This window comes from Pseudalkalibacillus sp. JSM 102089 (assembly GCF_041366475.1).
Taxonomy (GTDB): domain Bacteria; phylum Bacillota; class Bacilli; order Bacillales; family Guptibacillaceae; genus Guptibacillus; species Guptibacillus hwajinpoensis_B.
Genome location: NZ_JBEWYW010000006.1, coordinates 114067 through 213564, shown reverse-complemented (window position 1 = coordinate 213564; position 99498 = coordinate 114067). Strand labels below are relative to the sequence as shown.

Here is a 99498-nt window from a genome sequence, read left to right as displayed (position 1 = left end):
ATCTACAGCTTTTTTCTTGAATTGAATATCATATGTTTTATTAATTTTACCCATAGAAAAATCCCCTCCATAATAGACAGCTTAGTGCGCTTTCTTTTTTCTGTCTACTATGAGGGGATCATATCAATGCTGGGATACCTTTTGTTTATGCAAAGTATGGGTTTGGAGAGGTAAGTGAATATGATGAGGTTATAGATAGGTTTGAAGAGTTGGTGGAATTATATGGATCTTAAAGGGGCCTTATGAGAAATAGCCTTGTTATTCTCGGGAGTTAAGTTTAAAGATTCTCTCCGGGACAACAAGTATAGCGATGGAGAAAATACGTAAAGTTAATAGTTCAATTAGAAAAACGTACTTTCAAAAATGCGTCTTCTTGAGGAAAGTTGCTTACATTTTAGTCTAGATCGCTCATTTTTATTAGGAAATATCGTGTTCTACAGTTTGAACGGTAGGCACTGCATTTAAGAGATTGCTAATCCTTTAGAACTCTCCAGCTATGGCGACTGGTACCCTCTAGAATCAGGTCATTTTGAACAATCTTACATTTATATATTTCATCTGTTTCCTATAAAGGAATGTCCTAATCCCCACCTTCATAGACTTAGAGAAAAGAAGGGAGGTGGTCTCAATAATTGAGTGGAGTGTTACCCTTGTAGCCATCGCGTTTGTTGTTCTTGTCGTCTATTTGGTTTTGACATTACGAAAAGTTATGACAACATTGGCAGAAACGAAGGAGACGCTGTCGGGCGTTCGGAATTCTGTAAACGGCATTTCAGATGAAGCAGAGGAACTGATTCATAAAGCCAATGAAATTTCGGTTGATGTAAAAGGGAAAATGGAAGCCGTTGACCCCTTAATCGAGTCCGCTCATGATGTGGGCGATATGATACACGATGTAACAAGCTCAATAAAAAGAACGGCACTGCAGAAGAACCGTAAGAAAATCATCCATACACAGGAAAGTAAGCCAGTGCACATTAAATTGAAATAAGGAGAAAGAGGCTGGGTAAACCGGCCTCTTTTTAAATTTATGAACTTCCGAGGCTAGGATTTATCTATATTGTATAGAGACTTTTAGGTTGTTCACTATATCATTAGTTCTGTACAACGGTCATGCAGCTTTAATGAAATGAAAAAGAGCTTGGAAGCATCGTGCTTCTAAGCTCTTTTCTGTGGGGTTTTAGCTTATGAAGTAATTCGTTTATCAGAAGCGTGATTAAAATCAATCCAATTTCATTTTATGTTAGGAATTGATCCGATCAGCGTCCGCCACAACGACCACCGCCTCCACCGCAACGACCGCCACCTCCACATCTTGCGGCACAACCGCCGCATCCAGCGCATCGAGCACAACGCGCGCAGCCGCCGCCGCATCCGGCACACCCCGCACATCCAGCACAACCCGCGCATCCAGCGCAGCCTACACAACCTGCGCATCGGAAGCAGCCATAGCAAACAAACCCGATTAAGCGAGAATCATTTGGATCAACATGTGTATGATAGTTGGCTTGCTCACATGGCACTAAATTTTGGGCATGGTATTCTCCAACATCTAAGTGTTGAAGATCATTTTGAAATTGATTCATTTATGTCACCTCCATCATTATTCTTTTCTAATGAGCTAAATGGAACTGCTTTGTCATGAGTAATTACTTCATGAAACACCTTCTTCAACAAATTATGTGAAGTGGTTGGGTAATGTTACTAGGTAAGGAGTGGAAGAAATCGGTACGAGCGGTCATTAGGATGGCGTCTGGGACGAGTGCTATTCTATCGATCGCACTCCTTTTCTTCATAAGATGGAATCCATTGAACCGGATCGGCCATTCTGAGCCATTTATAAAAGATAGGGGAGTTCCCCTCAGATGATAGGGAAGTTCCCTGATTACCTAAATTTGCTCACCTTTCTATAATAAAAGTAACAAGTAACCTGCGAGGGGGAATTTATATGGCAGAATCTGTACTTCGAAAATCATCCAAATCCATACGGTCATTCCATCATGCATTTGCTTCAAATTTTGCGAAATCTATGTTTTTTACAATAAGTGGCTTAGTTATCCTATCGTTTATTGCAACGAGAATGTTCACACACGTCGATTTAAACCTTTATGGCTACATGGTGGGGACGTTCGTATTCATTGGTGGTTTCTTCTATCGTTTCATTGCTTGGGGGGAAAGGCCTCCAACCAAAATCATTATTAAAAAGGGAATTAAGCTGCTCGGGCGCAAATCAACGCCAAAAACATCTGTTGAACATCTTGGTACATATCAGTTTATCTGGAATAGGGGAATTTACCGATGGACACAACATCTTCTGCTTGGCTGGGGCGTCATATTGTCCTGCTTTGTCACATTTCCACTCGTGTTTGGATGGATGTACTTCACGATGGAGGAAGGCGGTTATTACACTGTTGTAGGCATGGGCATCAACATAATGACAGTTAATGCCGATGGGATTCTTGCTTTCTTCTTTTACAATGCGTTGAACTTCACAGCGATTATGGTGATCGCCGGTGTATGTATGGCGCTTTATCGTCGCTTAAAAAATATGCAGGCTAGAGCGGAACAGAATTTTATGTATGACTTTCTACCACTCTATCTCTTGCTGTTTATTAGTGTAACAGGTCTTCTTTTAACATTTATGAACGTCTTTTTACATGGGCAGGGGCATTACGTTATGTCACTCATCCATCAGTATTCTGTTATCATTACGCTCATTTACTTACCGTTTGGGAAGCTCGCCCATATTCCATTTCGTCCGCTTAGTGTGTTTGCGCGCAATTATCGTGAACATTATGCTGAGCAGTCGAAGAAAGCATGCAAGGTATGTGGGGAAAGTTTTGTTTCTACTGAACAATCAAAAGATGTTATGGATGTGCTGAATACGAATGACATTACGTTCGATATGGAGGAGGGCTTTAATCTTGCTGAATTATGCCTTCCATGTCGAAGAAAATATCGCATCGCACGATTTTCAGGATTTGCAACGCATGAAGTGAAAACGAAGGAGGCTAATCAGAATGCAAAGGGATAAATTTTTTCGAGATATCGAAAATGTCACGCACCCGAATGAAAAATTAGTTAAAACCCACTGTAGCTATTGCGGTATGCAGTGTGGCATGAACTTAAGGGTGAACACGAGTAGTAACAAAATTATCGGTGTCGAACCTCGTTATGATTGGCCGGTTACGGTTGGGAAGATGTGTCCGAAAGGAGTAACCGCTTATCAACAAACGAATCATCCGGACCGAATCCTTCGACCGCTCATCCGCGATGATGCCTCATTAAAAGGAACGAAGGAAGGATTCAGAGAAGCGAGCTGGGAGGAAGCGTATCAGCTTATTGCTAAGAAATTCGGTGAGCTGCAATCGGAATATGGCAAAGACAGTTTATCCGTTTTCAGTGGTGTCTCCATGACAAATGAAAAGTGCTATTTAACTGGAAAGTTTGCAAGGGTTGCGCTTGGAACCCGCTACATTGATTACAATGGTCGGTTCTGTATGTCGAGTGCCGCTGGTGGTTTCTTACGCTCATTCGGAGTAGATCGTGGCTCGACATTACCGTGGACAGATATTCATGAAACAGATTGCTTATTCATTGCTGGAAGTAATACAGCTGAATGTCACCCCACTTCGATGTTCCGCGTATGGAATGTGCAGGAGCGTGGGGGTTACATTATCGTCGTTGATCCTAGAGAAACACCTCTCGCTAGAAGAGCGGATGTGCACCTTGATCTAAAACCAGGAACCGACCTTGCACTGGCGAATGGCATCTTGCACCTTCTTATTGAAAACGGCTATGCAGATGAAGCGTTTGTGAACGATCATACGAACGGATTTGAGGAAACAAAGGAAGTTGTGAAAGAGTTCACGCCTGAATATACAAGCATTTTGACAGGTGTCTCGCCAGAAAAAATCATGAAAGCAGCAGAAATTTATGGAAAGGCACCAAATGCCATTGTTATGTTTGCGCGTGGTATCGAGCAACAGCATAAAGGGGTCGATAACGTTTCTGCCTACACAAACATGGCCCTTGTAACTGGTAAAATTGGTCGACCAAAGGCCGGTGTTGCGACGTTCACAGGACAAGGAAACGGTCAGGGCGGACGAGAGCACGGTCAGAAATCGGATCTATTACCTGGCTATCGTAAAATTACGAATCCTGAACACGTTAAAGCCGTTTCGAAAGTGTGGGGAATTAATCCTGAAGAAATGCCAAAGCCGGGAGTATCAGCTTATGAAATGTTTGAATTAATGGAGCAAAAAACGATTCGAGGACTATATCTTCTTTGTTCGAATCCGGCTGTTTCGGCACCGAATTTAAATTTTGTTCGAAAAGCGATGAAGAATCTTGATTTTATGGTTTGCGGTGACTTCTACTTGTCAGAGTCGGCCGAGTTCGCTGATGTGATTCTTCCGTCCGTGACTTGGTCAGAAGATGAAGGGACGGTTACGAACATTGAAGGGCGCATTATTAAAATTAACCAGGCGCAGGAACCAATTGGTGAATCAAAGCCAGATTGGTTAATGCAAGTGGAACTTGCTGAACATCTTGGGAAAGGCAAGTATTTCTCTCATTTGAAAACGGCTCGAGATGTGGCGGATGAGTTCAGATTAGCTACAAAGGGTGGAAACGCTGATTACTACGGTGCGACCTGGGATAAGATCGATCAACAGGATGGGGTGTTCTGGCCATGTAAGGATGAACAGGACAAAGGAACCCCGCACATGTTCCTTGACCAGAAATTCTATCATCCAGATGGAAAAGCGAAGATTTGTGCGCTGCCTTATCGCCCGCCTGCAGAAGAGCCTTGTGAAAAGTATCCGCTTCGCTTAACAACGGGCCGTGTCGTCTATCATTACTTATCTGGAAATCAAACGCGCCGCATTCAGTTCCTTAATGACATGTGTCCAGAGCCATATGTAGAAGTGCATCCAGAAACGGCCCATGAGTACGATCTAGAACATGATGAAAAGATTGTTCTATATACAAGACGAGGAAAAGCCGTTTATAAGGTGAAAGTGACAGAAGCTATTCGAACAGACACGGTATTCGTTCCTTATCACTTTGGTCATGATGAATCGATTAACCTGCTGACAATCGCAGCCCTTGATCCAATATCAAGAATGCCTGAATTCAAAGCATGTGCTGCTCAAATGCAGAAATTACCTAGTAAGAAGGTGTTGTAAATGAAGAAGCGACTGTACATCGAATTAGAAAACTGTATTGGTTGCCGCTCTTGCCTAGCTGCTTGCACGCAATGCGGTGGGCATGAGCAGCGAAATCGGAACTATGTGTATGATGTCAATCCGCATGTGAATAGGCAAACAATGCCTCTCATGTGCTTACACTGTGAAAATCCAGCTTGTGCTAGAAGCTGTCCGGCTCAAGCGATACAAATTCATGAATCAGGTGCTGTTCTTTCGGCATTAGTTGAGAAATGCATCGGATGTCAGAATTGTACAATTGCCTGTCCGTATGGAATTCCGAAGTTTGATGAAGAACAAAATCTTATGTATAAGTGTGATCTTTGTATCGATCGAACGAAAGATGGCATTCCTCCAATGTGTGCGAGCGTCTGTCCTTCCAACACACTTCAGTGGTTAACGGAAGGTGAGATTGAGAAAAAACAGGAGCAGCACAATCTCGATAACGGTAAATGGGTGACAAGCATGCCTTATTTAGAAGGTGCAACGAATGTGAAAGTGAACCTGCCTGGTATTTTACAAGGAACAGAGAAACTCTTTTAGGGAGAGGATGTAGTATGTCAGATCGAAACAATCGTGTGCCATTCGATGAAGATAATTACACACATAATATTAATCGGAACAATGAACGGATGCTCGATCGAAGAGGGTTTATGAAGACACTTGCAGGTGCTGCTGGGGTGTTCGCCATCTCCTCGCTTCCGTGGGGAGCGGTTGCGGCTAAGGAGTTATTAGGGCTAGGGGAAAAAGAGTACCCTCATCAGAAAATCGTGAACGTTAAAGACATCGCGATTGGTGATTCGGTGGATTTCAATTTTCCAAGTGAGCATGACAGTGCGATCTTAATTCGCTTGAGCGATAAACGCTATGTTGCTTATCAGAATGCTTGTACTCACTTGAGATGCCCGGTCTATTGGGTGAAGGAAGAAAAAGAAATGGTTTGCCCTTGTCATCACGGTAAGTTCGATGCAGGAACGGGGGCTCCAACTGCAGGACCGCCGAGACGGCCTCTACCTGGCATTCAAGTAGAAGTGAGTAACGGCGGAGTATATGCCGTCAAGGTGAAGCGATATGAAGCGTAGTTATGTTGGCGTTCTATTACTCTGTACTATCCTACTCTTGAACATTGTTTTCACGCAGTTAATGGTTCACCAGTTTTACTATGAACATTACGCTACTACGCTAGTATACGGCGGGTTGAACATTCTATTATTTCCAATTGCGCTCCTCATTTATCGAAAAGAAAAGCATAAAGGAGGCACTCATGGGCATGAACAATGAAACTTACTTAGATTTCTGTTTTATCCAGCAAGTCACCGGTTCTCTAGCTGATGAAGTGGATCAGATGCTGAAACAAGTTTTTAAGGAACAGTATCTTAACTGGTATCTAGATAAGAAAGTCGAAAATGAAGTAGAGATTGTGGTGGCTGAAGTAAAAGGGATGAGCGAGTGGATGTCTGAAGATGAGGTCATTCAGCATTTAGAAAGATGCGCGGATACGAAATTCTGGGAAACCTTACAAGGCTATCAATTTTTTGTCTATCCTGCCAATAGGGGGTGCAGCTCCTGTGGCACACGTTAGTATGCAAAGTTTAGAATCATATATCGGTCAACCCGTTCGCGTTTGTATTCACGGGGAACGAGGAGAAGAGATGGCCCCTTGGGTGAATAAACGTGTGAGAAAGCTAGAATGGTGTCCTGATCGCACTCATCTTCGCATCTTCTTCGATGATCATTACTTCTTTGCTGTTCCACTTACGAGCGATGTTCGTCTAACGGAAAGCGAATGGAGGGCTTATGATAAACAGGTTGGACTATATTATGTCATGAGAAACGAGGAGAATGAACATGTATAAGAAATGGCAACTTCCATTACAGACGATGAATCTTGTCACAGGTTTCATGGTCTGGGTATTGATCTCATCTTTACTCCCGTTTATAACTGAAGATATCGCTATCGCACCAGAACAAATTGCATGGGTTACAGCAGTACCTGTCATTTTGGGATCATTATTGCGTATACCGATCGGTTACCTTGCGAATCAATTTGGTGCAAGACTATTATTTATGATTAGCTTCATTTTATTGCTTTTCCCCGTTTACTTTTTAAGTGCAGCTGATTCCTTCGCTGATCTTCTAGTTGGAGGCTTATTCCTCGGAATTGGTGGAGCCATTTTTTCTGTTGGTGTCACCTCTCTCCCTAAATATTATGCAAAAGAACGCCACGGATTTGTTAATGGGATATACGGAGCGGGGAACATTGGTACAGCTATTACAGCGTTCGCTGCTCCGGTTGTTGCGGCGAATTACGGCTGGTCATTTACTGTGAAGTTATATATGGTGTTATTAGGCATCTTTATCATCGCTAACTTTTTCTTAGGAGATAAACACGAACCAAGGGTTCAGGTACCTTTAGTGAAACAAATCAAAGGGATTTATAAGAATGAGAAGCTATGGTTATTCTGTTTATTCTATTTTATTACGTTTGGATCTTTTGTAGCTTTTACAGTGTATTTACCCAACTTCTTAGTGGCTAATTTCGGACTTGAAAAAGTAGACGCTGGGGTAAGAACGGCAGGTTTTATTGTAGTGGCAACTTTCCTACGTCCTGTTGGGGGCTTTCTTGCTGACAAGTTCCATTCCCTCATTCTGCTCATGTACGTATTTGGTCTGTTCACAGTTGCGGCACTTATTCTATCATTCGCTCCTTCCATTCAGTTGTACACGGTTGGATGCATTACAATTGCGATGGCAGCCGGAATCGGAAATGGTGTTGTGTTCAAACTTGTGCCAATGTATTTTCAGAAGCAAGCAGGTATTGCCAATGGTATCATTGCAGCAATGGGTGGACTTGGCGGTTTCTTCCCGCCTCTTATTCTTGCATCGCTTTATCAGTTAACAGGACATTATGCAATTGGATTTATGGCGTTATCTCAGTTAGCGCTCGTCAGTCTTGTTCTTGTCATCTGGATGTATTATCAGGATAAACTTATCTTGTCTCATCAAGTGATGGTTACGACGCCGCTCGGGATGATGGTTACGGATAAACAGGGGAAGATCATTGCGGTCAATCCTGCTTTCACGGAACTAACAGGATTCAGTGCAAAAGAATCAATTGGAGAAAATCCGAATATGTTGAAGTCGGGAAAACAATCCGCTGCTTTCTATCATCAGATGTGGGAAACTCTGAAACAGAAAGGATCCTGGCAAGGACAAATATGGAATAAACGAAAAGACGGGAATCACTTCCTAGAATGGCTAACGATCAACGCGATTAAAGATGATTCGGGAGAGGTCATTCAGTATGCCGGTGTGTTCAGCGATATTACCGAAGATAAGCTGAAATTGACGAATGAGTAATGGGGGTTCGAGATGGCGCTAAAAGATGGAAACGAGGCGAGTACTTATATTATTCAATCACAAGAAGAAGAAATTAAACGCATTGCACTCGAGCTTCATGAAGGGATCAGCCAGAACCTGTATAGTCTCTATACAGGTTTGGGGTTTCTTCAGACAGGCATAGAAGATCCACATATGAAAAGCTATGCGAAAGAAATGGCCACGCTAATGGAGCGTACGATTCAAGAAGTGAGATTACTATCTGTCGAGCTCTATCCGAATACACTCACAACGTTAGGACTCATCTCAGCTCTTAAAAGTTATTCGAAACTTTATACATCAACGTTTGGTATTCTAGTTAACTTTGAATCAACTGGTGAGGAGAAAGTGATTTCTGAGCGGAAAAGCATGGCGGTCTTCCGTGTTTGTCAGGAAGCCCTAATCAATATCGCCAAGTATGCGGATGCAACAAATGCTAAGGTTCGGTTTACATGGGAAGATAAATCAGTGAAAATACAAATAGAAGATTATGGAAAGGGTTTCGATGTTACGGATGTTATGAAGCGAAACTATTTTACCGGAATGGCTGCGATGAAGGAAAGGATGGTTCTTGTAGGTGGTGCGTGTCAGGTCACATCTGAGCCTGCAATCGGAACGACGGTTTCGATCAGTCTACCTATTTAGAGAGAGGGGGAATTCAAGTGATAAAAGTTCTTTTAGTAGATGATCATGCAGTTGTGAGAATGGGTTTAAAAATGCTATTAAACTCGCTTAAGGATATGGAAGTTGTAGGGGAAGCGTCTGAAGGCAATGAAGGAATTGAGAAAGCAATGGAAACGAACCCTGATGTGATTTTGATGGATTTAAGTATGCCTCACGGAAAGGACGGGTTATCAGCGACATCTGAGCTGAAAAAGCAATTACCCCATACGGCTATCCTCATTCTTACGATGCACGATGATGAAGAGTATTTATTTCGAGCGATCCAGGCTGGAGCATCTGGTTGCGTTTTGAAGAGTGCGCCACATGATGAACTTGTACAAGCAATCCGATCAGTCTGCAGTGGTAATGCATACCTTCATCCTTCAGCAACAAAGAGGTTGATGGAGGAATACATAGGTAATTTAAAGCAGGATGAAATGGATACTTATCAACTGTTATCCGATCGGGAGAAAGAAGTGCTGACGCTTGTGGCGAAGGGATATTCTAATAAAGAGATCGCCGAAAAACTCGTCATTAGTGTGAAGACGGTTGAAACGCATAAAGGCAATGTCATGGGGAAACTCAAGATTAAAACAAGGCCAGAGCTCGTATCCTTCGCCTTAAAGAAAGGGTTGCTTGGGTATGGCATTCAATAAGGAGGAAAGCTGATGGAACCATTTGATAAGTGGATCTCACCTGAGGGCCAACGCTTAAAGCGAGATCTTTCTTGTGATGTCGTTGCATTAGCGCTACAAAACAGAGCTGGACTCGATATTACGTGGCCATGCGTCATAGGACATCGGAATGAAAAGTACAAATATATCACCGTTCGCTATGGAAAAGGGATCGCAGGGAAAGTTATTTCTAGCGGTCGTCAGATGGAAATAACCTCTTTTCCAAATGGAATCCTAGGCAAATCAATCGATTATCCGATCATGCTAGCTGAACAGCTAATTTCAGCTTATGCTGTGCCACTATTATGTGATGACTCTCCGAAAGGTGCCTTGTTAATTGGTTATCGTGACGTCCATGTTTTTACCGAAGAAGAGAAAAGCCGAGTGATGGAAGTAGCACGTGGTGTGCAGTCAAGCTTATCCACTCATTATGCTACGTATAGGAGGGATCGCTTTTGATTGAAAGAAATAAGAGTCAGCCTTCAGTTGAAACAACAGAAGAAGCCACAATTGTTACTGACGAGAAAGGCAACATTTATTCTCTTAACGAAGAAGCGATTGATCTGTTTGGACTTGTTCGAGATGATGATGTAACAACCGTCCGACAGCTTATACCAAATCTTAATTATTCTCTGTTGGATCAAGGGGTCGTGGTCCAACGCTTTGGTGTGGGGAAAGAAGGGAAGTATTTTCCGGTGTTTTTGCGGAAAAGTTCATTCACACTTAAAGGGGAATCTTATATCCTTCTTGTCATCCATAAAAAGAATGATCGATCGATTGCTGGTTTAGAGCCCCAAAAAGTAGTAAATGAACTCCTTGATATTAAATTTGCACTAGATGAATCGACGATTGTTGCGATCACGGATCATTCAGGAAAAATTGTGTATGTGAATGATCAATTCTGTCAGATCTCAAAGTACTCGCAGGAAGAACTGATCGGAAGAGATCATTCTATTATCAATTCTGGCTATCATTCGAAGGAATTCTTTCGAGACCTCTGGCGAACGATTGCTTCAGGGGAAGTTTGGAAAGGCGAGATTAAAAATAAAGCGAAGGATGGGACTTCCTATTGGGTGGATACTACTATTGTTCCCTTTCTAAATAAAGAAGGAAAGCCTTATCAATACTTAGCGATTCGTTCTGAGGTTACTAAACGAAAAAAGGTTGAAGAAGAATTAAAACAAATGGCAACACGCATGATTGATGTTCAGGAAGAGGAACGCAAAAGACTCTCTCGAAACTTACATGATGGAATTGGTCAGAATTTATATAGTCATCTTATTACGATCAGCCGTATCGATGCAGAATTGGATCATCCTCTTATTGATCAAATGCGTAATGAGGCCACCGCTATAATAGAAGAAGTTCGAGAGATTTCTTGGGAACTACGTCCATCTGTGTTAGATGATCTTGGCTTGATCCCGGCGATTCGCTCCTTCCTAAACAGATACTCAGAAAACTATAAGATTGATGTTTTCTTTGAATGTGTTCTTGAAAATCGTCTTGGAAACCAGTCCGAAACTACAATCTACCGCATCATCCAAGAAGCGTTAACCAACGTGCGGAAATATGCAGGGGTCAAGCAAGCTTCTGTCACAATTCGTGAGTTTAGCGAAGGTGTTAGAGTGATGGTGGAAGATAATGGGATTGGGTTTGTCCAAGATCAGCTTGCGAGTGGGGTCGGGTTGTTTAGTATGGAAGAGCGGTCAAAGTCAGTAGGTGGCGAGTTACATATACATAGCGCTCCAGGAAAAGGAACGAAAGTGATTTTAGACATTCCATATTAGAAGGTGAGAATCCCTTATAGTAATGGAAATGAAATTTGATGAATGAAGGGAGGTTTTGTAGTGGGGAACATGAAGAACATATTGAAAAGAACTTCTATTTTTCTAGGGTTAGATGATGAAGAAATCGAAGAAATTGAAAAAATCACAAGAAGAAAACACTTTAGTAATCGAAGTTTCGTGTTTATGGAGGGTGATGAACGTGAGGCGGTGTTTTTCATTGAATCCGGTGTCGTTAAGACTCATAAAATCGATGAGGACGGAAATGAACAAGTGTTTTCTTTACTGCAATCAGGTGATATGTTTCCACACGTCGGTTTTTTCGATCAATCTCCGTATCCGGCGAATGCTATGGTGCTACAAGGTGCGGTCCTTCTCATGATTCGAATTGAAGATTTCAATCAACTAATGATGGTGAAACCTCACCTGGCGATTAAAGTGATGGAGATGATGGGGAAGAAGATTCTTGAGTTACAAGAACGAGTACAGTCGCTCATTTCACAAGACGTTCAGCACCGTTTCGTTCAAACCATGATCAGATTAGCTTACGAAAATGGAAACCAGCGTGATGGGGGAATTGCGATTGATTTCCCGATTACGAACCAGGATCTAGCGAATATAGTCGGCACGTCTCGGGAATCAATCAATCGGCTACTGAATCAATTAAAAAAGGATCAGATATTAAAAAGCGATCGCCATGGTTTATTTATTTATGATCTGAACCGGCTCAAGCATTTGCAATGAAAAAAGGCACATATTGTGCCTTTTTGTCTGTGATAAAGGAGGTGGCGATTACTGATGAACATTCGCTCGTTCGCGTTCGAGTCGGGGGAAAAGGATATTATTCTCGAGATGGATATGCTGAAATAGATCGGATTCGAGTTCTTCTAATTTAAGATACATTAAAGTGTAAGTTGTGCAGGCACCTTCTGGAAGAGTGTAGTCCCTCGTAACAGACCGAAGTTCTTTTAATAAATGACCGGCTTCTTCATGTTCTTCTTCAAGGGCAGCAATGGTTTCAAGAACTTTCGTTAAAGACTCTTGTGAAGGCTCTGCTTCGTACGCCTTGATCTTAGGAAAGACTTTCTCTTCTTCCTGAATCAAGTGTTCTTCTAATTCAAGTTTGAGGCGATGAAACAAACGATGAACCTGACTTAATTCTGGATGTGTACTCCCGTGAACTCGGTAGACTTTTGTTACAAAGCCGTTGAGTTCAGTAAGGACATGATCAAGATACGCGTGGTGTGTATCGAGAATATGGTCGATTAAACGTGAATACCGTTCTAGCTCCCAGTTCACTTCACGTTCCTTCATATCTTTCATTTCTACATAAAGTGTATTCAATCTGGAGAGGATTTCCTCTTCATTAAGATTCTTCTCAGCAATGGCTTCATGTATAGGACGGTTACCTCCACAACAAAAATCAAGGCGATATTCCTTTAGGATCTGGCTTGCTCTCGGAAATTGTGTCACGATCTCCCCGGTTTTGGTAGCCCCATTAAACATCTTTTCCATCGTTATAACCTCCTGAATGATTAACTATTCTTAAGTACACGTTTAATGTAAACCATTTCCCTGTACTAAACTGTGGTGTATATCACACAAGAGGCGGTAACTATGCAGAAGGAACCTTCTTACTAACTATTCATTTGAGAAAAACGAAAAAGGAGTGCTCATCTTCCATTCAGAGAGCAAGCTTACTATCAGATGGTATTAGCACAATCGTTCCGTCGATTCCTGTGTGTTCCCAATCTGCCCATCACTCACTCATTGTCACTTCTTCTAATAGAGCCAAAGCTTCTATACCATTCTTTGATTTGTATGTATGAAATCCAACATCTCGTAAAGTAACTTCTACAAGGTTTAAAATGTGGGGATCGTCATCAATCATTAAAATGGAAATCATTACTTTCACCCTTTCTATACGAACGAAATACTTCATACGTATTTTACAACGTATAGGTGAACAGGAGATGAACGAATGAGAGATACCTAAAAGAATTTTAAATTTCACGATATTCGGGGGATTAGGAATCTTTTATTCCTAGCCTCTATTTTTTGAACGACCTCATTCATTCTCTCTCAAAAATGCTTAGCTCAAGCATTCTTTTTTTAAACGTACAACTACTGTTTTTTGTTACATAAAGAAAAATAAAAACGTCTAAATGAACAATATATATTGCAAAAAGACGTTAATAATATATAATGGTAAAAGAAGGATGAGGAAGAGAATTATAAAATTAAAGGGGGTCACTAGTTGGATAAAATTATTCAATCTCATGAAATGGAATCGTATTTATCAAAAGAATAAAGCATAAATGATCGATTACTAAATAGGAGAGGAAGGGTAATAATGGGGTTTGGATTTAAGGGGAAGCAGAAAGACGAACGATTGACGACTCTTCAAAATAAGATTTACCGGGAAATGTATATTCTTATTGTGGTGATTTGTGCTCTATCAGTTTTGTATAAACAGTTTCTGGTTGAGGGCGGAATACAGCATGTATGGACGGAGATTATTATTTTTAGTGTCAGTTCTGGATATTATCTTATACGATCAGCGATGCTAGGAATCTTTTCAGATGAAGTAGAGATGCACGATCGATCGAGTAAGGTGAGCTTTAGTAAACGGAATTTCTTGATCAGTCTTCTCTTGGGAGTGGGGTTTTCTCTTTTCCTTGCGATCAGGAACTCTTTGATGTATGGAGAGGGTACTCAGGAAACGGTATATTTTTTCCTCAGTATTTTATTAGGGTGCTTAATGATTTACATTCCTGTCTTATTTGTCATAATGGTGGTACCCTATGCGGTAGCGAAGTATAAAAGTGATAAGATAAATGAGCAGGAACTAGAAGAGATGGATGATGAAGATGTGCGGTGATCAATTGTGAAGAATGTGAGACTAAAAATGGCAAGAGTGGAGCACGATCTCTCCCAGCAAGAGCTTGCCAAAAAGGTTGGCGTGTCGAGACAGACGATTGGGCTCATTGAGCTCGGAAAATATAACCCGACGCTGCAGTTGTGCTTGTCCATTTGTTGGGCGTTAAATAAATCGCTTGATGAGCTGTTTTGGATGGATCCTGAATAGAAGAGAAGCTACGTTATTCTACAAGGTGTAGTGTAACGTAGCTTTTTTATTCTTATTTTGTTTTCTTACCGAAATTTTGGGCAAGCGAAATAATGCCTACAAGAAAACAAGGAAAACTGACGAGTAACGCCTCGAACCATGAATTTCCGATTGTACGGTATAAGAGAATGACGAAGATTGCGGCGATAAAGTATGTAGGTATGAATTTTTTTGATAAAAGGTATTCACTCAGGATGAAACAACTCCTCTTAATCGGAACTATTTTTTCCGTATCCGGTTATTTTATCAGAAATGCCACCTCATAATATAGTAAAGTTAATCTATCGAAAAGGAAATCGATGGATCATGGAGGTCAAACAAATGAGACAGCGACTTATTGGTATTTTACTGTTTAATGAGGTAGAAGTCTTGGATTTTGCGGGTCCCTTTGAAGTCTTTTCGATTACAACTTTACTAGAGTCGAACGAAAAGCCTTTTGTGGTAAAAACGATCTCAGAAAATGGGGGAATGGTTACGGCGCGTAATGGGTTAAACGTGCAAACCGATTATGGTTTTGAGGACCACCCTTCGTTTGATATCGTCATTATACCAGGTGGGTATGGCGCTGAACAGATTGAAATCAACAATCCTCGGGTGATTAAATGGATTCAAGATCAGAAGTCAAAAGTGGAGTTGATGACATCGGTTTGTACAGGAGCTTTGCTGCTGGCGAAAGCAGGTGTGCTTGATGGAAGAAAAGCGACAACTCATTGGATGGATCTTGATCGATTAGATGAGGAATTTCCAGAGGTCTCCGTTCAACGGCATGTCAAATTCGTTGATGAAGGTTCGATTTTAACATCAGGGGGCATTTCTGCAGGTATCAATTTGTCGTTCCATATGATCGCTCGGCTACATGGTAAGGAAGTCGCATTAAAGACAGCGAAACAAATGGAATATGATATTACGATTGAGTGATTTGTTTATCATGAAAAGCGAGCAATGTACCGGTAAAGGAGTGAATTCAGTGGAGATTAAAGTAGATGATTTAAGCGGACCTGAAGTGGCTGAATTATTGAATGACCATATCCAAAGTATGCAAAAGTATTCTCCACCGGAAAGTAAGCATGCGCTGGATCTAGAGGGGTTACGGAAGCCTGAGATTACGTTTTGGAGTGCGTGGGAAGCGGGTGACTTAGTCGGATGCGTGGCGCTTCAAAGATTGAATAGTCTCCACGCTGAGATTAAGTCCATGAAAACAGCATCTGCTCATCTAAGAAAGGGTGTCGCGAAAAGACTTCTTCAACATATTATTGATGAAGCGAGAGCGCGTGGATACGAACGGTTGAGTCTTGAAACGGGTTCAATGGATGTCTTTCAGCCAGCCAGGCGCTTGTATGCAAGCTTTGGATTTCACGAGTGTCAGCCGTTTGCAGGGTATAGGGAAGATTCGAATAGTGTGTTTATGAGTTTGGAGTTGTCGGATTAATAGAAAAGAGTGTTTTACTGAAAATTAGGGGAAAGTAGTAGATGAATAGCATTACGATAAAAAACGTCTGCCCACAATAACACATTGTGGGCAGACGTTTTTTGCTCCTAAACCTCTTCTTTTTAAAACAGCTGCTTGAGATCAAATGTTTTTTTAAATTCCTCGTAATCTAGTCCGAGGTTGTTGCAATGGAATTCAACGTGTTCAAAGAAGTTAAACCCTTTATCTACTGGCCGATCGCGGTTTTCTGAGTAGTAAATGATTAAATCAAATAACTCTTTAAAATCTTCTACTTTTGTTTGGGTTGTCAATGCTACCGTCTCCTTTTTCGTGTGTTGTTTGAATTTTCTATCATTCATTATTTATAGCATTTTACTCTTGAAGGTGTAGAAAGTAAATATTCTTTATTCAAAGATTAGAGAAAGAGAAAAATAATTCATGTCGATATTTGTCGAATAGAACGAAGAGAGAATTTTTCTTGTAAGCGTTATGAATGTTTTCGTAGAGGGGTAAATCGGTTAGATAGCTATCGTGAATTTATGTGAGATTTACTAACCATCTGTCGATAGTGACAAAATTGAAGGGTGTTTTTTGTATAAATAGACATATTAATTATCTGAATATTTAGGTAGAATGTGTTGATATCAATACAAAAAAACAACTAAAGGGGCGATTGTTTTGTCGAAGAGAAGAGTACCGTTGTATTTCCTCATTGCCATTCTTGTATTATTGCTAGCTGCTTGCGGTAGCAATGAGAGTAGTAGTTCTGTTGATGCGAATGATGCTAATGAAGAGAACTATGATCCGATTACAATTACATTTAGTCACAACCAGCCCGTCGATAGTCCAGAGCATAAGGGCGCAGAAAAATTCAAAGAGCTTGTTGAAGAGAAAACAGATGGACAAGTGACTGTGGAACTATTTCCTTCTTTACAACTTGGTGGTCTTAGAGAACAAGTAGAGGGTACTCAGATCGGAGAAATTGATATTACGATGCAGCCTACTGCTGTTGTTTCCCCATTCGTTGACGATATTAAGGCGGTTGATCTACCGTACTTATGGCCAGCTGATCGTGAGCAAATGTATGAGGTTCTTGATAGTGAAGTAGGTAGTGAGCTTCTATCGACTCTTGATCAAGGTGGATTTAAAGGACTTGGCTTTTGGCCTGGTGGCTATAAGTTATTTACAACGAATGGCATAGAAATTCATAAACCTTCTGATTTCAAAGGAGTGGCAATGAGAACGATGGAATCTCCTATTCTTCTTGCTCAATATCAAGAATGGGGAGGGAACCCTATCCCAGTGCCTTATTCGGAACTTTATAATGCTCTGCAACAGGGAGTTGTAGATGGGCAAGAAAATCCATTGCAAACTATTTACTTAAATAACTACCATGAAGTACAGGATACGATTATTGAGAGTTATCACGGCGGTATGACATATGCTTTGATGGCAAATAAAAGCTGGTTCGAAGGACTACCGTCATCTGTCCAGGACATTATTACGGAGTCAGAAGAAGAAGCTAGGAATACAGCAAGAGAGGCATTAGCAGATACAGAAGACGAATATCGCGAGAAAATTAAAGAAGCAGGTGTCAACTTCTATGAATTAACACCTGAAGAAATTGAAGTTTTCCGTGAGGCATCGATTCCAGTGCACGAAGAATACTACAATACGGATAAACAAAAGGAATTACTTCAGAAAATTTACGACAAAATAGAAGAAGTTAAAGAATAATTTTACTTTTGAGGGACTCCTAATCTAGCAGTCCCTCAAAAGCTATTAAAAAGATGACTTTGGTTGTAGTGAGGAGGTATTCGATGAAATATTTGAACAAGATCGAAGAGATCATCATTGTCGTTGGATTATTTATGGCAACATCTTTACTATTTATAAATATTGTTCTCAGGTACGGTTTTGCTTCAAATACGACATGGGCAGAAGAATTTATACGATACGTTATGATTTGGATTACGTTTATTGGAGGTAGCGTTTGTTTTCGAAAAGGATTGCATGTAGGGGTAGACTTTTTAGTTGATCTTCTAAAAGGAAGGGCTAAGAAGGGTTTACATCTATTTGTAAATGTAGCTTCCATGATCTTTATGGTTTTTCTTATTAAATATAGCTTAGATTTAGTGGTGTTTACGATGCAAACAGGTCAGATCACGCCTTCTCTACAAATACCACTTTACATTGTTTATTTAGCTATTCCTATCGGATCCACGCTTTCGTTCATTCACTTAATTCTGCAAACAACGAAAATGATTCGTAATAAAGAGGACTCCAGCAAAGCTGAAACTATATAGGGATAGGGTGATGGATCGTGATTGTCTTACTGTTAATACTCATTATGGTCTTGTTGTTCGCTAGTACACCAATTTATGTTGCGTTAGGTTTATCGTCTTTTGTAGCGGTAGTGTTCTTAAGTGATATTCAACCGATGATTTTAATTCAGCGACTATTTGGTGGTCTTGATCAGTTCGCGCTAATGGCACTGCCTTTTTTTATTTTGGCAGCTAATATTATGGATGTAGGTGGACTGTCTAAACGCATTCTCCGCTGGTCTCGTGCACTTGTCGGACATATTACGGGTGGAGCTGCGATGACAACACAGGTTTCGAGTATGTTTTTTGGTGCTTTATCTGGATCAAGTCCTGCAACGGTTATTGCGATTGGGAAAATCATGTATCCAGAATTAATTAGGAAGAAGTATGATCGCTCGTTTTCAGCGGGATTATTGGCTTCTTCTGGAGCAGTTTCTCTTATTATCCCCCCAAGTATTACCTTGATTATCTTTGGATCGGTAACAGGTGTTTCAGTAGGTAGTCTGTTCATAGCTGGTATTGGAGCAGGTTTGATTTATGGTCTCTCTTCTATTATCTATATCTATTATTATGCGAGAAGAAACAACATACCAAAGGATAAACGTGCGTCTGCAAAGGAAATGACGACAGCAACTGTTAAAGCATTCTGGGCATTATTAATACCGGTCATTATTCTAGGTGGTATTTATTCAGGAATCTTCACTCCAACTGAAGCAGCGGGTGTATCTGCAGTGTATGCATTGTTTATCAGCGCTGTAATCTACAAAGAAATGTCATGGAAGTCCTTCTACCATGTGTTACTAGACTCAGCGATTACGACTGCCCAGGTCCTTGTTTTAGTAGCAGCAGCGCAAGTACTAGGTTGGATTCTGACACGAGGTGGCGTACCGCAGCAAGTGGCGATGTTTATTACGGAAAATATTGATTCTACGATCGTTTTCCTTCTCTTAATTAATATCGTTTTACTTATCCTTGGAATGTTCATGGAAGGGGTAGCGGCTATTACAATACTAGCTCCGTTAATTTATCCGACTGCTATTTCAATGGGGATCGATCCTGTTCATTTAGGTGTCATTATGATTGCGAATCTAGCTATCGGTATGTATACACCGCCATTTGGAATCAATATTTTCGTAACGCAATCGATCACGAAATTAAATATGGTTGAGATGATGCCAGGTTTGATGCGTTTCTTCGTTGTAAACGTAGCCGCTTTACTCATTATTACGTATATTCCAGAGAGTTCATTGTTTCTTTTAAATTTACTTAATTAAATTGGTGGGGATCTAAATGGCGATCACTTTAAATCAGGCGCTTCGAATAGGCGGACTAAGTAAATGCTCGGTTGTCTCAGGCCATAAGGGCATAGAGCGTGATATTAGTAATGTGACAATCATGGAGGTACCTGACATTGTCCGGTGGCTAAAGGGGAAAGAACTTTTACTTACTAGTTTATATCCGATAAAAGATGACGAGAATGCAATGAAGAATTTAGTGAAGGAATTACATGCGAGAGGTACTTCGGCACTTGCGATTAAGCCTCATCGATTTATTGATAAAATACCTAAGGTGATCCTAGATGAGGCAGATAACTATCATTTTCCTATCATTGAAATACCAGAGGAAGTGACCTATTTAGATATCCTATCACCGGTTATGAATATTATTTTTAATGACAAAGTTGTGATTCAAGAGGATCTCGAACAGGCGTATCAATTGCTTGATGAAATTAAGCTGAATAAAGTGAGTATTAATCAGCTTGCCGTTACGCTCAAACATTTAATGAAATACGAGACTAAGATTGATAGCTTTGTACCTTATATTTCGATCCCTTCTCAAGAGATCGATCTCGCTCCAATAACAGAAGACCAAAAAAGAGAGTTAAAGATTGTGCAGCGTCCAGTTCGAATGAATAGGTGGAATCCTACGTTAGAAAAAGAGCAGGCTTGTATCATTGCCCCATTAATTATAGAAGGTAACATTCTTGGTGCCATTACAAGTATTGGCGTTGAAAAGGGCTTCCTAGAAGTTGATCTCGACATATTAGAAAGAGCGATTACCACTTTATCAATTGAGTTTCTGAGGAAAAAGGCAAGTTATGATCTGGAGCAGCAGTATAAGAGTGATTTCTTTAGAGATTTACTCTTCTCTCAAATCCAACATGAAGAAATATTATTAGAAAAAGGACGAATGTTTGGTTTCGATTTAAAGCATCAGTATACTTTCGTTACCATTCAATTTAGTCCTAATAAAGAAGGCATTACGTTCATTGCAGAACTTGTGGAACACTTAGAATTTGTTTGTTCACAGTTTGACCGGAAAGTGATCATCGGGGCATTTCAAAATGGTTTATACCTTTTGTATCCGTCTTCCAATAAAAGCAAAGAACGTATCGATAAAGAACTTGAGACGATATACAAAAGCTTGAAGAATAAGATCGATACCGAAATATACATAGGGGTCGGACGTCCTGCCATGAATTTAAATGATATTCGTGATGGATACGATCAAGCCTATCAAGCTGTTATATTAGGGCGCACGCTTCATGACAATAAGCACATTATCTATTACGAAGAACTAGGCTTTTACCGTTTATTAGCCACATTCAATAATACAACAGAAGTAAAGAAATTCTATGAAGAGTCGATCGGGAGCTTAATTCATTATGATGAAAATCATGATTTAGAACTCATTACAACGCTATCCACTTATTTTGCTCATAACGAATCCGTATCCAAGACGGCAGAAGCGTTATTCATTCACATTAATACTATGAAATACCGATTGCAGAGAATAAAAGCGATCACTTCTTTAGATATACGAAACTCAGAGGATAAGTTAATTTTACAAGTTTGTTTAAAAATTCATCATTTTATCCAAAATGACTATCGATTTAGATAAAAATAAGATAGAAATCATGTCTGTTCAACCAAAGAAATTTATCTGAATTTTTGGGAAAATAAGAGTATAGAGTTGAACAGAAAAGGATGAGGCAAATGCATAGTATTTCTAAAGGAAGGGTTAAAAGGATATTAGATGCGATCAATGCGATTGGGTATACGAAGAATGGTATGGAGCGGTTAGCATTTACGAAAGAAGAACAGGAAGTAAAGAATCTGTTCATTAAACTTTGCTTAGAAGAAAACATGGAAGTCAGAGTTGATGAAGTAGGGAATGTTATTGCGAGAAGAGAGGGGGTAAGAAAGAATGCTCCAGCTGTCGCGATCGGCTCTCATCTCGATACGGTTTATACTGGTGGACAATATGATGGCGTAGCCGGTGTAGTGGCAGGTTTAGAAGTGATCCACCGTTTAAATGATTATCATATAGAGACAGAATTTCCAATTGAAGTGATTGCATTTACAGGTGAAGAATCTGCAAGGTTTGGAATATCTACAATTGGAAGCAAAGCGATGTGTGGTAAACTCCCACTTTCTTCTCTTCATACGTATAAAGATAAGAGTGGCGTTACGTTAACGGATGCGATGCAACAAGCTGGATTAAAGCTAAACGATGTACCGAAAGCGAAGCGAATTCAAAGCGAATTAAAAGCATTCATTGAGTTACACATTGAGCAAGGCCCTGAGTTAGAAATTAAGAGGAAGTCAGTAGCAATTGCTACAGGAATTGCAGCACCAACGAGATTTGCCATTTCTGTAAACGGGATGTCGTCACATTCTGGAGCAACATCGATGGAGCTGAGAAACGATGCGTTAGTTGCCGCATCTCACCTTGTGTTAACAGTTGAAGAAGCAGCTAGAAAAGAATCGGCTTCCAAGACTGTGGCGACGGTAGGTGTCCTAGATGTCTTTCCCGGAGCGATGAATGTGGTCCCGGGAAGAGTTGAATTTCAAGTAGATATAAGAGGCTTGAATCGACAATCGAAGGAAAGAATTGTTGAAGCCTTATTTAGAAGCAGTGCAGTACTAGAGAAAAATAGAGGGGTTACTATAAGGATTGAAAAATTGAGTGATGAACAGCCGGTTTTACTAAACAAAGAAATCCAACAGATGTTGGCTTTATCCTGTGAAGAGGTAAGTATTGATCCGCTCTCTATTCCGAGCGGTGCCGGACACGACGCCATGAATATGGCAGAGCTTTGTCCGACAGGATTAATGTTCATTCCTTCACATAAGGGGATCAGTCATCATCCGTTAGAATATACAAGCATTGATGATCTGATCAAAGGGATTAATGTCCTTGAAAAGGTCATTAGAAGGCTTGCAATGGTTAAAGAAAGGAATGTAGCGACATGAAAAAATATCAGGCAAAAGTCCTTTCAAATAAGCAGGTAAGTAAACGATATTGGCATATGGTTGTTGATACTTCAATGATTCAAACCCCTGTTAAACCTGGTCAATTCTTTCATATACGTTGTGCAGACACTTTCTCACCTTTTTTGCGACGTCCTCTGAGCGTTTATCGAATAAACAAAGAGACGACGGAATTTCTGTATTTGGTTAAAGGTCAAGGGACGATCGCCATGAGTCAGATCAAAGAAGGGGATACCCTGGATTTAATGGGCCCTCTAGGAACAGGCTTTACTCTTGATCAACAAGCTAAAACCATTCTATTAGTCGCGAGAGGTGTAGGGGTTGCAACTTTAGCGGCTGTTGCACAGGCGGCATACAATCAAGGTACACATTGTGTCGCTATCTTATCAGCCAGAACAAAAGAAGACCTACTAGCAGCAGAATTCCTTGAGGGATTTGGGGCTACCGTTTATAAGGTTACTGAAGAAGAATCAACGAGCCACGTCGAACATATCGAGAAGGTTATTTTAAGAGAGATATTTAGTCAATATAAAATCGACTGTATTTACACATGTGGTTCACGCAGGCTGTCTAGACTGTCTCAGAAAGCTGCAAATAAGCATCATATTCAAGGAGAAATTGCTCTTGAAGAACATATGAGCTGTGCAATGGGAGCTTGCTACGCTTGTGTTTGCGATATTCGAGATCAAGAGAAGATAAAGTCAGTGCGGGTATGCATCGAAGGACCTGTGTTTCCATTAGATAAGGTGGTGATGGAATGATTGCACAAAAAAATTTGGAAGTGAAAATTGGAAAGTTGAAGTTAAAAAATCCTGTTATGCCCGCTTCAGGAGCATTTGGAGTAGAGATGGAAGGTGCGGTGGATTTTAATCGATTGGGCGCTATCGTTCCAAAGAGCATCACAAAAAATCCGCAACCAGGTAATGCAAAGCCGAGGGTATGTGAGACAACGGCCGGAATGATTAATTCAATTGGCATTCAGAGCAAAGGGATCGACTATTATTTAAACGAAACGCTTCCCTCTTTTGACAAATATGATTCACCAATCATTGCCAGTGTGTCCGCAGAATCGATCGAAGAATTTGTGGAGATGTCATCGATTATTGGAGCTAATGATCGTGTGAGCGGACTTGAACTTAACATCTCGTGCCCGAATTTGAAGGGGGACGGTAAAGCATTTGGAATGGATGCGGCGATTACAGAAAAGCTTATTTCAGAAGTACGCCAAGTAACCACGAAACCCCTCATTGCGAAGCTTACTCCAAACGTAACGAGTATACAAGAAATCGCTCTGGCAGCTGAACGCGGTGGAGCTGATGGATTAAATGTTGCAAATACGCTTCTCGCAATGGCAATTGACGTTGAGACGAGAAAGCCGTTGATCGGTAATGTGATGGGTGGTTTCTCAGGGCCAGCTGTAAAGCCGGTTATTGTTAGGATGATTTATCAGGTTGCTCAAGTGAGCTCACTTCCGATTATAGGTTGTGGGGGCATAATGAATGGAAGAGATGCGATCGAAATGATGATCGCTGGGGCAAGTGCTGTACAAATAGGCACAGCTAGTTTTATTAATCCTACCGCACTAACCGATATTCTAACAGAAATTGATGAATACATGGATAACCATAACATTAGTGATATTCAAGAGTTGATCGGCTCGGTTGAGGTTTAATGAAAGGAAGAGGAGGGCGCTTAGATGTGGGATTTAAGGATTACGAACGGGACGATAGTAAGTGAATCACAATTGTATAAGGCAAATGTCTATGTGAATGATGGAAAGATCGCAGTGATTACAAATGAGTGGTTTGAGGCCACTGAGGAAATTGATGCAACGGGAAAGCATGTCCTACCAGGCTTAATCGATACACATGTTCATTCTAGAGATCCAGGGCCAACGTATAAAGAAGATTTTGCTCATTCTACAAGAGCGGCAGCTTCTGGAGGAATTACAACTATTTTCGAAATGCCCAACACCACTCCTCCAGTCAACAGTGCCGAGAATTTCGACTTGCAAAATCAAAATTTACAGCAAAAAGCTTATGTCGATTATGGACTTTGGGGAATCTGTCTTGGGCCATTAAACCTCGCTAATATTCAAGATCTTCACAAAAAAGGAGTAATCGGCTTCAAATTCTTCTGGGGATATGCCGTTCATGAAGAAACATATCAGCTTTTGTACAATTATAAACCAGGGATGGAGAATGTAATTGCCCCATTCGATGACGGTGACGTATATGAAATGATGGAAGAAGTGGCGCAAACAGGACAAGTTTTTGCTGTTCATGCTGAAAGTAATGAGCTGATTCAGAAATTAACAGGTCGAATAGAACAACAAGGTGGGCAAACTTACGATGATTTACTGAAAGGTCGCCCGAATGTAGCGGAAGCGCTAACTGTAAGTAAAGGAATCGAAATGGCTAAAGCAAGCGGAGTAAGATTACATATTCTACACGTAAGTAGCGAAGAAGCCGTAGAGGCGGTTAGAATTGCTCAAGGGAGTGGGCATTCGATTACAGTGGAAACGTGTCCACATTACTTATTTCTTTCTAACGAAGATTATGCCGAGATTGGTCCTCAAATGAAGGTCTATCCTCCTGTGAAATATATAAAGGATCAACTGGCCATATGGGATGGTATTGCTGATGGAACGATATCTCATGTTTGTTCAGATCATGCTCCTCACACGGAGGAAGAGAAAGATGGAGATTTGTGGTCTATTCCTGCAGGGATGTGTGGAGTTGAATCTATGACATCGCTCATGTTGAATGCTGTAAATGAAGGAAGAGTTTCGATCAATGATGTAGCAAGACTGCTCTCAGAGGAGCCTGCTAAAATGTTTGGTATTTACCCTGAAAAAGGTGCCATTCAAATAGGAAGCGATGCGGACATTACGATTGTGGATTTACAAAAGGAGTCGACGATAAGGCGGGAAGATTTGCATAGTAAAAGTAAAGTAACCGCTTTTGATGGTTTTGCTGTTAAGGGTATGCCGACTCATACTATCGTGAGAGGTAAGGTCGTTATGAAGGAAGGGGCTATTGTTGGAGAGAAAGGGTATGGTCATTTAATTACTCCTCTGAAAAATCAAGCGGCACTCGCGATTAAGTGAACCAACAGTATTCAATTTACCTGGGGAGTTTAACCATAAATGTGGTGCAAAATCATCAACACCGACGATGATAATGGTTCAACGGATTTATGCCTATACTACAACCATTGCCTGCCTGGATTTCCAGGTGGGCAATGGTTTTGCTTTTACCAGTAACACGTTTACTGTTCATTCACAGCTTTGTTATTTTCCGATTAATTCCTTGCTTTCATTCTCCATTTCATCTAAATGCACTAAATGCGATAATCCCCATTCATGCATGGCAAATAATAATGGCTTTAATCCTTTTCCATATTCAGATATCGAATATTCAACTTTAGGTGGGACGACTGAATAAACTTTGCGCCTCACTATATCGTGGTATTCCAATTCTCTTAATTGTGTGGTTAGCATTTTTTTGGTTACATCAGGAATCAGTTTTTGTAGTTCGCTAAAACGTAGCGTTCCTTTGTCTAGAAGGTGGAAAAGAATGACAGGTTTCCATTTTCCAACAAGGATTTGGAGAGCTGTTTCAACAGTCCTCTTAGTGGTACAGTCATTTGCCATGTTACTTCCTCCTTAGGTATCTTTTTGTATACTAGGAAACATTAATGTGCCTACTTCCTTTAATTCTACTTAGAAATTATTATAACCTTAGTAGTTAAATTGAAACAGAGTTTTTCTGTTACAAATGCACCATAAAATAGTCATACAAAATGAGACAAGGGGGAGTTATTATTATGAAGTGGACTGTTCGAATATTACAAGGGTTATTAGCGGTAGGATTTTTATTATTTGGATTTATGAAAGTTAGTGCAAACCCAATGCAGGTAGATGCATTTAACAATATTTATGGATATGGAACAGCCTTTATGTATATTGTAGGTATTATTGAAATCTTAGCAGCTATTGGATTAATCGTTGGTTATTGGAAGAAAAATTTGGTTCCTATTTTTAGTAGTCTATTAGCGATTGTTATGGCTGGTGCTGTATTCACACACTTGATTGCAGGGCAAGGTTTTGGGGTTGCAATGACGCCATTCATTCTTTTCATTTTAGCGATCATCGTGTTCTATACCCAGAGAAGATTAATAAATATTACTACAGTCGTAAAAAAAGGAGAGGCTAGTCTATGAATATCGCATTGTGGATTGTGCAAATTATTTTAGGATTAGCTTTTATAATGTTTGGTTCAATGAAAGCATTGCAATATGAGAAAGCTAAAGCTAGCCTACCGTGGGTAAAGGATTATTCAAAAGGTTTGATTACATTTATAGGTGTCTCAGAAATGCTCGGAGGATTGGGATTAATTTTACCTTATGCATTGGGTATTGCCCCTATCCTAACACCAATTGCAGCCTATGGACTGGGGCTAGTGATGATTTTAGCAGCTATTTTTCATGCTAAAAGAAAAGAGAATCAGGTAGTCGGCATGAATATCATTTTTCTTGCACTAGCTTTATTTGTGGCGATCTGTCGTTGGTAAAGTGAGTGAAATAGTGGATTAGATGAAAATCGAGAGCAAATGAAACAATATGAAGAGGCGATTATCTTACAAAGATAATCGCTTTTTTTTGTTATTTATAAATGATGTTTTGAATGGTTCGAATTGGATTATAGAAATCATCGTTCACTGAACGGATAAAATAAAGCTTCATAGTGAAATGATCTACAAAAATCACATGGAGGTTTTACAGAGACTTCTAAGTTAAAAATCTAAGAAGATTACGCCTTCTTCTAGATGGAAACAATAAAATCCAGGTTAGTTTACTTATTTGCGGGGTAGTTAGTAGAAGTGTTCAAAACTCTGAAGAATAGAATGGTGATTAAATGGGATTCTTTTACTATATAAAGAAATATTTAAAGATGTCGAGACGTCAGCGGAAAAGTGAATTGAATTCAACCATTTGGTTTATGCCATTTTGGTATATTGTTGGAGCTGTAGGTTTATCTATTTTTACCTATTATCTCGACTATGTTGTGGATGTTAGCTTGTATCTGCCAGTTGGAATTGGCTTTAGTGGTCAGACGCTACAGGTTCTATTGAGTGCACTTGTAGGAGGGGTGCTGACCTTAAGTGCCTTTACACTTAACTCCTTGCTTGTTGCCCTGACGACGTTTAGTGGGCAGTTCTCTTCCAAAATGCTTGTCAACTTCGTTAGTGACCGTGCGACCCAGCACGTACTTGGTATTTTTAACGGAAGTTTTATTTACGTGCTCTTAAACTTCTTATACGTGACGCACGGAGAAGAGGAGTATGTAGTTGCGACGCCTGTTTTATCCATTCTGACAGCTATTACAGCTGCCATAACTTTTATTTATTTTATCAACCATACTGCTACGTGGATGCAAGTTCATAATATCAGTTTCAATATGAATGCTAAGTCAAAATTAGTGCAGGCTTCTCTTGAAGAAGAATTAAAGCCTTATCACCTTGAGAAGGAAGTAGAGAAGGAAGACATTCCTTCAGATCCTGATGGAAAAGTTATCAAAACCAACCAATCTGGTTATCTTCAAGTCGCTGACTTTTCTAGGTTGATTAAACTAGCGAATAGAGACGACGTTCTCCTCAGGTTCGATGTTAGGATTGGAGAATTCGTCATAGCAGGCACACCACTGCTTACTTATTGGGAACATGGACAAGTGATGAATCCAGACCGCTACTTGAAATCCATTGAAATCGGGGTCAAACAAACAGAGATTCAAGATCTGGAATATGGTCTTATTAAGCTTGCCGAATTAGCTATTAAGGCTTTGGGTCACAATGATCCGCTTACGGTGACGAATACCATTCATCAGATTGCTGATTTGCTGAATAGTATTGGCAAATCTAAGAATTTCTCACCCTACCTTTTTGATCAGGAAAAGAAGCTTCGGATTATCTTAAATCAAAAAGATTTTAGTTACTACCTTCACAAAGGATTTGCTTCCATTCGTGAATATGCCAACCAGAACACAACAATTATAACGGCGCTTTTAACGATGATAGCACAGCTAAGTAAAACAATGGATGAGGAAGCACACAAAGATCTATGGGAATTTGCCCGCCAGACGATTTTAGGGTTTGATAACTACAGCCTGTACGAAAATGATTGTCTTCACATTTTAGAGCCTTTATCCGTACTTGCTAAAAAGACGGGTAATGAGAAGGATTATCTGTTTCTGCTTGAATATATGCTGGAGCGGGTTAGTTCGAAGAGTGCTGCTAAGATGCCTTAAGCTAATATGAAAATATAGTTTAGTGTTTAATAAAATAATCATAAGAATAGAGCTTAGAACGGCATTTTCGCCTCTAAGCTCTATTTGTTGTATTTTCAATCCCAGATGAGATGAAAGATCACTTCTGGGTTTTTGTCAAAAAAACTCGATTTTTCTTTATTTTTTGATTCTTTTTATCATTCTCTTATGATAATCTACTAGTTATAGTTTTATTGGGAAGGCGGTTGAAGGGATGAATACAGAGAAAAAATTAATGAGTTTGATTAACTCGATGCAAGTGTTAAGTTCCACACTCGATCTTGATGAGGTACTTCATCAGTTAATTAATGAGGTGCTTAGTGTGATTGAAGGGGCGAATGCGAGTATTCTTTTTTTATATGATGAAAATTTAAATAAGCTGTATGCCAAAACCGCTGTTGGATTTGATATGAACCATATGAGTGCCGTTAAGCTTTCTCCAGGTGAGGGAATGAGTGGGCAAACGTTTCTCTCTGGTAAAGGGAGGATTTTCTCAAGACGGGAAGACACGCAGCAAGGGATGAGTAATATTACTCCTGAAACGAAAGAGATTTATGCGAAGTCTCTCGGAGAATTGGCCTATCCAACGAGTACGCTATGTGTTCCATTGATTTCAAAAGGGAAGTGCATAGGGGTTTTGACAGTTGACATCTTTGGTAAAAACGTAGTGTTCAATAATGATGATTTAAAGCTGCTTGAAACGTTCGCTACACAGGCTTCTATTGCGGTTGAAAATGCGATGCTGTTTTCTCAAAATGAACGCTCCACGAAGATTCACGAGGAGTTATCGAAAGTCTCTCTTTCGCAAGGTGGATTAACTGAAATCACTGAAACGCTCGGGCACTTAGTGAAGAAAGATGTGGCGATTTATAATGAATTCTTTGATGTTCTTGGTGCTTGTTCCCCTAAATGCGAAGAGATGGCAAGGCAGATGATTACTCATGGTGAATCTTACTTACATGATGCGATGGATCGAGTAGGTTTCTCCTTCTATCCCGTTCATTCTCTTGAAGGTATTAAAGGGATTTATTGTTTCCCAATTCGCACAGATACGTTTGTGATTGGTTTATTAACTGTATTTATGCGAGAAGAAATCGTCCTTGATCCTCTTGACCGAGTTGCCATTGAACAGGCGAATACGATCTTCGCTCTTGAGATGAGTCGACAGGAGCGAATCTTATTTAATGACTTCACTTACTCAGGATATATCCTCGATCAACTACTTAATCATTCATCTGATAAGCTACCATACAAAAAGCTAGCAAAGCTTAATATAAATGAGAGCCACAACCAATTCATTGTGGCAATGATATCGATTAATGATTCCAGCTTATCTCTAAATGTTGCCAGTCAAAGGAAGCAACAGCTCTATCGGCTCATCTATCGTTCTCTTTCTCGCTTCGAATATAAAACGCTCGTGTTAGATAAGAACACGGAAATGACATTACTGTTTATTTTGCCTGAACATGCGACTGAAAAAGAGGGACTGGATCGTTTAAAAGAATTGTTTGCAAGTTTAAATGAAGCATCCTCCAAAACCCTTTCTCTGTCGTTGCGAGCTGGTTTAGGACGTGTGACAGGTGAACTTCATGGTGTGAAAACTTCTTATCGAGACGCGAGGCGATGTGTTCAATATATGCAAACTGCGACGAGTCAGAAAGAAATTCTTTCCTATGATGAGCTTGGTCCGTATCGTTTGATCATGCGAACAGATAAAGATGAATTAGAAGATTACGTCTATGACATTCTCGGCCCCATCTTAAATTATGATCAAAAAAACCAAACTGAACTATTTAAGACGTTAAAAGTTTTTCTAGAATGTAACCAAAATATGACAAGCAGTGCAAGTCAGTTATATGTGCATACCAATACAATCAAATATCGGCTGAACACAATGAAAGAAATTTTAGCGGTTACTTCATTAGAAGGGCGGATGCTCTTTGATCTTCAGCTTGGGATCTACATTTGTGAATACTTAGGTATTTGTGGGAATCCAACAAACGGTGAAGAATAGTTTTGTCGGTGAACTATATTTTTAAATTTACAGAATTATTTTATAATTAGTACTATTAAATTGGTTTTCATCACTTTACTTTATTAAAGTAATAGTAGGAAGAAAGGGGCGTGACAATGAAATTCATACCTCATCACTCGATGAATCTCGAACAAGAACTCCTTGAAACTTTTGGACAATCAAATTGGGATTCTGGTGTAGACGGTAGAAGGCTTGCAACAAGATTTAGCGCCATCTCACAAATTGGAAGAACAGAAGAGGGTGGATCAAGAAGAATCGGATTTACTAAAGAAGAGCAATTTGCTAAGAAAGTTGTGGCAGGGTGGATGGAAGAAGCGGGGCTAGAGGTGACGGTGGATGGAGCGGGAAACGTATTTGGGAAGCTTGAAGGAACAGATTCCGCTGCTATTATCCAATCAGGATCTCACGTAGATACGGTACCAAATGGTGGTCATTTTGACGGTGTGCTAGGTGTTCTTGCAGCGATTGAGGTCGCACAAGCCTGGAAGGATACAGGATATCGTCCGAGGCACAGCTTTGAAGTAGCTGTTTTCTCTGATGAGGAAGGGGCACGTTTTCATAGTGGAGTGACAGGCAGCCGAGCCATGGCTGGGGAATTGAATCGAGACGTGCAGCGAGCATTAGAAGATGAGCACGGTCGTTCCTTTGAAAATGTGTTAGAAGATAACAACTTATCCCTTAATGGTTCTATAGAGGCAAAGCGTGACTTATCAGCGCTTAAAGCGTTTGTCGAAGTACATATTGAACAAGGAAAACAGCTCGAAAAGAATAATCTTCCATACGGTATTGTAAGTGGCATTGCGGGTCCATGCTGGCTGGAGGTTACGTTTAAAGGGGAAGCGGGTCATGCCGGTAATACACCGATGAATGATCGAAGCGATGCGTTAGTAACAGCCTCTTCCTTTGTTGAAAAAGTTTCAACTCTACCGAGACAAGTGAGTGAGACAGCGGTAGCGACAGTAGGGAAAATGATGGTGTCGCCTGGGGGAGTTAACGTGATTCCTGGGCAAGTGAAGGTAACCGTTGATATTCGTGATATTGATGAGGTGCAGCGAGACGAGCTTGTGACTTTGATACAAAGAACGGCTGAACAAGTTGCAAACGCTCATCAAGCAGAGTTAGAAATCATGGAATCGATTCGCGTTAAGCCTGTTCCTGTTGATCCTCAGTTATATCTATTAGCAGGTAAAGCGATGGAAATGGCGTCTGGACTCGATCCATTTTACCTTGCAAGTGGTGCTGGGCATGATGCGATGATTATTGGTAAGTATGTTCCAATGGTTATGTTCTTTACAAGAAGTCGAAAAGGGGTAAGTCATAGTCCGCTAGAATGGTCGTCTTTAGAAGATTGCGTTGAAACGATTCATGCTTTAAAGATTTTCATTGAAGAGTTGGATCAGAATGAATCATAGGGGGAAGGTACGATGAAAATGAAGAAAATACTCGGAACGGGACTATTAGCGATTGTTCTAGCTACAACTGCTGCATGTGGAAATGGAGAAGAATCTTCAGGCGGTAGTGAAAAGACGTATGAATGGAAGATTGGCTGGAATTCAGGAGAAGATGAGACCGCTCGCGGGGAAGCGGCGAAGGCTTTTCGTGACTATGTGGAAGAAGAGTCCGATGGTCGAATTAGTATCGAGTTCTTCCCAAATGAAACATATGGAACAGCACAGGAAATGATTGAAGCTGTTCAGGTTGGTGCCCTTGATATGCAAATCGCAGGAGCGAATATGATGGCGAACATAGTTCCTGAATATGCGACGCTGTCTCTTCCTTTTCTTACAGAAGGTAGCGAAGAAGCTTATGCGGTGTTAGATGGTGAAATAGGTGATGATTTAAAATCCCTGGGAGAAGAACATAGCTTCAAAGTTTTGAATGATGTAGATTTAGGATTTGCACAAATTACGAATAATGTACGTCCTATTGAAACGCCTGAAGATCTGAAGGGGATTAAGATGCGTGCACCTAACGATGTTAGCTTAATTGAAACGTTTAAAGCATTCGGTAGCTCCGTTTCCACCATGGCGTACACGGAAATTTACAATGGTTTATCTCAAGGTGTAATTGATGGACAGTTCAACCCTCTTCTCCACATTTTCGACCAAAATATGGACGAGGTACAAGACTACCTGGCGATTACAAACCACACGTATTACTATGCCTATTTTATTATGAACAAAGGAACGTTTGATGGGCTTGATCCTGAACTTCAAGAGATTGTGATGGAAGGGTCTGAGAAAGCGCGAGATGCTTCTCGAGAATTCACTCAAGAAAATGATGAGAAATATTTAGAGGAAGCCGAATCGGCGTTTGAAGAAATCACATATCCTGAATTGGAGCCTTTCCAGAAAGCCGTTGAACCTGTTTATACGGAAATGGAAGATGTAATGGGTGAAAAAATCATTACAGATATGCAAACCTTCGTTGAAGAGTATCGTGCAGAACAATAAGATTTCTGGATGAGGCCTGGAGCAGGCCTCTTCTTTTTTCTAAAGGGGGATTCACATGTTAAAGGAAAAGCAAAATCTGTTTTCTGGCATCATCTCTGCAATTACAAAAACAATTGATCTTGTCTCAGGCCTGATGATGGTTTTGCTTACGCTCGTTGTATTTGGAGAAGTCCTTAGTCGTTATGTGTTTAATTTTCCACTTGTCTTCACGACTGAGCTTACGAGCTTATTGTTTCCATGGCTTATTTTTCTTGGAGCAGTTACCGTGACGAGAAACGAAGATCACCTAGCGATAACAGTATTGCGCGATAAAATGCCGATATTGGGTCAAAAAATCGCTTATGTGTTAGCTAGGTTAGTCATGCTCTATTTTTCTTTCTATATGGTGATTTCAAGCTATGGCATTTCGAGAACGGTGGCAGGACAGCCTCTACCGATTTTACGTATCTCAAAGGGATGGCTATATGCTTCGGTCACAGTATCATTCATTCTTATTATCGTCATTCTAATTTATCAAATCGGACTTGTGTTAACAAACAAAGTTAGCGTGACGAAAGAGGAGGTGCCACATGATTTGGATTATGATCTTTAGTTTCTTTATACTTCTCCTCTTCGGTGTGCCAATCGCATTTTCTATGGGCGCTTCTGCCCTACTGTACATAATGGTTGCGGGGATACCAATTGAAATGTTTGCTCAGCGTTTCTTCTCAAATACGCAGTCCTTCGCTTTTCTTGCGATCCCGTTCTTTATTCTCGCTGGAAACCTAATGATTCATGGAAATATTGCTCAGCGTATTATCAACGTTGCCAACTCAATGGTACGTCAGCTTCCGGGTGGCCTTGCATGTGTCTCGGTCGTGACGAGTATGGGTATGGCGGGTGTCTCAGGCTCTTCCGTAGCAGATGCTGCTTCAACGGGGAGCGTGCTTATTCCTGAAATGAAACGGAAAGGCTATACACCAGCCTTCGCAGCGGCTATCAACGCTTCAAGCTCAGTTGTCGGGATTATCATTCCACCAAGTAGTACGATGATTATTATCGCATGGCTTGCAGATCAATCGGTCGGAAAAATGTTCCTTGCAGGCGTCATTCCAGGTATTTTAATTGGACTTATTTATCTTGTTACGACCGTTGTGATCTCCGTTAAACGTGGATATCCTCGTGAAGACAAGCCTACGTTAAAAGAGTTTTTCAGTAGCATTAGAATAGCGTCGTGGGCACTTCTTCTTCCGGTCTTCTTGATTGGTGCGATTATTTTTGGGATTGCTACTGCAACAGAAGCCGCAGCTCTTGCTGTCGTATATGCATTTCTTATTGGACTCTTTATTTACCGAAGCTTAACGCTGAAAAATATCATTGCGTCTATCAAGGATACGGTTTACGGGACGAGCGTCGTCATGATTACCGTCTGTGCCTCTATGATTTTTACATGGGTACTCATCTCAGAAGGAATTCCAAAACTAATTGCTAATGCGCTCCTTGGCTTTGGTCTCCCGGATTGGGCGCTTCTTCTTGTGCTAGTGGCGATCATGTTAGTAGCCGGAATGGTAATGGAGCTTGTGCCAAATCTATTTCTATTCATTCCAATTTTCTTCCCTATTGCGACAGATATAGGAATGGATCCGATTCAATTCTCGATCGTTATGCTTGTTTCACTAGCACTTGGTTTGTTTACGCCACCTGTTGGATCAACCTTATTTATCTCTTGTTACCTTGCGAAGGTAGGTATTGAAAAAACGATAAAAGACATCCTGCCGTTTTTCTTCGCAGGCATTGTGATTGTTTTGCTCGTTACTTATATTCCATCTCTAACGCTTTGGTTGCCTGAGCTGTTTGAGTAAAGGAAATTATTGGATACAAATGAGAAAAGGACTTATCCGTAGAAGCGGGTAAGTCCTTTTCTCATTTGTTTTGAAAGTACTGCCTTCCCCATAATTGTGCGGGTGACAGGCACCCGCAACAATTCACTGATGAAATGAGCTTTTAGACAAGTAGATGGATTCTTGAGATGGTTGTCATGGTAATGAGTTGGGTTTCGAGTAGCGGGAAATGTGTTCACGTATACTTGAATAATTTTCGGATGAATTATAGGAAGTGTTCAAACAATGAATGTGATAGTGATGAATCATAAATCAAAAAAAATTGATATATTAATTGACGATACTTTGTTGAAATAGTAGAATATTATACATCAAGAAAAATTGATATAAGGAGAAGGATATGGAAACATTCAACGCGAAATCGACTCATCAAGAAGAAGTAAGCTTTGAAGATTATGAACAGAAATTCAAAGCTTTAGCCGACCAACTGCGATTAAAAATCATGTATGAATTAAATCAAAAAGGACAGCTTTGCGTATGCGATTTAACTGAGGTTGTAGGACTTTCACAATCCAAATTGTCTTATCATCTTAAGATTTTACTTGATGCTGGATTCATCACCAGAGAGAAGATTGGTACTTGGAATTATTATCAATTGCATGATTCAGGTGTGAAGGCCATTTTGTCTGATGAGCTATGCTGTATTTTTTACCCTAGAAGCTAATGCTAAGGGTAAAATTTTTGAGGTATACATCAAAAAAAATTGATTTAATGTACACGAACTTATAATTCATTGAAAGAAGGAGATTCAGGTGATTGATTTGTTAGGTTTTCTTAAAACGTTCTTAACTTTGTTTGTTGAATTAACAGCTTTGTTTATTGTTATTAGTTTTCTAGTTAGCTTGCTTCAACAAAAAGTGACAGAAGATAAGATTAAGAGAGTTCTTGAGCGCCCTAATAAGTGGAGTGGTTATTTCTATGGCACTGGATTAGGCGCATTAACACCTTTTTGTTCCTGCTCTACGATTCCTATTTTAGCGGGATTACTATCTTCGAAAGCCCCGTTTGGCCCGTCGATGTCTTTTCTCATTGCATCTCCATTACTTAATCCTGTTATCGTTATTTTATTGTGGACGTTACTCGGGTGGGAACTAACGCTTTATTATATTGTGATCGTAGGTCTTTTTTCGATTTTAATTGGCGTAGTATGGGAAGCCCTTGGACTTCATAACTCTGTTAAAAATGTGAAGGTCCGTAAGCACCAGAGCGACCAGAAGCAGGAAGCTGTGCCGAAGTGGAAGATTGCTCTTCAAGATGCATGGGCGTTTTTCTATCCAGTTCTTCCGTTTTTAGTAATAGGCGTCTTCATAGGGGCTTTCATCTATGACTTTGTTCCTCAGGATGTTATCGCTAGGTATGCAGGTGGAGATCAGCTTTGGACGATTCCGGTTGCTTCTATATTAGGAGTTCCCATGTATATTCGAGCAGAGGCGATTCTTCCGATTGGAGATGCGCTCGTAAGCAAAGGAATGGGAATTGGTGCCGTTATTGCCCTCTTAATAGGTGGAGCTGGTGCAAGTATTCCAGAAGTTGTGCTATTGAACAAACTGTTCAAACCAAAGCTCGTTATTGCGTTCGTCTTTTCCATATTAGTTGTAGCTACTACTACAGGATTGATCGTTCAAACCGTACTATAAAGGAGGTGATCAAGTGGGTGAAAAAAAGAGAGGACTAAAAAAACTATTCTCTAAACCTAAAAAAGACTGTTGCAGTGTTGAATTCGAGGAAGTGAAATCGAATGAAGAACCTAAAGGGTGTGACACTGTCGAGAAGGAAGAAAAGTCAGAAGTCAAATAGAAGGATAATTACCTGCTTTATTTTTCTAAAGGGCTTCTCCTTGAAGCTCTTTTTTTTTTGAATCAAGCTCATAAACATATTGGATAAAGAGTTCATTATTAATGAAAGGAGTAGTTTGTTTTAATTATTCATCATGCTAGTACTAGTCCGCTAAGCAAAGAATATTTTAAGTCCAATAATCAGGATTGTTCCAGATCGCTTTTTGGGAAATTTCTTTGGACTGATTGACTGGTGACAGGCACCTGCGAAAACCGCGATGGTCTACTTTGGAACAAGAGACAACACTATATTGTCTCTTGTTCCATTAGTCTTACCTTATTAATCCACTAGTGACGTATTGCGCTCTTTACCTTCTGGTTATAATGATCCTATTAGTGAGAAAGAGGTGGGTCTTATGGATATATTGATGGATGCCTTGAAGGTTATCTTCCGGATAGTAACGATTCTTCCGTTCATGCTCGCCATCGGACTCTATATGGGGAAGCGGTCTATTGGAGAGCTTCCTGTATTTGATTTTCTCGTCGTTCTAGTGTTTGGGGCTGTGGTAGGTGCGGATATCGCTGACCCAGAGATAGAACATATTCACACGGTGATCGCGATGATTGCGATCGGGTTGCTACAGAAGTTGATTTCAAGGATAAAGATAAAGCATCAGAAGATAGGAAAACTTCTTACGTTCGAGCCTACCGTTGTGATGTACAATGGAAAATTCCTTAAAGATAACATGAAGCAGATTCAATATTCGATTGATAATGTCCTTCAGATGCTTCGAGAAAAGGACGTTTTCCATACAGAAGATGTTGAGCTTGCCATTGTAGAGGCAAATGGAAGACTTAGTGTGAAGTTATACCCAAGTAAAGAGAGTGTTGTTCGTGAAGATATGGCGATCGAGAAGCAGATGAATGATTTTGAGATTCCTGTTATTTTGGATGGGCGAGTACAGAAGGATATCTTGCAGCGCTTAGGTCATACGGAAGCGTGGTTAATGGATCAGCTTGAAAAAAGAGGGGAGCCTGCTGCATCTTCGTTATTTTACGCCGGAGTTAATGCGAAGCATGAGTTAGTTATTTCTAGGAAGGATCAAGCGTCAAATCATGTTCCGCCTTTTCGGCACTGAGCAAAGGGAGCGGCGACCATTCCAAGAGGTGTGGATAGAAGCTACATAAAGAAACTCAGGCGTACGCCTGAGTTTCTTTATGATTTCCGCTTTGATTTGGTTTCTGCAGGACGACCAGCTTGGTCATCTTGAGAAGGAGCCAGATCGGCTTCATTCGTGTACGATTTCTTACTAGCAAAAGGTTGATTAGCGTATTGCTTCTTGTTAAGTTTCATTTGAATCACCCCTGGTTGTTAGAGTGTCTAATAGGAGCGAAACTATACAAGTAGCTTAATCGACAAGTAATGACATGAATCGGGTGGTGACAGGCACTAGCGCACTAGCGCACTACTCGCGAACTTGCGCGAATTCGCCAAAACCCCGTGCATCCTTAAATGGAAAAAGCTATGATGATAGTGGAACATTTAATTTCAGTGAGAACGATACAAAAACATCGAGTGAATCAGATAGGAGATGGAGAAATGATCGAAGTAATCGTACAAAACAGAGAAGAAGCAATCGAGGCAGAAGCCTTTGGAGCAGGTCGAGTAGAACTTGTAACAGGGATTGAAGCTGGAGGTTTAACGCCGAGTTATGGAACGATAAAATCGGTATTAAACAGTGTTACGATTCCTGTTCAGGTGATGATTCGACCTAACGGGTATAGCCACTGCTACAGCGAAGAGGAGAAAGAGGTTATTCTTGAAGATATCCGCATCTTAAGTGAACTCGGAGGCAAGAGGATTGTTATCGGAGGAATTACGAAGGATCATACCATTGACGAAGAGTTACTTGAAACAATCATTCAGCAGCAACCGGATATCGACATCACCTTTCATCGAGCGTTCGAAGAACTCTCTTCTCAAAAAGAAGGGTATAAAACCCTCGCTCAATACCCAAATGTGAAGCGAATTCTTACATCCGGTGCCAATCAGGAAGGGCAAGAACGGATCTCTCAGCTTCAAGAGCTTGTGCGCTACTCGGCGGAAGAAAGTATTCCAACGATCATGCCAGGATCAGGGCTGTCACTCGCTACTATTGAGAGCATTCACCAAGCGGTGCAAGCAGAAGAATATCATTTTGGTAAAGGCGTAAGAGTGGGAGAAGATTTTTCAAATCACTTTAGTGAAAAATCGATTAAATTGATTGAACAGGTGCTAAACAAAAGGAAGTAATCGTGGTTCATTAAATGCAAGAAGGGGTTCATACATATGCTTCTCAGCAAATTCAAAACAGCACTGCTGACCGCCCTAATCACGTGGGTATTCGGCATTGTTTTAACAACGGTAGGGGGTCTCATCTATCTACTGAGCGGGGGAGACGGGGATATTTCTGTCGCTATTGGTGGTGCTTTTTTAATGATTATTTATCTGCTACCGTTCCTATTAGTAGTAGGAATTGCGATTTCAATCGCCTCTGATGAGCTCACACGCGAAAGTAATCGCCGGAAGCGATATGCCTATATCATCCATGTCGGCCTCGGGATCATGCTATTCTCGTTTATCTTCCCGATTACAAATGTAGTAACGGACTTAGGTTATTTCATAAGTACGCTTCCCTGGCTGTTAACCGTGATTTTTACCGCTTCAGTCTTTTGGAAATTTGATGAAAAGGCAAAGGGAACGTTAGCGCGTACTTCTTTCGAGGTTTCGTAAACTCAATACAACATGTCAAGGAAAGGTGATGAGCAAATGGATGACGCAAAATGGAAACAGAAAGAAAAATGGAATGTGACGGTGCTTGTGGTTTTAGTCTTCCTATCATTCCTTTTTCAAGTCTCGATCGTTTATGGCTTCTTAGGCTATGCTATCTATTTGTTCATCAGCTACTTTTTCTTTTATAAACCAATACGAATGTGGGATGTTGTTTTTTATTTAGGTATGGTTATTGCTTTATTTATTGCGGTTAAATTAACCACTTAGTGCTGATAATGTAAACACTGATCTTCTCACTAGAAAAACTGTAGCAAAAGGATTTATCGTTCCGATCAGGATTCGGCAATCGATGCTTTAAGTTTCAATATTCTAAAAATATTTAAGAAACCGGTTTACAAATTTTTAGAATAATGTTGCTTTTCAAACGATATACTCTTATAATCAGTTTATGAAAACGCTTTACTTTGATGTGAATCGTTCATTTTTTTATCTATTTAGGAAACCGGTTTCCAAGCGTTTTTAAAATCGCATGAGGGGGAAGTAACGGTGAAAAACAAAAGCAAAAAGAAGTGGTTGGGGTTAGGACTGGCGTCGATGCTTGTATTTTCTTTAGCAGCTTGTAATGGAAACGACAGTACGTCTGGTGATGGCGGTAATGAAGAGGTTACGTTGAATTTCTGGGCATTTGGCGCGACAAATTATGAAGAGCTTGCGAAGGAATACGAAAAGGAACATCCGAACGTGACGATTAAAGTGAGGTCTGCAGAATCAGCCGAGCATCATGATGCGCTTTTTACAGCTTTGTCTGCTGGTAGTGGGGCACCTGATATTGCGGCTTTGGAAGTGGATCAACTGGATCGATTCAAAGAAGCGCAGGGACGATTTGAGAATTTATATGATCTTGGTGCAAAGGATGTACAGGGTCAATACTTAGATTGGAAATGGGAAGCTGGCGCGAATCAAGAAGGCGATTTCCTAATTGGTCTACCGACGGATATCGGTCCGAAGGCATTGTATTACCGGACGGATCTCTTTGAAGAAGCTGGACTTCCAACAGAGCCAGCGGAAGTAGAATCTCTTATTAATTCCCCTGAAGCGTTTAAAGAAGCGGGAATGAAGCTTAAGGAAGAAACAGGAAAACCATTCGTGGATAGTATCGAAATGGCTTATCGCGCTTATTTAGATGCTTCTGAAAAAACTTACTTAAATCCTGATGGTGAACTATTGCTAGGTGAAGAAGGAAACGACGTGAAGAAGGCATATGACTATGCTGTTGAGTTAGATGAAGCAGGCATTGTTGGCAAGCTTGAAATGTGGACACCTGAATGGGCGAACGGCGTCAACAAAGGTGAATTTGCAGCAGAGCTTGGAGCAGGATGGTTGAAGGGATGGATGGAAGGAAATGCACCTGACGCTGTAGGAAAATGGCGCGTGGCAACACTTCCAACTGAATTCGCAGCGAACTGGGGAGGCTCTTATATTTCCATTCCAAGTGAAACAGATCATCCACAGGAAGCATATGACTTTGTCGAGTGGCTTGTATCCCCTGATAATCAGCTGCAATCATTCCAGAGCAAAGGCTTATTCCCTTCCGCTACTTCTGTCTATGACATGGAAGAGTTCAAAACGAATGAAGATGAGTTCTTTGGTGGTCAAGTAACATCGACTGTTTTTGCAGAAGCGGCACAAGATATTGATGGCGCTGTCTTCAAAGGCGTGAAATACTTCCCAGTTCATCAAGAAGTATTAAATGCGCTTCATAACGTTCAAGAAGGTGGCGATCCTGAGAAAGAATGGCGTGCTGCGATTAAGCGTGCTGAAGAATTAATAGACCGATAGAAGCAATATTTGTGATGGGATATGGTGGAAACCCACCGTATCCTACTTAATCACCGGAAGTGGGGAGAAATCGTGATTTCAATGAGTGGACAGGAAAGAGGGGTTAAGAAGCGATATCGATCTGAGAAGAAAAAGGATATGATTTCAGGCTATTTGTACGTAGCCCCTTTTTTCATTATTTTTGGAGTGATTGGTCTTTATCCCGCTATATTCAGCGTTTATCTTGCGTTTCAGAAATGGAACGGATTAAGTCCAATGAGCTTTGTTGGGCTCGATAATTTTCGGATCGTTTTAGAGGATCCTCTTTTTTGGAAGTCAGTATACAATACGATCATCATGGGATTAATGGGAACGGCGCCACAAATCGTTGTCGGCATTGTGTTGGCGTTTCTATTAAATCTTACATTCCTTCGATTTAAAAATTTCTTTCGAGTTACGATTTTTATGCCGTATATCACCTCGATGGTAGCGGTTGCCCTTATATTCAGTGTGTTATTTAGTAATCACGAGTCATCACTCGCCAACTACATGCTAGGCGTCTTCGGATTTGATCCAGTGAATTGGTCCACATCTGAATGGGGAACGAAAATCGCGATTTCCATTATGGTGTTTTGGCGCTGGGTCGGGTACAATACGATCATTTACTTAGCCGGGATCCAAAGCATCTCAAATGATTTATATGAAGCCGCAACAATTGATGGCGCGAATAAGTTTCAGCAGCTTCTCTATATTACAATGCCTTTGCTGAAACCGTTTATCATCTTAACGGTGTTCTTCTCAACGGTTGGGGCGTTACAGCTCTTCTCTGAGCCGACGATTTTCTTAGGCGCTGGGGCATTTACACGAGACGAAGCACTAACAGTCGTTATGTACTTGTACCGAGATGCCTTTAAGCTTCAATCCTTTGGAACGGCTTCTGCGACAGCAATTATTCTGCTTGTGATCATTCTTTTCTTTGCAACGATCAATACGCTCATTACATCAGGCAATGGCCGTAAGAAGAAGGGGGTAAGGTAATGGCGAATCGAAAGGAACGAAAAAAAGTCTCTTTCAGTAAAGTGCTCATCTATCTGTTTCTAGGACTCGCTTCACTCTTATCCTTATTCCCATTCTACTGGATGTTTGTGATGGCAACGCGTCCGAGTGCAGCATATAATTCAATCCCGCCTACGATCACGCCAGGCGGCATGCTAGTCGAGAACTTCCAGAAAGTCCTGAATCAAATTGATTTCTTTCAAGCGATGTGGAATTCCTTTCTCATATGTTCTATCGTTACGCTTGTTGTACTGTTTATTAGCTCGCTAGCAGGATTTGCTTTCGCGAAATTTAAATTCCCGGGCAAGAACGGATTGTTTATTGCGATTTTATTAACAATGATCATTCCCCCTCAATTGGGACTGATTCCACAGTATTTTCTCGTATCGAAAGCTGGCCTTCTTGATACGCTTGCTGGGGTAATGGTCGTTTTCTTTCTTAATCCGCTCGGTATCTTCCTCATGAGACAATATGTGAGTGAGTCCGTTCCCGATGAGCTGATTGAGGCAGCGAAGCTCGATGGCTGTTCGAACTTTAAAATTTATCGAAGCATCGTTGTCCCGATTATTCTTCCGGCTTTTGCAACGCTCGGCATCATTGTTTTTACAGCGGTGTGGGGAGAATTCTTATGGCAATTTACGGTCTTAAGGGACCCGGAGAATTATACTATCCAGGTTGCATTAGCTTCCTTAAGTAACACGTTTAATATTGATTTCGGAATGATCCTCTCAGGCGTGTTCTGGGCAACGATTCCATTGCTCATTATTTTCTTACTGTTTAACCGCCTATTTATTTCGAGTATTACAGAAGGATCTGTAAAATAGAGGCTCAGCCGATATAGAAATTGCTTCACATAGCGTTTCTTAGTAAGCTATCAGTATAAATTCTATTATGATGTCAGAAGGGATAGCGATGAGCCTAACGATTAAAGATATTGCACAAATGGCAGGAGTATCAAGAGCGACCGTTTCGAAAATTATTAACAATTACGGTGGCATTAGTGAAGGAACGAAGAAAAAGGTTCTTAAAGTGATAGAAGAAACAGGCTTTCAGCCAAGCTTTTCAGCCAAGGCGCTAGCGACAAAGAAATCGAATCTCATTGGCCTGATCTATGCTGGCCGAGTGAACGTTGATTTTACACATCCTTTCTTTATGGAAGTGGTAACAGCTTTTAAGAAAACAGTTGGGTTACTAGGATATGACATCTTAATGTTCTCGAATGAACAGTTTTATCAGGATAATGGAAGCTACCTTGCAAGGTGCAGGCATTTTCATGTGGATGGCTGTTTGATCATCACAGGTGAGGAAATTGAGGATGCCATTTATGAGCTAGTGGAAAGCGACATCCCGTGTATGGGCATCGATCTAGAGCTCAATGGCCCAAGCTCAAGCTATGTGATGACAGACAACATTAACTTGTCTACGAAAGTGATACAGCATCTGTATCTCAATTCGGTAAAAGATATTGCTTTCATCGGTGGGGGATCAGATTCTGCGATTTCTAACTTGCGAGAAAAAGGGTTCCTACAATCGATGAATCAATTTGGTCTAGAAGTGAGAAAAGAGTGGATTCAGTACGGTGATTTTCATGAAGAGAGCGGTTACGAAGCAATGAATCGAATCCTCGAGGGAGAAGCTAGACCTGAGGCGGTATTTGCGGCTTCCGACATGATGGCCTTTGGTGCGCTTAGAGCGATTAAAGAAGCAGGACTCTCGGTTCCTGAAGATATCCGCCTAGTCGGGTGTGATGATATCGATGCCTGTCGCTACAGTGCTCCGCAGCTCACGACTGTAAGGCAGAATAAAGAGCTGCTCGGTAAGCTTGCTGCTCATATGCTTCATGATTTAACAAATGGTAAAACAGAATTGAAACCTGTTTTTATTGATTCAGAATTGATCGTGAGAGAATCTTGTGGAAGTAAAGTATAACGAAACAGTTACTGACGTGATAATGGAGGGAAGGCAATGGCAATTATACAATTTCCAAATGATATGAAGTGGGGCGCGGCAACCGCAGCCTATCAAATCGAAGGGGCCGTAGATGAAGGTGGACGTGGCCAATCGATTTGGGATACCTTTTCGCATACGCCTGGAAATGTGAAGAACGGAGATAACGGAGATGTCGCTTGTGATAGCTATCACCGTTATGAAGAAGATATTGCATTGATGAAGGAGCTCGGCATTGAAATGTATCGCTTCTCCGTCTCCTGGCCGCGTATTTTTCCGAATGGCACAGGGAAGGTCAATGAAGAAGGCCTTCAGTATTACCACCGTTTTGTTGACGCCCTACTCGATCAGGGCATTGAACCTATGTGTACACTTTATCACTGGGATTTGCCGCAGGCCCTTCAGGACAAGGGTGGATGGGCAAGCAGAGAAACGACGGATGCGTTTGCTGATTATGCCGAGCTTATGTTTAACGAATTTAATGGGAAAATAAAGCACTGGATTACGATCAATGAACCATGGTGCGTGTCTTTCCTATCAAACTTCATCGGCGTTCACGCACCAGGCAATCAGGACCTTCAGCTTGCGACTACTATTTCACATCATCTTCTATTAGCACACGGAAAAGCGGTTACGAGATTCAGAGAGTTAGAAATGGAAGGTAACATCGGGTATGCCCCAAACCTCGAATGGAATGAGCCATTCAGCAATAAGCAGGAGGACATTGACGCCTGCAATCGTGGGATGGGTTGGTTTATCGAATGGTTCTTTGATCCAGTCTTTAAAGGACGCTATCCGGAATTTATGCTGAACTGGTTTGAGAAAAAAGGAGTTTCCCTTACGCTTGAAGATGGCGACCTTGACGTTATTAGTCAGCCTATCGACTTTGTTGGGATCAATTACTACACAGGAAGCGTCGGAAGGTATAAAGAAAACGAGGAATTATTTGATTTAGAGAAAATCGATATCGGCTATGATAAAACGGATATTGGCTGGAACGTATACGGAGAAGGCTTCTATAAGGTTCTTAGCAAATTAAAGGATCAATATGGTGATGTTCCGATCTACATTACCGAAAACGGTGCCTGCTATAACGACGGCGTTGAAGATGGTCAGGTTAAAGATGGGCGCCGGATCGAGTATTTAAAGCAGCATCTTACTTCATTAAGTCGGAGTATAGAAGCAGGCGTGAACATTAAAGGCTACTTAACATGGTCTCTGCTTGATAACTTCGAGTGGGCAGAAGGCTATGATAAACGCTTCGGGCTCGTCCACGTTAATTTCCGTACGCTAGAACGAACGAAGAAGGATAGCTATTATTGGTACAAGCAGACGATTGATAATGGTTGGTTTGATATGGAGTAGGATAGTTCCCCTCACCGTGTGGCGGTGGGGGGATTTTGATTTACCGTAGAGTCTCATACTCTATATTAGACGAATGATGGAGAAATAGAGGAGGACACTTAAAAGAACTCGAAATAGCAAGATGGAGGGGGATTGAATATGAACTATGCCGTATCGGTAACAGATACAACAAAAACAAACGAAATTGAAAAGAGCGGACTGCAGCTATTAGCATTTCTTGATACATATAAGAGTGCGCTGCAAGAAATTACGACGGTTGAGGAGCCGCCAAGGGGGATTGTTTTCCACGATTTAGAATCAGCCACAAAGCTGTATTCGACGATTCCATTGCCTGCGTACACTTCGAGAGACTTGATCCACTTAACCCCTTTACGAGACACATGGAAGGATATTTATCTATCCACGGTTAAAGGTGTGAAAGAGGCAGCGGATTATTATGAAAAGCTTGAAATGGTCGATGTAGCAGAGCTTGTTGCCCATGAATTCACGCACCACGCTGACTTCTTCCATTCAGAATTCGATGATTGGGAAGAAGAGAATGCGAATGATATGTGGTTCGAAGAAGGCATCTGCTTCTACTTACCTCGTAAGCTCTTAATGTCAGAAGAGCGATTTGAAAAAGTGATGAAGGTGGAGCGATTGTTAATTGACGCTCATAAAGAAAAGTATGGGGAATACACGCTAGACGCATTTGGAGAAGCGGGATATCGAGGTGGAGACGACTTCTCTTATTCGGCTGCGTTTTATGATTATTGGAGAAGTACGAATACAGTTGCTGAGCTAATTGATAGCTACTGTGAAGGCAGTGTACGTGAGCTTATTCGCTTGTATCGCAAGTGGGTAGAAGGCGGAGAAAAAGGCCGCCTTCAGGATTACTTTATTAATAGGTTTGGACTTTCGGATGAAGTGGCAAGAGGGCTTTGGTTGAGGTGAGGTAGGGTAGTAGTTTGGTTCGACATATTATGACGTAAAGCGGGTGGTGCCTGGCACCATCCGCCTTTCTCTTATAGTGCTTCACGTATAACTTTTTTATAGTAAACGACTGATAGTCCGCCGAAGATTGAATAAAGCAACGTATAGATTCCCATAACGATCAGCATTGGCGTATATAATTCGGTTCCAAAGAAGAACCAGCCGGAACGAACGGCAAAGTAGCCGTGAAGAAGTCCAACAACAAGGGGGGTGCCGAAGTTAACAAGCTGCTTGCCGCGGATGCCACGTGAGAGATCCGCTTGTGTGAAACCGAGTTTTCTGAGAACAGTATAATTCGGACGTTCTTCTTCTCCTTCATTCATTTGTTTAAAGTAGAGGATACACCCTGACGTGATCAGGAAGGTAAGTCCTAGAAATCCGACGATGAACATGATAAGACCCATGTTTTCCTTTTGCTCTTGAAAGGATTGATATTGAGAGCTGTTCCCCTGGTCCTGTTCGAAGGAAAGTGACTGAAATAGCTCAGTTGCTTCTGGTAACGTTGACTGATTTACAAGGTTATATCCAAAATAGGTTAAAGGCTCATCTTGTATTTCTTCATCCATATCTTTTTGAAGAGAAGCAAAGGTCGTTTCATCCACTACAACCGTAGGTAGACCACCATCAGAATAAGAATATGGGAGGATATAGTCACTTTTCAATCCAAGATAATCTTGAGCTATTACTTTCTCTTTTCCTTTAATTTGAATGACGCCAGCGTTATCAAAACGAATGACGGATTCAAGAATTTTGCTAAATCCGGTAAAAACCGCTTCATTAGAAGACACATCTATTTCCTCAAGTGTTTGATCACTAATGACAGGTAAAACCATTTCAGATGCATCAAAAGCCGTCCCGGACTGTTGTTTAGTAAGGATTTCTTCTGTCAAAACGGACGCTTGAAGAACTTCCATTTCTTTGGTCGTGAAATCATAGTCTCTAGCCTTCAATTCCTTTTCAAATATAGCCGCATTTTGTTCCTCGGCAAGGGAGAAATGGTCCGGAATGTTTTGTTTCGATGTTTTTTCTGCTGAGTAATACGAAATATAGCTAAGTGAAGAAAGAGCGATTGCGAGTGCTGATACAGTCGTAATAATTGTAAGTAGAAGCGAGTTGGATTTCATTCGAAACATAATTGATGATAGAGAAAGTACATCATTAATGTTCAGATAGCCTTCTTTACGCTTCCGAATTAGGTTGGCGACGAATCGAATGGATCCTTTGTAGAAAAGGTATGTTCCCAAAATAACAGAGCCAAGTATAAAGGCCATCGCAAAGAGAAGTTCGTTCATGGCTGAAAAATCGCCATCAAACAGCCTGCTCGATACGTAATAACCTGCAATAATTAGAATAAGTCCAAGCACACCCATGATGATTTCTCGAATGGAAATGTTCTTTATCCGTTCTTCAGATTTAGAGGTCACGTGGAACAGAGAGAGAATACTTTGTGCTTTAATAAAGATCCAGTTCGTTAGCAAAATGATGCCGAAAATGACGAAGAAAACAATCACTGTTTGCAGCAGGGCAGCAGAGGAAAAGTTCAGAGTTGCAACGCCTTTGATGCCAGTAGCTTTGAAGAGGATCATTTGGATCAGCTTGGAAAATGCAAATCCGACAAAAATACCTAAACTCATAGAGCCAATATAAATAAGTAAATTTTCTACGGTTAAGATTCGGAAGATGCGTCCTTTTGTCATACCAATTAATTGGAAAAGTCCAATTTCTTTTCCGCGTCGCTTAATAAAAATGCTGCTTGCGTACACTAGAAAAACGGTTACGATTACGACAAGCATAATGGAAGCCGCTCGGATGGCGGCTGTCATTTTAGCTGAAGTTTCCATGTTTTCAACACCCGGGTCATATTGAAGAGTGACGAAAGAAAAGTAGAGTCCGACACTAAAGATTAGGGCAAAGACGTACAAATAATAGTTTTTCATGTTCTTCTTTAAGTTCTTCAGAATTATATGATTAATGTTCATACTGCACACCACCGAGCACACCTTGAGTCTTCATGATGTCTTTTAGAAACGACTGACGTGATTCTGTTCCTTTATTGAGCTGCGTATAAATCCGCCCGTCTCGAATAAAGATGACGCGACTGCTGTAGCTAGCTGCAATGGGATCATGCGTAACCATTGCAATCGTAGCTTCGCGCGTTTCGTTTAAGTCGCTTAGTTTATTCAGAAGATCGGAAGCTGACTTTGAATCGAGTGCTCCAGTAGGCTCATCGGCGAAGATAATGCTTGGGTTATGAACGAAAGCTCGAGCGGCAGAAGTACGCTGCTTTTGTCCTCCTGATAGTTCATTTGGGTATTTATCCTGGAGATCATGAATGCCAAGCTCACCTGCAAGAGCCTCAAAAGCTGCAGTAGCCTCTTGTTTAGAAACTTTCGTAATCGATAGGGGAAGCAGGACGTTCTCTTTCACAGTTAACGTATCGAGTAGATTGTATTCTTGAAAAATAAAGCCAAGATGTCGTTTTCGAAATTCAGCGAGCTGCTTTTCTTTTTGCTTTGTCATTTCTTTTCCTTCAATTTTAATCGATCCGCCACTCACACGATCGATGGATGAAAGCACGTTTAGTAGTGTTGTTTTTCCAGACCCCGATGCCCCCATAATGCTTATAAATTCCCCACGTTCGATCGAAACGTCGATACCCATTAATACTTCTTGCTTTAAAAACTTATTTCCATAGCTTTTTTGAATTTTACTTGCTTCAAGTACGGTAGTCATCCAATTCCTCCAATGTTTAAGTGATAGTTTCATTATAAAAAGTAGGCGTAACTCTTTCCCTCGATTCGCCGAACAATAAGAGGAGGCATGTGACATTGTTGTCACATGCCTCGAATTTGTTCAAAGTCATTAAGTTCCGGAAAGGTAAGAGTGAAAGCTGTACCGCTCCCGGGCTCTGAATCGACCTCGATTGTAATTTTCAGATAGTCTGCAGCTTTTTTTACGAGATAAAGCCCTATTCCAGATGCTGCTGAATCATGATGATTGGAAGTTGACGTAAATCCCTTCTCAAAAATGCGAGGAAGATCGCGATTCATAATCCCGCGTCCCTTGTCCTGTATCGTAAGGAAAGGTTTCTTTCCATCCCTACCGGTTATGATACGGATATCATTATTTTCACTGTATTTCACAGCGTTTGTCAGTAGTTGACGCAGGATAAAAGCGAGCCATTTAGCGTCGCTCAGTATTTCGCTAACAGGCAATTCAAGATCAAAGCCAATCCCTCGCTGTTTGCACCATGTGCGTAGAGGAGAGATTTCGTTGACAAGAATCTTTTGAAGGTTAACTTTCTCAATATATAAATCATTTTCCATCGCTGGCATTCGCTTCTGATGAAGCTGCTGATCAAGAAGAAAGTGGATGCGAAGCCATTCGTATGTAAGCTGCTCATTAAGCTCATGATCCTGAATACGATCAATTAGTAAATGAAGTGCAGTCAGAGGCGTTTTCACTTCATGAATCCAAGCAACCAAGTCGTCTTTTTCCACTTCGAGCTGTTGATTCATTTGGTTGCTCATGTCCCAAAGCTGTTCGATTTGATCGGTCGTGACCTTCTCTATCACTTTTTCAAAAGGGCTATTTGCCTGTGGAATACTCGTTAGGTCAAGGTTGTTATCCCTTTCTTCCAGTTCCTTATAGAATTTAGTTTCTTTCACAAAACGTAAAATAAGAAAAAGGATAAACAGAAGAAGTGTTAAAAAAACAGCATACAGAATAGATGTGAACGGGATCGATGGGTCAATATAGGTAATGAGAAGAAAGCACGCTTCCATAAAGAGAAAGAAAGTAATCCAGCTACGACGTTCATTCAAAAACCTCCACATCATAGCTTTTCCACGGCCATATAGCCCTGACCTACTTTCGTGTGGATGGCGTCGCCAAGTTCGATTTCTGTTAGTTTTTTTCTTAGTCGATTAACGTTTACAGTGAGCGTGTTATCGCTAACAAAGCGTTGATCGTCCCAGAGGCGATTGATCAACTCATCTCTGATGACGATCTTGTTTTTTCGTTCAAGGAGCATATGCAGTATGATCATTTCATTTTTCGTTAGCTCAATGGTATTTTCACCAACCGTCACTCGATTTCGCTCCGAATCAATAGTAGCACCATGCCAGGTTATTAGTGTATTCGTCTCAGTATTGTAATTGTAAACGCGCCTCAGGATTGCCTGGATTTTTGCGACAAGGACATCAAAGTGGAACGGCTTTTGGATAAAATCATCCGCTCCGAGATTCATCGACATGACCATATCAGTTGGATGGTCGCGTGAAGATAGAAAAATGATCGGAACGTTTGAATGATCCCGAATCATTCTGCACCAATGAAAGCCATCAAACTTAGGTAATTGGATATCTATAATTGTGAGATCAGGTTTCACTGTAGAAAACTCTTTTATTACTTGACTAAAATCGTTTATGCCATACACTTCATAAGACCATTGCTCTAGTCGTTCTTTGATTTTTTGGAATAGAGAAGTGTCATCTTCTATTAATAGTATTTTAAACATCACGTACACCACACTTTGCTTCATTATCTATGTCGATTATAGCAAATAAATGGTAAATAAAAATGATAGAAATGGAAATAATCGGTTCGACAAAAAAGAACACAAACCGGGTGGTGACAGGCACTCTCGACTAGCGTATCCTTAAAAAGGATGAAAATAGGAATTGGGGGAGTACGATGAGTTGGTTCAATCGAAATAAGAATGAGATTAAGTGGACAGAGCTTGATGAAGATACACGTGAAGAGATGCTGGAATTTACGGGTAAAAGGGATAAAGTTTATAAAAAGAAGTGGGAAAAGTTATCGACTAGGAAGTCACCTATTTCGTGGAATTGGGCAGCATTCTTCTTGAGTTTGTTTTGGTTTACATACCGTAAAATGAACGTATTTGCATACTTGTTCCTCGGTATTATCGTCGTAGTGGACGTTTTATCGATTGTATTCTTTAAGAAAGCACTACCAGGTTCAACGATTGCGCCTGCTTATATTGTTTTGGCTCTGTTTGGAAATAAGCTCTATTTTGATTTTGCGCTAAATAAAGTAAAGAAGCTGAAGGACATTTATCCTGATCGTGATGAGCGTCTTGCCGTGATTAAAAAGCAGGGAGGCGTAAGTTGGTTATATGCGCTTCTATTTGTAGTCGTCATGATGATCTACGGTTTGGGAAGTGCGGCTCTAGAAGAGGAAGTTTACTATTCCTACATGGAACCTAAATTCACAGAAGCTGCTGAATTACAGGATTCAGGTGAATTAGAAGAAGCGATGAACATTTACAATGATATCGAAAATGACAACATACCTGTGCCATCCATTCACTTTAACAAAGCGCTTATTTATGAAGAGCAAGGGGAGTTCGAAAAAGCGTTAAGTGAGATGAATACATACATTGGGTTAGAGCCTGAGGATGGGGAAGCAATGGAGATTAAAGAAGAGATCGAGGCGAAAACGGAATAGAGGGAAGAGAGAGGGGGTCAGGTGCGTACCTGACCCCCTTCGCGTACATTTGTCTTTTTCATTTACATATTTCTCCTCTTTTAATCAATAATAAGAAAAAACCGGATGATTAAAGGAGTGGGTAATATGGAGGAAGTAAACCAGCAAGTGTTACGAGAAGCCCATCAGGCATGCGGAGATATTGAAACCATTCGTCAGCAGTTGATAGATGCGAGGCAACGAGGAGAACTGGCGTTAGCCCAACAATTTGAAGAAGAATTAATTCGAGCAGAGCAAGTCGCCAGAGAGTGCCAGCGGAAGCTTCAACAAACTACAGCAGGAAGTCTTGAGGGTGAGCAAATTCTTCAGCAGATCACTCATGACTTAACGACGTGTGGTCAAACATTGCGCCAACAATAAGAAAAAATAACCCATCAAAAGGAGGCTGACATGAGAATGTCAGCCCCTTTTTGAGATTTTGCTACGGACGCTGCTCTAAATCTTTCGCCGTCTGACTCATTTGTACATCCTTTTCATTTTTTAATGTGCCAAACAGTACATCAACGAACGGAGTAGAAACACCGTACCAATAATTTTCGTTTTTATAATGATGCAAAATGTGCGTTTTCTTGATCCACTGCCCAAACCTTGTTTTGGGCTTAAACGGTCGATGAGCAATGTAATGTTTCCATTCGTAGACGAAGAACATAGCGAGCAATCCTGTGCTAAAGGAAAGTGAGAGCAGTAGAGATCCAGACAGGACATAGAAGATCAAACAAAGGAGCAGCAAATTCGGAAAGCTATACCAGATCGGTAGGAATAATAATTTGAGATCATTCGGCATTTTGTGATGATCGTAGTGCAATCGTTTAATAAGCTTAAGAAGTAATGGATTGTTAGGTGTTTTAATGTGAAACAAAAAGCGGTGTGTGAGGTATTCACTAAACATGTAGGTGACAATCCCAATGACGATAAACACTGGGACAAGGTGAGAGAGGGTCATTGTCAGTAAGAAGCCAAGAACGATGAGAAACAGGATAAACATGATCAAGATATCAAGGTGGAAGAAAAAATCACGATACAATCCTTTTGCTTTCAAGTTATATGCCCCCGTTCATTTTCGTTTTCCAGAGTTCCAAGCTCGTAGACATCATCTCTTTCGTCAGAAACTCTGCGTGATCAAGGTCTCCTCTTAACGTAGCTTCGAGAAACTGCTCATAATAGTGCTTTGATGCTTGACGATGAGAAGGTTCTAGAAAGTATTTCTCAGCCATTTTGCCATAGATGTCTTGAAAACTATTAAGGATCAGAAGAAAGATTGGGTTGTGTGAAAGCTCAGCAATGTTTTTCTGTAGATTCCAATCAAAATTAGCGTATGATTTCGGATCGTCTGTTAGCTCTTCAAGTGGAATGAAAAGCGAAATGATTTGGAGTCTGTGATGAAGAAGAGCATCCCGGACATAAGCAGGTGTTAACGTAATCCGAAGCTCGAGCATGTAAACGATAAACTCATCAGGTATATCTTCGTGGTGCTGGAGGATGTTCACGATCGTCATTAAATTACCGTGTTTCCAATAATCATTAACAATTGCTGGCGCCCCTTTACGAATCGTAATCCATCCATCACGCTCTAGTCTCTGTAAGGCTTCACGAATGGTAGGGCGGCCGACTTGGTAGTGAGTAGCCAGTTCTCGTTCAGGAGGGAGCGGATCGTTTGTCGCCCATTCTTGTTCTAAAATAGAGCGGATAAGTTGTTTCGTGATTTTTTCGGAAGAACGTTCTTTCATGGAGAGTGATCACCTCGATTCTGGTAATACCAGAGTTTTTGTTGGTAATACCATTATAGTATAAAGAGTGGAAGATTGGTGGTATTTGTTTGAAGATTCTTTCTTTTGAAGGGGTGGGAGCGGAAGGAATTAAAAGTTAGCGATAAAAACACTCTGCAGATGAGGCTTTTGCAGAGTGTTTATGTTCTGGGATATAAAGAATAGAGATCTCCTACGGAAAAAATAATCTAATATAAACAAAAAATTAAACAACCACTTATTTATCATTAGGGAATTTTAATACGATTGTTTTTTTACTTTATTTACGTTCCTCTAGAAACTGAAGAACCTCATCTATGTTTGTGGAATACAAAAGAGTATATTCAAAGTCAAACATAGTTAGTTGATTTACTACTAGATATTCATCCGCCGGTATTGCGTTAATAAACCTCTTCCACTTATATTTCTTTTCCATCTTCAATATTTCTTGATCGATTCGCTCCTGATCTATTTTTAATACAGCGAAACTTTCAGTAACGATTTTTTTGTTTGGAAATTTCCTTTCCAAAATCTCAATAAATTTGGGTATGAGATTAGCGTCAGTTACAACATCCACATTACCAACTAGATCAATTTTATCAAACATTTCATCATGGAATCGATCGTCATTGCAAGTAGGATTAGTAAAAATAGCTACACAAAAACGATCTTTTTTTCCTTTTGGTTTATTAGATACCATGGGTTTTCTCCTTGTTAACTTTTGGTGGTACTTTAACTCTTTCCATTACACTAAGAATCTCCTGTAGTAGATTTGTTCCTGAAGATTGTTTTGCCTCAAGCCACTCACATCCATCTTGATTAATCATTTTTAGGGTCCAGTTATATGAAGGAGAAGAGAGGACGTGTACACCCTCAATATTCCATACATCATCTTGTTTATAATATATGATCAAGCGATTAGAGTAATGATAGCGTTGAATAGCGCGTTTGAATTGAGCAAGTAGCATGCTGTTTTTATTCAATTGGTTATTTTGTATAACTTCATCAACATTATGTATCCTTCGCTTTATTATATACTGATTATAATCAATTGGATCCAAGAGGAGTTCTTGGTTAAGTCTATCTGGTAAATGTTCTAAGCCCATTAACATACGAGGCACTATAACTTGTCTCCATGTAACGTCTGGAGATGAATGAACGTATATTTGAAATTTGCAGTTATCGAGTTTTTTACACTCAATAATATGATCATCACCGAAATAGAATAAGCTCTGTCCTTTTAGGTCAGTTGTGATTTCTACAATGAGATTTGTTTTTGCCAAGACCCACATGGCTTGGATAAATGATTCTTCAAATTTCAATTCTTCATCTGTATAATTCACAAGATTTTTGGCATAAAGCTTTTTAAATGTCTCTTCCCAAGCATGCTTCATTTCATTGGGATTATCAAAAGGTGAAGAGATGCCAATTAAGACTTTTCCTCCAAGAAATTTTACTATTAAATAGATTTCTTTTTTGGATAGGGTCCATGTTTTCATAGCTTATCTCCTTTTAGTATATAAAGTCCTTACCTCATGTTCTTAATATAATTTTCCCTTTCACTTTTCGAAAGATTAAAGTCCGGACGTAATTTTTTAACAGTATCATAATTCTGCTTGATGAAAATATATTTCTGGATCCATGTTGATAAGAACGATGTTAACACTGTAAATATTGCTAATATTAATATAAGTACTATCAGTTGAAGAGAATCAGTGACAAACGAAGACATTAACAACTGTGCAATGATATACCCGAAGCTGGACATAACTACGATAGGTGCAACATTAATTTTAATTCCTTGTTTTTGATTTTTTTGGAAAGTCCGTTTCTTTAACATCTTCCTATAATAAATGTGAAAGAATAATAGCAACGAAATAATAGCTACAAGCCCAATATAAAAGTAGTAGTTTTGTTTTACACCAATATTAAAGAATAGGAACTTTTGAATAACTAGAAAGTAAATATAGGTTGTTACTAATCCAAGAACGCCAAAAAATAAGTAGAAAGCATGTTCAAATTTATAGGGAGCAATAAAGCAGACAAGTCCCCAAAGGTTAATTGCTATGATAGGAATAATGCCAGCCCAAAATAATTGGATAGAAAAAGGAGCACTTATCAAGGGGATAATCCCCATAATATCTAAGTAAATAAACAAGAACCCAAAAATATAATGCCGATTATTTTTGGGTAGTTGTAGTTTACTAATATAGGAAAATGTGAACTCGTCGATGTCTTTACCTTTTTTCAAATGTCGTCACCTCATTTGTTATAGATTAAAATTTGATTAATCAAACCAAGGCACAATAGAATTAATACCTTCTCCAATATCATCTAATAGTGCAGTTGTTCCTTTCTTAATAGCATCACCGATGGAGTCCAATTCTCCATCATTATCAACATCCATGAATTTAAGATCACTCAAAGCAGTAGTAATGAAGATTCCTGCTAACGCACCAGCTAATGCTCCGACTGCAAGTCCAACTGGACCTCCAATAACGCCTCCCGCAAGAGCACCAGCATATGCTGAAGCTACTATTGATGACCCAGCAATTACAACATCCCCTGCTACATTGCCGGCGATTTCGCTGGCTGTTTTTTCTTGTTGAATGCCATGAATAATATCACCAGTTACAGTGGCTGCTACTCCCACAACACCAATTCTATTTCCTGCCCATTTAAAGGATGCTTTAATGTTTGTCATAGGATCAACTAACTTATAAAGTTTTGGATAATTGGTAGCGTTAGTACCAGAATAAGTTTTCTTATTGAATCCCATTAATTCAGGATTCGTCACATGAATTCTTGTTTTAGTAGCACCTTGGGCAGTTAAGTAGAATTCCCTTTTAACACCAAAGCCTTTAAAATTTTTATTAATACTCTTTGCGGTAGTGTAACCGGTAGCGGTCGCTACACCAAGATTCGTAGCCGCATTAATAGAATTCTCTCGCCAAGATTCAAAATTTAAACCTAGAGTAGGAGAAGGGTCCCAATTCATCTCGTTGTTGAAATCGGAAATACCTACACCATTTGATATGACTCTAGGGTGTTTCGTAATAGAAGAAAAAGCATCGGTAGATATAATTGGTTTTTCGGAAATTTGATTATAATCATTATTCGATTGGTATGTATCAACTGATAATTGTCCACTTTCAAAAAGTTCGTGGATTTGATTAATATATTTATTCATTAACTGGATATCTTGATCAACTTTATCTAGAGAGGTCCATTGATTTTGGTCAAATTGAAATAACTTTTCTACTGTTTCATCTTTATGTTGCTTTGCCGATCTAAGTTGTTGATGGAATCTATTATCATCTAAAGGTGGTATTGAGATGATGTCATTTACACTATGAATCGTTTGATTTGCATCATTGGTAATATCGATTACCGTATCTTTTGCATATGTTAATCCAGTCTCTAAATCTTGTCCTAGAAAGCTTTCTCTTATTAATCCATTCGAAGATGGTTCGTAAGATTCCATCTCATTCTTTAAATCGTCCAAAGTTGATTCATATGTTTCTATTACCTGGTTATAAAATTCTAGAAATGAATGGTGTGCATCGTTATAGAAAGCTCTTATTGATTGGCCTCCTTTTCCTTTGAAGGACGCTTCAGTAGAAATAAAGTCTTGAATAGAAGATTGGATATTACTTATTTGATCTTTTTGCTGTTTAAGATTTCCTTTTATTTCAATTAGTCCATTTTCAATTGATTTGACATCCAGGGTCTTCATTATAGCATTCATCTCCTAACGTAATTGGATAGAGGAGGAGAGCTTTTTGTCGGCGTTCTCTAATTGTTGAACCGAATCTCGTACGGTCTGGTTGTTCTCGGCGAGAATCTGTTTATAGGCATTTCCGACCTCTGTTAGCATGTGATTTAACTCATTTAATCGGTTTACGACGTCTAGCGTATTCCCTTCTCCGGTGTTCTTTGGTAGCTCTGTGTTAAAGGAGCTCAAGCTCTTCTCAATGCGACTGATCGATTGTTCGACTTCACTGAACTTTACAAGCAATTCGTTACTCAATTTGCATTTCTCCTTTCCCTCGCTTCTTCTTCTAAACGATGTTTTTCTTGGGTTATGTTTAATTCCAATGCTTGTATTTCAAGACGAAGGTAATCTGCTTTATTTTCTATTGTCGTAAGTGCGAAGTTTAACTGATTGATCGATAAATCTTGATAAGCCATCTTCATATCTTCGCGTATATTTTGGAACGAGTTCGCTAATTCCCCGGCCCATGTAGCGGGGGAGAGCTCAGGTTGATCGACAAGCTGTTTATTTTGGAGAAATTCACTCTGTAACCCATCTAGCTTCGTTAAACTAGCTTGAAGGCGGATGAGCTGAGCTCGTTTTTCCGCTACTTCAGATTGTAAATAAGATAAATAGGACATTTGCGCTATCCCCTTTGTATGGTTGATAAGAAAAATCATACTCAAGCAGTAGTATATGGTACCAAATGGAAGGGTTCTGGTAAATAGGTTGTTCTACCTGTTCGTGAGACTGACGTACGGGGTACTTGTACCTATACCCGTTTTCTGATTCTTAGTAACCATATTTTTGTAAAAATGGTAATAGTGTTAATCGGTGGTTTTTATAGCTTCATAGAGTTTACGTAGCCTTCACTAACAGATTTAATCATGAAAAGGAGTTAGATGTTAAATGGTTAGGGTGTTCGTGTATCGGGAAAGTACAGAGTAGACTCTGTTAAAGAATGTTCATACTTTTGCCATAACAAAAACGAGATTGGCGCTGTTATAATTAGGATAGAAGTCATGAATCAGTTCACCTAGAAAAGGAAAGAAGGAAAAATGATGAGCACAGAATCTGAATCTAAACTATTGTTTTCATTGAGCATTGTGCAGTTTATCCTATCTGCGTTAATACTTTTACTTCCGATTATGTATCTGATTACTCCTGAAGAGGAGAATTTACTATTATATGGCATTATGGGATTTGGCGTAATTAATTTACTTGCTGGTATTTCGAAACGTATCAAAGGGGAACACCGTTCTGGTATGTTTTACTCCATCGCAGGAGTTGTGCTGTTTGCGATTGGTGTAAGCATGTTGATGTTTTAATAGATTCTTATAGTAGACAGACCTATTCTCATGTGAGAGTAGGTCTGTTTTAGTATGGAGTAAGGAGAACGTTTGGCTGCATCTCTTCATTAAGCGTAGGTGATTCGACAGGAAGTTACATAAAGCGGGTGGTGACAGGCACTCGTGGGTCTTATCTACTAAAAAAAGTATTTGAATATTTCGGAATATTATCTATAATCAAGGTGAAGGGTGGAAATATTTACAAGGATATACAATGGCGATTTGAAGGCTTGTATTTCTTGCTTTTGAGGAGGTGATGAGAAAAGTGAATGGATACATAAAAGCCCCAGAATGTTTTGTCTTGGTGGACACATTCTGGGGCAGTTGTTGGCGTCCAAACCAACATTGATTTTAGTATACCCTGTATTCAAGCAGAGGGGAACCGTAATGGTGAATGCGAATGAATCTTATACCCGATTTAAAGGGACGGAAGGGAAAAGTAGGCATGGTCAATAACGAAGTAGAAATCTTAAATGACTATGAAATTAGTAAAACGACCAGGGCGATTGTAGTGGCGAAAGAGGTTGGATTTAGTTCGAGAATTTATGATCGATGCGGTATCTATTTATCAACAACAACTCCAGTAGATTTAATAAGACAGGCTTGTCTCGAAGCAGGGGTTACGTATGAAGGGCGAAGAAAGGCGGTTATCTATCATTTGAAGTACGAACAGCAGACGCCCATCATCGTTTCCAATTGGAATGCGATATCGGTTTTTCCAACAGAGTCACCTGAAAGCATCGATTGCTGCTGGGTATTTTACCAGCATGTTAGAGATGTGTATGCGATCACGAAGAGTACTACAATGATTTTGTTTCAGGATGGTTTTGAGCTACTGGTTCCTGTCTCAAAGGGCAGACTACAAAAGCAAATGGAGCGAATGGGGCGCTGGATTAGTCATTATTCGAACAATCCTGTTTATTGTTGAATAGGAGATGAAGGCAGATATGCATATCTGCCTTCATCTTTTTTCCTAAAAAAATCCAGATCACTTTCATATGCACGCTTTTTGAATTATAATCCTAGTATCCTACTAAGAATAATATGAATTAAGGAGGCGATTGGATTTGGTGAATGTAGTAGTTCAAATCAATCAGAGCGGCGACGATTATTATAAACGTATTATCCGCAATATCATCAATCTCAAAAACCAGCTAGGTGACGAGTTGGTTCAATGTGAGGTTGTTGTATTTGGAGAGGGAATAGAACTTTTATTAACACAAAATGAAACGATAAAAGAACAGATTGATGGTTTATTGGACAAGGTGATTCATTTTATAGCTTGTAGCAATACCTTGTCGAAGAAAAATGTAAAGCCAGAAGAGTTGGTTTGTGAGGTAGGGTCAGCAGGATCTGGAGTTGCTCACCTTGTGACAAGGCAGGCTGAGGGCTGGTCTTATTTAGCGCTATAGATAAAGGGGGATTTAAAATGACGTCACTCGTTCAACTTGAAAATGTCTCTTTCCAATATGGTAAGAATGCAACCATTCTTCAAGATATCGATTTTTCAATTAAGAAGAATTCATTTGTATCTTTATTAGGGCCGAGTGGGTGCGGGAAGTCAACGTTATTGAATTTAATAGCAGGTTTTCATTCTACATACGAAGGAAGTATTGAGTTTGAAGGAAAACAGGTAAAAAAACCATCCAAGGATCAGGGGTTTGTGTTTCAAGATTTAGCTCTCTTTCCCTGGCTGTCGGTTTACAAGAATGTAGAGTTTGGTTTGAAAATGCAGAAGATTCCTAAACAAACAAGAGATTTGAAAGTGAAGAAAATGATTGAAATGGTAGGGCTGTCAGACTATTGCTCCTTTCCGATCTCTTCTTTATCAGGAGGGATGAAGCAAAGGGTGGCGCTTGCGCGTACGTTAGTAACGGAGCCGAACCTTCTTCTTTTAGATGAACCCTTTAGTGCATTAGATGCTCAAACTCGTGATGTTCTTCAAGATGAACTTCTTAGCTTACACACTAATTTAAATACAACTACTTTATTGGTGACACATAGTATTGATGAGGCTATTTATCTGTCAGATACGGTAGTTCTACTATCTAAGAATGGAACTGTGAAGGACATTGTAAGCATTGAATTAGAGCGTCCGAGAGATCGAACTTCCACTGAATATAATTTCTATCAAAGAAAGCTTTATGATTTTTTGAAAGATGAAAGACTCTCACCAAGAAAAGGAGAATACTGATGAAAAAATTATTGTTCGTATTATCGATTGTTGCTGTGTTCGTCTTATCTGCTTGTAGTAATACAGAAAACTCATCTAGTACATCTAGTGAAGATGGTGAAAAGCCCCAACTAAATATTGGCTATGTATCGATTCTGGCCAACGCGCCTGGAATCGTAGCAGACAAAAATGGTGCTTTTAATGAGAAATTAACTGCAGAAACATATGGATTTAACTCAGGGCCAGAATTATATCAAGCCCTCGCCTCAGGTGATCTCGATGTTGCGTATGCCGGTATTCCTGCGCTTGTTAATTGGTCGTCAAGGGGCCTCCCTGTCAAAGTTATCTCTAAAGTAAGCGAAGGAAAAGTAGGCGTTGTTGTGAATAAAGATTCAGGTATTACTTCTGTTAAAGAATTAAAGGGACAGGTACTAGCAGGTGTGAAGAGTGGAAGTGGCGTGGACATTATTACGCGTGGACTTATTTTGCCAGATGCAGGTCTTACGCCTTCAGACCTTTCGATTCAAGAATTTGATCAAACCAATATAGAGCCGGCTGTCGATTCAGGACAAGCACAAGCTGGTGTTTTGAACGAGCCCTTCTTAACTTATTCCTTATTAAGAGGCAAGGAACAAATAGCTGAAGAGAATGATCCTGCTCTAGTTGTTGTAGTATCAGAGGATGCTCTAAAGAATAAACCGGAAGCTGTTAAAGCGTTTATGGATGTCCATCAATCCACCATCGATGATCTAAATGAGGATCAGGATAAAGCGAATAAAGTATTAGTAGATGCTTTTAATATCGGAGAAGTAGAGGACGTTTCACCAGAAGAAGTAATAGCAAAAGCGAAGGAAAAGATGACATACGAATGGCAATTTGATGATGATGATTTTGAGTATTATCAGCAATTAGCGGATGCTGCATATGACCTGGGATATGTGGATAAGGAAGTAGACGTGAAGAAGTTGATGGATCTCTCAGTTGTAGATGGAGTTATGAAAAGTGAATAAATTGAGAATGAGCTGGCTAGCTGTACTGTTTGTTTTAATTGTTTGGTCAGCTATTTCGCTAAACTATCCTTCATACGTATTTCCAGGGCCAATCGATGTCTTCAATGAGGGGGTTAATCAGTGGGAAAAAGGAGAACTGATTAGCCATATTATCGTAAGTTTAAAACGATTAATCATTGGGTTTGTCCTTTCTGCCATAATGGCTTTCTTGGTCGGTATTCTAGCTGGTGCTTCCCGGAAATTCCGTGAGTTTTTAACTCCGCTTGTTACGTTTTTTCAAGCTACTCCTCCAATGGCATGGGCGCCATTACTCATTATTGTATTGGGACTTGGAGACGCTCCGATGATCGCTGTGATTATCATCGCATCCTTCTTCCCGATATTAATTAATGTGATTCAAGGGATGAATCACATTCCAGAATCACACATTCGAGCTGCTCGATCACTTGGAGCGAGGAGTTGGCGTCTCGGCTATTTTGTATATCTACCAGAAATTACGCCCGCTGCTATTAGCGGGATCTACGTAGGCTTCGCTATTTCGTGGCGATCTCTCGTTGCTGCTGAAATGATAGGCGGGAACTCGGGTATTGGTTATTTCATTGCATTTAATGGACAGATTGGAAATACCTCGTCTGTCATACTGGGGATATTACTGATTGGATTTATGGCCTTACTAATGGACTATCTTCTTCTAAAACCACTTCATAAGCGTTTTGCTGGGTGGGCGTCCCGTGAGGAAAACTAGTAAAAGGGGTCAGGCACGCGCCTGGCCCCTTCTTTCAATATCGCTTTATTCATAACCACCTACCAACCGTTCGAAAGCTTTATCCTGACTTTGGTAAAAGGAAGAAAGATAGAAAAGTATATCATCACTACAGTCTAGCCGTTATAAAAGAAGATGAATTAACAGAAGAAGAGATGAAAACGATGACGGATGAATTAGGTGAATTTATTTCTTTTCTTCCAGTGAAAAAGGTAGCAGTAGATGGTTTTGATCAGGATGGTTTGCTTAATGTGTTTCCCGGAGGAGATTGTGGTCCTTTACGTATCGCGGTGATGAGAGTTAATCAGGAACGCCTTGATGAGGATATAAAGAAAATGGTGAGAACGAAGCGTTGGAAGTATTTCTTCAAAGGTATTCCTGAGGAAGAGTATGAAAAAGTGGAGGATGTCGTTCACTTTGACCCGAAAGAGGCAGTCCTTCAATCAGGGGATCTATCAGAAGTGAGAGCTTTTCTGCAGAAAAAAATGAGATAGAAGTACGTACCAACCCCATTTCCAATTACTTGAAGGAATGAAACAAGTAAAACGAGAAGTAGTTAGTGTGATAGACCATGGTGTTGGAGGTGGAGGTAGATGGAAGATACAGCGTTCTGGATTATGATCGGCGGTGGTTTACTGTCCCTCATTGCCTGGGGATGGTATTATGCGTCTCTTGGAAAACGAATTGCGAAGGAAGAAGAAAAGGCAGGACGAGATCTCACGTATGAAATCAATCCGTTTACGGGCAGTTCGCACGGTGTTGATTCGAAAAAGAAGCAGGATCGTAAATAAGGTGATACTCTGCTAAGTGCTTGGAGCTATGCTAATGAAGAATGAACGTAACTCTGCTAAGATGTTTTATCTAGCTATTGGGATCATAGGGCCAGTCTTGATTGCGGTGGTATTTTTACGTATGCAAATAATGTTTGATAATCAACCTGGAGCTTTTGGTTTGATGATAAGCTTTTTCTTAATCCTCACCTATATTGAATTCCTGGAAAAGAAGGCGGGGTTAAGTAGGAAATACAGGTGGACGAGAGCGATGGGATCGATGGTGTTATTGACTTGTCTCACCATCTATATTTACCTGTAATAGACGGAGGGAGTGAAAAGCTGCGTTGAAGCGCAGCTTTTTTTCTGTCGATTATTTTCATGTGGAAAGGGTGAACGGGGAGTGGATTTGAAGCTCATATTGGAACAATTGGATGTGAACGATAGGCAAGTAGATCTTGATCACCTTATTAATAATATGCTTCAGCAAATCGGTAGTACAGATCCTGTTTTAAGAGACGATCTCATTTATTCGACGTTTAGCAAACTGGTAATGATGGATTTCTTAAATAATGAACAATTGAATCATCTATTGAACGTTTGTCTTGATCAAGAACATCTTTTTTATCAAATGGGAGAGCGAGAGACAGACTCGGTTTTCACACGTTCTTTTTCGGTTCTGGTAGTTGCACTTGTAGTCGAAAAAGATCGCTCCAGTCGTTTCCTGAAGAAAGAACAAATCGAAGCTTCGATAGAAGGAATTATACGTTATTTACAAGAAGAGCAGGATACGCGCGGGTTTGTAGCATCAAAGGGATGGGCGCATAGTATCGCTCACGGAGCTGATGCTCTTGCGGAAGTGATCAGACACCCGCTTTTTGATAGGAAGAAAACGTCTGAATGTCTTGATGCGATTCAAGAGTGTCTTTTCAAGGAAGGTACATATGTGGACGATGAGGACGAACGGCTTTTGTTTGCGATCGAGGCGCTTTTGGAGAAGGGAATGAAGGAGGAGGAGCTGAGTAATTGGGTGACGTCACTTAGTGACAATCTTGAATCCCTTTTTGAAGTGGAAAGTTATAGTGTGCAATTCTTTCATAAGAAGGGGAACGTACTAAGTTTCGTGAAAAGCTGTTATTTTAGGCTGTTGATCAGGGATACGTGTTCTAATGCGAGACGTGTAATTGAAGACGTTGTGAAGAAATGGACGAGGGAGATTTATTTAGGAGATTGAGTGAGGTACATAAGAAGCGATGGTACAACGATCAAACCCTTAGAAAGGAGTAGTTTCAGTGCCAAAATCATTACCAGGAAAGCTAGCTTTGTTTGTACTAGGGGTGGTTGTTATTCAGATCGTAGTTTTTGTATGAATCAACACTTGGGGGGGGGGGGGTAAAAGAATGATGGGAATCGGATTAACGATAGTACTGTTTATTGTCAGTCTGTTTATTCTATATGTCGTAATCGAATCAGCCGTTAGAAGAGGGATTAATAGTTCCGTAATTGGGAAGTATCTCGAGGAAAAGCATGGAATGAAAGAAGAGCATAAACCTTCTTTTTTAGATCATGATCTGGATAGTGATGAGTGAGAGTTCGTTCAGAAAGTAGAAGTCAGCAAACAATAACACACAGGAAAAGGAGATGTTTCTCTCGATGAGAAACATCTCCTTTCTCCTTAATGCTTAAATTTCAATAATCTAAGTGCATTTAAAATAACGATTAAGGCTGCGCCGGTATCGCTTAATACAGCGATCCAAAGTGTGAGCCAGCCCGGGAAGATGAGGGCAAGCGCGATCACTTTAATAATGATCGAGAACCAGATGTTTTGTTTAATAATTCTTAATGCTTTTTGGCTTAACTTCATTGTATGTGGAAGTTGATCAAGGTTATCGGCCATAAGAATAATATCGGCTGTCTCCATCGCTGTGTCAGTTCCAGCGCCACCCATCGCAATGCCTAGGTCGGCAGTTGCGAGTGCAGGAGCGTCATTGATACCATCTCCAACCATAGCTACCTTGTACCCTTCTTGTTGTAGCTTCTTAATGGCGTCTACTTTATCTTCAGGAAATAGCTCCGCAAAATAACGATTTACTTTTGCTTCTGAAGCAATTGTTTTGGCCGTTCCTTCATTATCTCCTGTTAGCATGACCGTTTGTTTGATACCGCTTTGTTGTAATGCGTGTAAAGCCACGGCAGATGTATTTCGGATTGTATCAGAGACGGCAATCGTCCCAAGAATTCCTTGCTGTGTTCCGATAATGACGACGGTTTTACCGTTACGCTGCATTTCTTGTACATCTTTTTCTATTATTGTTAAAGGAACAGATAGTTCATCGAATAATTTTGGATTCCCAGCGTAATAGATCGTGCCATTGATTGTGGCTTGAACGCCTTTTCCGACGATAGTTCGAAACAGCTCACCATGCTGTGGTTGTAAGCCTTTATTGTTTGCATAGTTTACAATCGATTTTGCAATCGGGTGAGTGGAATGGTTTTCTAATGTTAAGGCGATGGATAGTAATTCTTGTTCTGATCCGTTTGACGCCTTAATGTCGGAGACTTTCGGTTTACCTTCTGTTAATGTTCCTGTTTTATCAAATGCAATAGCGGTGATCGCACCTGCTTTTTCTAAAAACGTACCGCCTTTAATTAATACGCCATTCTTAGCAGCATTTCCAATTGCTGACACGATCGCAACAGGTGTTGAAATAACGAGTGCACATGGACAAGCGATAACTAGTAATTCAAGCCCTCGATAAAACCATTCTCCCCATGTGCCAATGCTGAGTAATGGTGGTAAAACCATTACGACTAAGGCGAGCACGAACACGATCGGTGTATAAATTGCTGCAAATTTATCGATGAAGGCTTCCGTTGGCGCTTTCTGTTCCTGTGCTTCTTCAACGAGATGAATAATTTTGGCGATCGTCGTATCGTCAGCTAACTTCGTAACTTTAATCTCAAGAGAGCCGTGCTCATTAATGGATCCAGCATAGACGGTATCGCCGATTCCCTTATCAACAGGAATGGATTCACCTGTAATCGGAGCCTGGTTAACGCTCGATTCTCCTTGAATGATTTCCCCATCCAATGGAAGTTTATCACCGGGTTTAACGACGATAGTTTCACCGATAGTAATATGCTCTACAGGTTTCTTCACCATTTCTGAACCAGCTTTAACCCAGGCTTCTGGAGGAGCTAGATCCATCAAGTTACGAATAGAATTTCTTGTTTGTTCAATGGATTTTGTTTGCAGATAGTTTCCGATAGCAAACAGCCAAACCACGACAGCCCCTTCAAGCCATTCTCCGATTAACGCAGCGCCAATCGCAGCGGCAGACATGAGAACGTTCATGTCGAGTGAACGACTTTTAATTGCAAAGAAGGCACTTCTAACAGGTTTAATACCACTGATCACAATCGCAATGGCGTATAGAATGGTTGAAACGATTGAAGGGATGATCGTAAAAGAACTTATGAGCCCTAGTGCTATTAAACTACCAGAAACGATCACTGAAGCATTTTCATTATTCTTCTTAGTATGTGTTGAGTTTTTAGTATCTGGAACCGCTTTGAATCCAATTTTGGAAACTTCTTTCATAATGCTTTCCTCTTGAGTAGAAGCGTCAATTTTCATTTTCCCCGTGGAAAAATTAACGCTCACTTCTTTAACGGTTGGCAAGGTGTTAAGGTGATTTTCGATACTTTTGGCACAGCTTCCGCAGTCCATTCCTTCAATATGAAATGTTCTATAATCCTTATTCTGATTGATCGGTTCAACGGAATATCCAAGTTTTTTGATCTCTGCCTCAACCGGAGTAAAGGCATCTACAGAACTTGCAGCCACTTGCAGTTTTGCTGTACTGTAATTGACTTTTACTTCAGTCAGGTTCTTTAATTTACTTAACGCTTTTTCAATGGTTTTCGCACAGGCAGGGCAATCCATTCCATGAACTTGATAAGTCTTTTTCTCCTCAGAAGTATCGGTGGAATAAGCGTCTGTTTTCTCTAGCTGTTGTTCGCTACTGCAACAGCTTGTTTTTTTTGAGTTGGTGTCTTCAGTTACATCAGCGTTACTACTGCAACACTGATCCGCTTCTTGCTTGTATTCATTCTGAAGTGAAGAACTGCAGCAGCTTGCTTTTTCGATAGAAGAATCGCTGCTACATGTGTTTTTTTCTTCCTTATTATCGTTACAACATTTATCTGCCAAGGAAAGTCCTCCTAATCAACGTGACGTTCACAGCAAGCGACATCATCTTCAACATCATCTAGTATGAGATCGAACATCGTGAGTAGATCTCGAATTTGTTGGTTTCGTAAACCGTAGTAGCAATACTTCCCTTCATTTCGACCTACTATAATTCCGCAACCTTTCAAACAAGTAAGATGCTGTGAAATGTTTGACTGGTTTCCATTTACTTCTTGAACAATCTCAGAAACGGTTTTTTCCACATCCTTTATGCTTTCAAGAATTTGAATTCGTGTTTTATTAGAAAACCCGTGAATAAGCTTTACTTTCATATCAATATCAACAGTTTGCATATGTGTCCTCCTGACATATTAGTGAAAACGAATATGTATGCTCTGTATCATATTAGCAATATCTAATATGTGTGTCAAATTAGTGTGAATTTTTATGAAGGTAGATAGTGAAGGTGCAATAGGTGATATCTATATAAAATAAGAGATTGAGTTATTTGTATGATTTTGGAATAATTAAAAATGGAAGTCATTGCGAAGTAAAGTGATATTTCATAAAAAGATGATAGTGTGAAGGAGTCATATAACCGATGAGGTTGCTTACATCCAAAAAGGTGGCAGAGTTTGAACTTATTCAACAGGCTTTAATCAACGAAGGCTTACCAAAGTTGTCAGATGACGCAAGAATCAAGAGGTTAGGGGAAGGTGCCTGGCACTGTGCGTATTTGCTGGAGCGGGAGGGGCTTGTTCTTCGCATACCGAAGAAAATAGCTTACGAGCGAGAGGTGATTTTCAATCGTAAGGAATTAATAGCGGAGTATGCCGCGACAGAAGCATTTTACAAGCATGCTAATAAAGCAAAGAACGACATTTGCCCTAACTATTTTAAGTACAGCGTTAATGAAGAATTAACGTACACGCTTGAAACTTATGTAGGAAAATCATTTGATCTTAGCACCCAGACGATAGCAGATGCGAAAAGGTATGGAAGAGAGTTAGGAGAGTTCTACCTTGCTCTTGAATCATTTACTCCACCATTTAATGGGATCGGATATTTGCATCTTGACGAAAAAGAAGAATTAACAGGCGCGTATGATCTAACTGTAAGTAAATTTCTACTTGAAGAAACAGAAGAATATTGCGAGGAGTTAAATACGTTACTTGCGAGCCATTATACATTTGATAAAGAGAAAGTGAAGGAGCTTGGGGAAGCTTTGGTTACGACACGTTCGATTGAACATGAATCTATTATTCTCACAAATCAAGATGCTTCACCAGAGAATCTCATTTTCACCAAAAGTGGCGTTAAAATGATCGACCCTTATCCTCTTCTAGCTACTGGAACGTCACTTGCAGCTAATTATGTTTTTAACTATGAGACGTTATTTCCTACGTTTTATAACACAGAAAGGTATCGGAAAGTGAATTACCATCAACATGTTTCAAAGCTAAAAGCGAATGCAGAAGGGTTTAGGGAAGGGTATATCAGTAACTTGAACCAGAAACATGAAGCCCTACATGTTGAGGTGTTTTTAAAACTTCTAACAATGACGCATGATCATCTTCTTTTGCTGCAGAAAGAATCTCTCACTCGTGAAGAAGTGATTCGTTATGGGACGAAGAGGCAAGTGGGGGAACGTTACTTGCTTTATTTGAAGGAGCTTGAGAAATATCCTTACTTATAGGTGAGTTAATCAAAAAGGTCAGACGATTCATTTGATGAATCGTCTGACCTTTTTGATTGAATGGTTATTTCGGTTTTTCTTCGTTCTTATCCATGTGCCATGAATATCCCGCTTTTCCCATATAGTAGAGAAAACCAGCAGACGATAGGATCGTTAGAATCGCGAAGATTAGTCCGATAAAGAACCCTCCTTTGAATAATCGTCTTTAATTTCTTTGTGCAATAATCGAGTTTGCAATTTCTACCATGTCTTCCTTCGTGAATGGAGATTCTTCTCCTGATGGTGTGAATCCAGTCACTTTGTATAGCGCATTTTTGTTATTACTTAGCCATGTGATCGTTAAGAGGTGACCATCTTCAGCTTCTGTGTATGTGCCATTAACATCTTGATCAAGTTCCTCGTTCGTTTCCACTATAGAGGTATCAATTCCCTTTTGGTCCTTGATCATAACGTTTAGTCGTTTGTCATCTTCTCCATAATAAAAATCCATTCCATATGGCTCTAATTCCGTTTCGGCTACAGCTTCCACGTCACTTACTTCTAATGGGATTTCCTCCATATTAGGCACGTTAATTTCGCTTCTAAAATCTTCAGGAAGTTTATCCACTTCAGTCTTAACTTCAGGATAATTCTTTTGCAGGGAGTCTAAATGATTTTCTGTAGACGCTTTCTCTTGTCCACCACAGGCTGCGAGGATAAGGATTAATCCGAATAGAACTGATGCTAATTTTAATTTCATATGTATCCCTCCTATTCTGTACTACGAAATACGCTAGGAAAAGTTTCGGATTTAATGCCATTTGTTAGGTTTAATGGTATTAATGTAGCGTCATGAAGTGGAATTAACATATGCCGATATTTTATAATTTTAGTTCTAAATTTAGTGTTATGGTACAATCCGGGTAAAGCACTTATATATAAATTAGAAAGGGAAGAATTTCTAGATGACAGACAATAACAAAAAGGTATTTTATTGTAACGTTGAGTTATCTTTAGATATTATTGGTGGCAAGTGGAAACCACTAATTGTCCATCATATCGGCGGAGCGGTAGTTATCAGATATGGTGAATTAAAAAGAAAGATCCCTAATATTAATGAACGGGTATTATCCAGGCAACTTCGAGAATTAGAAGAAGCAAATCTGATTCAAAGAAAAGTATACGATGAAGTTCCACCAAGAGTGGAGTACTCTTTAACTGGAATAGCCAAGACATTAGTACCAATATTAAATGAACTAGGCTCTTGGGGAGCAGAGTATAATCAAACGTACAAGCATGGAGAAGTTGATTTTAAAGATGAATATACCCATTGAAGTAGAAGAGGATCGCATTTAAATAGAAATGCGATCCTCTTCTGCATATAAAACACTCAAAAGGGGACAAGATTTCAAATGATTTAGGTATCTTATTGTCTGTACGGGCAAAAAAGTCAGTACTTGTTCTCCACTTCAGGGGGGGATATACTGACCTCGTAATTGATTTCCAGTTCTAAAAAAGCAAGCTTCAATTTTCTAAGTGATTGAAACCCGGGTGAATATTTAAAATAGTATTGTAGCGCTGCTTCATAGAATGGATGTTGCAATTGTTCTTAATATTTGAAGATAGTATAAAGGGAGAGTATATAAATGGAACTTATGGAAACTTTAACAAATAGATATTCAACGAAAGAATTTGACCAATCGAAGAAAATTTCTGAACAAGATTTCAATACGATAAAACAATTATTGCAATTAGCCCCCTCCTCTACGAATGTTCAACCTTGGCATTTTGTTATTGCTTCAACTGAGGAAGGAAAAAAACGTGTAGCGACTGCTGCTCAAGGAGATTTTAGCTTCAATGAACCCAAAATAGTGAATGCAGCTGCGGTGGTGGTCTTTTCAACGAGAATAGAGATTTCGGAGGATTTCTTGGAGCATGTTACTGAAAAAGAAGATCAGGATGGACGTTTTGCCGAAGAAAAGCATAAGCAGGGTACTCATGATGTAAGAAAAATGTTCGTGGATTTACACAAATATGATCTCAAAGATCTTTCGCAATGGAACGAAAAACAAGTGTATTTAAACGTTGGAAGTTTTTTATTGGGCGTTGCAGAGCTTGGAATTGATGCCGTTCCGATGGAAGGACTGGATATGAAAGCACTTGATATTGAGTTCAACCTTAGAGAAAAAGGGTTTACTTCAAGTGTAGTTGTTGCTTTAGGGTATCGTTCTGAAACGGACTTTAATGCTTCACTACCAAAATCAAGATTGGATCAATCAGAAATCATAGAGGAAGTGTAATAAAGGAACTTCGAAAATACTGGTCACTTTTATATAGAAAAATGTTTGGGCATTGTTATTTAGTTAGGAGTGTTTAGTAACTTGGGCAATGATCTATAGAGGTCATTGCTTTTTTATGGAAGTGAAGGGAAAGTTTCTAAAATAAATGTAAATAAGGTTATCAAACTTTCCTTTTTCAAAACGGAGGGATTTAATTGAAAATTCTTATCACGGGAGCAACGGATGGTATAGGTCTAGCGACTGCCAGAAAGTTGATTTCTGAAGGACATGAAGTATTGCTTCATGGGCGTAATGCTAAAAAACTGGCAAACGTGACAAATGGGTTTGAGATGAATGATTCGGAGCAATATGTAGCTGATTTATCACAATTATCTCAGGTTAAAAAGTTAGCAAGGGAAATCATAGAGAAGCATGACTGGTTAGATGTTCTTATAAATAACGCAGGCGTTTATCATTCGCCTACTCCTACTAATGAAGCTGGTCTAGATATTCGATTTGCAGTCAACACCTTGGCACCATATCTGCTGACAAAAGAGTTGCTTCCCCTGATGAATGAATCGAGTCGTGTCATTAATTTGTCTTCTGCAGCTCAAGCCCCCGTTGATGCTAAGGCACTTGCGGGTTCTAAAAACCTTCGTGCCGGAGAGGCATATGCACAAAGTAAACTTGCATTAACCATGTGGACTTTTGAACTTGCAAAGCAAGTGGCACCAGTCTTAGTTGCAGTGAACCCAAAATCGTTACTAGGAAGTAAGATGGTGAAAAAAGCGTTTGGGGTAGATGGAGAGGATATTAATATCGGAGCTGAGATTTTATGCCAGGCAGCACTCTCGGAAGAGTTTAAAGATGCGTCAGGGAAATATTTTGATAATGACATTGAAGAGTTTGGTGAACCGCATCCAGATGCCCAGGATCAAAACAAATGTGCTGATCTCGTCCAACAACTAGATGTTATCATTGCGAAATATACCCAATAATAATTTAACATAACTAGCTAATTGAATGGAGCAGTTATTCTTTTAGAGAGTATGGTAATCGATTAGGAAAAGGGGAACTCCATTATTGGAGCTCCCCTTTTTAGATCGAATGTTAATTATCCTATTTTAAGCCAATAATCGCTCATAAATAACTTCTTTCGTCTCTAAATCGATAGCATCTACTTTAATTTTCACTACCTGGTTATCATCATTCTTCTTAGCACCCCAGAGACGTATGTAGTTGTTACTATTATGATCCAGGAAATTCACCTGAACGGTTCTAACATCCCCGATTTCTACTTGTTTGTCCTCAATCCAACACTCTTGAAAGACCATTGTTTCTTTCGGTTGGCTTAATAGGTAGTCATGCATGAACTTTTCAAACTCAGGAAAATTCATCTTTTGATCTTCAATACAAACCTTGTTAAATTCATCGCGATCCGTAATATGGTAATTTGCTTTTGATTCGTTATTCATTGTAATTCCTCCTCGTAAACACGGTTGATAGATAGTTATTTCCCCGAAAAAGATCTAGGTAAAACATCGAGAAAAAAGAAAGATTCTGATCGGTTGGGAGGAGAAGTTTACTTCCGTCTTTGCGAATGTATGGTGGTGAAATAATAGTGATATGAAATTTTGAAAGAAGGGATTGTGAAATGGTCAGCGAATGTATGAAATGCTGATGGAAAGAGGCGAGTGGCATGGATAATAAAGTAATGAGAAACGAGTATATACGGTAGTGAAAATGAAAAGAAGGAATGATGGAGTTGATTAGTAATTACCAAGTGATTGAGCGATTTCCAACAAGCGACGAATATGTACGGTTGTGTTTATCAGTCGGTTGGAATAATATGAATTTTTCTGTGGCGGAAAAGGCGGTTCATCAATCTATTTATGCAACGGCGGTATCCTATGGAGATGAAGTTATTGGCATGGCTCGTATCGTTGGTGATGGAGTGATGTATTTTTATATTCAGGATTTCGTCGTTCACCCGATGCATCAGGGAAAGGGAGTAGGAAAAATGTTAATGGATCAGCTTTTCTCCTATTTGAAGGAACATGCTCCTACGCAAGCCTTCATCGGTCTTTTTGCAACAGAGGAGGGAAGTTACTTATATAAGCAGTTTGGCTTTGAACAACCGGGTGATATGAATGGAATGTTTCGCTTAACCCCTATTGAATCATAATGCGTCTGGAAGGTGGCGGTGTCTTAGTTAAGAGGATATCGTCACTTTTTTATGGTAATTTTTGAAACTATTTGGGATCTTCACACGTAAATAAACAAAAGGGAGGAATGGAAATGACAGCATTTATTGTAATATTACTCGTTATTGCATTTATCGCATCTGGCTTTTCAAAATCCTCATCGACGCGACGTTCTCCAGGTGGAACGGATCATTCAAGCTATTATAGTGGTGGCCATCAAAGCTCCGGCTGCGATAGTTTCGGTGGAGATGGTGGAGGCTGCGGTGGTGGTGAGTAATCAGGAAGCTTAGTTGTTGAGGTGAGAGTATGTTGAAAGGAATCAAACGTATATTGGCGATCATAACGCTAGCTTTAGCGGTAGCTGCTTTCGTCAAGGGTAGTGTTGCAATCCTTGCCCCTATGCTCCTTTTTCAGGGACTTTTTATAGCCGTTTTAGGGTTTGAGGAGAGGGGAGAAAGGCGTAGAAAGAAAGCTGCCGTGATTTTTCTTGTATCTGCTCTGATTATTCTGACTTCTGTTTATATTCTTTAATGATTTGCGAAAAGGTCATTTCAAAAGGAGGGATTGTCATGAGTTCTCATTTTCGTGTAAAGCCTAGTAAAGTTAGTTCCATGATCGGAATGATTGCTGGCTTTCTTTTTGTGATTATCGGTATTGCATTTGTTTCGCAAATAGGCGCATTCGGTATTGTTTGGACTGTGTTGGCGATCATTATCACGGGCTACCATGCCCTGAATGTTTTTAGTAAGGATGGTGTTTCAACGTATCAAGCTGAAGTTGATCATGACGATGATAACCATGTCACTTCTAATCAAGATTACGAGTCGAAAATACGTCAGCTTCATCGTTTGAAGGAAGATCACATCATTACGGAAGAAGAGTACCAAAAAAAGAAAGCAGAACTCTTGGATCGTAAGTGGTAGAATAAGAGTAGCGTATGGATGAGTTGAAATACATAAGAGACATGAAGGTTGCTTGCCATGTTGAAAGGAGCACCATGTGAAGACAGAGATCATAAAGTTAACGAAACCAACTGCTCAATTTGTTGAAGTCCTGAATCGGTGGGAAAATGATCGAGAATTGATTCCGCTGATTCGCCCGAATAAAAGCAGGGAGGAATTGGAGCGACGCGAGACGATCACTCTTGAGGGAGTGAGGGAGCGTCTTACGTATCAGCAGATATTCCAGATCTTTGTGAATCACGAGATGATCGGAGAAATGAATTACATGGTGGACCCTCCGCACCTTTTGAAGCAAGAACCAGGAACGGCGTGGATTGGAATTACGATTGGCGAACCTGAAGGTAGAGGCAAAGGAATTGGATATGAAGCGATCCAACATTTAGAAGAGCAAATTTACCAGCAGGGTTTTAATCGGATTGAACTAGGCGTGTTTGAGTTCAATACGAATGCGCAAAAGCTCTACCGAAAGCTTGGATACGAAGAGATTGGTAGATTAGAAGGTTTCACTTACTGGCAGGGGAAAATGTGGTCAGATATTCGAATGGAAAAATATTTGTAAAAAAGCGCCGATCAATTAGTGATCGGCTTTTTTTGATTATTTGTGGCGGGGATCGAGTACGTATCTGACACCGTCCTGCTTATAATATAACCACTCCAGTAATAATAAGCGCTATAGAAAGAAATTTTCTTCTAGTAGTTTTTTCGTTGAATAAGATGAGACCGGCTATGGTTGTGCCGACGATAGAACCACCGGACCAGATGGCGTATGCCAGGCCAATTTCGATGGATTGGACAGAAAGAGTGAGAAAGTAGATGCATAGCCCGAACAACACAAATGAGGCGAGGCCTGGAATTTTGCGAGTGAAACCAGCTGATAGCTTTACGGCGATACTGCCAATTATCGAAAATGCGAGTGCTGAAATTAAGAAAATCATATCGTTTCCTCCCTTTTTTCTTTATAGCGAGACTTTGTATTTAAGCCAACGATGCCAATCACAATGAGGAAAATGGCGAGAACTTTTGAGGGTGAAGTAGACTCTTGAAAGAGGAGAATCCCAGCAACGGCAATGATCACCGTACCTCCCCCAGACCAAAGTGCGTTAATGATACCCAATTCGTGCTCTTTCGTTAAAAAAATATAAAAAAGGTTCGCGATAGCATAACTCAAGATCACGATTAAGCTTGGTCCCCACTGGCTAAATCCATTACTGTATTTCATGAATGTCGCCCCAACCACTTCAAATGCAATAGCGATACTAAGCCAGATATAAGTACTTTTCATTGTTATCCCCCAGTTCTTGATCAGATTCTAATACAAGAATAACGTTTGATCGAGGAGAGTGGGTAATATCAATAAATGATGGATCGATAACTTCAGGTTATAATATAGGGGAGAATCATATGAAAGAGGAGAGTGTTAATCTTGCTTCCCAAGTTAACATACTTTATTAAAATTGCTGACGAGAGAAGTTTCACTCGCGCAGCAAAAGCTTTATTTGTTTCACAGCCGGCTCTTAGTAAGCAGATGAAGAACCTTGAAGAGGAGCTTGGTTTTTCTCTTTTTAATCGGTCAGTTAAAGGAGTCGAGCTGACTACTAAAGGTCAAGCTTTTTACGAAGATATTAAACCGCTGTTTACACAGATTAATCAGATGGTCGATCGCTATAAGAAATTTGATCAGATACGCTTTGGATCGACGCCGATTTTAAGTACGTATTTTTTGCCTGGATATTATGAGCAGCTTCAGTATTCGAATGTTCACGTTACATCTATTCGAGAAGATAGTTTGGATTTGGTTCCTCAGTTAACTTCCCATGAAATTGATGCCGCAATAGTTCAGAATACTCCAGTCATCGAAGGGATGTATTCTACATTTCTATTTTCTGAACCTTTTGTTGCGGCTGTACCTGTTTCTCTTTCATTAGCGAAAAAGAAAGAGGTGACCTTAGTAGAATGTTTTCGGTATACGCAAATAATCCCTCCAACCGGCTATCTTTCTGAGCGGGTAAGAGGGATATTGAATGACCATTTATTTGAGGGAGACGTATTAGAAACGCACTATCTCGGGATGGGTGGACTTGTTGCGCTTGGAATCGGCATCGCTTATCTTCCGAAAATGATGGCTGATGCGATCGAACAAAAAGGCGTTGTTTTTCTTCCGATAAAAGGAGAGCCATTGGGAAGAGAAATGTATCTTCATACGAACAGTCATGCTCTTCTTTCTCTTTTATCAGCATCTTTCGATCGTCGTTAACGGTCGAGTGGTAATGATATGGTAACAACGGTTCCTTCTCCAACGGAGCTATCAAATTCAATAGTTCCTTTATGTTCGTGAATGATTTTATAACAGACGACTAGCCCAAGCCCGGTACCAGTATCTTTATTCGAGAAGAACGGCTCACCAAGTCGCTCTAATCGCTCTTTTGGAATGCCTACGCCCTTATCAGAAATCTCGATTAAAAGGCGTGTGTCTGTGTTGCACGTCTTGATGGAGAGTAATCCTCCATCTGGCATCGATTCAATGCCGTTTTTGATAATGTTCATAAGAACCTGAGTGATTTGGTTTTTCTCACAGTTCATCATAAGTGATGGTGTGTGGAAATTTGTCTGGACGTCGACTTTGTTTAATAAAAGCTCTGGCTCCATAAGTGAGACGACGTTACGGGTCAGCGTCATAATATCGGTTTGTTGGTACGTAACGGCCTGGGGTCGCGCGAGTGATAGGAATTCATTGATAATCGATTCGATCCGGTCCATTTCAGATAACATAAGCTGCAATATATCACTATGGATCCGATCTTTGTATAGTTGAATGAATCCTTTTACAGAAGTTAATGGATTCCGAACTTCATGAGCGACCGCTGCTGCAAGCTGTCCGATTGCGGAGAGCTTTTCTGAACGAAGGAGTAGCTCTTCCGTTCTCTTACGATCGCGTATATCTCTTGTTATGGCAGACATCGCCGTAATGTTTCCCTCGTGATCTTTGATTGGTGAGTAGGTAATGCTTACATCAATTAGCGTTCCGTCTTTTGTCTTCCTTACTGTATCGAAATCAACGACACCGTCACCATCAATAACGGCTTTCATGATCCGATTGGCTTCATCTTTTTTGTCATTTGGGTAGATGTCAAACAGATGGTTAATCATGTCATCATCCGTATAGCCGTAAAGTCGCTGGAAGGCTGGGTTTACTTTAATGACTTCTTTATCCAAGTTACTAACCGAAATAGCATCGGCATTATTTGTGAAAATAGAGGCGATGAGCTCCTGTGTTTCAACAAGTTCCTTTTCCACTTCTCTACGTGCTGAAATGTCTCTTCCAATGGCAATTAAATATTTCCGATCACCATCAGTGTTGTATGTTGGGGCTTTAATAATTTCGAATGTGCCTATCTCTCCACTGACAAGTTCAAGTTCGTATTCATATTCCACCTTCGTTTTCTGTTCCCATGCAAGCCGATCAGTGTTTGCATTGTTTCTAAGCAGTTGGTATGCATCAACGCTACTGCAGTTTAACTCCTCACACGTTTTCCCTTTGTATTTTCCCTCTTCAATTCCGAATATTAATTTCGCATACGCATTCATTTCAAGAATGCTGCCGTGTTTATCTTTGAAAATAATAAATTCAGGTATAGAGTCTATGAGCGAGCGTAATTGCGCTGCTTGATCAATTGTGTCGAACTGAGCATTTTTGAATTCAGTAATATCTTTTACGATTTTATAAGCACCGCGGAAGTGTCCATTCGTATGAATGGGAATGGTTTTGATTAGTAGGTGAACCTTATTGTTGTTAATATCATACGCCTCAATTTCGTAAGAGCGCTGATCTCCATATAAGGCTAATTCGAAATGTCTACCGATCTTAGCAATCGATTCCTCATTTACCACATGATGAGGTACTTTGATCAGGTCTTCCATTGAATAGCCAAGCATTCTGTGAAGGGCTTGATTGATTAGGGTTAGCTTTAAGTGTTGATCAATAAATGCAATCCCATCAGGGTTTTCATTAATTAATGAGTGAAACCGCTGTTCGAGCTCTTCGGTAGGAATGGTTTCATTGTTATCTGAAGGTTCACGGGTAACTTCCTTGTAGAGAGCCTCTTTATCCTCAACAATAACGAGTGTCACATGGTTCGAATCTATTGGAGAGAAACGAATCGCTTCCTTCGTAAAAGGGAGGGGGAGTTCGATGAATACTCCCGGCTCCATTGTAAAAGCTCGATCGAGATGGGCTTGGATTTGATTCTGTTCGATCGATAGAATGCTTTCCAAGCATTGTATTGATCCTGCTTTTTCATAGGATGAGAATCTTGAAATAGCATACTCATTAACACGGACGATGCCCCCGTTCCGATCAAGAACAACGAGGGGAAGAGGAATGGCATCGTAATGGGCGTAATAGGAAGCAGTATTCATAAATGTAACCCTCCAGATCTCGTAAACTATTTTACTATTATAACAAATGAAAAGGGGAGGGGGGTCAGGTACGTACCTGGCCCCCACTCCTTTATTAAAATGTTATCAGATTCACATTGCTGTTTATCACATAACACTGTATGATACATAGTATATATAGTGTACGACACACAGTAAGGAAGTTGGTGAGGGTGTGACGTTATTAAATTCATTCATAACGGAGCTCAGAAGAGGCACGTTAACGCTAGCAGTCCTAAGTCAATTAAGAACTCCTCAATATGGCTATTCTCTTGTTCAATCGCTTGACAAATCAGGCATATCCATTGAACAGAGCACGCTGTACCCTCTGCTTCGGAGGTTAGAGAAGCAGGAGATGGTGACGAGCAGTTGGGATACAACGGAAAGCAGACCGCGTAAGTATTATGTATTAAGTGAGTATGGAAGAGAAATTTTCGAACAGCTGAAACTAGAGTGGGAGAAAACGTCGAGCGAATTAGCTACCTTGTTGAAGGGGGAGGACGAACGTGAATCTGATTGAGGTTTACATTGGTGAAGTGACGAGACGACTTCCTGAATCCATTCGGGAGGACATTGCGCTTGAATTAAGATCAACGATCGGGGATATGCTGCCGGATGATCCTTCAGAAGAAGAAGTGAAGAGCGCCCTTAATGAACTTGGAAGCCCGGTACAAATGGCGAATGGATTTCGGGATTGGCCAATGCACCTCATTGGCCCTCAATATTTTGAGCTTTACATGAAGATTATCAAGATGGTGTTACCTATTTCGCTCGTTGTCACATTTATCGCGTTTATGACGATTAATGTGATCGACTACAATGGCACAAGGTCACTTGGAGACGTCTTTTTTAATCTGATGGGTGATGCTATTGGAGGCTTATGGAATACCGCCATCCAAACGCTGTTTTGGATCACGCTCATTTTTGTGATTTTGGAACGAACCGATATAAATATAAACCGAGCGCTAAAAGGATGGTCAGCGGATGAATTAGAGAAGGTAACCTCTGTGCCCAAAAAGAAGAAAGTTGCGAAATCGGAGCTATTCGCCGACCTTCTCTTTGCGGCAGTTTGGGCAACGCTTTATTTTAACGCAGACAACTTACTTGGCATCATTCGAAACGGTAAGGTGGATGTGCCTTTCTTTAATAATGATGTGCTTTTATCTTACTGGCCACTTGTAAGTCTGACTCTTCTAACGACGGTGCTACTTGCTTTATATAAAGTGATTATTGGTTATTGGACGAAGCGTTTAGCGATTGCTAATGCTATTCATCATGTCTTTGCGACGACAGTGATCGTGATTATGTTATTAAATGATCAGCTGATTCATCCAGATCTAACGAACCTATTGTCTCTTTCAGAAACGTATCAAAATATGATTCTTGCAGCAATTGGGCTATTCTTTATTCTGAGTGCCGGCATGGATATTGTAAAAGGATTTTGGAAAGCGAACTTGTAAGTTTAGTGCTTTTTTTCTTGGAATATTTAAAAATAGTGCTAGAAATGCAAGGGTTTAATTAACTGAAAAAAATAAATTTTAATAGAATCGCAGAAATTGCGATTCTTTTTTTCATGATGTAAACCCTTTATTACCAAGGGTTTCTAGGGATTTTCTATCAAATAGAACCGTCTGTTTCATAATTGACAGAAAATTTTTTTAAACGTTTCCATTGATTTATGAAATAATAATTCCTATAATGAAGAAAGTTGGAAGGGTTTTCAATGGTATTAATGTAAACCCTTTATTTTAGAAGAGGTGGGAGTTATCATGGAAATCTACTTATTAGCAATAACACTCATATCAATTGCAATCGTAATTGTAGGAGTTTCTGTATTTCAGTGGCATGCTTTCATTGGTTTAACTGTAGCGGCTTTATTCCTGGCGGTCATGTCGGGGATGGAATGGGTCGATATTATAGGTTCATATGAAGCAGGTGTTGGTGGCGTACTTGGTCACTTAGTTGGTATTCTAGCACTTGGTACGATTCTAGGAAAACTGCTTTCTGAATCCGGTGCAGGGTTGCAGATTGCGAATTTCTTTATTCGCGTCTTTGGAGAGAAAAAGTTGCCATGGGCGATGTTCTTCTCAGGATTTATTATCGGAATTCCAGTATTCTTTGAAGTTGGTATTTTAATTCTATTACCACTCGTTATTTCGATTCAAAAGGCAACGAAGAAAAACATTTTATTGATTGCGCTACCAGCTGTAGCAGGTTTGTCGATTGTGCACGGATTGATTCCGCCGCATCCAGGTGCTGTTGCTGCGATTGGTATTTATGAAGCGGATCTTGGTAAAGTTCTATTGTATTCACTAGTTATAGCGCTTCCAGCTGGTATTCTTGGTGGTCCGGTATTTGCCAAATGGATTAACAAGCGCGTAGTTCCTGTAGGTGAGCCTGATTTGATTAAAGTGGAAGATCAGCAGGATCCATCTAAACTACCTGGTACAGGCATTTCATTTACAACAATCATTATGCCGGTGTTTTTACTTGTTCTAGGTACGTTCGCTCCGTTCCTACCGTTACCAGGTAGCGCGGAAGGGATTTTAGAATTTATTGGTAGCCCACTTGTGGCACTGTTATTATCTTGTTTCTTTGCATTCTATTTCCTTGGCTTCCGTCAGGGATTAGACAAAAAACAAATTAAAAAATACGTAGAAGAATGTATTCTACCTGTTGGATCAATCATCTTGATCATCGGTGCAGGTGGTGGCTTTAAACAGATTTTGATCGATAGCGGAATTGGAACGATTATCGGGAATCTTTCTCAAGATCTTTCGTTATCACCACTCGTTCTTGCCTTTATGATTGCAGGTCTTATTCGAATTGCTACAGGTTCCGCAACTGTTGCCTTAACAACAGCGGCTGGAATTGTGTCACCGATCATCGCAACGATGTCAGGTGTCAATCTAGAATTGCTCGTTATTGTTACAGGTGCAGGTTCACTTATGTTCTCGCATGTTAACGACGCTGGTTTCTGGATGGTTAAAGAATATCTAGGCTTAACCGTTAAAGAGACGTTTAAAACGTGGACTGTGTTAGAAACGATACTTTCTTTTGCAGCATTTGGCGGAGCATTAATTCTGAACATGTTTGTATAAAAGCGAGAGAGGGTCAGGCGCGTGCCTGCCCCTCTCTTTCTTCATTTCAGCATAAAACGCTCCTATTTAGGAAATGTTAACCATATCAAATAAGATAGGGTACATGATGGGATGTTGAATGAAGTGAAGAATAAGATGATTGAGCTTCATACTTCAATCGAAAAATTAAATGATGGATATAGCACCCTTTGGAAAGAGGAGATGTTTCTTGCCTGGCAATGGTGGTTGAACGTTTTACTTCTTTTAGGCCCGTGGGTTGTTTGGCTGATTCTACGAAAGAAGGAGAGCACGAACCGTTTATTATTAGACGGGTTGTTTGTTTATGTGATTACATCAACGCTTGATTCGATGGGTGTCGCCTATGGGCTTTGGTTTTATTTGTATACACCGCTACCGTACATACATACGTTCTTTATGCCATGGGATTTAAGTTCTTTCCCAGTCATGGTTATGTTGCTTATTCAATACAAGCCAAACTTCAGTCCATTGTTGAAGGCGGTGTTCTTTTCGCTTATTTGTGCGTTTGTCTTCGAGCCTTTATTTATTAAATTAGATGTATATGTTCCTCTTAAATGGGAGTTGTATTATGGGGTGCCGGTCTACATCATTATTTATCTCGTTGCCCACCGTGTTAGTAGGAGAGGGAATTTCCACAAGTTAGAATAGAGAAGGGGGTCAGGTACGAACCTGACCCTCTTTTTTGCATTCAATTATCCGTTACAATTATTTTCTTTATCTTTCATATCTGATGTTTCGCATTCGATTTGTATAGTAGTATGTGTGAGTTCAAATTGATCATGTAGCTTTTGGCCAGCGTTCTTAAGCATTTGATCTCGGTTCACCCCTTGGTTGACCACAATGTGACAGGTGAAAGATGGAAAGTCGGAGGTGATATTCCAGATATGCAAATCATGGATAGAATTAACGCCATCGATTTCAACTAGCGCTTCCTTTACTTTTTGAAGATCGATATTAGAAGGCGTTCCCTCCATTAATACATGGAAAGAGTCTTTTGTGACGCGGATCCCGCTAATTAAAACGAGAATAGCGACAATCGCACTCGCAATTGGATCGGCATAATTCCAGCCTATGAACATGATGAGCAATGCGGCAATGATGGCCCCGATTGATCCAAGTAAATCACCCAATACATGGAGAAAAGCACTTCGTAAATTGAGATTCTCAGAAGTGTCTCCTTTCATAAGGATCCAGGCGACTAGGATGTTGACAACCAAGCCAATGGCAGCGATAACGAGCATACCTGTACTTGCTACGTCAGGTGGGTTGATAAACCGATTGATGGATTCCCATAAGATATAGAATGAAATCGCAATAAGCGCAATCCCGTTTAGGAACGCCGCAAGAATCTCAAATCGTTTGTATCCATATGTTTTCTTCGTATCAGATTTCTTCTCACCGAGTTTAAAGGCAAGTAAGCTCATACCTAGTGCTACGGCATCGCTAAGCATATGTCCTGCATCTGATAAGAGTGCGAGACTGTTGGTAATGATCCCACCAACAACCTCTAGAATCATAAAAGTGGAGATAAGTATAAAACTAATGAGTAGTGCTTTTTTGTTCGCTGAATGAGTGTGTCCGTGATCATGAGAATGATTATGCCCCATCGTAATGCCTCCAATCGATTACCAATAAAATGTGATACATGAGTATGTGTTCATATATCGATTATACCACTAATGAATGTGGTTTTAAACGTCTTTCGAAGGGGTCAGGCTCGGGCCTGACCCCTTCGAAAGACAACTGTCTCTATAATGTGGATTTTCGTTCTATTAGTATGTATCAAATGATCAAAATAGGGGACTTTAATGTGATAGAGGAGCGTGGTGATGGTGTCAAAGGACAAGGGAATTCTTTATTTGATTTGGATAGTGACTGCAGCTCTTTTATTTAAATATATCCCGAGAAATAAAATTCGACACGGTCTTGTGATTATGCTCTTTAAGCATGTTGTGACATGGTTTTTTGGTTTACTTGTCGTAGAGAAAGGGTTAATTCAGTATCCAGTGCGATTCTTTCGAAAGGCAAATCGTACAAGTTTTACGTTCGAATACTTTGTTTATCCTGCTTTTTGTGCCATTTTCAATTTGAATTACCCGGAGAGCAGAAATAAATTCATACAGCTGCTCTATTATCTATTTCACGTTGGCATTATTACCATAGGAGAAGTGATCGCGGAGAAATATACGAATCTGATAAAGTATGTTAAGTGGAAGTGGTACTGGAGTTTCATCACGCTATCGCTAACAAATTTTAGTTCTCGCGTGTTCTATCGATGGTTTTATAAAGATGAGTTTAAGATAAAGGAATCAAATTAAAAAGTCATTCTCAGCTTCCTCATTTTGGAGGCTTTTCTTGTGGAAAGAGATGGAGATAAAATATAATGATCGTTAATGAAGAGAAAGCATGTTAAGTTTGTACATACTTTTTCTCAAAAAGACAGCCTTATATTTACTGTCTCTCATATGGTATCTTTCTTATGACCAAACTGAAGTAAGAAGGGTGTTCCGATGAGCAAAAATATAAAACTAGAACGTCCCAAGATTCCGGCTATATTGGAAGAAGGTTATTTTCGTGCGATTTATAATGATGAAGACTTAACGCTAATGAATTGCGAGATTATAGGTGAAGCGGTGGACGACGTTGAGCTTGATCGTGTAATCCTATCAAAAGTGGTGTTTAGAAACGTTACATTTACAAACGCCACGTTTCCCCAAATTGACATGATTGATGTTATATTCGATAATTGTAACCTTTCTAATGTGAACTTCACTGAAGGCATTATTCATCGCGTAAAGTTCACGGACTGCAAGTTAATGGGAGCGGATTTTTCGGAAGCGAACCTTGGAAACGTTACATTTGAGAATTGCATGGCAAATTTCAGTAGTTATGTGGATACAAGGCTGAAACAAGTGAAATTTGAAGATACGTCTTTACAAAGCGCGAATTATCATGGCTGTCAGTTTACAAAGACAATTTTCAACAGGTGTGACGCAAACGATGTGAATTTCGTACAAACGCTTTTAAAGGATGTCGATCTAAGCACGTGTACGTTTGAACGCCTTCATGTTGATTTAGAAAGCCTTAATGGATGTGAAGTTTCACAGGATCAGGCGATTGGATTTGCGAAGTTGTTAGGATTGAAAGTTGTTGAATAACGAAAGGGGGACAGGCACATGCCTGTCCCCCTTTACTTTACTTCATAAAAGAAGTGATTGAGGAATGGGGGGATATTTGAAATAATTGTTAGTGGATATAACCTGCGATAGAATATAGAGGTTTACATAAAGAAATAGGTGATTCCAGACAAACTGCTAAGATTGGAGGGTTTTATGAACATTCGTCATGTGAAGCAATCAGATTACTATGTGATTTCTCCATTGATCAATGAATGGTGGAATGGAGGACAAATGATCGACAAGCTTCCTAAAATGTTCTTTGATCATTTTTCGAATACGAGCTTTATTGCAGAAGAGAACGGTGAGATCGCCGGATTTCTTATTGGTTTTCTTTCACAAACTCATTTAGAAGAAGGGTATATTCACTTTGCTGGTGTTCATCCTTCTTATCGAGGTAGTCATATTGGACGTCAACTTTATGAGTCATTCTTTCAAACAATGAAAGCTTATGGAAGAAGCTTAGTACGGTGCGTCACCTCGCCTGATAATAAGAATTCGATTGCCTACCATTTTAGAATGGGTTTTGAGATTGAAGGAGGCAACCGCGTCGTGAATGGAATTGCAGTACACTCAAACTATGACGGACCAGGGCGTGAGCGTGTGGTGTTTGTGAAGCGCGTATAAATGTCCGCGGCGGGGGTCAGGTCAAGCCTGACCCTTGCGCTTTTGAAACTAATTCTCGTTCGTTTCGTATGTAGTAATATGCAGTAAACTTTTTTAGCCCATATTCTCTAATCGTTTCACTCTGAAAAATACGTAAAGCTTGGAGGAGAATTTATGGCAGAGGGAATGTTTTTGCTTATGATTGTGTTTATTACCGTTTTTATCATTGGAAAAAAGAAGAAAAAATAATCTGTAGGTTTGATTCTTTTCTTAGGGGAGTGTTTGCTAAGTTTATCGCAAACGCTCCTTTTAGCCATTAGGTCATTTACAGAATAGTGAAATTTTATTCTGAAGAAGGGGTGTATTCAATGAGGATCGAAAGGAAATTGTACGAGGAAGCAGTGAATTTAATTGAGTCTCGTTACCCATCTGGTTGGGGAGGGGCTGCAGCGATGTATACAAGTGAAGGCTCTATTCTAACGAGCGTTTCTCCAGAGAACATTAATGCTTCTGCAGAGCTTTGTATTGAAACGGGGGCTATTCTAGAAGCTCATAAATTAAACACAGAAATCACGCACTCCATTTGCGTAGTCCGTGATGATGAGAATTCTCATTATAAGATATTAACTCCGTGTGGTATTTGTCAGGAACGACTGTTTTATTGGGGAGCAAATGTTAAAGCAGCCGTATTTACGGAAGACAGTGCGCTTCACTTTAAAACGTTGAAAGAAATACAACCTTATCACTGGTATGAAGCCTATGAGGGAGAGTAATGAGATAAGAAGTAGAGAGGCGTTAATCTCAGGAACCATTTCCCTTTCCGGGAGCTAAAAGCAGATTGTTCATCCGTATAGGGCTAATCAGGTGGTTGAAGGATAAGAGAATTTCAAGTTTTCTCAGAAGGGATTTATTACCTTTTATAGAAATGTAGTGATGATAAGTAAATCCTGGAAATGAGGGATGGCGCTGATTGAGACGATCTGCTTTTTCTGTAAAAAGAAATTTCATATTAAGCCCCCTGATTCACAGTTTCGGAAGTTGAAGCAGAACCCTGGTGCGAGCTATGTGTGTGTAAGGCGTGTAACCAATCGATGCAGCGAGAAGCACAGCAAAGCACGGGGATTCATCCAGACCAAATTGATCAGTATGATAAGTTTTTCCGTTAAAATGACCGGAGGGAGTGAAGACGTATGAAAAGATGGCTTGCATTCTTGCCCGTTCTTCTCATTCTACTCACCAGCTGCAATGGAGATGGTCAGGCTGTGACGAAACAGGTTGTTCAAAAAGAAAATCAAGCAGAAGTAAGTAACACTTTCACATCAGGTTCTTATAAGATGATTGGTGAAGAAGAGCGGATCGGCTTTATATATAGTGATGCGTCAGCATTCAAAGCTGGTGAACCTAATAAGTACATGTGGCACTTGTGGGGAGATGAAGACGAACTAGATGGTTCTCTTAAAGTAATCGGAAGACATCAGGAAACAAATGAGGAGATCGTGGTTTTTGAATCAGATGAGTTGGCGGGTCCGCATAACGGAGCGGATGCTCACGTCCCGTCAACGATGCAACTTCCTTCAACAGGTGTTTGGGAGCTAGATGCTTATGTTGGGGAAGAGTTTTTTGGAACCATTGTAGTGGAGGTCATGTAATTGCCATACTTTAATCAAGAAATAGGTGTACAAAAAGAAGCGTTGGAACACATTCTTTATCAGAATCCAGCCATTGAAAAGGCTCTCGGTGTACTAAGGGAAGAGTTCAATCATGCTTACATCGGGGCAGGGTGTATTGTGCAAACGGTTTGGAATGACTTAACGAATCGGCCGGTGGATTACGGCATCCATGACCTGGATGTTGTGTATTACGATGATCAGGATTTGAGCTTAGAAAAAGAGGTCGAGATAGAAGAGCAACTTCGGAAGTTGCTTTCCGACATTCCTTATAAAATTGACGCCAAAAACGAAGCGCGCGTTCATCTCTGGTATGAAGAGAAATTTGGTCAGCGTATCGCCCCTTATTCTTCAGTAGAAGATGCCATCAATAGCTGGCCGACTACTGCAACATCAATCGGTGTCAAAGTAGGAGAGGATGGTGCGTTTAAGGTATATGCACCATACGGATTAAATGATTTATTTGGGTTAATTGTGCGTGCAAACAAGTTGTTGATTACCCGCAATGTCTATGAAGCGAAAGTGGCAAAATGGACGCGGAAATGGCCAGAGCTTGAGGTGATCGCTTGGGACAAGTGACGAAGGTGCGAAAATAGAGTACTTTAAGAACTCATAATGATTTCTTATCTACTGTTTGGAGGCAATAATGGAAGCAAAAAAATTCTTATCTTTACTAGGGTGGGTGATGCTGGGATCGTGGCTCATACATTTTTTTATTTACTATTTAATCGATTTAGATCGAGAAATCTATTCTGTAGAAAAGATCGTCTCAGGGATTGTGTTTATTCTTATCGCAGTACCAATCTATTTTACTAGTGTTCACCTGTATTATAAATTTAGCGAGGAGCGTTCATAGGATGAAAAAGGGGTTAGGGGAGATCTGATTTGCAGAGAGTGGAAAACATAGAAGGAAACCGATGTGGTAAGGCGCATTTTGATATAGAAAAGATATTACCAAAACCCCCGCTAAAGGAAGCCTTTCTACTTGGCATCGATGGGTTAAGTCGGTCAGGTAAAACCACGTTCGTCTCCGAGTTAGAGCGCTTACTTGAAATGTCAGGGTATCGCTCTGTTTCATTTCATATAGATGATTACATAGAGCCGGAGCAAAAGCGGTATAATACGGGCCACGAAGAGTGGTACGAATACTATTTTTTGCAGTGGGACGTCACTAAGCTAAAACAGCATCTTTTTGACAGCATAATGGAACGAATACCGCCCGAAAATTTGAACGTAGATGTGGTGTTGATCGAAGGGGTTTTTCTGCAAAGAGACGAATGGCGTTCTGCGTTCGATTGCGTGCTTTTCTTAGAATGTGCAAGAGATGTGCGGTTCGGACGAGAGAACGAAGAGACACAGAGAAATCTAAAGAAATTTGAAGAGCGATATTGGAAAGCAGAAAAGTATTATATGGATACCGTTAAGCCTTTGGAGAGAGCGGATTTTGTGATTGAGTCATGATCGTTCATGAAAGCAATAAACGGGTGAGCATTCCTTTAGTAGGGCTACTTTTGCAACTATTCCTTGTATTATTTGTCACTGCGCTAAACGGTTTACGAACTTCACTGATGAATCATTTTTCGATTTACCCAGTTGCCCTTATGGAGCTAACGATAGGCGTTATAAGCTTATGTTTTGGTGTCTACGGGCTCATTCAACTAAAGTATTCCGCTCTTTCATGGATCGTTGTCATGATCGGTGCAATATCGTGCTTTCTATTTGTTTTTGTGTATCTACTTTCAGAGGCGGGTACTCCGCCTCTCATCCGATTGATATGAGATCATTTGAATCCAACGATCGAATGTTTGTGGAGCCTAAGAGGATAGCTGATTATGACATGGAGTGGAACGAAGTGTATCAAGAAAAGTAGATGCTGCATTAAAATTGGAGGAAAACTAGTGAAAATGAAAGTTCTGGCTCCTTTCATTCTATTGGGAACGCTACTGTTATCAAGCTGTGCGAATAATGAGGATAAAACGGCTGAGATTAAGCCGATGCCTGATTCGGATTATGTAAAAACTTTCGAAGAGTTGAATCTTGGTAATCTATTCGATTTTGAATTCGAATTAGAGAACGCAGATAAACGCTGGGTAAGGCTTTGGGTTGAGCGGTATCAAGATGGGGAGAAAGATCGTGAGCCTATTACGGAACTTATGTATGGTCAGAGTCCGATTCCAGATGAAACGTCTAAAGGGCATGTAGGATTTGGGATCATTCAGTCTAATGAAGGTGAACCTTCTTATTTTCTTTATGCTCCAGGCCTTAGTTCATCTCCAAATAAAAGCGTTGAAAAAAAGAAGTCAGAAACATCAATGACAACATGGGATTATGCGTTTCCAGATGAAAAGGTGGATTTACTATTAAATGAAGAGAAAGTGCTAGCAGCGTATAGGGGCACTTCGTCGAATCAAATGAGAACCTATGATTTGGGGAGCAAAGATGATGTTGAGAAAATGATTCAAGAGGATACTGAGGTTTTATTATTGAAAATCTTGATTGAAGAAAGTGATGAGGAACATGAATAATTTCTGATGTGTCAGTTTTATAGGCATATGATCTTAATATTTGGAAATGATAGAGCGATCTAAAAGAATTAGGAGCGTTTTTATGGGTAATGTATTCTTTTTTGGAGGACTAGGATTATCATTTGTAGTAGCTATATTTCTTGTAACATGGGGCGTCACTTCTTTATCCAAATTAATGACAAAATAAAGTGCCGTTTATCCTTATGGAGGAGCTTTAATCCTTAAGGAAAGAACAGAGCTAGGAATGGCTTTTACGCCTCCAAGCTCTTTTTTTATGTGATTTTCCGTTTTCACCTCTGAGAAAGAATGATTTTATTTTTCAATAAGTGGTTGCTTAATATATCATTACCTGATATATTACATTTATTGATATATCATTAAACGATATAAGATTGGAGGAAGCGAATGCCAAGAAATGATTCTCTTGAAGTGGGAGAGCTAACAGATACATCTTATTACATTCTTCTCTCACTGATGGAGCCTAAACACGGATATTTAATTATGAAAACAATTGAGGAAATGACAGATCAGACGGTTGTAGTTGGACCTGCGTCCATGTATACCACGATCAAAAAGTTACTTGGAGCAGAACTGATAAAGCTGCATGATAAGAGTGATAAGAAAAAGGTGTATGTAACGACAGAAAAAGGTGTTCAGCTAGTAAAAAAAGAAATCGAACGAAAACGCCTAATGATTCAGCACGGAGAAGAAATACTCGCAAATAAAGGAGAGTGAGTGTATTGGGGAAAAAGAAATATGTGATAAGCAGCGGTTTAGCTTTTTTCGAAGAGAAAGAGATGGAGCGACTCGGTAAGTTTGCGCGAAGGGGATGGTTTATAGAGAAGTTTGCGTTCTCGGGTTTTGTATTTCGTAAAGGAGAACCAGAAGACGTGATTTATTCACTAGACTATCAGTCAGTGGCCGATGCCGAGTACTTTAGTTACTTTGAAGAAGCAGGATGGAAGCATGTTTGTACTGGAGCGGGTGTCATGCACATCTTTTCGGCAGCACCAGGCACTACCCCAATCTATTCAGACCAGGCTACCATCAAAGAGAAGTATGAAAAGGAAAGCCAATCTATGAAAAAGGTTGCCCTGCCAGCATTTCTAATCGCTATTATGCTAGTCGTGTTGTTGTTTAGTAGTGAGAATGGATTTCTCCCTACAGTTGTTGGGGATATTAGTGAATATGCGAGTTACGCGACTTTTATTGTGTTGATCTTCACAGGGATGCCTTATCTTTCGTATCAATATAAGTTGAGGAAGTTGGAGAAGCGTAATGTTTAATAAGGGGAAGATACAACTATAATCATAGAACTGTTCGTCGTGATGGGACGAATGTTTGTAATGGGGGTCAGGTACGCACCTGACCCCCATTACGTTTGACAGTCATTTTCTCTTCCTCCCAATCAACAGCGACACTTGCGCCATTGTGAAAGGAAGGGACGATTTCTTTCGATAGGCAAGGTACTTGCGTTCCCAGGTGTGGGCGTATTTCCCTTTGAACTTTCGTAGGCCCTGGAAATGATAGAAGATATGACCGTGAAGAAAGATTTGGGCGGCGATTCGCTCACTTAGGAAAGAGAACTTGGATTGACCCACGTTCGAAAGTGGAGCCATCCCTAGATTAAAGCGCTCGTAGCCTTCAGTCTTAGCCCATTCAAATAAAGAGAGAAACATGACGTCCATTGTACCTGGTGGGGCATCGTGCAGAAAACGCATTAAATCCACAGATACCGTTTTGTTGTTATCATAGACTGGCATGAGACTGGTAAACGCGATGATCCTGTCGTGTTCTTTCATAATGGCGATCTCTGATTTGTTTAGATAGTCCATATGATAGAATCCGAGCGAAAATCCTTTCTCATTTCTTCCCTGTAGCCATTCGTCAGATACGTTTTTTAGCTTCTGCAAAAGCTCTTCACTGTGCGGAGGCCTTACGATTTCAACTTGAAAATTCTCTCGCTCGAATTTATTTTTAACAGCACGCAATGCTTTCATTCTCTTTCCAGATAGCGTGAACTGATCTAAATCTACGAATGCTTCTTCACCAAGCTTAAAGAAACCAAAGCCTTTTTCATGGAGAATGGGAAGCAGGCTGTTACTAACTTCATAGAACACTGGGGTATAGCCCTGGATGTCTGCCAGGTGTTGAAACTCTTCGATAGCTTCAGGAAATGCTTCTTTCTGTCCGATCGGATCGCCGAGAACGACGAGTTTATCCGATGATTTTTGGAAACAGATTAAGACCGTTTTTTTGGAGTTCCAAAAGATTGATTTATCGTGCAGGAAAATTAAATGAGCTAACGTATTTCCACCGTAGGTTACAAGATGCTCTCGTATTTCATTATCATGTTCAGGTGATGATTCCTTGATTGGGTTTCTCGGTTTAATCACGGCGGTCCCAATCACAAAAACAATTAGCGCAATCATTAAACCAATTAATGCACTATAAAACAGCGTGTGGTAATCCGTAATAACATATGGCAAGACTTGTGGTGGAATAACGCCGTTTGATGAAGGCAAGCTTAAATATCCAATTAACACATACATCGACGTGATGAATAGGATCACTAGCCCATCAATAATGGTTTTGCTCCACGTTAATACATAGCTCTCGCGATAGAAGCGCGTTCTCGACATATAGAGAATGAAGGCAACGAGTAAGAGAAAGATTGCTTCCTCGTAATCGATCCCTTTAGAAAAGGTAAAGGCAGCTGCTGCGAAAAGGACGACGATGGTGAGATAATATGCTCTTTTCACCTTGTACTCAATGCCTCTTGATAACCCGAGTAAGGCAAAGCCAGCTCCAACGGAAAGCTGATGGGAAAGGTTAACAAGAAACGGTAGTGAATGCATTTCTTCTAGAATTTTTAACCGATCGATAATGCCAGGTAAGGCCGCAGACAATAGTAAAATTAAGCCCGAAATAAACACAAGCAGCGTAAGCATCACGTGACTTAGCCTTTGAATAAGGGCAAGTGGGAGGCTATCCCAGTTTGCATTCCATTTCTCCCAATAGTCTCTTACAAAAAGAATCGCAGCGAGTAAGAATGGAAAGATAAAGTATCCGCCTCGATAGAGAATGAGTAGAAAAAAGACTTTCTCATCTTGGACACCAACAAGCTCGGTTCCCCAAATGAAAATCAAATCAAATGAACCGAGTCCGCCCGGGATCATGCTCACAATCCCAACGCATGAGGCGACAACAAAGATGGGGAATAACTCGTGAAAAGAAATGCTCAGTTCAAGTATGTTTGCTAGTAACCAGACGGCAAGGAACGCAAATGTCCACTCAAGGAAAGAGACGGCGATGAGCTGGAATTTCGTTTGTGAACCAAAGAACCGAGGAGAGCTTTTATCACGATGACGAACGAATTGAAAAAGCAGTACAGGCAGATACAGTCCAACTGCTATAACAACGACATAAAGCCATAGGAACTCTTCCAAAAGAAGGCTATCTCTATAAGCGAAAAGAATTGTGAGTGCAAGGAAAGATAACCCAGTCAAATAAAAATACGAAATGTTTCCAATGGATTTAGATAGTTTCTGCTTATCTACCTCATAAGTTTGATAAAAGTATTTTCTAAGCATACCGCTAATAATTCCACCAGATCCGATCAGGTTAGAGAAAGCATTGACGATAAACGATTGCTTCAACAGCTGTTTTTTTGGAAATGTTTTCTGCAATGATTTTAAGAGCAATGAGTCGTATAAGAACATTGGGCTAACGGCTCCCATAGAAATTAATAAAACGAGAACAAGTTTGCCTATGTTAAACTGATTAACTTCATTCCGAAGAAGATCCGGATTGATGCTAGAGATGAAAGGGATGATTTCAATCACTGCTAGCACAAAAAGAAAAAGAGGTAAGATGAATTTTAAATAATGAAATAGATGTTTGTAAATAGTTGTTTTCATAGTTCACTCCTTTATCTTGATTTTACATGATTCAGAGAAATTTCACTCAATAAATTTGAAAAAGGTGAAAACTTTTGCCTTTGGGAAGAAAATCATAAACCATCACTGTATAAAAATATGTATCGAAAAATGTAGTATAGCAGAACGATTCATTTACACAAAAAAACGTTCAGAGGATTTCCTCTGAACGTTTTTTACTTACATTTCTTCTTGTGCTTTTTTCTTGCCTCTAAATCGATACAAAACAAGGTAAAGCATCGGAACCATAATCAGCGTTAAGACGGCTGAGAAAAGGATACCTGATATGATCGTAACGGCAAGCGGTGTAAAGAGTGCATCGCCGCTTACGGCAACTGGGATAAGGGCAACGATTGATGTAATCGCGGTAAGTAGAATGGGGCGTAAGCGAACACGACCGGACTCAATAACTGCGTCTTTTACATCCATGCCTTTTTTCAGTGCTTGTTCGATAAATTCAATTAACACAACCGAGTTTCTCACTACGATACCGGTGAGAGATACCATTCCCATAACACCAAGGAAACTAATTGGCGTTTGGGTAACGAATAGTCCAAGAATCGCACCCGCGATTGCGAGGTATACGGCAACGAGAACTAGGAACGGAAGTGAAAGTGAATTAAATTGCAGGGCAATCAATAGGTACACTAGGAAGAGTACGATGATGAAGAGTACGGTGATTTCAGCAAAGAAATCACTTTGGGCTTCGTTTTCACCGCCAAGTGTAATGCTGTAATCAGCATCTTCAAGCTGATCGCGCTGATCTTCCACAATTTCTGTTACGTTTGCTTCATAATTCTCCTCATCCTTAGGGAAGGCACGAAGTGTAATCGAGCGTTCACCATCAATGTGAGGAATCTTTTGGATTTGTTCACTTTGTTCTGTTGTCACAAGCTCATCTAATGAGATGAGTTCAGGTGGTCCACCTGTTGATGCGGCTGGAAGCTCAAGGCTGGAAAGATCGACTTCATCTTTGCTACCTTCTAGCACGATATTCATATCACGCTTTACAACGCCATTATCAAATGCTTTTAGTGGAATACCTGCCGTTGCTAGTCGAATTTGCTGGCTGATCTGATTGACTGTAATGCCATTTTCTTCGAGTGCATCACGATCTGGTATATATTCGAGAGAAGGTTCGAAGTCACCTACGTTATCAACGACGAGGTCTGTTTCAAGTCCTTCGATCTCTTTAGTTAGCTCATCTCTAAGGTCGATAAGCTTATCAATTTCTGGTCCTGAGACGGTAACGGTCACAGGTGCTCCTGCAGGAGGTCCCTGCTGGATCGTTTCCATGAAAATCTCAGCATCCGGGTAATCATTTCTGAGCTTATCTGTCCAGTCGTCAATGAGTCCTTGCGTTGTCTGGTTTTCTCGATCGACTCTGGCAACGATTTGGCCAGTATTTTCACCAGTGCTTGTTAGCGAGCTGTTGAAGAGACCAGGAGTACCTGTGCCTGTGAAGACGCTTGTTTCATATACGCCGTCATCTGTTTTCAGTTTTTCTTCAATCTCTTGAAGCGTATCGTGTGTGTCTTCGATCGGCGTTCCGATTGGAAGCGTGATGTCGACCGTTACTTCTTCCTTATCAGCAGGTGGGAAGAATTCAAACGGTGTTAAGACGACTAATCCGAAGATCGCTGTCGTGAACACAAGACCAAGAATAGAAACAAGAATTGGTTTTTTTGAAAATTTCTTTAGAAGCTTGTCGGCATAAACATCGGCAAGCTTATTTAACGGTTTGCCAAGAAGTCCTGGTGCATCTGACATCGGCTTCTTCGATCGACGGCTTAAGAAGTAGCGCAAAATCGGTACGAAAATGAGTGCCACTAATGTTGATGCAATAATCGTTGTAATGAGCACTGTTGGCAACGCGCGTATAAATGCCCCATTACCACCTGAAAGGAAAATCAGTGGCAGGAAGGTAAAGACGATCGCTAGAGAGGAGGTCACGATGGACACCCAAATCTCTTTCACGCCATTAACGGCTCCCATTAGCCCTTTATCGCCGAGCTTATATCTTCGTTGTATGTTGTCGTTTATGACGATCGAGTCATCAACGATAATACCGAGTGCGATGATTAACCCGATGACGGAGATCTGGTTTAGATCCACATCAGCAAAAGGTAGTGGAATAAAGCCCATTAGAACGGAAATGGGAACTGCAAGTGCTACGACGAGCGCACCTGATCCAGAAAGCCCGAGAGATGTTGCCACAATAACGGCAAGCACAGAAATGGCTAGGGATAGGAATAGGCCATCAAAAATATCCGTTACGATGGATGCTTGAGAGTAATAAGGCTCTAGCTCTACGTCTGAAGGCAGGCCTTCTGAAAGCTCATCCACTTTATCACTCACACGCTCATCGACAGTTGGGATATCTTCCCCGGACTTTACGTAAGCGGTGAAGGAAACAGATGGCTGTCCTTCAAAAGTGATAATATCTTCAACGTCTTTTGGACTAACTTCAACGCTTGCAATGTCTTTTAAGTAAACCGCGTCTCCATCAGGGCTTTCACCTACAAATAACTCTTCCATCTCATCGAGTGAATCGTAGTTTTCAACAGAAAGCTGAACAACTTCTTCATCCATTTTCTGTTTTCCTAGAGGAGTTGGGTAGTATTCATTATTAATGGCACTTTGAACGTCGGTAACGTTCAAGCCGGAATCTTTTAATTCCTCTTGTTTTAATTCAATTAAAATTTGTTCTTCAGGCAGTCCTTTGATCGTAACGCCAGAAACGCCTGATAATTCTTCGACTTCCTCTTTCCATCGATTTAATTCTTCTTCAAGAGAGAGGAGGTTGTCGCGGTTATCGCTTGTAAGATGGTAGGAAACAATCGGCATTTTTGCCGTTGATTCATTTACATCTGGTTCGAAAGCTTCGTCAGGAAATGAAGTCGAGGCATCGGAAACGGCCTGGCGTACGTCACCAAACACTTCCTTCTTACTTTCTCCTTCCGCTACTTCGATCACAATGTTCGAAAAGCCTGCTGCTGAAGAAGATGTCACTTCAGCGATGCCATCGATCGAACTGAGCGATGACTCGATTGGGTTCGTAATTGATCGTTCAACTGTGTCCACCGTTGCACCAGGATAAACGGTGCTAATCGTTCCGATATTTACTGTTGTTTCCGGAATTTCACGCTGTGGAAGTTGAATGAATGTAAACACTCCAACAATGACAAATAATAAAATAAATATCATAAAGAGCTTGGAACGTTGTAAAATCCATTTCAACATATGAGAGCCTCCTCTGTTCGTTTTCGACTGTTCGGTCAATCTGATGTCATTTATACCCCATATTTGTTGAAATATAAAGTTTTAATGTGCTTGACTCAATAGTCATTTTTACTGAGATCAGCTTGGAAGTCAAGAAATGAGTGTGCTAGAAAACGAATTCGAAAGGGGAAAGGTTAGTCAGGTATGGTTATGTAAACTTCTTCTTTAAATCGAGATATCCAGTTTAAGCTCGAGGGCATATTGTGACTATCATTCCACTCATCAAGTAGTGTATTCTGATGGAAGAAGACATCGAGGTGAACGATATGGATAAACGAAAAGCAATATTAGAAGCGGCTGTTGAATTGATCGCAGAGAAAGGATACACGCATACATCGATGCAGCAGATCGCTGATAGCGTGGGTGTCTCAAAAGGTTCGCTTTATTCATTTTTTCCATCTAAGGAAGATTTGATTATTTCGATTTATGAACACTATCAACAGCTCGTTTTTGAACGTGCTTTTGTTGTGGGATTAGACGGTAATCTACCACCATATGAGCGGTTCGCAAAACAATTTCAAGTGCAATTCGAAGGGATATTGGAATATAAATCTTATATGAAAATGCATATGCGCGGGGAATCCGCTCAAAGCAGTGAAAAGCTTGAAGGAATGGGCCATCGCATGAGAGGGAGACTCTTTAGCTGGCTAGAACGGAATTTGATTGATTTATATGGGGAGAAGATTGCACCTTATAAATGGGATTTGATGTGGATGACGCAATCCATTTATACCTCTTATACTGGTCTTATGATTTCTTCTGAGAGCCTGCTTTCTCCAGAAAAGCTTGGAAAGCACATCGTTAGGCAGATTGATATTCTAGCATCGGATTTTCTAGCAGGAAATAGCGCGCCTCTTCTAGATGATGAAATGATGCGTCCTTTTTCCGTAGGGATGGATCGAGAAGGTGCTTTCACATCGTTTGAGAAAAGAGAGAATGCCTGGAAGGCGCTCTATAATAATATCCATGAATTAAAGCAGCCTCAATACTATCTAGAGGTAACGGATCGCATATCGGAAGAATCTAGAAAGTCAAAGCCTGATGAGATTGTGATGAGAGGGCTGTTTCATTTACTGAAAGAAGAAGATGTGCTGAAAGGAAATGC

At 40.2% G+C, this 99498-nt stretch carries 115 protein-coding genes (1 of these 115 only partly in view); 87 read left to right on the top strand and 28 right to left on the bottom strand.

All coding sequences use genetic code 11. The features are described 5' to 3' along the window. The first annotated feature begins 619 nt into the window (after nucleotides 1–619). Entirely contained in the window at nucleotides 620–991 is a 372-nt protein-coding gene (locus ABVF21_RS14980; protein ID WP_194220811.1) for a DUF948 domain-containing protein, read from the top strand. Between the two features lie 268 nt (nucleotides 992–1259). Here the strand turns inward: ABVF21_RS14980 and ABVF21_RS14975 are convergent, their stop codons facing one another. After that, nucleotides 1260–1586 (bottom strand): heterocycloanthracin/sonorensin family bacteriocin, encoded by a 327-nt coding sequence (locus ABVF21_RS14975; protein WP_194220812.1) that lies wholly within the window; start codon nucleotides 1584–1586, stop codon nucleotides 1260–1262. A gap of 362 nt (nucleotides 1587–1948) precedes the next feature. Between ABVF21_RS14975 and ABVF21_RS14970 the strand changes: the two genes are divergently transcribed. The 13 genes from ABVF21_RS14970 to ABVF21_RS14910 all read left to right on the top strand — a co-directional run bounded on the left by ABVF21_RS14970 (nucleotide 1949) and on the right by ABVF21_RS14910 (nucleotide 12450). Then, nucleotides 1949–3034: a hypothetical protein gene (locus ABVF21_RS14970; protein ID WP_303529581.1), complete on the top strand. Its 1086-nt coding sequence runs from the start codon at nucleotides 1949–1951 to the stop codon at nucleotides 3032–3034. After that, nucleotides 3021–5189 carry a molybdopterin oxidoreductase family protein gene (locus ABVF21_RS14965; protein WP_303529577.1) on the top strand — a complete coding sequence of 723 codons (2169 nt, stop codon included), beginning with the start codon at nucleotides 3021–3023 and terminating at the stop codon, nucleotides 5187–5189. The genes ABVF21_RS14970 and ABVF21_RS14965 overlap by 14 nt, the downstream gene beginning before the upstream one ends. Continuing rightward, complete coding sequence (locus tag ABVF21_RS14960) at nucleotides 5190–5750, top strand: 4Fe-4S dicluster domain-containing protein (protein WP_194220815.1); 561 nt, start codon at nucleotides 5190–5192, stop codon at nucleotides 5748–5750. A 14-nt stretch (nucleotides 5751–5764) separates the two neighbouring features. Further along, a complete protein-coding gene (locus tag ABVF21_RS14955; RefSeq protein ID WP_194220816.1) occupies nucleotides 5765–6289 on the top strand; it encodes a ubiquinol-cytochrome c reductase iron-sulfur subunit in 525 nt (174 codons plus the stop codon). After that, a complete protein-coding gene (locus ABVF21_RS14950; protein WP_194220817.1) occupies nucleotides 6279–6488 on the top strand; it encodes a hypothetical protein in 210 nt (69 codons plus the stop codon). The genes ABVF21_RS14955 and ABVF21_RS14950 overlap by 11 nt, the downstream gene beginning before the upstream one ends. After that, a complete protein-coding gene (locus ABVF21_RS14945; protein ID WP_306558307.1) occupies nucleotides 6472–6789 on the top strand; it encodes a hypothetical protein in 318 nt (105 codons plus the stop codon). The genes ABVF21_RS14950 and ABVF21_RS14945 overlap by 17 nt, the downstream gene beginning before the upstream one ends. Further along, nucleotides 6776–7063 (top strand): hypothetical protein, encoded by a 288-nt coding sequence (locus ABVF21_RS14940; protein WP_242057351.1) that lies wholly within the window; start codon nucleotides 6776–6778, stop codon nucleotides 7061–7063. Before ABVF21_RS14945 ends, ABVF21_RS14940 begins: the two co-directional genes overlap by 14 nt. Further along, entirely contained in the window at nucleotides 7056–8567 is a 1512-nt protein-coding gene (locus tag ABVF21_RS14935; protein ID WP_194220819.1) for a nitrate/nitrite transporter, read from the top strand. The genes ABVF21_RS14940 and ABVF21_RS14935 overlap by 8 nt, the downstream gene beginning before the upstream one ends. Nucleotides 8568–8579: 12 nt before the next feature. Next, a complete protein-coding gene (locus tag ABVF21_RS14930) occupies nucleotides 8580–9230 on the top strand; it encodes a sensor histidine kinase (protein ID WP_371018505.1) in 651 nt (216 codons plus the stop codon). 17 nt (nucleotides 9231–9247) lie between these two features. Then, on the top strand, nucleotides 9248–9904 hold the full coding sequence (locus tag ABVF21_RS14925; RefSeq protein ID WP_194220821.1) for a response regulator: 657 nt from the start codon (nucleotides 9248–9250) through the stop codon (nucleotides 9902–9904). 12 nt (nucleotides 9905–9916) lie between these two features. Then, on the top strand, nucleotides 9917–10381 hold the full coding sequence (locus ABVF21_RS14920; RefSeq protein ID WP_303529567.1) for a GAF domain-containing protein: 465 nt from the start codon (nucleotides 9917–9919) through the stop codon (nucleotides 10379–10381). Then, nucleotides 10378–11709 (top strand): PAS domain-containing sensor histidine kinase, encoded by a 1332-nt coding sequence (locus ABVF21_RS14915; protein ID WP_371018504.1) that lies wholly within the window; start codon nucleotides 10378–10380, stop codon nucleotides 11707–11709. Before ABVF21_RS14920 ends, ABVF21_RS14915 begins: the two co-directional genes overlap by 4 nt. A 69-nt stretch (nucleotides 11710–11778) precedes the next feature. Further along, nucleotides 11779–12450, top strand: a complete 672-nt coding sequence (locus ABVF21_RS14910) for a Crp/Fnr family transcriptional regulator (RefSeq protein WP_303530462.1) — start codon at nucleotides 11779–11781, stop codon at nucleotides 12448–12450. 48 nt (nucleotides 12451–12498) lie between these two features. Here ABVF21_RS14910 and ric read toward each other — a convergent pair whose 3' ends face one another. Together ric and ABVF21_RS14900 are read right to left on the bottom strand one after the other, a co-directional pair. Then, a complete protein-coding gene (gene ric, locus ABVF21_RS14905) occupies nucleotides 12499–13221 on the bottom strand; it encodes an iron-sulfur cluster repair di-iron protein (protein WP_194220825.1) in 723 nt (240 codons plus the stop codon). Between the two features lie 244 nt (nucleotides 13222–13465). Beyond that, nucleotides 13466–13612, bottom strand: a complete 147-nt coding sequence (locus ABVF21_RS14900; RefSeq protein ID WP_194220826.1) for a hypothetical protein — start codon at nucleotides 13610–13612, stop codon at nucleotides 13466–13468. Between the two features lie 447 nt (nucleotides 13613–14059). Between ABVF21_RS14900 and ABVF21_RS14895 the strand changes: the two genes are divergently transcribed. From ABVF21_RS14895 to ABVF21_RS14880, 4 genes are all read left to right on the top strand, one after another. Further along, entirely contained in the window at nucleotides 14060–14587 is a 528-nt protein-coding gene (locus ABVF21_RS14895) for a DUF6773 family protein (RefSeq protein ID WP_371018503.1), read from the top strand. A 6-nt stretch (nucleotides 14588–14593) separates the two neighbouring features. After that, complete coding sequence (locus tag ABVF21_RS14890; RefSeq protein ID WP_194220828.1) at nucleotides 14594–14794, top strand: helix-turn-helix transcriptional regulator; 201 nt, start codon at nucleotides 14594–14596, stop codon at nucleotides 14792–14794. 360 nt (nucleotides 14795–15154) lie between these two features. Next, entirely contained in the window at nucleotides 15155–15751 is a 597-nt protein-coding gene (locus ABVF21_RS14885; RefSeq protein WP_371018502.1) for a DJ-1/PfpI family protein, read from the top strand. A 49-nt stretch (nucleotides 15752–15800) separates the two neighbouring features. Continuing rightward, nucleotides 15801–16262 (top strand): GNAT family N-acetyltransferase, encoded by a 462-nt coding sequence (locus tag ABVF21_RS14880; protein WP_371018501.1) that lies wholly within the window; start codon nucleotides 15801–15803, stop codon nucleotides 16260–16262. Between the two features lie 122 nt (nucleotides 16263–16384). Here the strand turns inward: ABVF21_RS14880 and ABVF21_RS14875 are convergent, their stop codons facing one another. After that, nucleotides 16385–16573 carry a hypothetical protein gene (locus ABVF21_RS14875; protein ID WP_283152605.1) on the bottom strand — a complete coding sequence of 63 codons (189 nt, stop codon included), beginning with the start codon at nucleotides 16571–16573 and terminating at the stop codon, nucleotides 16385–16387. Nucleotides 16574–16940: 367 nt separating this feature from the next. On the opposite strand from ABVF21_RS14875, the gene ABVF21_RS14870 reads away from it, so the two are divergent. The 8 genes from ABVF21_RS14870 to allB all read left to right on the top strand — a co-directional run bounded on the left by ABVF21_RS14870 (nucleotide 16941) and on the right by allB (nucleotide 25969). After that, nucleotides 16941–17999 (top strand): TRAP transporter substrate-binding protein, encoded by a 1059-nt coding sequence (locus ABVF21_RS14870; protein WP_371018500.1) that lies wholly within the window; start codon nucleotides 16941–16943, stop codon nucleotides 17997–17999. An 83-nt stretch (nucleotides 18000–18082) separates the two neighbouring features. Then, a complete protein-coding gene (locus ABVF21_RS14865) occupies nucleotides 18083–18568 on the top strand; it encodes a TRAP transporter small permease (protein WP_371018499.1) in 486 nt (161 codons plus the stop codon). Nucleotides 18569–18585: 17 nt separating this feature from the next. Further along, nucleotides 18586–19860, top strand: a complete 1275-nt coding sequence (locus tag ABVF21_RS14860) for a TRAP transporter large permease (RefSeq protein WP_371018498.1) — start codon at nucleotides 18586–18588, stop codon at nucleotides 19858–19860. A gap of 16 nt (nucleotides 19861–19876) precedes the next feature. Continuing rightward, a complete protein-coding gene (locus ABVF21_RS14855; RefSeq protein ID WP_371018497.1) occupies nucleotides 19877–21487 on the top strand; it encodes a PucR family transcriptional regulator in 1611 nt (536 codons plus the stop codon). Between the two features lie 95 nt (nucleotides 21488–21582). After that, nucleotides 21583–22842 carry a Zn-dependent hydrolase gene (locus tag ABVF21_RS14850; RefSeq protein ID WP_371018496.1) on the top strand — a complete coding sequence of 420 codons (1260 nt, stop codon included), beginning with the start codon at nucleotides 21583–21585 and terminating at the stop codon, nucleotides 22840–22842. After that, complete coding sequence (locus ABVF21_RS14845; RefSeq protein ID WP_371018495.1) at nucleotides 22839–23621, top strand: dihydroorotate dehydrogenase electron transfer subunit; 783 nt, start codon at nucleotides 22839–22841, stop codon at nucleotides 23619–23621. The genes ABVF21_RS14850 and ABVF21_RS14845 overlap by 4 nt, the downstream gene beginning before the upstream one ends. After that, nucleotides 23618–24532 carry a dihydroorotate dehydrogenase gene (locus ABVF21_RS14840; protein WP_371018493.1) on the top strand — a complete coding sequence of 305 codons (915 nt, stop codon included), beginning with the start codon at nucleotides 23618–23620 and terminating at the stop codon, nucleotides 24530–24532. The genes ABVF21_RS14845 and ABVF21_RS14840 overlap by 4 nt, the downstream gene beginning before the upstream one ends. Before the next feature lie 24 nt (nucleotides 24533–24556). Continuing rightward, a complete protein-coding gene (allB, locus tag ABVF21_RS14835) occupies nucleotides 24557–25969 on the top strand; it encodes an allantoinase AllB (protein ID WP_371018492.1) in 1413 nt (470 codons plus the stop codon). Nucleotides 25970–26152: 183 nt separating this feature from the next. Here allB and ABVF21_RS14830 read toward each other — a convergent pair whose 3' ends face one another. Then, complete coding sequence (locus ABVF21_RS14830; RefSeq protein WP_371018491.1) at nucleotides 26153–26515, bottom strand: winged helix-turn-helix transcriptional regulator; 363 nt, start codon at nucleotides 26513–26515, stop codon at nucleotides 26153–26155. 173 nt (nucleotides 26516–26688) lie between these two features. Here ABVF21_RS14830 and ABVF21_RS14825 point away from each other — a divergent pair, with 173 nt between their 5' ends. The 12 genes from ABVF21_RS14825 to ABVF21_RS14770 all read left to right on the top strand — a co-directional run bounded on the left by ABVF21_RS14825 (nucleotide 26689) and on the right by ABVF21_RS14770 (nucleotide 38467). Continuing rightward, nucleotides 26689–27084 carry a DoxX family protein gene (locus ABVF21_RS14825; protein ID WP_371018490.1) on the top strand — a complete coding sequence of 132 codons (396 nt, stop codon included), beginning with the start codon at nucleotides 26689–26691 and terminating at the stop codon, nucleotides 27082–27084. Further along, nucleotides 27081–27434, top strand: a complete 354-nt coding sequence (locus tag ABVF21_RS14820; protein ID WP_371018489.1) for a DoxX family protein — start codon at nucleotides 27081–27083, stop codon at nucleotides 27432–27434. The genes ABVF21_RS14825 and ABVF21_RS14820 overlap by 4 nt, the downstream gene beginning before the upstream one ends. A 380-nt stretch (nucleotides 27435–27814) precedes the next feature. After that, a complete protein-coding gene (locus ABVF21_RS14815; protein WP_371018488.1) occupies nucleotides 27815–29167 on the top strand; it encodes a DUF2254 domain-containing protein in 1353 nt (450 codons plus the stop codon). 232 nt (nucleotides 29168–29399) lie between these two features. Next, entirely contained in the window at nucleotides 29400–31199 is a 1800-nt protein-coding gene (locus tag ABVF21_RS14810) for a GAF domain-containing protein (protein ID WP_371018487.1), read from the top strand. A 116-nt stretch (nucleotides 31200–31315) separates the two neighbouring features. Then, complete coding sequence (locus tag ABVF21_RS14805; RefSeq protein ID WP_371018485.1) at nucleotides 31316–32632, top strand: Zn-dependent hydrolase; 1317 nt, start codon at nucleotides 31316–31318, stop codon at nucleotides 32630–32632. A gap of 12 nt (nucleotides 32633–32644) precedes the next feature. Continuing rightward, nucleotides 32645–33673, top strand: coding sequence for a TRAP transporter substrate-binding protein (locus ABVF21_RS14800; RefSeq protein ID WP_371018484.1), 1029 nt, complete (start codon nucleotides 32645–32647; stop codon nucleotides 33671–33673). A gap of 55 nt (nucleotides 33674–33728) precedes the next feature. Further along, on the top strand, nucleotides 33729–34265 hold the full coding sequence (locus ABVF21_RS14795) for a TRAP transporter small permease (RefSeq protein ID WP_371018483.1): 537 nt from the start codon (nucleotides 33729–33731) through the stop codon (nucleotides 34263–34265). Next, nucleotides 34243–35514, top strand: coding sequence for a TRAP transporter large permease (locus ABVF21_RS14790; RefSeq protein ID WP_371018482.1), 1272 nt, complete (start codon nucleotides 34243–34245; stop codon nucleotides 35512–35514). Before ABVF21_RS14795 ends, ABVF21_RS14790 begins: the two co-directional genes overlap by 23 nt. A 379-nt stretch (nucleotides 35515–35893) precedes the next feature. Further along, complete coding sequence (locus ABVF21_RS14785) at nucleotides 35894–36217, top strand: ArsR/SmtB family transcription factor (protein ID WP_371018481.1); 324 nt, start codon at nucleotides 35894–35896, stop codon at nucleotides 36215–36217. Nucleotides 36218–36305: 88 nt separating this feature from the next. Further along, entirely contained in the window at nucleotides 36306–37190 is an 885-nt protein-coding gene (locus ABVF21_RS14780) for a permease (protein ID WP_371018480.1), read from the top strand. A gap of 13 nt (nucleotides 37191–37203) precedes the next feature. After that, entirely contained in the window at nucleotides 37204–37350 is a 147-nt protein-coding gene (locus ABVF21_RS14775; RefSeq protein WP_303529550.1) for a hypothetical protein, read from the top strand. A 394-nt stretch (nucleotides 37351–37744) separates the two neighbouring features. Next, nucleotides 37745–38467, top strand: a complete 723-nt coding sequence (locus ABVF21_RS14770) for a DUF421 domain-containing protein (RefSeq protein WP_303529549.1) — start codon at nucleotides 37745–37747, stop codon at nucleotides 38465–38467. Between the two features lie 77 nt (nucleotides 38468–38544). Here ABVF21_RS14770 and ABVF21_RS14765 read toward each other — a convergent pair whose 3' ends face one another. Then, on the bottom strand, nucleotides 38545–38682 hold the full coding sequence (locus ABVF21_RS14765; protein WP_303529547.1) for a hypothetical protein: 138 nt from the start codon (nucleotides 38680–38682) through the stop codon (nucleotides 38545–38547). A gap of 246 nt (nucleotides 38683–38928) precedes the next feature. On the opposite strand from ABVF21_RS14765, the gene ABVF21_RS14760 reads away from it, so the two are divergent. From ABVF21_RS14760 to ABVF21_RS14720, 9 genes are all read left to right on the top strand, one after another. Next, on the top strand, nucleotides 38929–39621 hold the full coding sequence (locus ABVF21_RS14760) for a copper homeostasis protein CutC (protein ID WP_371018479.1): 693 nt from the start codon (nucleotides 38929–38931) through the stop codon (nucleotides 39619–39621). Between the two features lie 36 nt (nucleotides 39622–39657). Next, on the top strand, nucleotides 39658–40101 hold the full coding sequence (locus tag ABVF21_RS14755; protein ID WP_371018478.1) for a hypothetical protein: 444 nt from the start codon (nucleotides 39658–39660) through the stop codon (nucleotides 40099–40101). A gap of 36 nt (nucleotides 40102–40137) precedes the next feature. Continuing rightward, nucleotides 40138–40368 (top strand): hypothetical protein, encoded by a 231-nt coding sequence (locus ABVF21_RS14750; RefSeq protein ID WP_303529542.1) that lies wholly within the window; start codon nucleotides 40138–40140, stop codon nucleotides 40366–40368. 327 nt (nucleotides 40369–40695) lie between these two features. Beyond that, nucleotides 40696–41940: an ABC transporter substrate-binding protein gene (locus ABVF21_RS14745; protein WP_303530460.1), complete on the top strand. Its 1245-nt coding sequence runs from the start codon at nucleotides 40696–40698 to the stop codon at nucleotides 41938–41940. Nucleotides 41941–42021: 81 nt separating this feature from the next. Then, nucleotides 42022–42957 carry a carbohydrate ABC transporter permease gene (locus ABVF21_RS14740; RefSeq protein WP_303530458.1) on the top strand — a complete coding sequence of 312 codons (936 nt, stop codon included), beginning with the start codon at nucleotides 42022–42024 and terminating at the stop codon, nucleotides 42955–42957. Continuing rightward, on the top strand, nucleotides 42957–43799 hold the full coding sequence (locus tag ABVF21_RS14735) for a carbohydrate ABC transporter permease (protein WP_226612072.1): 843 nt from the start codon (nucleotides 42957–42959) through the stop codon (nucleotides 43797–43799). Before ABVF21_RS14740 ends, ABVF21_RS14735 begins: the two co-directional genes overlap by 1 nt. A gap of 88 nt (nucleotides 43800–43887) precedes the next feature. Then, a complete protein-coding gene (locus tag ABVF21_RS14730; protein ID WP_371018477.1) occupies nucleotides 43888–44904 on the top strand; it encodes a LacI family DNA-binding transcriptional regulator in 1017 nt (338 codons plus the stop codon). A gap of 36 nt (nucleotides 44905–44940) precedes the next feature. Then, nucleotides 44941–46287: a GH1 family beta-glucosidase gene (locus ABVF21_RS14725; protein ID WP_371018476.1), complete on the top strand. Its 1347-nt coding sequence runs from the start codon at nucleotides 44941–44943 to the stop codon at nucleotides 46285–46287. A 138-nt stretch (nucleotides 46288–46425) separates the two neighbouring features. Next, the gene (locus ABVF21_RS14720; protein WP_371018475.1) at nucleotides 46426–47220 is read left to right on the top strand and encodes a hypothetical protein; all 795 of its coding nucleotides are present in this window, start codon (nucleotides 46426–46428) and stop codon (nucleotides 47218–47220) included. Between the two features lie 71 nt (nucleotides 47221–47291). Here ABVF21_RS14720 and ABVF21_RS14715 read toward each other — a convergent pair whose 3' ends face one another. The 4 genes from ABVF21_RS14715 to ABVF21_RS14700 form a co-directional block, all read right to left on the bottom strand. Then, complete coding sequence (locus ABVF21_RS14715; RefSeq protein WP_371018474.1) at nucleotides 47292–49238, bottom strand: FtsX-like permease family protein; 1947 nt, start codon at nucleotides 49236–49238, stop codon at nucleotides 47292–47294. Then, on the bottom strand, nucleotides 49228–49992 hold the full coding sequence (locus tag ABVF21_RS14710) for an ABC transporter ATP-binding protein (protein WP_371018473.1): 765 nt from the start codon (nucleotides 49990–49992) through the stop codon (nucleotides 49228–49230). The genes ABVF21_RS14715 and ABVF21_RS14710 overlap by 11 nt, the downstream gene beginning before the upstream one ends. A gap of 101 nt (nucleotides 49993–50093) precedes the next feature. Continuing rightward, a complete protein-coding gene (locus ABVF21_RS14705; RefSeq protein ID WP_303529531.1) occupies nucleotides 50094–51098 on the bottom strand; it encodes a sensor histidine kinase in 1005 nt (334 codons plus the stop codon). Next, a complete protein-coding gene (locus tag ABVF21_RS14700; protein ID WP_303529528.1) occupies nucleotides 51095–51778 on the bottom strand; it encodes a response regulator transcription factor in 684 nt (227 codons plus the stop codon). The genes ABVF21_RS14705 and ABVF21_RS14700 overlap by 4 nt, the downstream gene beginning before the upstream one ends. A 176-nt stretch (nucleotides 51779–51954) precedes the next feature. Here ABVF21_RS14700 and ABVF21_RS14695 point away from each other — a divergent pair, with 176 nt between their 5' ends. After that, nucleotides 51955–52731 (top strand): DUF2628 domain-containing protein, encoded by a 777-nt coding sequence (locus ABVF21_RS14695; protein WP_371018472.1) that lies wholly within the window; start codon nucleotides 51955–51957, stop codon nucleotides 52729–52731. A 126-nt stretch (nucleotides 52732–52857) separates the two neighbouring features. After that, on the top strand, nucleotides 52858–53130 hold the full coding sequence (locus ABVF21_RS14690; protein ID WP_303529522.1) for a hypothetical protein: 273 nt from the start codon (nucleotides 52858–52860) through the stop codon (nucleotides 53128–53130). A 61-nt stretch (nucleotides 53131–53191) separates the two neighbouring features. Here the strand turns inward: ABVF21_RS14690 and ABVF21_RS14685 are convergent, their stop codons facing one another. From ABVF21_RS14685 to ABVF21_RS14650, 8 genes are all read right to left on the bottom strand, one after another. Next, on the bottom strand, nucleotides 53192–53809 hold the full coding sequence (locus ABVF21_RS14685) for a sterol desaturase family protein (protein ID WP_371018471.1): 618 nt from the start codon (nucleotides 53807–53809) through the stop codon (nucleotides 53192–53194). Between the two features lies 1 nt (nucleotide 53810). Next, the gene (locus ABVF21_RS14680) at nucleotides 53811–54497 is read right to left on the bottom strand and encodes a GntR family transcriptional regulator (RefSeq protein WP_303529519.1); all 687 of its coding nucleotides are present in this window, start codon (nucleotides 54495–54497) and stop codon (nucleotides 53811–53813) included. 298 nt (nucleotides 54498–54795) lie between these two features. Further along, nucleotides 54796–55215 carry a hypothetical protein gene (locus ABVF21_RS14675; RefSeq protein WP_194220872.1) on the bottom strand — a complete coding sequence of 140 codons (420 nt, stop codon included), beginning with the start codon at nucleotides 55213–55215 and terminating at the stop codon, nucleotides 54796–54798. After that, nucleotides 55205–56014 (bottom strand): hypothetical protein, encoded by an 810-nt coding sequence (locus tag ABVF21_RS14670; RefSeq protein ID WP_303529517.1) that lies wholly within the window; start codon nucleotides 56012–56014, stop codon nucleotides 55205–55207. Before ABVF21_RS14670 ends, ABVF21_RS14675 begins: the two co-directional genes overlap by 11 nt. A gap of 29 nt (nucleotides 56015–56043) precedes the next feature. Further along, nucleotides 56044–56766, bottom strand: coding sequence for a hypothetical protein (locus tag ABVF21_RS14665; protein ID WP_371018470.1), 723 nt, complete (start codon nucleotides 56764–56766; stop codon nucleotides 56044–56046). Nucleotides 56767–56802: 36 nt separating this feature from the next. Next, nucleotides 56803–58251: a ribonuclease YeeF family protein gene (locus ABVF21_RS14660; protein WP_371018469.1), complete on the bottom strand. Its 1449-nt coding sequence runs from the start codon at nucleotides 58249–58251 to the stop codon at nucleotides 56803–56805. Between the two features lie 15 nt (nucleotides 58252–58266). Continuing rightward, nucleotides 58267–58545 carry a DUF5344 family protein gene (locus tag ABVF21_RS14655; protein WP_303529510.1) on the bottom strand — a complete coding sequence of 93 codons (279 nt, stop codon included), beginning with the start codon at nucleotides 58543–58545 and terminating at the stop codon, nucleotides 58267–58269. Further along, complete coding sequence (locus ABVF21_RS14650) at nucleotides 58542–58910, bottom strand: YwqH-like family protein (RefSeq protein ID WP_371018468.1); 369 nt, start codon at nucleotides 58908–58910, stop codon at nucleotides 58542–58544. The genes ABVF21_RS14655 and ABVF21_RS14650 overlap by 4 nt, the downstream gene beginning before the upstream one ends. A gap of 420 nt (nucleotides 58911–59330) precedes the next feature. Between ABVF21_RS14650 and ABVF21_RS14645 the strand changes: the two genes are divergently transcribed. The 11 genes from ABVF21_RS14645 to ABVF21_RS14595 all read left to right on the top strand — a co-directional run bounded on the left by ABVF21_RS14645 (nucleotide 59331) and on the right by ABVF21_RS14595 (nucleotide 65923). Beyond that, complete coding sequence (locus ABVF21_RS14645) at nucleotides 59331–59597, top strand: hypothetical protein (protein WP_194220877.1); 267 nt, start codon at nucleotides 59331–59333, stop codon at nucleotides 59595–59597. Nucleotides 59598–60012: 415 nt separating this feature from the next. Beyond that, entirely contained in the window at nucleotides 60013–60546 is a 534-nt protein-coding gene (locus ABVF21_RS14640; protein ID WP_371018466.1) for a competence protein ComK, read from the top strand. A 142-nt stretch (nucleotides 60547–60688) separates the two neighbouring features. After that, nucleotides 60689–61030 carry a DsrE family protein gene (locus ABVF21_RS14635; protein ID WP_283154310.1) on the top strand — a complete coding sequence of 114 codons (342 nt, stop codon included), beginning with the start codon at nucleotides 60689–60691 and terminating at the stop codon, nucleotides 61028–61030. Between the two features lie 17 nt (nucleotides 61031–61047). After that, a complete protein-coding gene (locus ABVF21_RS14630; RefSeq protein WP_371018465.1) occupies nucleotides 61048–61812 on the top strand; it encodes an ABC transporter ATP-binding protein in 765 nt (254 codons plus the stop codon). Beyond that, nucleotides 61812–62801 (top strand): ABC transporter substrate-binding protein, encoded by a 990-nt coding sequence (locus ABVF21_RS14625; RefSeq protein WP_283152566.1) that lies wholly within the window; start codon nucleotides 61812–61814, stop codon nucleotides 62799–62801. The genes ABVF21_RS14630 and ABVF21_RS14625 overlap by 1 nt, the downstream gene beginning before the upstream one ends. Next, nucleotides 62794–63546 (top strand): ABC transporter permease, encoded by a 753-nt coding sequence (locus ABVF21_RS14620; protein WP_371018464.1) that lies wholly within the window; start codon nucleotides 62794–62796, stop codon nucleotides 63544–63546. The genes ABVF21_RS14625 and ABVF21_RS14620 overlap by 8 nt, the downstream gene beginning before the upstream one ends. A gap of 182 nt (nucleotides 63547–63728) precedes the next feature. Further along, on the top strand, nucleotides 63729–64058 hold the full coding sequence (locus tag ABVF21_RS14615; RefSeq protein ID WP_371018463.1) for a hypothetical protein: 330 nt from the start codon (nucleotides 63729–63731) through the stop codon (nucleotides 64056–64058). 99 nt (nucleotides 64059–64157) lie between these two features. Then, nucleotides 64158–64355 carry a hypothetical protein gene (locus ABVF21_RS14610; RefSeq protein WP_283152563.1) on the top strand — a complete coding sequence of 66 codons (198 nt, stop codon included), beginning with the start codon at nucleotides 64158–64160 and terminating at the stop codon, nucleotides 64353–64355. Between the two features lie 34 nt (nucleotides 64356–64389). Beyond that, complete coding sequence (locus tag ABVF21_RS14605) at nucleotides 64390–64656, top strand: hypothetical protein (RefSeq protein ID WP_283152562.1); 267 nt, start codon at nucleotides 64390–64392, stop codon at nucleotides 64654–64656. 81 nt (nucleotides 64657–64737) lie between these two features. Next, nucleotides 64738–65568 carry a DUF2785 domain-containing protein gene (locus tag ABVF21_RS14600; RefSeq protein ID WP_371018462.1) on the top strand — a complete coding sequence of 277 codons (831 nt, stop codon included), beginning with the start codon at nucleotides 64738–64740 and terminating at the stop codon, nucleotides 65566–65568. Between the two features lie 166 nt (nucleotides 65569–65734). Further along, nucleotides 65735–65923 carry a hypothetical protein gene (locus ABVF21_RS14595; RefSeq protein ID WP_303529486.1) on the top strand — a complete coding sequence of 63 codons (189 nt, stop codon included), beginning with the start codon at nucleotides 65735–65737 and terminating at the stop codon, nucleotides 65921–65923. Nucleotides 65924–66009: 86 nt separating this feature from the next. On the opposite strand, the gene ABVF21_RS14590 is transcribed toward ABVF21_RS14595, so the two are convergent. Together ABVF21_RS14590 and ABVF21_RS14585 are read right to left on the bottom strand one after the other, a co-directional pair. Further along, on the bottom strand, nucleotides 66010–68484 hold the full coding sequence (locus ABVF21_RS14590; RefSeq protein ID WP_371018508.1) for a heavy metal translocating P-type ATPase: 2475 nt from the start codon (nucleotides 68482–68484) through the stop codon (nucleotides 66010–66012). A 74-nt stretch (nucleotides 68485–68558) separates the two neighbouring features. After that, entirely contained in the window at nucleotides 68559–68879 is a 321-nt protein-coding gene (locus ABVF21_RS14585) for an ArsR/SmtB family transcription factor (protein ID WP_303529480.1), read from the bottom strand. A 248-nt stretch (nucleotides 68880–69127) separates the two neighbouring features. On the opposite strand from ABVF21_RS14585, the gene ABVF21_RS14580 reads away from it, so the two are divergent. Next, entirely contained in the window at nucleotides 69128–70222 is a 1095-nt protein-coding gene (locus tag ABVF21_RS14580) for a hypothetical protein (protein ID WP_371018461.1), read from the top strand. A 205-nt stretch (nucleotides 70223–70427) separates the two neighbouring features. Here ABVF21_RS14580 and ABVF21_RS14575 read toward each other — a convergent pair whose 3' ends face one another. After that, nucleotides 70428–70961, bottom strand: coding sequence for a hypothetical protein (locus ABVF21_RS14575; protein WP_371018460.1), 534 nt, complete (start codon nucleotides 70959–70961; stop codon nucleotides 70428–70430). A 205-nt stretch (nucleotides 70962–71166) separates the two neighbouring features. Between ABVF21_RS14575 and ABVF21_RS14570 the strand changes: the two genes are divergently transcribed. The 3 genes from ABVF21_RS14570 (at nucleotide 71167) to ABVF21_RS14560 (ending at nucleotide 73478) form a co-directional block, all read left to right on the top strand. Next, nucleotides 71167–71535 (top strand): winged helix-turn-helix transcriptional regulator, encoded by a 369-nt coding sequence (locus tag ABVF21_RS14570; protein WP_303529471.1) that lies wholly within the window; start codon nucleotides 71167–71169, stop codon nucleotides 71533–71535. Nucleotides 71536–71847: 312 nt separating this feature from the next. Then, on the top strand, nucleotides 71848–72501 hold the full coding sequence (gene nfsB / locus ABVF21_RS14565) for an oxygen-insensitive NAD(P)H nitroreductase (protein ID WP_303529468.1): 654 nt from the start codon (nucleotides 71848–71850) through the stop codon (nucleotides 72499–72501). Between the two features lie 194 nt (nucleotides 72502–72695). After that, entirely contained in the window at nucleotides 72696–73478 is a 783-nt protein-coding gene (locus ABVF21_RS14560) for an SDR family NAD(P)-dependent oxidoreductase (protein WP_303529465.1), read from the top strand. Nucleotides 73479–73604: 126 nt separating this feature from the next. Here the strand turns inward: ABVF21_RS14560 and ABVF21_RS14555 are convergent, their stop codons facing one another. After that, complete coding sequence (locus ABVF21_RS14555) at nucleotides 73605–73955, bottom strand: hypothetical protein (RefSeq protein ID WP_194220887.1); 351 nt, start codon at nucleotides 73953–73955, stop codon at nucleotides 73605–73607. Between the two features lie 290 nt (nucleotides 73956–74245). Between ABVF21_RS14555 and ABVF21_RS14550 the strand changes: the two genes are divergently transcribed. The 5 genes from ABVF21_RS14550 (at nucleotide 74246) to ABVF21_RS14530 (ending at nucleotide 76205) form a co-directional block, all read left to right on the top strand. Beyond that, a complete protein-coding gene (locus ABVF21_RS14550; RefSeq protein ID WP_371018459.1) occupies nucleotides 74246–74665 on the top strand; it encodes a GNAT family N-acetyltransferase in 420 nt (139 codons plus the stop codon). 113 nt (nucleotides 74666–74778) lie between these two features. Continuing rightward, nucleotides 74779–74961: a hypothetical protein gene (locus tag ABVF21_RS14545; protein WP_194220888.1), complete on the top strand. Its 183-nt coding sequence runs from the start codon at nucleotides 74779–74781 to the stop codon at nucleotides 74959–74961. A gap of 32 nt (nucleotides 74962–74993) precedes the next feature. Further along, on the top strand, nucleotides 74994–75215 hold the full coding sequence (locus tag ABVF21_RS14540) for a hypothetical protein (protein WP_371018458.1): 222 nt from the start codon (nucleotides 74994–74996) through the stop codon (nucleotides 75213–75215). Between the two features lie 38 nt (nucleotides 75216–75253). Next, the gene (locus ABVF21_RS14535; protein ID WP_371018457.1) at nucleotides 75254–75607 is read left to right on the top strand and encodes an SHOCT domain-containing protein; all 354 of its coding nucleotides are present in this window, start codon (nucleotides 75254–75256) and stop codon (nucleotides 75605–75607) included. Between the two features lie 76 nt (nucleotides 75608–75683). Then, a complete protein-coding gene (locus ABVF21_RS14530) occupies nucleotides 75684–76205 on the top strand; it encodes a GNAT family N-acetyltransferase (RefSeq protein ID WP_371018456.1) in 522 nt (173 codons plus the stop codon). Nucleotides 76206–76284: 79 nt separating this feature from the next. Here ABVF21_RS14530 and ABVF21_RS14525 read toward each other — a convergent pair whose 3' ends face one another. Further along, on the bottom strand, nucleotides 76285–76581 hold the full coding sequence (locus ABVF21_RS14525; RefSeq protein WP_303529445.1) for a DMT family transporter: 297 nt from the start codon (nucleotides 76579–76581) through the stop codon (nucleotides 76285–76287). After that, nucleotides 76578–76928 carry a DMT family transporter gene (locus ABVF21_RS14520; protein ID WP_303529442.1) on the bottom strand — a complete coding sequence of 117 codons (351 nt, stop codon included), beginning with the start codon at nucleotides 76926–76928 and terminating at the stop codon, nucleotides 76578–76580. The genes ABVF21_RS14525 and ABVF21_RS14520 overlap by 4 nt, the downstream gene beginning before the upstream one ends. Before the next feature lie 141 nt (nucleotides 76929–77069). Here ABVF21_RS14520 and ABVF21_RS14515 point away from each other — a divergent pair, with 141 nt between their 5' ends. Then, nucleotides 77070–77900, top strand: coding sequence for a LysR family transcriptional regulator (locus ABVF21_RS14515; RefSeq protein WP_371018455.1), 831 nt, complete (start codon nucleotides 77070–77072; stop codon nucleotides 77898–77900). Here ABVF21_RS14515 and ABVF21_RS14510 read toward each other — a convergent pair. After that, nucleotides 77897–80062, bottom strand: a complete 2166-nt coding sequence (locus tag ABVF21_RS14510) for a PAS domain-containing protein (RefSeq protein ID WP_371018454.1) — start codon at nucleotides 80060–80062, stop codon at nucleotides 77897–77899. The two genes, ABVF21_RS14515 and ABVF21_RS14510, sit on opposite strands and share 4 nt — an antisense overlap. Nucleotides 80063–80255: 193 nt before the next feature. On the opposite strand from ABVF21_RS14510, the gene ABVF21_RS14505 reads away from it, so the two are divergent. The 4 genes from ABVF21_RS14505 to ABVF21_RS14490 all read left to right on the top strand — a co-directional run bounded on the left by ABVF21_RS14505 (nucleotide 80256) and on the right by ABVF21_RS14490 (nucleotide 83847). Then, on the top strand, nucleotides 80256–80600 hold the full coding sequence (locus tag ABVF21_RS14505; RefSeq protein ID WP_303529435.1) for a PadR family transcriptional regulator: 345 nt from the start codon (nucleotides 80256–80258) through the stop codon (nucleotides 80598–80600). Next, nucleotides 80587–81540 (top strand): hypothetical protein, encoded by a 954-nt coding sequence (locus ABVF21_RS14500; protein ID WP_303529432.1) that lies wholly within the window; start codon nucleotides 80587–80589, stop codon nucleotides 81538–81540. Before ABVF21_RS14505 ends, ABVF21_RS14500 begins: the two co-directional genes overlap by 14 nt. Nucleotides 81541–81849: 309 nt before the next feature. Beyond that, entirely contained in the window at nucleotides 81850–83181 is a 1332-nt protein-coding gene (locus ABVF21_RS14495; protein WP_303529429.1) for a GntP family permease, read from the top strand. Between the two features lie 123 nt (nucleotides 83182–83304). Continuing rightward, nucleotides 83305–83847 carry a CBO0543 family protein gene (locus ABVF21_RS14490; RefSeq protein ID WP_371018453.1) on the top strand — a complete coding sequence of 181 codons (543 nt, stop codon included), beginning with the start codon at nucleotides 83305–83307 and terminating at the stop codon, nucleotides 83845–83847. Between the two features lie 44 nt (nucleotides 83848–83891). On the opposite strand, the gene ABVF21_RS14485 is transcribed toward ABVF21_RS14490, so the two are convergent. Continuing rightward, nucleotides 83892–84806: a cation diffusion facilitator family transporter gene (locus ABVF21_RS14485; protein WP_371018452.1), complete on the bottom strand. Its 915-nt coding sequence runs from the start codon at nucleotides 84804–84806 to the stop codon at nucleotides 83892–83894. 222 nt (nucleotides 84807–85028) lie between these two features. Between ABVF21_RS14485 and ABVF21_RS14480 the strand changes: the two genes are divergently transcribed. From ABVF21_RS14480 to ABVF21_RS14425, 12 genes are all read left to right on the top strand, one after another. Further along, nucleotides 85029–85517, top strand: coding sequence for a CBO0543 family protein (locus ABVF21_RS14480; protein ID WP_303529420.1), 489 nt, complete (start codon nucleotides 85029–85031; stop codon nucleotides 85515–85517). A 192-nt stretch (nucleotides 85518–85709) separates the two neighbouring features. Continuing rightward, nucleotides 85710–86357, top strand: a complete 648-nt coding sequence (locus tag ABVF21_RS14475; protein ID WP_303529417.1) for a pentapeptide repeat-containing protein — start codon at nucleotides 85710–85712, stop codon at nucleotides 86355–86357. 174 nt (nucleotides 86358–86531) lie between these two features. Then, complete coding sequence (locus ABVF21_RS14470) at nucleotides 86532–87002, top strand: GNAT family N-acetyltransferase (RefSeq protein WP_303529413.1); 471 nt, start codon at nucleotides 86532–86534, stop codon at nucleotides 87000–87002. Between the two features lie 347 nt (nucleotides 87003–87349). After that, nucleotides 87350–87754 (top strand): cytidine deaminase, encoded by a 405-nt coding sequence (locus ABVF21_RS14465; RefSeq protein ID WP_371018450.1) that lies wholly within the window; start codon nucleotides 87350–87352, stop codon nucleotides 87752–87754. Nucleotides 87755–88171: 417 nt separating this feature from the next. Then, nucleotides 88172–88630: a DUF4871 domain-containing protein gene (locus tag ABVF21_RS14460; RefSeq protein WP_371018449.1), complete on the top strand. Its 459-nt coding sequence runs from the start codon at nucleotides 88172–88174 to the stop codon at nucleotides 88628–88630. Next, complete coding sequence (locus tag ABVF21_RS14455) at nucleotides 88631–89227, top strand: nucleotidyltransferase family protein (protein ID WP_371018448.1); 597 nt, start codon at nucleotides 88631–88633, stop codon at nucleotides 89225–89227. Between the two features lie 67 nt (nucleotides 89228–89294). Next, entirely contained in the window at nucleotides 89295–89504 is a 210-nt protein-coding gene (locus tag ABVF21_RS14450) for a hypothetical protein (protein ID WP_194220908.1), read from the top strand. Nucleotides 89505–89587: 83 nt separating this feature from the next. Next, complete coding sequence (locus ABVF21_RS14445) at nucleotides 89588–90109, top strand: hypothetical protein (protein WP_371018507.1); 522 nt, start codon at nucleotides 89588–89590, stop codon at nucleotides 90107–90109. A 50-nt stretch (nucleotides 90110–90159) separates the two neighbouring features. Next, nucleotides 90160–90426 carry a hypothetical protein gene (locus tag ABVF21_RS14440; protein ID WP_303529402.1) on the top strand — a complete coding sequence of 89 codons (267 nt, stop codon included), beginning with the start codon at nucleotides 90160–90162 and terminating at the stop codon, nucleotides 90424–90426. Between the two features lie 120 nt (nucleotides 90427–90546). Then, on the top strand, nucleotides 90547–91173 hold the full coding sequence (locus ABVF21_RS14435) for a hypothetical protein (RefSeq protein WP_303529400.1): 627 nt from the start codon (nucleotides 90547–90549) through the stop codon (nucleotides 91171–91173). A 405-nt stretch (nucleotides 91174–91578) separates the two neighbouring features. After that, complete coding sequence (locus ABVF21_RS14430; protein ID WP_303529399.1) at nucleotides 91579–91908, top strand: PadR family transcriptional regulator; 330 nt, start codon at nucleotides 91579–91581, stop codon at nucleotides 91906–91908. A gap of 5 nt (nucleotides 91909–91913) precedes the next feature. After that, nucleotides 91914–92459, top strand: coding sequence for a DUF2812 domain-containing protein (locus ABVF21_RS14425; protein WP_371018447.1), 546 nt, complete (start codon nucleotides 91914–91916; stop codon nucleotides 92457–92459). Nucleotides 92460–92561: 102 nt separating this feature from the next. Here the strand turns inward: ABVF21_RS14425 and mprF are convergent, their stop codons facing one another. Both mprF and ABVF21_RS14415 read right to left on the bottom strand, forming a co-directional pair. Further along, a complete protein-coding gene (gene mprF, locus ABVF21_RS14420; protein WP_371018446.1) occupies nucleotides 92562–95093 on the bottom strand; it encodes a bifunctional lysylphosphatidylglycerol flippase/synthetase MprF in 2532 nt (843 codons plus the stop codon). A 198-nt stretch (nucleotides 95094–95291) separates the two neighbouring features. Further along, entirely contained in the window at nucleotides 95292–98354 is a 3063-nt protein-coding gene (locus ABVF21_RS14415) for an efflux RND transporter permease subunit (RefSeq protein WP_303529392.1), read from the bottom strand. Nucleotides 98355–98659: 305 nt separating this feature from the next. On the opposite strand from ABVF21_RS14415, the gene ABVF21_RS14410 reads away from it, so the two are divergent. After that, on the top strand, nucleotides 98660–99498 hold the 5' portion of the coding sequence (locus tag ABVF21_RS14410; RefSeq protein WP_371018445.1) for a TetR/AcrR family transcriptional regulator. It continues 43 nt past the right edge of the window; only the first 839 of its 882 coding nucleotides appear in the window; it begins with the start codon at nucleotides 98660–98662; the stop codon falls past the right edge of the window.

What these genes read in the sequence shown, in the direction of transcription:
- ABVF21_RS14975 (WP_194220812.1), bottom strand. Translation starts at nt 1,586, where the DNA reads ATGAATCAATTTCAAAATGATCTTCAACACTTAGATGTTGGAGAATAC.
- ABVF21_RS14970 (WP_303529581.1), top strand. Translation starts at nt 1,949, where the DNA reads ATGGCAGAATCTGTACTTCGAAAATCATCCAAATCCATACGGTCATTC.
- ABVF21_RS14965 (WP_303529577.1), top strand. Translation starts at nt 3,021, where the DNA reads ATGCAAAGGGATAAATTTTTTCGAGATATCGAAAATGTCACGCACCCG.
- ABVF21_RS14960 (WP_194220815.1), top strand. Translation starts at nt 5,190, where the DNA reads ATGAAGAAGCGACTGTACATCGAATTAGAAAACTGTATTGGTTGCCGC.
- ABVF21_RS14955 (WP_194220816.1), top strand. Translation starts at nt 5,765, where the DNA reads ATGTCAGATCGAAACAATCGTGTGCCATTCGATGAAGATAATTACACA.
- ABVF21_RS14950 (WP_194220817.1), top strand. Translation starts at nt 6,279, where the DNA reads ATGAAGCGTAGTTATGTTGGCGTTCTATTACTCTGTACTATCCTACTC.
- ABVF21_RS14945 (WP_306558307.1), top strand. Translation starts at nt 6,472, where the DNA reads ATGGGCATGAACAATGAAACTTACTTAGATTTCTGTTTTATCCAGCAA.
- ABVF21_RS14935 (WP_194220819.1), top strand. Translation starts at nt 7,056, where the DNA reads ATGTATAAGAAATGGCAACTTCCATTACAGACGATGAATCTTGTCACA.
- ABVF21_RS14930 (WP_371018505.1), top strand. Translation starts at nt 8,580, where the DNA reads ATGGCGCTAAAAGATGGAAACGAGGCGAGTACTTATATTATTCAATCA.
- ABVF21_RS14920 (WP_303529567.1), top strand. Translation starts at nt 9,917, where the DNA reads ATGGAACCATTTGATAAGTGGATCTCACCTGAGGGCCAACGCTTAAAG.
- ABVF21_RS14910 (WP_303530462.1), top strand. Translation starts at nt 11,779, where the DNA reads ATGAAGAACATATTGAAAAGAACTTCTATTTTTCTAGGGTTAGATGAT.
- ric (WP_194220825.1), bottom strand. Translation starts at nt 13,221, where the DNA reads ATGGAAAAGATGTTTAATGGGGCTACCAAAACCGGGGAGATCGTGACA.
- ABVF21_RS14900 (WP_194220826.1), bottom strand. Translation starts at nt 13,612, where the DNA reads ATGATTTCCATTTTAATGATTGATGACGATCCCCACATTTTAAACCTT.
- ABVF21_RS14895 (WP_371018503.1), top strand. Translation starts at nt 14,060, where the DNA reads ATGGGGTTTGGATTTAAGGGGAAGCAGAAAGACGAACGATTGACGACT.
- ABVF21_RS14885 (WP_371018502.1), top strand. Translation starts at nt 15,155, where the DNA reads ATGAGACAGCGACTTATTGGTATTTTACTGTTTAATGAGGTAGAAGTC.
- ABVF21_RS14865 (WP_371018499.1), top strand. Translation starts at nt 18,083, where the DNA reads ATGAAATATTTGAACAAGATCGAAGAGATCATCATTGTCGTTGGATTA.
- ABVF21_RS14855 (WP_371018497.1), top strand. Translation starts at nt 19,877, where the DNA reads ATGGCGATCACTTTAAATCAGGCGCTTCGAATAGGCGGACTAAGTAAA.
- ABVF21_RS14850 (WP_371018496.1), top strand. Translation starts at nt 21,583, where the DNA reads ATGCATAGTATTTCTAAAGGAAGGGTTAAAAGGATATTAGATGCGATC.
- ABVF21_RS14845 (WP_371018495.1), top strand. Translation starts at nt 22,839, where the DNA reads ATGAAAAAATATCAGGCAAAAGTCCTTTCAAATAAGCAGGTAAGTAAA.
- ABVF21_RS14840 (WP_371018493.1), top strand. Translation starts at nt 23,618, where the DNA reads ATGATTGCACAAAAAAATTTGGAAGTGAAAATTGGAAAGTTGAAGTTA.
- allB (WP_371018492.1), top strand. Translation starts at nt 24,557, where the DNA reads ATGTGGGATTTAAGGATTACGAACGGGACGATAGTAAGTGAATCACAA.
- ABVF21_RS14830 (WP_371018491.1), bottom strand. Translation starts at nt 26,515, where the DNA reads ATGGCAAATGACTGTACCACTAAGAGGACTGTTGAAACAGCTCTCCAA.
- ABVF21_RS14825 (WP_371018490.1), top strand. Translation starts at nt 26,689, where the DNA reads ATGAAGTGGACTGTTCGAATATTACAAGGGTTATTAGCGGTAGGATTT.
- ABVF21_RS14820 (WP_371018489.1), top strand. Translation starts at nt 27,081, where the DNA reads ATGAATATCGCATTGTGGATTGTGCAAATTATTTTAGGATTAGCTTTT.
- ABVF21_RS14815 (WP_371018488.1), top strand. Translation starts at nt 27,815, where the DNA reads ATGTCGAGACGTCAGCGGAAAAGTGAATTGAATTCAACCATTTGGTTT.
- ABVF21_RS14810 (WP_371018487.1), top strand. Translation starts at nt 29,400, where the DNA reads ATGAATACAGAGAAAAAATTAATGAGTTTGATTAACTCGATGCAAGTG.
- ABVF21_RS14805 (WP_371018485.1), top strand. Translation starts at nt 31,316, where the DNA reads ATGAAATTCATACCTCATCACTCGATGAATCTCGAACAAGAACTCCTT.
- ABVF21_RS14800 (WP_371018484.1), top strand. Translation starts at nt 32,645, where the DNA reads ATGAAAATGAAGAAAATACTCGGAACGGGACTATTAGCGATTGTTCTA.
- ABVF21_RS14795 (WP_371018483.1), top strand. Translation starts at nt 33,729, where the DNA reads ATGTTAAAGGAAAAGCAAAATCTGTTTTCTGGCATCATCTCTGCAATT.
- ABVF21_RS14790 (WP_371018482.1), top strand. Translation starts at nt 34,243, where the DNA reads ATGATTTGGATTATGATCTTTAGTTTCTTTATACTTCTCCTCTTCGGT.
- ABVF21_RS14785 (WP_371018481.1), top strand. Translation starts at nt 35,894, where the DNA reads ATGGAAACATTCAACGCGAAATCGACTCATCAAGAAGAAGTAAGCTTT.
- ABVF21_RS14770 (WP_303529549.1), top strand. Translation starts at nt 37,745, where the DNA reads ATGGATATATTGATGGATGCCTTGAAGGTTATCTTCCGGATAGTAACG.
- ABVF21_RS14765 (WP_303529547.1), bottom strand. Translation starts at nt 38,682, where the DNA reads ATGAAACTTAACAAGAAGCAATACGCTAATCAACCTTTTGCTAGTAAG.
- ABVF21_RS14760 (WP_371018479.1), top strand. Translation starts at nt 38,929, where the DNA reads ATGATCGAAGTAATCGTACAAAACAGAGAAGAAGCAATCGAGGCAGAA.
- ABVF21_RS14755 (WP_371018478.1), top strand. Translation starts at nt 39,658, where the DNA reads ATGCTTCTCAGCAAATTCAAAACAGCACTGCTGACCGCCCTAATCACG.
- ABVF21_RS14750 (WP_303529542.1), top strand. Translation starts at nt 40,138, where the DNA reads ATGGATGACGCAAAATGGAAACAGAAAGAAAAATGGAATGTGACGGTG.
- ABVF21_RS14745 (WP_303530460.1), top strand. Translation starts at nt 40,696, where the DNA reads ATGCTTGTATTTTCTTTAGCAGCTTGTAATGGAAACGACAGTACGTCT.
- ABVF21_RS14740 (WP_303530458.1), top strand. Translation starts at nt 42,022, where the DNA reads ATGAGTGGACAGGAAAGAGGGGTTAAGAAGCGATATCGATCTGAGAAG.
- ABVF21_RS14735 (WP_226612072.1), top strand. Translation starts at nt 42,957, where the DNA reads ATGGCGAATCGAAAGGAACGAAAAAAAGTCTCTTTCAGTAAAGTGCTC.
- ABVF21_RS14730 (WP_371018477.1), top strand. Translation starts at nt 43,888, where the DNA reads ATGAGCCTAACGATTAAAGATATTGCACAAATGGCAGGAGTATCAAGA.
- ABVF21_RS14725 (WP_371018476.1), top strand. Translation starts at nt 44,941, where the DNA reads ATGGCAATTATACAATTTCCAAATGATATGAAGTGGGGCGCGGCAACC.
- ABVF21_RS14720 (WP_371018475.1), top strand. Translation starts at nt 46,426, where the DNA reads ATGAACTATGCCGTATCGGTAACAGATACAACAAAAACAAACGAAATT.
- ABVF21_RS14715 (WP_371018474.1), bottom strand. Translation starts at nt 49,238, where the DNA reads ATGAACATTAATCATATAATTCTGAAGAACTTAAAGAAGAACATGAAA.
- ABVF21_RS14710 (WP_371018473.1), bottom strand. Translation starts at nt 49,992, where the DNA reads ATGACTACCGTACTTGAAGCAAGTAAAATTCAAAAAAGCTATGGAAAT.
- ABVF21_RS14705 (WP_303529531.1), bottom strand. Translation starts at nt 51,098, where the DNA reads ATGATGTGGAGGTTTTTGAATGAACGTCGTAGCTGGATTACTTTCTTT.
- ABVF21_RS14700 (WP_303529528.1), bottom strand. Translation starts at nt 51,778, where the DNA reads ATGTTTAAAATACTATTAATAGAAGATGACACTTCTCTATTCCAAAAA.
- ABVF21_RS14695 (WP_371018472.1), top strand. Translation starts at nt 51,955, where the DNA reads ATGAGTTGGTTCAATCGAAATAAGAATGAGATTAAGTGGACAGAGCTT.
- ABVF21_RS14690 (WP_303529522.1), top strand. Translation starts at nt 52,858, where the DNA reads ATGGAGGAAGTAAACCAGCAAGTGTTACGAGAAGCCCATCAGGCATGC.
- ABVF21_RS14680 (WP_303529519.1), bottom strand. Translation starts at nt 54,497, where the DNA reads ATGAAAGAACGTTCTTCCGAAAAAATCACGAAACAACTTATCCGCTCT.
- ABVF21_RS14675 (WP_194220872.1), bottom strand. Translation starts at nt 55,215, where the DNA reads ATGGTATCTAATAAACCAAAAGGAAAAAAAGATCGTTTTTGTGTAGCT.
- ABVF21_RS14670 (WP_303529517.1), bottom strand. Translation starts at nt 56,014, where the DNA reads ATGAAAACATGGACCCTATCCAAAAAAGAAATCTATTTAATAGTAAAA.
- ABVF21_RS14660 (WP_371018469.1), bottom strand. Translation starts at nt 58,251, where the DNA reads ATGAAGACCCTGGATGTCAAATCAATTGAAAATGGACTAATTGAAATA.
- ABVF21_RS14650 (WP_371018468.1), bottom strand. Translation starts at nt 58,910, where the DNA reads ATGTCCTATTTATCTTATTTACAATCTGAAGTAGCGGAAAAACGAGCT.
- ABVF21_RS14645 (WP_194220877.1), top strand. Translation starts at nt 59,331, where the DNA reads ATGAGCACAGAATCTGAATCTAAACTATTGTTTTCATTGAGCATTGTG.
- ABVF21_RS14640 (WP_371018466.1), top strand. Translation starts at nt 60,013, where the DNA reads ATGCGAATGAATCTTATACCCGATTTAAAGGGACGGAAGGGAAAAGTA.
- ABVF21_RS14630 (WP_371018465.1), top strand. Translation starts at nt 61,048, where the DNA reads ATGACGTCACTCGTTCAACTTGAAAATGTCTCTTTCCAATATGGTAAG.
- ABVF21_RS14625 (WP_283152566.1), top strand. Translation starts at nt 61,812, where the DNA reads ATGAAAAAATTATTGTTCGTATTATCGATTGTTGCTGTGTTCGTCTTA.
- ABVF21_RS14615 (WP_371018463.1), top strand. Translation starts at nt 63,729, where the DNA reads ATGACGGATGAATTAGGTGAATTTATTTCTTTTCTTCCAGTGAAAAAG.
- ABVF21_RS14610 (WP_283152563.1), top strand. Translation starts at nt 64,158, where the DNA reads ATGGAAGATACAGCGTTCTGGATTATGATCGGCGGTGGTTTACTGTCC.
- ABVF21_RS14605 (WP_283152562.1), top strand. Translation starts at nt 64,390, where the DNA reads ATGAAGAATGAACGTAACTCTGCTAAGATGTTTTATCTAGCTATTGGG.
- ABVF21_RS14595 (WP_303529486.1), top strand. Translation starts at nt 65,735, where the DNA reads ATGATGGGAATCGGATTAACGATAGTACTGTTTATTGTCAGTCTGTTT.
- ABVF21_RS14585 (WP_303529480.1), bottom strand. Translation starts at nt 68,879, where the DNA reads ATGCAAACTGTTGATATTGATATGAAAGTAAAGCTTATTCACGGGTTT.
- ABVF21_RS14580 (WP_371018461.1), top strand. Translation starts at nt 69,128, where the DNA reads ATGAGGTTGCTTACATCCAAAAAGGTGGCAGAGTTTGAACTTATTCAA.
- ABVF21_RS14575 (WP_371018460.1), bottom strand. Translation starts at nt 70,961, where the DNA reads ATGAAATTAAAATTAGCATCAGTTCTATTCGGATTAATCCTTATCCTC.
- ABVF21_RS14570 (WP_303529471.1), top strand. Translation starts at nt 71,167, where the DNA reads ATGACAGACAATAACAAAAAGGTATTTTATTGTAACGTTGAGTTATCT.
- nfsB (WP_303529468.1), top strand. Translation starts at nt 71,848, where the DNA reads ATGGAACTTATGGAAACTTTAACAAATAGATATTCAACGAAAGAATTT.
- ABVF21_RS14555 (WP_194220887.1), bottom strand. Translation starts at nt 73,955, where the DNA reads ATGAATAACGAATCAAAAGCAAATTACCATATTACGGATCGCGATGAA.
- ABVF21_RS14545 (WP_194220888.1), top strand. Translation starts at nt 74,779, where the DNA reads ATGACAGCATTTATTGTAATATTACTCGTTATTGCATTTATCGCATCT.
- ABVF21_RS14535 (WP_371018457.1), top strand. Translation starts at nt 75,254, where the DNA reads ATGAGTTCTCATTTTCGTGTAAAGCCTAGTAAAGTTAGTTCCATGATC.
- ABVF21_RS14525 (WP_303529445.1), bottom strand. Translation starts at nt 76,581, where the DNA reads ATGATTTTCTTAATTTCAGCACTCGCATTTTCGATAATTGGCAGTATC.
- ABVF21_RS14520 (WP_303529442.1), bottom strand. Translation starts at nt 76,928, where the DNA reads ATGAAAAGTACTTATATCTGGCTTAGTATCGCTATTGCATTTGAAGTG.
- ABVF21_RS14510 (WP_371018454.1), bottom strand. Translation starts at nt 80,062, where the DNA reads ATGAATACTGCTTCCTATTACGCCCATTACGATGCCATTCCTCTTCCC.
- ABVF21_RS14495 (WP_303529429.1), top strand. Translation starts at nt 81,850, where the DNA reads ATGGAAATCTACTTATTAGCAATAACACTCATATCAATTGCAATCGTA.
- ABVF21_RS14485 (WP_371018452.1), bottom strand. Translation starts at nt 84,806, where the DNA reads ATGGGGCATAATCATTCTCATGATCACGGACACACTCATTCAGCGAAC.
- ABVF21_RS14480 (WP_303529420.1), top strand. Translation starts at nt 85,029, where the DNA reads ATGGTGTCAAAGGACAAGGGAATTCTTTATTTGATTTGGATAGTGACT.
- ABVF21_RS14475 (WP_303529417.1), top strand. Translation starts at nt 85,710, where the DNA reads ATGAGCAAAAATATAAAACTAGAACGTCCCAAGATTCCGGCTATATTG.
- ABVF21_RS14470 (WP_303529413.1), top strand. Translation starts at nt 86,532, where the DNA reads ATGAACATTCGTCATGTGAAGCAATCAGATTACTATGTGATTTCTCCA.
- ABVF21_RS14465 (WP_371018450.1), top strand. Translation starts at nt 87,350, where the DNA reads ATGAGGATCGAAAGGAAATTGTACGAGGAAGCAGTGAATTTAATTGAG.
- ABVF21_RS14460 (WP_371018449.1), top strand. Translation starts at nt 88,172, where the DNA reads ATGAAAAGATGGCTTGCATTCTTGCCCGTTCTTCTCATTCTACTCACC.
- ABVF21_RS14450 (WP_194220908.1), top strand. Translation starts at nt 89,295, where the DNA reads ATGGAAGCAAAAAAATTCTTATCTTTACTAGGGTGGGTGATGCTGGGA.
- ABVF21_RS14430 (WP_303529399.1), top strand. Translation starts at nt 91,579, where the DNA reads ATGCCAAGAAATGATTCTCTTGAAGTGGGAGAGCTAACAGATACATCT.
- mprF (WP_371018446.1), bottom strand. Translation starts at nt 95,093, where the DNA reads ATGAAAACAACTATTTACAAACATCTATTTCATTATTTAAAATTCATC.
- ABVF21_RS14415 (WP_303529392.1), bottom strand. Translation starts at nt 98,354, where the DNA reads ATGTTGAAATGGATTTTACAACGTTCCAAGCTCTTTATGATATTTATT.